The sequence below is a fragment of the Brachybacterium paraconglomeratum genome, from assembly GCF_003994255.1.
GTDB classification, from domain to species: Bacteria; Actinomycetota; Actinomycetes; order Actinomycetales; family Dermabacteraceae; genus Brachybacterium; species Brachybacterium conglomeratum.
Genome location: NZ_ML133856.1, coordinates 113,349 through 221,564, shown reverse-complemented (window position 1 = coordinate 221,564; position 108,216 = coordinate 113,349). Strand labels below are relative to the sequence as shown.

Annotated in this window: 121 protein-coding genes, 5 tRNA genes and 2 pseudogenes (1 of these 128 cut by a window edge); 86 read left to right on the top strand and 42 right to left on the bottom strand. The window is 70.0% G+C overall.

Going from position 1 to position 108,216, the window contains the following annotated elements; all coding sequences use genetic code 11:
* Positions 1–471: 471 nt before the first annotated feature.
* The 3 genes from DS079_RS11360 to DS079_RS11350 form a co-directional block, all read right to left on the bottom strand.
* Positions 472–1,377, bottom strand: a complete 906-nt coding sequence (locus DS079_RS11360) for a hypothetical protein (RefSeq protein WP_126987769.1) — start codon at positions 1,375–1,377, stop codon at positions 472–474.
* A gap of 1,009 nt (positions 1,378–2,386) precedes the next feature.
* Positions 2,387–3,094 (bottom strand): DUF3800 domain-containing protein, encoded by a 708-nt coding sequence (locus DS079_RS11355; RefSeq protein ID WP_126987766.1) that lies wholly within the window; start codon positions 3,092–3,094, stop codon positions 2,387–2,389.
* Between the two features lie 186 nt (positions 3,095–3,280).
* Complete coding sequence (locus DS079_RS11350) at positions 3,281–4,048, bottom strand: GntR family transcriptional regulator (RefSeq protein ID WP_164736218.1); 768 nt, start codon at positions 4,046–4,048, stop codon at positions 3,281–3,283.
* Positions 4,049–4,181: 133 nt separating this feature from the next.
* Here DS079_RS11350 and DS079_RS11345 point away from each other — a divergent pair, with 133 nt between their 5' ends.
* The 9 genes from DS079_RS11345 (at position 4,182) to DS079_RS11310 (ending at position 11,368) form a co-directional block, all read left to right on the top strand.
* Entirely contained in the window at positions 4,182–4,601 is a 420-nt protein-coding gene (locus tag DS079_RS11345; RefSeq protein WP_126987760.1) for a plasmid replication, integration and excision activator, read from the top strand.
* Positions 4,602–4,708: 107 nt separating this feature from the next.
* Positions 4,709–6,148 carry a hypothetical protein gene (locus tag DS079_RS11340; RefSeq protein WP_126987757.1) on the top strand — a complete coding sequence of 480 codons (1,440 nt, stop codon included), beginning with the start codon at positions 4,709–4,711 and terminating at the stop codon, positions 6,146–6,148.
* A gap of 53 nt (positions 6,149–6,201) precedes the next feature.
* Positions 6,202–7,620 (top strand): replication initiator, encoded by a 1,419-nt coding sequence (locus DS079_RS17140; RefSeq protein ID WP_309298673.1) that lies wholly within the window; start codon positions 6,202–6,204, stop codon positions 7,618–7,620.
* Positions 7,595–7,780 carry a helix-turn-helix domain-containing protein gene (locus DS079_RS17135; RefSeq protein WP_053917083.1) on the top strand — a complete coding sequence of 62 codons (186 nt, stop codon included), beginning with the start codon at positions 7,595–7,597 and terminating at the stop codon, positions 7,778–7,780. Before DS079_RS17140 ends, DS079_RS17135 begins: the two co-directional genes overlap by 26 nt.
* Positions 7,777–8,943, top strand: coding sequence for a tyrosine-type recombinase/integrase (locus DS079_RS11330; RefSeq protein WP_126987752.1), 1,167 nt, complete (start codon positions 7,777–7,779; stop codon positions 8,941–8,943). The genes DS079_RS17135 and DS079_RS11330 overlap by 4 nt, the downstream gene beginning before the upstream one ends.
* An 82-nt stretch (positions 8,944–9,025) precedes the next feature.
* On the top strand, positions 9,026–9,523 hold the full coding sequence (locus tag DS079_RS11325; RefSeq protein WP_126987749.1) for a hypothetical protein: 498 nt from the start codon (positions 9,026–9,028) through the stop codon (positions 9,521–9,523).
* A gap of 18 nt (positions 9,524–9,541) precedes the next feature.
* Positions 9,542–9,991, top strand: a complete 450-nt coding sequence (locus tag DS079_RS11320; RefSeq protein WP_126987747.1) for an HD domain-containing protein — start codon at positions 9,542–9,544, stop codon at positions 9,989–9,991.
* 2 nt (positions 9,992–9,993) lie between these two features.
* The gene (locus tag DS079_RS11315) at positions 9,994–10,713 is read left to right on the top strand and encodes a hypothetical protein (protein ID WP_126987744.1); all 720 of its coding nucleotides are present in this window, start codon (positions 9,994–9,996) and stop codon (positions 10,711–10,713) included.
* 22 nt (positions 10,714–10,735) lie between these two features.
* Positions 10,736–11,368 carry a metallophosphoesterase family protein gene (locus DS079_RS11310; RefSeq protein ID WP_126987741.1) on the top strand — a complete coding sequence of 211 codons (633 nt, stop codon included), beginning with the start codon at positions 10,736–10,738 and terminating at the stop codon, positions 11,366–11,368.
* Between the two features lie 64 nt (positions 11,369–11,432).
* Here the strand turns inward: DS079_RS11310 and DS079_RS11305 are convergent.
* Positions 11,433–11,624, bottom strand: a pseudogene (locus DS079_RS11305) (IS5/IS1182 family transposase); the annotation flags it as partial.
* 299 nt (positions 11,625–11,923) lie between these two features.
* Between DS079_RS11305 and DS079_RS11300 the strand changes: the two are divergent.
* On the top strand, positions 11,924–12,571 hold the full coding sequence (locus DS079_RS11300; protein WP_126987739.1) for a hypothetical protein: 648 nt from the start codon (positions 11,924–11,926) through the stop codon (positions 12,569–12,571).
* Between the two features lie 32 nt (positions 12,572–12,603).
* Here DS079_RS11300 and DS079_RS11295 read toward each other — a convergent pair.
* Positions 12,604–13,510, bottom strand: a pseudogene (locus DS079_RS11295) (IS5 family transposase).
* A 265-nt stretch (positions 13,511–13,775) separates the two neighbouring features.
* Here DS079_RS11295 and DS079_RS11290 point away from each other — a divergent pair.
* Both DS079_RS11290 and DS079_RS11285 read left to right on the top strand, forming a co-directional pair.
* Positions 13,776–14,102 (top strand): hypothetical protein, encoded by a 327-nt coding sequence (locus DS079_RS11290; RefSeq protein WP_126987736.1) that lies wholly within the window; start codon positions 13,776–13,778, stop codon positions 14,100–14,102.
* A 238-nt stretch (positions 14,103–14,340) separates the two neighbouring features.
* A complete protein-coding gene (locus tag DS079_RS11285; protein WP_126987733.1) occupies positions 14,341–15,093 on the top strand; it encodes a hypothetical protein in 753 nt (250 codons plus the stop codon).
* A gap of 479 nt (positions 15,094–15,572) precedes the next feature.
* Here the strand turns inward: DS079_RS11285 and DS079_RS11280 are convergent, their stop codons facing one another.
* From DS079_RS11280 to DS079_RS11265, 4 genes are all read right to left on the bottom strand, one after another.
* On the bottom strand, positions 15,573–15,938 hold the full coding sequence (locus DS079_RS11280; protein WP_126987730.1) for a hypothetical protein: 366 nt from the start codon (positions 15,936–15,938) through the stop codon (positions 15,573–15,575).
* A 174-nt stretch (positions 15,939–16,112) separates the two neighbouring features.
* Positions 16,113–16,185 (bottom strand) — tRNA-Lys (locus DS079_RS11275).
* A 26-nt stretch (positions 16,186–16,211) separates the two neighbouring features.
* A complete protein-coding gene (locus DS079_RS11270; RefSeq protein ID WP_164736216.1) occupies positions 16,212–17,411 on the bottom strand; it encodes an acyltransferase family protein in 1,200 nt (399 codons plus the stop codon).
* A 185-nt stretch (positions 17,412–17,596) separates the two neighbouring features.
* Entirely contained in the window at positions 17,597–19,105 is a 1,509-nt protein-coding gene (locus tag DS079_RS11265; protein ID WP_126987724.1) for an alanine/glycine:cation symporter family protein, read from the bottom strand.
* Between the two features lie 443 nt (positions 19,106–19,548).
* Here DS079_RS11265 and ectA point away from each other — a divergent pair, with 443 nt between their 5' ends.
* The 3 genes from ectA (at position 19,549) to DS079_RS11250 (ending at position 22,009) form a co-directional block, all read left to right on the top strand.
* Positions 19,549–19,989 (top strand): diaminobutyrate acetyltransferase, encoded by a 441-nt coding sequence (gene ectA, locus DS079_RS11260; protein WP_241237628.1) that lies wholly within the window; start codon positions 19,549–19,551, stop codon positions 19,987–19,989.
* Between the two features lie 94 nt (positions 19,990–20,083).
* Positions 20,084–21,406: a diaminobutyrate--2-oxoglutarate transaminase gene (gene ectB / locus DS079_RS11255; RefSeq protein ID WP_010550449.1), complete on the top strand. Its 1,323-nt coding sequence runs from the start codon at positions 20,084–20,086 to the stop codon at positions 21,404–21,406.
* A gap of 210 nt (positions 21,407–21,616) precedes the next feature.
* Positions 21,617–22,009 (top strand): ectoine synthase, encoded by a 393-nt coding sequence (locus DS079_RS11250; RefSeq protein WP_062947514.1) that lies wholly within the window; start codon positions 21,617–21,619, stop codon positions 22,007–22,009.
* Positions 22,010–22,175: 166 nt separating this feature from the next.
* On the opposite strand, the gene DS079_RS11245 is transcribed toward DS079_RS11250, so the two are convergent.
* Entirely contained in the window at positions 22,176–22,865 is a 690-nt protein-coding gene (locus DS079_RS11245; RefSeq protein ID WP_241237627.1) for a hypothetical protein, read from the bottom strand.
* Between the two features lie 150 nt (positions 22,866–23,015).
* Between DS079_RS11245 and DS079_RS11240 the strand changes: the two genes are divergently transcribed.
* On the top strand, positions 23,016–23,669 hold the full coding sequence (locus tag DS079_RS11240; protein WP_126987718.1) for an IMPACT family protein: 654 nt from the start codon (positions 23,016–23,018) through the stop codon (positions 23,667–23,669).
* 19 nt (positions 23,670–23,688) lie between these two features.
* Here DS079_RS11240 and DS079_RS11235 read toward each other — a convergent pair whose 3' ends face one another.
* Together DS079_RS11235 and DS079_RS11230 are read right to left on the bottom strand one after the other, a co-directional pair.
* Positions 23,689–24,030 carry a hypothetical protein gene (locus DS079_RS11235; protein ID WP_126987715.1) on the bottom strand — a complete coding sequence of 114 codons (342 nt, stop codon included), beginning with the start codon at positions 24,028–24,030 and terminating at the stop codon, positions 23,689–23,691.
* 125 nt (positions 24,031–24,155) lie between these two features.
* On the bottom strand, positions 24,156–24,440 hold the full coding sequence (locus tag DS079_RS11230) for a GlsB/YeaQ/YmgE family stress response membrane protein (RefSeq protein WP_126987712.1): 285 nt from the start codon (positions 24,438–24,440) through the stop codon (positions 24,156–24,158).
* Between the two features lie 442 nt (positions 24,441–24,882).
* Between DS079_RS11230 and DS079_RS11225 the strand changes: the two genes are divergently transcribed.
* Both DS079_RS11225 and DS079_RS11220 read left to right on the top strand, forming a co-directional pair.
* Positions 24,883–28,851 carry a Pls/PosA family non-ribosomal peptide synthetase gene (locus DS079_RS11225; protein WP_126987709.1) on the top strand — a complete coding sequence of 1,323 codons (3,969 nt, stop codon included), beginning with the start codon at positions 24,883–24,885 and terminating at the stop codon, positions 28,849–28,851.
* The gene (locus DS079_RS11220; protein WP_126987706.1) at positions 28,848–30,212 is read left to right on the top strand and encodes a M1 family metallopeptidase; all 1,365 of its coding nucleotides are present in this window, start codon (positions 28,848–28,850) and stop codon (positions 30,210–30,212) included. The genes DS079_RS11225 and DS079_RS11220 overlap by 4 nt, the downstream gene beginning before the upstream one ends.
* A 13-nt stretch (positions 30,213–30,225) precedes the next feature.
* Here DS079_RS11220 and DS079_RS11215 read toward each other — a convergent pair whose 3' ends face one another.
* Both DS079_RS11215 and nrdF read right to left on the bottom strand, forming a co-directional pair.
* Positions 30,226–30,816, bottom strand: coding sequence for a 4'-phosphopantetheinyl transferase family protein (locus DS079_RS11215; RefSeq protein WP_206516162.1), 591 nt, complete (start codon positions 30,814–30,816; stop codon positions 30,226–30,228).
* Between the two features lie 227 nt (positions 30,817–31,043).
* Positions 31,044–32,012, bottom strand: coding sequence for a class 1b ribonucleoside-diphosphate reductase subunit beta (nrdF, locus tag DS079_RS11210; protein WP_053917064.1), 969 nt, complete (start codon positions 32,010–32,012; stop codon positions 31,044–31,046).
* A gap of 206 nt (positions 32,013–32,218) precedes the next feature.
* On the opposite strand from nrdF, the gene DS079_RS11205 reads away from it, so the two are divergent.
* The gene (locus DS079_RS11205) at positions 32,219–33,610 is read left to right on the top strand and encodes a DUF418 domain-containing protein (protein ID WP_126987703.1); all 1,392 of its coding nucleotides are present in this window, start codon (positions 32,219–32,221) and stop codon (positions 33,608–33,610) included.
* Between the two features lie 67 nt (positions 33,611–33,677).
* On the opposite strand, the gene DS079_RS11200 is transcribed toward DS079_RS11205, so the two are convergent.
* Complete coding sequence (locus DS079_RS11200) at positions 33,678–34,280, bottom strand: hypothetical protein (protein ID WP_126987700.1); 603 nt, start codon at positions 34,278–34,280, stop codon at positions 33,678–33,680.
* Between the two features lie 265 nt (positions 34,281–34,545).
* On the opposite strand from DS079_RS11200, the gene DS079_RS11195 reads away from it, so the two are divergent.
* Positions 34,546–34,881 (top strand): PadR family transcriptional regulator, encoded by a 336-nt coding sequence (locus DS079_RS11195; RefSeq protein ID WP_010550462.1) that lies wholly within the window; start codon positions 34,546–34,548, stop codon positions 34,879–34,881.
* Positions 34,878–35,894, top strand: coding sequence for a permease prefix domain 1-containing protein (locus tag DS079_RS11190; protein WP_126987697.1), 1,017 nt, complete (start codon positions 34,878–34,880; stop codon positions 35,892–35,894). Before DS079_RS11195 ends, DS079_RS11190 begins: the two co-directional genes overlap by 4 nt.
* 57 nt (positions 35,895–35,951) lie before the next feature.
* Here DS079_RS11190 and nrdE read toward each other — a convergent pair whose 3' ends face one another.
* The 4 genes from nrdE to DS079_RS11170 form a co-directional block, all read right to left on the bottom strand.
* Positions 35,952–38,084: a class 1b ribonucleoside-diphosphate reductase subunit alpha gene (gene nrdE / locus DS079_RS11185; protein ID WP_126987694.1), complete on the bottom strand. Its 2,133-nt coding sequence runs from the start codon at positions 38,082–38,084 to the stop codon at positions 35,952–35,954.
* Positions 38,085–38,089: 5 nt separating this feature from the next.
* Positions 38,090–38,488, bottom strand: coding sequence for a class Ib ribonucleoside-diphosphate reductase assembly flavoprotein NrdI (gene nrdI / locus DS079_RS11180; protein WP_126987691.1), 399 nt, complete (start codon positions 38,486–38,488; stop codon positions 38,090–38,092).
* A 20-nt stretch (positions 38,489–38,508) separates the two neighbouring features.
* Positions 38,509–38,766, bottom strand: coding sequence for a glutaredoxin-like protein NrdH (nrdH, locus tag DS079_RS11175; protein ID WP_010550466.1), 258 nt, complete (start codon positions 38,764–38,766; stop codon positions 38,509–38,511).
* A 639-nt stretch (positions 38,767–39,405) separates the two neighbouring features.
* A complete protein-coding gene (locus tag DS079_RS11170; protein ID WP_126987688.1) occupies positions 39,406–40,986 on the bottom strand; it encodes a Gfo/Idh/MocA family protein in 1,581 nt (526 codons plus the stop codon).
* A gap of 208 nt (positions 40,987–41,194) precedes the next feature.
* Between DS079_RS11170 and DS079_RS11165 the strand changes: the two genes are divergently transcribed.
* Together DS079_RS11165 and DS079_RS11160 are read left to right on the top strand one after the other, a co-directional pair.
* The gene (locus DS079_RS11165; RefSeq protein ID WP_126987685.1) at positions 41,195–41,866 is read left to right on the top strand and encodes a lysophospholipid acyltransferase family protein; all 672 of its coding nucleotides are present in this window, start codon (positions 41,195–41,197) and stop codon (positions 41,864–41,866) included.
* 65 nt (positions 41,867–41,931) lie between these two features.
* Positions 41,932–42,315 carry a universal stress protein gene (locus DS079_RS11160; protein WP_010550469.1) on the top strand — a complete coding sequence of 128 codons (384 nt, stop codon included), beginning with the start codon at positions 41,932–41,934 and terminating at the stop codon, positions 42,313–42,315.
* A gap of 96 nt (positions 42,316–42,411) precedes the next feature.
* Here DS079_RS11160 and DS079_RS11155 read toward each other — a convergent pair whose 3' ends face one another.
* The 6 genes from DS079_RS11155 to DS079_RS11130 form a co-directional block, all read right to left on the bottom strand.
* Positions 42,412–43,923, bottom strand: coding sequence for a catalase (locus tag DS079_RS11155; RefSeq protein ID WP_126987682.1), 1,512 nt, complete (start codon positions 43,921–43,923; stop codon positions 42,412–42,414).
* Positions 43,924–44,025: 102 nt separating this feature from the next.
* Entirely contained in the window at positions 44,026–44,460 is a 435-nt protein-coding gene (locus DS079_RS11150; RefSeq protein WP_053917054.1) for a Fur family transcriptional regulator, read from the bottom strand.
* A 124-nt stretch (positions 44,461–44,584) separates the two neighbouring features.
* Positions 44,585–44,657 (bottom strand) — tRNA-Thr (locus DS079_RS11145).
* Between the two features lie 106 nt (positions 44,658–44,763).
* Positions 44,764–46,437, bottom strand: coding sequence for an alpha/beta hydrolase (locus tag DS079_RS11140; protein WP_126987679.1), 1,674 nt, complete (start codon positions 46,435–46,437; stop codon positions 44,764–44,766).
* Positions 46,438–46,566: 129 nt separating this feature from the next.
* On the bottom strand, positions 46,567–47,301 hold the full coding sequence (locus DS079_RS11135) for an ABC transporter permease (protein ID WP_126987676.1): 735 nt from the start codon (positions 47,299–47,301) through the stop codon (positions 46,567–46,569).
* Positions 47,302–47,331: 30 nt separating this feature from the next.
* Positions 47,332–48,267: an ABC transporter ATP-binding protein gene (locus DS079_RS11130; RefSeq protein ID WP_126987673.1), complete on the bottom strand. Its 936-nt coding sequence runs from the start codon at positions 48,265–48,267 to the stop codon at positions 47,332–47,334.
* Between the two features lie 156 nt (positions 48,268–48,423).
* On the opposite strand from DS079_RS11130, the gene DS079_RS11125 reads away from it, so the two are divergent.
* Positions 48,424–49,557: a sensor histidine kinase gene (locus tag DS079_RS11125; protein WP_231880859.1), complete on the top strand. Its 1,134-nt coding sequence runs from the start codon at positions 48,424–48,426 to the stop codon at positions 49,555–49,557.
* A complete protein-coding gene (locus tag DS079_RS11120; protein WP_010550476.1) occupies positions 49,539–50,222 on the top strand; it encodes a response regulator in 684 nt (227 codons plus the stop codon). The genes DS079_RS11125 and DS079_RS11120 overlap by 19 nt, the downstream gene beginning before the upstream one ends.
* Positions 50,223–50,301: 79 nt before the next feature.
* Here the strand turns inward: DS079_RS11120 and DS079_RS11115 are convergent, their stop codons facing one another.
* Positions 50,302–50,667 (bottom strand): metallopeptidase family protein, encoded by a 366-nt coding sequence (locus tag DS079_RS11115; protein ID WP_126987667.1) that lies wholly within the window; start codon positions 50,665–50,667, stop codon positions 50,302–50,304.
* Between the two features lie 153 nt (positions 50,668–50,820).
* On the opposite strand from DS079_RS11115, the gene DS079_RS11110 reads away from it, so the two are divergent.
* Together DS079_RS11110 and DS079_RS11105 are read left to right on the top strand one after the other, a co-directional pair.
* Positions 50,821–50,893: transfer RNA gene (locus DS079_RS11110), tRNA-Glu, on the top strand.
* Positions 50,894–50,972: 79 nt separating this feature from the next.
* Complete coding sequence (locus DS079_RS11105) at positions 50,973–52,121, top strand: tyrosine-type recombinase/integrase (protein WP_126987664.1); 1,149 nt, start codon at positions 50,973–50,975, stop codon at positions 52,119–52,121.
* Between the two features lie 92 nt (positions 52,122–52,213).
* Here the strand turns inward: DS079_RS11105 and DS079_RS17625 are convergent, their stop codons facing one another.
* The 4 genes from DS079_RS17625 to DS079_RS11090 all read right to left on the bottom strand — a co-directional run bounded on the left by DS079_RS17625 (position 52,214) and on the right by DS079_RS11090 (position 54,783).
* Positions 52,214–52,348 (bottom strand): hypothetical protein, encoded by a 135-nt coding sequence (locus tag DS079_RS17625; RefSeq protein WP_271190687.1) that lies wholly within the window; start codon positions 52,346–52,348, stop codon positions 52,214–52,216.
* Positions 52,345–52,809 (bottom strand): ImmA/IrrE family metallo-endopeptidase, encoded by a 465-nt coding sequence (locus DS079_RS11100; RefSeq protein ID WP_126987661.1) that lies wholly within the window; start codon positions 52,807–52,809, stop codon positions 52,345–52,347. Before DS079_RS11100 ends, DS079_RS17625 begins: the two co-directional genes overlap by 4 nt.
* 238 nt (positions 52,810–53,047) lie before the next feature.
* Positions 53,048–53,926, bottom strand: a complete 879-nt coding sequence (locus tag DS079_RS11095) for a DUF3800 domain-containing protein (RefSeq protein ID WP_126987659.1) — start codon at positions 53,924–53,926, stop codon at positions 53,048–53,050.
* A complete protein-coding gene (locus DS079_RS11090; RefSeq protein ID WP_126987656.1) occupies positions 53,923–54,783 on the bottom strand; it encodes a hypothetical protein in 861 nt (286 codons plus the stop codon). The genes DS079_RS11095 and DS079_RS11090 overlap by 4 nt, the downstream gene beginning before the upstream one ends.
* A 171-nt stretch (positions 54,784–54,954) precedes the next feature.
* On the opposite strand from DS079_RS11090, the gene DS079_RS11085 reads away from it, so the two are divergent.
* Positions 54,955–55,299 carry a helix-turn-helix transcriptional regulator gene (locus tag DS079_RS11085; protein ID WP_126987653.1) on the top strand — a complete coding sequence of 115 codons (345 nt, stop codon included), beginning with the start codon at positions 54,955–54,957 and terminating at the stop codon, positions 55,297–55,299.
* On the top strand, positions 55,299–55,616 hold the full coding sequence (locus tag DS079_RS11080; protein ID WP_126987651.1) for a hypothetical protein: 318 nt from the start codon (positions 55,299–55,301) through the stop codon (positions 55,614–55,616). Before DS079_RS11085 ends, DS079_RS11080 begins: the two co-directional genes overlap by 1 nt.
* 230 nt (positions 55,617–55,846) lie before the next feature.
* Here the strand turns inward: DS079_RS11080 and DS079_RS11075 are convergent, their stop codons facing one another.
* Positions 55,847–56,551: a hypothetical protein gene (locus DS079_RS11075; protein ID WP_126987648.1), complete on the bottom strand. Its 705-nt coding sequence runs from the start codon at positions 56,549–56,551 to the stop codon at positions 55,847–55,849.
* A 108-nt stretch (positions 56,552–56,659) separates the two neighbouring features.
* On the opposite strand from DS079_RS11075, the gene DS079_RS11070 reads away from it, so the two are divergent.
* The 41 genes from DS079_RS11070 (at position 56,660) to DS079_RS10885 (ending at position 82,012) form a co-directional block, all read left to right on the top strand.
* A complete protein-coding gene (locus DS079_RS11070; protein ID WP_126987645.1) occupies positions 56,660–57,445 on the top strand; it encodes a phage antirepressor in 786 nt (261 codons plus the stop codon).
* 121 nt (positions 57,446–57,566) lie between these two features.
* Positions 57,567–57,851 carry a helix-turn-helix domain-containing protein gene (locus DS079_RS11065; RefSeq protein WP_126987642.1) on the top strand — a complete coding sequence of 95 codons (285 nt, stop codon included), beginning with the start codon at positions 57,567–57,569 and terminating at the stop codon, positions 57,849–57,851.
* Positions 57,848–58,090 carry a hypothetical protein gene (locus DS079_RS11060; RefSeq protein ID WP_126987639.1) on the top strand — a complete coding sequence of 81 codons (243 nt, stop codon included), beginning with the start codon at positions 57,848–57,850 and terminating at the stop codon, positions 58,088–58,090. Before DS079_RS11065 ends, DS079_RS11060 begins: the two co-directional genes overlap by 4 nt.
* Positions 58,087–58,260 carry a hypothetical protein gene (locus tag DS079_RS17130; protein ID WP_164736215.1) on the top strand — a complete coding sequence of 58 codons (174 nt, stop codon included), beginning with the start codon at positions 58,087–58,089 and terminating at the stop codon, positions 58,258–58,260. Before DS079_RS11060 ends, DS079_RS17130 begins: the two co-directional genes overlap by 4 nt.
* A gap of 68 nt (positions 58,261–58,328) precedes the next feature.
* Positions 58,329–58,706 carry a hypothetical protein gene (locus DS079_RS11055; RefSeq protein WP_126987636.1) on the top strand — a complete coding sequence of 126 codons (378 nt, stop codon included), beginning with the start codon at positions 58,329–58,331 and terminating at the stop codon, positions 58,704–58,706.
* Entirely contained in the window at positions 58,706–60,178 is a 1,473-nt protein-coding gene (locus DS079_RS11050; RefSeq protein WP_126987633.1) for a ParB/RepB/Spo0J family partition protein, read from the top strand. Before DS079_RS11055 ends, DS079_RS11050 begins: the two co-directional genes overlap by 1 nt.
* Positions 60,175–60,477 carry a hypothetical protein gene (locus DS079_RS11045; RefSeq protein ID WP_126987630.1) on the top strand — a complete coding sequence of 101 codons (303 nt, stop codon included), beginning with the start codon at positions 60,175–60,177 and terminating at the stop codon, positions 60,475–60,477. Before DS079_RS11050 ends, DS079_RS11045 begins: the two co-directional genes overlap by 4 nt.
* Positions 60,474–61,220 (top strand): hypothetical protein, encoded by a 747-nt coding sequence (locus tag DS079_RS11040; RefSeq protein WP_126987627.1) that lies wholly within the window; start codon positions 60,474–60,476, stop codon positions 61,218–61,220. Before DS079_RS11045 ends, DS079_RS11040 begins: the two co-directional genes overlap by 4 nt.
* Complete coding sequence (locus DS079_RS11035) at positions 61,220–61,798, top strand: 3'-5' exonuclease family protein (RefSeq protein ID WP_126987624.1); 579 nt, start codon at positions 61,220–61,222, stop codon at positions 61,796–61,798. Before DS079_RS11040 ends, DS079_RS11035 begins: the two co-directional genes overlap by 1 nt.
* Before the next feature lie 113 nt (positions 61,799–61,911).
* On the top strand, positions 61,912–63,063 hold the full coding sequence (locus DS079_RS11030; RefSeq protein ID WP_126987622.1) for a hypothetical protein: 1,152 nt from the start codon (positions 61,912–61,914) through the stop codon (positions 63,061–63,063).
* Complete coding sequence (locus DS079_RS11025) at positions 63,063–63,305, top strand: WhiB family transcriptional regulator (protein WP_126987619.1); 243 nt, start codon at positions 63,063–63,065, stop codon at positions 63,303–63,305. Before DS079_RS11030 ends, DS079_RS11025 begins: the two co-directional genes overlap by 1 nt.
* Positions 63,302–63,460: a hypothetical protein gene (locus DS079_RS17125; RefSeq protein ID WP_164736214.1), complete on the top strand. Its 159-nt coding sequence runs from the start codon at positions 63,302–63,304 to the stop codon at positions 63,458–63,460. Before DS079_RS11025 ends, DS079_RS17125 begins: the two co-directional genes overlap by 4 nt.
* Positions 63,457–63,879 carry a hypothetical protein gene (locus DS079_RS11020; protein WP_126987616.1) on the top strand — a complete coding sequence of 141 codons (423 nt, stop codon included), beginning with the start codon at positions 63,457–63,459 and terminating at the stop codon, positions 63,877–63,879. The genes DS079_RS17125 and DS079_RS11020 overlap by 4 nt, the downstream gene beginning before the upstream one ends.
* Before the next feature lie 124 nt (positions 63,880–64,003).
* Positions 64,004–64,681: a hypothetical protein gene (locus DS079_RS11015; RefSeq protein WP_126987612.1), complete on the top strand. Its 678-nt coding sequence runs from the start codon at positions 64,004–64,006 to the stop codon at positions 64,679–64,681.
* Entirely contained in the window at positions 64,678–64,854 is a 177-nt protein-coding gene (locus tag DS079_RS17120) for a hypothetical protein (RefSeq protein ID WP_164736213.1), read from the top strand. The genes DS079_RS11015 and DS079_RS17120 overlap by 4 nt, the downstream gene beginning before the upstream one ends.
* Positions 64,851–65,024, top strand: coding sequence for a hypothetical protein (locus DS079_RS17115; RefSeq protein ID WP_164736212.1), 174 nt, complete (start codon positions 64,851–64,853; stop codon positions 65,022–65,024). The genes DS079_RS17120 and DS079_RS17115 overlap by 4 nt, the downstream gene beginning before the upstream one ends.
* On the top strand, positions 65,021–65,590 hold the full coding sequence (locus DS079_RS11010; protein WP_126987609.1) for a hypothetical protein: 570 nt from the start codon (positions 65,021–65,023) through the stop codon (positions 65,588–65,590). The genes DS079_RS17115 and DS079_RS11010 overlap by 4 nt, the downstream gene beginning before the upstream one ends.
* Positions 65,587–65,967: a hypothetical protein gene (locus tag DS079_RS11005; protein ID WP_126987606.1), complete on the top strand. Its 381-nt coding sequence runs from the start codon at positions 65,587–65,589 to the stop codon at positions 65,965–65,967. The genes DS079_RS11010 and DS079_RS11005 overlap by 4 nt, the downstream gene beginning before the upstream one ends.
* Positions 65,964–66,176, top strand: a complete 213-nt coding sequence (locus DS079_RS11000) for a hypothetical protein (RefSeq protein WP_126987603.1) — start codon at positions 65,964–65,966, stop codon at positions 66,174–66,176. The genes DS079_RS11005 and DS079_RS11000 overlap by 4 nt, the downstream gene beginning before the upstream one ends.
* Complete coding sequence (locus tag DS079_RS10995) at positions 66,173–66,430, top strand: hypothetical protein (RefSeq protein WP_126987601.1); 258 nt, start codon at positions 66,173–66,175, stop codon at positions 66,428–66,430. Before DS079_RS11000 ends, DS079_RS10995 begins: the two co-directional genes overlap by 4 nt.
* The gene (locus tag DS079_RS10990) at positions 66,427–66,807 is read left to right on the top strand and encodes a hypothetical protein (protein WP_126987598.1); all 381 of its coding nucleotides are present in this window, start codon (positions 66,427–66,429) and stop codon (positions 66,805–66,807) included. The genes DS079_RS10995 and DS079_RS10990 overlap by 4 nt, the downstream gene beginning before the upstream one ends.
* The gene (locus tag DS079_RS10985) at positions 66,804–67,175 is read left to right on the top strand and encodes a hypothetical protein (RefSeq protein WP_126987595.1); all 372 of its coding nucleotides are present in this window, start codon (positions 66,804–66,806) and stop codon (positions 67,173–67,175) included. Before DS079_RS10990 ends, DS079_RS10985 begins: the two co-directional genes overlap by 4 nt.
* Before the next feature lie 218 nt (positions 67,176–67,393).
* Positions 67,394–68,731, top strand: coding sequence for an HNH endonuclease (locus DS079_RS10980; protein WP_126987592.1), 1,338 nt, complete (start codon positions 67,394–67,396; stop codon positions 68,729–68,731).
* A gap of 68 nt (positions 68,732–68,799) precedes the next feature.
* Entirely contained in the window at positions 68,800–69,531 is a 732-nt protein-coding gene (locus DS079_RS10975; RefSeq protein WP_126987590.1) for a hypothetical protein, read from the top strand.
* Positions 69,532–70,237: 706 nt separating this feature from the next.
* Complete coding sequence (locus DS079_RS10965) at positions 70,238–70,435, top strand: hypothetical protein (protein ID WP_126987587.1); 198 nt, start codon at positions 70,238–70,240, stop codon at positions 70,433–70,435.
* Between the two features lie 139 nt (positions 70,436–70,574).
* Positions 70,575–71,180, top strand: coding sequence for a P27 family phage terminase small subunit (locus tag DS079_RS10960; protein ID WP_126987584.1), 606 nt, complete (start codon positions 70,575–70,577; stop codon positions 71,178–71,180).
* Between the two features lie 59 nt (positions 71,181–71,239).
* The gene (locus DS079_RS10955) at positions 71,240–72,967 is read left to right on the top strand and encodes a terminase large subunit (protein ID WP_126987581.1); all 1,728 of its coding nucleotides are present in this window, start codon (positions 71,240–71,242) and stop codon (positions 72,965–72,967) included.
* A 19-nt stretch (positions 72,968–72,986) separates the two neighbouring features.
* Entirely contained in the window at positions 72,987–74,348 is a 1,362-nt protein-coding gene (locus tag DS079_RS10950) for a phage portal protein (protein WP_126987578.1), read from the top strand.
* Positions 74,348–75,694 (top strand): VG15 protein, encoded by a 1,347-nt coding sequence (locus DS079_RS10945; protein ID WP_126987575.1) that lies wholly within the window; start codon positions 74,348–74,350, stop codon positions 75,692–75,694. The genes DS079_RS10950 and DS079_RS10945 overlap by 1 nt, the downstream gene beginning before the upstream one ends.
* A gap of 184 nt (positions 75,695–75,878) precedes the next feature.
* Complete coding sequence (locus DS079_RS10940) at positions 75,879–76,553, top strand: hypothetical protein (protein ID WP_126987572.1); 675 nt, start codon at positions 75,879–75,881, stop codon at positions 76,551–76,553.
* A gap of 54 nt (positions 76,554–76,607) precedes the next feature.
* On the top strand, positions 76,608–77,000 hold the full coding sequence (locus tag DS079_RS10935; protein ID WP_126987569.1) for a head decoration protein: 393 nt from the start codon (positions 76,608–76,610) through the stop codon (positions 76,998–77,000).
* An 11-nt stretch (positions 77,001–77,011) separates the two neighbouring features.
* Complete coding sequence (locus DS079_RS10930; RefSeq protein WP_126987567.1) at positions 77,012–78,043, top strand: major capsid protein; 1,032 nt, start codon at positions 77,012–77,014, stop codon at positions 78,041–78,043.
* Between the two features lie 11 nt (positions 78,044–78,054).
* Complete coding sequence (locus tag DS079_RS17110; protein WP_164736211.1) at positions 78,055–78,459, top strand: hypothetical protein; 405 nt, start codon at positions 78,055–78,057, stop codon at positions 78,457–78,459.
* 20 nt (positions 78,460–78,479) lie between these two features.
* A complete protein-coding gene (locus DS079_RS10920) occupies positions 78,480–78,866 on the top strand; it encodes a hypothetical protein (RefSeq protein ID WP_126987564.1) in 387 nt (128 codons plus the stop codon).
* A complete protein-coding gene (locus DS079_RS10915; RefSeq protein WP_126987561.1) occupies positions 78,863–79,297 on the top strand; it encodes a DUF6093 family protein in 435 nt (144 codons plus the stop codon). Before DS079_RS10920 ends, DS079_RS10915 begins: the two co-directional genes overlap by 4 nt.
* A complete protein-coding gene (locus DS079_RS10910; RefSeq protein ID WP_126987558.1) occupies positions 79,281–79,664 on the top strand; it encodes a hypothetical protein in 384 nt (127 codons plus the stop codon). The genes DS079_RS10915 and DS079_RS10910 overlap by 17 nt, the downstream gene beginning before the upstream one ends.
* Positions 79,661–80,092, top strand: coding sequence for a hypothetical protein (locus DS079_RS10905; RefSeq protein WP_126987555.1), 432 nt, complete (start codon positions 79,661–79,663; stop codon positions 80,090–80,092). Before DS079_RS10910 ends, DS079_RS10905 begins: the two co-directional genes overlap by 4 nt.
* Positions 80,093–80,172: 80 nt before the next feature.
* Positions 80,173–80,403, top strand: a complete 231-nt coding sequence (locus DS079_RS10900; protein WP_126987552.1) for a hypothetical protein — start codon at positions 80,173–80,175, stop codon at positions 80,401–80,403.
* Positions 80,404–80,405: 2 nt separating this feature from the next.
* Positions 80,406–80,930, top strand: a complete 525-nt coding sequence (locus tag DS079_RS10895) for a phage tail tube protein (protein ID WP_126987549.1) — start codon at positions 80,406–80,408, stop codon at positions 80,928–80,930.
* A gap of 141 nt (positions 80,931–81,071) precedes the next feature.
* Positions 81,072–81,674, top strand: coding sequence for a hypothetical protein (locus DS079_RS10890; protein WP_126987546.1), 603 nt, complete (start codon positions 81,072–81,074; stop codon positions 81,672–81,674).
* 77 nt (positions 81,675–81,751) lie between these two features.
* Entirely contained in the window at positions 81,752–82,012 is a 261-nt protein-coding gene (locus DS079_RS10885) for a hypothetical protein (protein ID WP_126987543.1), read from the top strand.
* Here the strand turns inward: DS079_RS10885 and DS079_RS10880 are convergent.
* Positions 82,003–82,320: a hypothetical protein gene (locus DS079_RS10880; protein ID WP_126987541.1), complete on the bottom strand. Its 318-nt coding sequence runs from the start codon at positions 82,318–82,320 to the stop codon at positions 82,003–82,005. The genes DS079_RS10885 and DS079_RS10880 overlap by 10 nt on opposite strands.
* Positions 82,321–82,409: 89 nt before the next feature.
* Between DS079_RS10880 and DS079_RS10875 the strand changes: the two genes are divergently transcribed.
* The 6 genes from DS079_RS10875 to DS079_RS10850 all read left to right on the top strand — a co-directional run bounded on the left by DS079_RS10875 (position 82,410) and on the right by DS079_RS10850 (position 91,600).
* Positions 82,410–85,982: a phage tail tape measure protein gene (locus DS079_RS10875; RefSeq protein ID WP_126987538.1), complete on the top strand. Its 3,573-nt coding sequence runs from the start codon at positions 82,410–82,412 to the stop codon at positions 85,980–85,982.
* Positions 85,983–86,140: 158 nt separating this feature from the next.
* Complete coding sequence (locus DS079_RS10870) at positions 86,141–86,749, top strand: hypothetical protein (RefSeq protein WP_126987535.1); 609 nt, start codon at positions 86,141–86,143, stop codon at positions 86,747–86,749.
* A 766-nt stretch (positions 86,750–87,515) separates the two neighbouring features.
* Complete coding sequence (locus DS079_RS10865; protein WP_126987532.1) at positions 87,516–88,961, top strand: hypothetical protein; 1,446 nt, start codon at positions 87,516–87,518, stop codon at positions 88,959–88,961.
* Positions 88,962–88,971: 10 nt separating this feature from the next.
* Positions 88,972–89,220: a hypothetical protein gene (locus DS079_RS10860; protein ID WP_126987529.1), complete on the top strand. Its 249-nt coding sequence runs from the start codon at positions 88,972–88,974 to the stop codon at positions 89,218–89,220.
* A 2-nt stretch (positions 89,221–89,222) separates the two neighbouring features.
* Positions 89,223–90,251 carry a hypothetical protein gene (locus DS079_RS10855; RefSeq protein WP_126987526.1) on the top strand — a complete coding sequence of 343 codons (1,029 nt, stop codon included), beginning with the start codon at positions 89,223–89,225 and terminating at the stop codon, positions 90,249–90,251.
* Positions 90,248–91,600 (top strand): hypothetical protein, encoded by a 1,353-nt coding sequence (locus DS079_RS10850; protein WP_126987523.1) that lies wholly within the window; start codon positions 90,248–90,250, stop codon positions 91,598–91,600. Before DS079_RS10855 ends, DS079_RS10850 begins: the two co-directional genes overlap by 4 nt.
* Here DS079_RS10850 and DS079_RS10845 read toward each other — a convergent pair.
* Together DS079_RS10845 and DS079_RS10840 are read right to left on the bottom strand one after the other, a co-directional pair.
* A complete protein-coding gene (locus DS079_RS10845; RefSeq protein ID WP_126987506.1) occupies positions 91,587–92,231 on the bottom strand; it encodes an SGNH/GDSL hydrolase family protein in 645 nt (214 codons plus the stop codon). The genes DS079_RS10850 and DS079_RS10845 overlap by 14 nt on opposite strands.
* A 27-nt stretch (positions 92,232–92,258) precedes the next feature.
* Positions 92,259–92,462, bottom strand: a complete 204-nt coding sequence (locus DS079_RS10840) for a hypothetical protein (protein WP_126987504.1) — start codon at positions 92,460–92,462, stop codon at positions 92,259–92,261.
* Positions 92,463–92,527: 65 nt separating this feature from the next.
* Between DS079_RS10840 and DS079_RS10835 the strand changes: the two genes are divergently transcribed.
* Genes DS079_RS10835 through DS079_RS17105 form a run of 5 tightly spaced genes read left to right on the top strand, consistent with a single transcriptional unit; the run spans position 92,528 to position 95,969 of the window.
* The gene (locus DS079_RS10835) at positions 92,528–94,306 is read left to right on the top strand and encodes a peptidoglycan-binding protein (RefSeq protein ID WP_126987501.1); all 1,779 of its coding nucleotides are present in this window, start codon (positions 92,528–92,530) and stop codon (positions 94,304–94,306) included.
* Between the two features lie 38 nt (positions 94,307–94,344).
* Complete coding sequence (locus tag DS079_RS10830) at positions 94,345–94,614, top strand: hypothetical protein (RefSeq protein ID WP_126987498.1); 270 nt, start codon at positions 94,345–94,347, stop codon at positions 94,612–94,614.
* Positions 94,611–95,519, top strand: coding sequence for a collagen-like domain-containing protein (locus DS079_RS10825; protein WP_126987495.1), 909 nt, complete (start codon positions 94,611–94,613; stop codon positions 95,517–95,519). The genes DS079_RS10830 and DS079_RS10825 overlap by 4 nt, the downstream gene beginning before the upstream one ends.
* Complete coding sequence (locus DS079_RS10820) at positions 95,516–95,836, top strand: hypothetical protein (protein WP_126987493.1); 321 nt, start codon at positions 95,516–95,518, stop codon at positions 95,834–95,836. The genes DS079_RS10825 and DS079_RS10820 overlap by 4 nt, the downstream gene beginning before the upstream one ends.
* On the top strand, positions 95,820–95,969 hold the full coding sequence (locus DS079_RS17105) for a hypothetical protein (protein WP_164736210.1): 150 nt from the start codon (positions 95,820–95,822) through the stop codon (positions 95,967–95,969). The genes DS079_RS10820 and DS079_RS17105 overlap by 17 nt, the downstream gene beginning before the upstream one ends.
* 121 nt (positions 95,970–96,090) lie before the next feature.
* Here DS079_RS17105 and DS079_RS10815 read toward each other — a convergent pair whose 3' ends face one another.
* Positions 96,091–96,441 carry a hypothetical protein gene (locus DS079_RS10815; RefSeq protein WP_126987490.1) on the bottom strand — a complete coding sequence of 117 codons (351 nt, stop codon included), beginning with the start codon at positions 96,439–96,441 and terminating at the stop codon, positions 96,091–96,093.
* Positions 96,442–96,773: 332 nt separating this feature from the next.
* Between DS079_RS10815 and DS079_RS10810 the strand changes: the two genes are divergently transcribed.
* The 4 genes from DS079_RS10810 to DS079_RS10795 all read left to right on the top strand — a co-directional run bounded on the left by DS079_RS10810 (position 96,774) and on the right by DS079_RS10795 (position 99,445).
* Positions 96,774–96,847, top strand: a tRNA-Asp gene (locus tag DS079_RS10810).
* Positions 96,848–96,920: 73 nt separating this feature from the next.
* Positions 96,921–97,943, top strand: coding sequence for an NADP-dependent oxidoreductase (locus DS079_RS10805; RefSeq protein WP_126987487.1), 1,023 nt, complete (start codon positions 96,921–96,923; stop codon positions 97,941–97,943).
* A 115-nt stretch (positions 97,944–98,058) separates the two neighbouring features.
* A tRNA-Phe gene (locus tag DS079_RS10800) sits at positions 98,059–98,134 on the top strand.
* 222 nt (positions 98,135–98,356) lie between these two features.
* Positions 98,357–99,445, top strand: coding sequence for a type I restriction endonuclease (locus DS079_RS10795; RefSeq protein WP_010550539.1), 1,089 nt, complete (start codon positions 98,357–98,359; stop codon positions 99,443–99,445).
* A gap of 248 nt (positions 99,446–99,693) precedes the next feature.
* On the opposite strand, the gene DS079_RS17620 is transcribed toward DS079_RS10795, so the two are convergent.
* Complete coding sequence (locus DS079_RS17620) at positions 99,694–99,819, bottom strand: hypothetical protein (protein WP_259815731.1); 126 nt, start codon at positions 99,817–99,819, stop codon at positions 99,694–99,696.
* A 477-nt stretch (positions 99,820–100,296) separates the two neighbouring features.
* On the opposite strand from DS079_RS17620, the gene DS079_RS10790 reads away from it, so the two are divergent.
* A complete protein-coding gene (locus DS079_RS10790) occupies positions 100,297–101,970 on the top strand; it encodes a formate--tetrahydrofolate ligase (RefSeq protein WP_126987484.1) in 1,674 nt (557 codons plus the stop codon).
* Positions 101,971–102,089: 119 nt separating this feature from the next.
* Here the strand turns inward: DS079_RS10790 and DS079_RS10785 are convergent, their stop codons facing one another.
* The 6 genes in view from DS079_RS10785 to DS079_RS10760 are tightly spaced (at most 2 nt apart) and all read right to left on the bottom strand, a layout consistent with a single transcriptional unit that may run on beyond the window.
* On the bottom strand, positions 102,090–102,680 hold the full coding sequence (locus DS079_RS10785; RefSeq protein ID WP_053916976.1) for a cation:proton antiporter: 591 nt from the start codon (positions 102,678–102,680) through the stop codon (positions 102,090–102,092).
* Positions 102,677–103,297 carry an MrpF/PhaF family protein gene (locus DS079_RS17100; RefSeq protein WP_164736209.1) on the bottom strand — a complete coding sequence of 207 codons (621 nt, stop codon included), beginning with the start codon at positions 103,295–103,297 and terminating at the stop codon, positions 102,677–102,679. Before DS079_RS17100 ends, DS079_RS10785 begins: the two co-directional genes overlap by 4 nt.
* Positions 103,294–103,833 (bottom strand): Na+/H+ antiporter subunit E, encoded by a 540-nt coding sequence (locus DS079_RS10775; RefSeq protein WP_126987481.1) that lies wholly within the window; start codon positions 103,831–103,833, stop codon positions 103,294–103,296. Before DS079_RS10775 ends, DS079_RS17100 begins: the two co-directional genes overlap by 4 nt.
* Positions 103,830–105,407 (bottom strand): Na+/H+ antiporter subunit D, encoded by a 1,578-nt coding sequence (locus tag DS079_RS10770; protein WP_164736208.1) that lies wholly within the window; start codon positions 105,405–105,407, stop codon positions 103,830–103,832. The genes DS079_RS10775 and DS079_RS10770 overlap by 4 nt, the downstream gene beginning before the upstream one ends.
* Before the next feature lie 2 nt (positions 105,408–105,409).
* Positions 105,410–106,060 (bottom strand): Na(+)/H(+) antiporter subunit C, encoded by a 651-nt coding sequence (locus tag DS079_RS10765; protein ID WP_126987475.1) that lies wholly within the window; start codon positions 106,058–106,060, stop codon positions 105,410–105,412.
* Positions 106,044–108,216, bottom strand: partial view of a Na+/H+ antiporter subunit A gene (locus tag DS079_RS10760; RefSeq protein WP_164736222.1) — the 3' portion only. 755 nt of this gene lie beyond the right edge of the window; only the last 2,173 of its 2,928 coding nucleotides appear in the window; its start codon lies beyond the right edge, outside the window — the gene reads right to left on this strand; the stop codon is at positions 106,044–106,046. The genes DS079_RS10765 and DS079_RS10760 overlap by 17 nt, the downstream gene beginning before the upstream one ends.

The following is a 108,216-nucleotide window of genomic DNA, read 5'->3' as shown; positions in this document are numbered from 1 at the left end:
CAACGGCCGGCTCGAGCACCTCCGCGGCTCCGCACTGGGCTTCCGCAACCTCGTCCACTACATCGCTCGCAGCCTCCTCGAAGCCGGCGGCTTCAGACCCCTCCTACACCCTTAAATGCGAAGAGCCGGATATCGCTCTCGTCCCGCGAACGCGGCCGGCAGGCGTGCTCCCCCGTCAAGCGAGCCGGAATCGCTACCACGTTGCTGTCAAACCACTCCGCAGGACACGATGGTGTCGCCGAAAATGAGCTCTGACCAGTGGGCCCGGAGGGGATCGAACCCTCGACCCGCGGATTAAAAGTCCGTCAGGGCGTGGTTAACCGACCAGGATCTAGCAGGTCAGAGCGACCGCACAGCCGGAGCGAGGTCGGCGGACGCCATCGCGTTGCTGTCAGCGTTGCTGTCAAACGAATCAACTTTGCCAGCAAGAGCAAAGCACCCACCTCAGCATCGAGCTTGGAGCCACAACAATCACGGGGCCAAGGAATCGTAGTCTGGCGACTCCCACGCCTCTGCTGTATACAATGACGGATTCGCTCGCACCTGGTCAGCGATGGCAGAAACATAACTCAACCTGCTTGAGACATACTCATCAAAACCATCGATTGAGACAAAGTCAATCTCAAACAGTCCCTTGAGGTTCAAGCTATCAAGCTCCCTCCTAGCAGAGAACCACTTGCACTCCGAAACGGTCGGCACTTCCGAGGTGGCGTCAACGACAAGCAGTGGAGCCGAGGTTACCACCACCGGAAAAGTTATGTCATAATGAATCCAGGAATGCGGATCTCGACTGATGCCTGCTGTGCTCACGCGCTGCTCACGGATACCTCGATGCGCATGAGTGACAGCCTTCGCGAGCGGCAAAACAAGCCCATTAAATATCCCGGCATTGTCGGCTTCCCACGTCTTCGACCGTTGCTCTAGTTTTGTGACCTGACTAGCGCGAAACCCGTCATCGCCGAATCTCCTATCTATGTCCACGAGGCGAAGCGCACGCCAGCTCGGCACCATCGAGTAGGAGCCCTCACCTCGACTAAACGGAAGCTCTCTAATCGATAAGCCATGCCGCTTTATGGCAGCTCCCGCCTGCCAGGGTGGCAGGTGTTGGCCAATCGCCGCAAATGGGGTTTTCGACTGCTTACATTCGACCAGAAACTTGGCGGCCACAGCCAATCTTCTTTTGTCATCTCGAAGAAGTTGTCGGAATCCGAAAACATCCAGCTCTCGACTTTTTGATCTGTCGTCCAGATCTTCAAATGCCCAGCTAGCTCGTGGATGGCAATTGGCAGCATCGAGGATCCTGTACGCACGCTGCTCCAAGAGCCATCCTGCGCGCTCGACCGCGTCAAGCAGTTCGGAATCTGAAGGCTTGTTCATACTCCGATTCTATGACGGAGATGTCCGATAGGGGCGCCGGAAGGGCGCAACTCGGGCCTTGGAGGGCTTGGCACTTAAAGCACCTGCCCCCGGATCCGGCAGCCGGCGCCAGCGGGGCAGAGCAGCGGCGCAACGAGTCCCGCAGCGGAGCGAGGACACGAGGACGCCCGCTGCTCGGCGCCGCGCGGTGGCGCAGCCGCCGCCTTGAGAGAGTAGGGAAAGTTCTCACAGGTGCACCTGAAGCTCGCCGTCCGGCTCCGCTCCGAGGCCCACCGATGCGGCGCGACGACTCAACTGCGTACCGTCGGAACAGTCCAACGTGCACACCCTCCTGAGCGGTCAGGGAGTCAGAGCCAGCGCCGCGAACCACGACGGTGACATGGGTCGCGATCCGCCGACGATCTAGACGAGGGCCGCTGCTCCTTGTAGGCTAGCCGTAGCTCATCGACCATGCGTTGAAGGAGTATCCAGGGCCGTCCACCACGTGGGCGGCCCTAGCTATGTGCGGACCAATAGTCCTCGCACTCACTCTTGAACTTTTCTCGGCGCCGACGCCTGTCGACATGGTAGGCAGTGACCAGCATCGCGTAAGTCGAACGCTGATCGACCATCACAACGAATCCGTAATCGCCGGTGGCGAGGATATACCGCGGATTCTGCAGTCTCCTACCACTCACCCACCAATGTAGGGAACCATCACCCTTGCCTGGGTAGATTGAATTAAACTCATTAATCATTGGGCGAATCCAATGAATACGGCGACAGCGATTAAAATCTACGAGACGAGCTTCCTCGTCGCCGTCCCCAGCTGACACACAGTGCCAGAATATTGCGTGACGGCCCTCAACTTCAGGCTGCCTTCGGCACGAAACCTCGCCTCCATTAGGCATCCAGCGAGCACGGCTACTAATCAAATCTCGAACAAACACGTCATAGACGGCGTCGACGTATTCTCTAGAAGACACTTGAAGATCTTCGAAGGATGCCGATAGGCTCAATTGTAGCGCCATCACACCCCTCCCCTGGAGCGCCACACAAAGACGTTGAACTTAGGTTCACTCGGGAGGGTCGACTGGGTCAGAATCTTGCCTGACCTCTGCTTCACTCTCTCCACAAGTGCCGTCTTCGCTGCACTCTGCCCTAGCAGTCCCCTATTTGCATAGTTTGTCGCGCCGATAAGCATGTCGGCCAGCTGCAGTTGATTTACGTGGTGCGACTCCACGATTTGGACCCGCCGAACGAGGCGACGGTCAAAATCGTAGGCACTGTTCGCCAGGACACTATGCAGCTTGTCGACCTTGACTCCGCTACGAGTGTCCTTTTTGTCAAGATAGATATTCACAGGCGCCTCCGAAGACAGATTATTCCGAAGGAGATAGAACATCATTTTGTAGTACCAGTCGTCGTGGGATTGGTTAAACGCCTGGTGGTTCAGACCACCCTTCGGTGCCACGACTGCACGAAAGGTCAAGTCGTCATCATCGAAGAAATAGTCAACGAGATCCATATAGAACGACAGCTGGCCAGGCGAGACCTTTGACCATTTCACCTCAAACGAATGAGGCAGGCCATGCTTCTTTCGGATGTCGAACATGCGCGCCGATACTTCTCGCGCCTTGTCCTGCTTGCACGCGATCGCGCCGAGCACCATGAACGGCATTCCATCGTTCGGAAGATGGGTACTTTCATCACAGTAAATATTTACGGAGGATGTCATCGCGTCGCGCCCTATCAGATACTGGCTGGCTGGAACTCAATCTGCACGATTGTCATTTATCGACTCAATCTTGGTAGTAATGTGAGAATCTAAAGTCTCAAGTAGCCGGCTGTTCGGCAAAGACTCTTAGTCGCTTCGCGGCCTCGTACAGTCGGCAGGGGTGACCCGTCAACCTTCCGTCGAATTCTAGTCCGGCACGTCGAAAGTGTAGTTCCACTGGAACCGGCTCGCACGGTGCAGGCCGATGGCGTACTCGATGGGGACGCCGCTGCCGTCGTACGTGCGCCGACGCATCTCGACGACCGGTTCACCGATGCCCATCTCGAGCGACTGAGCCTCGTCGCCGTCAGGCAAACGTGCATGCAGCCTCTCGTTGATGGTGTGCGGTTCGTGCCCTAGATCAGTCAGCACCCTGAACGCCCCCCCGCGCCCTGCCGGCCCCTGCTCCTCGCTCATGAGCAGTGTGCCCCTGGCGATGCGGTACGGGTAGTAGCTAACCAGAGTGTGCGTGACGGTGCCTCGAGAGTCTCGGATGACCCGCGCTCTCCGCACAACATCTTCCCCCTCGTCGATCTCAAGCCGCCCAGCCATCTCCTCGGTAGCTGGCTCAATGGAGATCTCGGTGGACTGCGCCGCCGGCTGCCACCCGCGCTCGTCAAGGTAGGGCGCTCCGTCCTCGTCGCCTGTAGGACTCTCCCATCGGCGTCGCGAGTAGCGGTCCATCCCCACCTTGCGCAGCGGGATCTGAGGGAGCACGACCGTGCCCTGACTGCGCCTCGACTGCACGAGCCCCTCGCGCTCGAGCAGCTTCAGCGCAGCAGACACGGTGTTGACGTTGACGTCGAACTCAGTTGCCAGCTCCGACTGTCGGGGCAGCACAGTGCCCTCGGCGTACTGCCCATCGCGCACGCGAGCACGCAGCTCTTCGGCGATCTGCACGAACTTGGCGACCATACGAACCTCACCTAGGGATAACTGGGACCTCGATCCTATCCCTAGTTGACAGCGGGCCGTCGGCATGCCAGTCTCGAATCGGTAGTTATCACTAGGGATAACTACCACCACCTCTCAACCACTAGGAGTAGACATGGCAGTCCAGACTCGGTTCCCCGTCCAGATGGAGGACGTTTTCCCCCAGGGTGCGTACATGATCGGCGAGGTCATGGCCGCCGATGACTTCGACAGGAAGAGGGCCGGCGAGGTCGACCCTCAGCTGCGAGACAAGATCTCGGGCCAGCGTGTCTGGCAGGTCCGGGTGCTCGATCCCGACCCGGAGAGCCGGAAGGGACAGGCCGAGGTGACCGTGAAGGTCTCCTCCGACCATCAGCCGGTGCCGCCCAAGGGCCCGACCACCGGCCCCTTCCGCGCCGTCGCTTTTGAGGGGCTCACCCTCACGCCGTACGTCGACACCAACGGGAACTTCCCGAAGATCGCGTACTCGCTGAGGGCGACGGGCTTCGCCGAGGCCAAGGCCTCCGCCCGCACCTCAAGCACCGAGGCGGCGTGATCATGGAGCGGAAGGCGATGCGTCTGCTCAACGTCGCAGCGGTCGGGATCCTGCTCTGGCAGGTCATCCCGCTCGGCTGGCAGCTGGCGTTCGGGGGTGCGTGAGCGATGCACACCGCCTCCCTCGCCTTCCGCTTCGGCCTCGCCGAGCTGCGATGGATCACCGCTGGCCTGTGGGGCCACGTGCGATGGTTCCATCGGTTCTGGTTCGTCGTCGTGATGTTCACCTGGCTCGCGGCCGACCTGCTCGAGAGCTGGAAGCCCTTCGCCATCGTCGGAGCGATCGCGCTGTACTTCGCGCTCTGGGCCCGGTTTTACCCCGAGTCCTACTACCGAGCCATCTCTCGCCCTCTCTGGCGCCGGGAACTCTGGCTGGATCTGATCGAGACCTGGCCGCTGCTCATGGAGGAGTGCGGGCTCACCTCGGTCGTGATCGACCGGGCGGGAGAGAAGCACCTGCGCGTTCCCTCGATCGACAGCAAGCACTGGCGTCACAACGAGCTCGTTCTCGCTCCCGGGCTTCTCACCGGACAGACTGTCGAGGACTTTCAGGCGGTCGCTGATCGCCTGCGGACCACTGTGGGCGCGACGCACATCCGGGTGACCGGAGACCTCTCCCCCACGCTCAGCTTCACCTTCGGCGATGCCCTCGCCGAGACCGTGAACCGTGGCCTCCCCGATGCTGGAGAGCCGTGGGATGGCCACTCGGTGTGGATGGGCGTCGACACGACGGACGATGACTGGTGGCTCCGCATCGCGGGTACCCACACCCTGGTCGCCGGCTCCTCCGGGTCCGGCAAGGCATCGCTCGTCTGGGGCGTCACCATCGGCCTCGGTCCCGCCATCGCTCGAGGTGAAGCACAGGTCCACGGGATCGACCTCAAGGGCGGCGTGGAACTGGGCATGGGCAAGAGCCTGTTCACCCGCTACGCCGTGACACCTGCAGAAGCTGTGGTGGTCCTCGAGGACGCCGTCGAGGCGATGAGCGCTCGCCTCGAACGAATGGCCGGCAACACCCGCCAGCACACCGCAAGTACCGATGAGCCGCTGGTCGTCGTCCTGATCGATGAGGTCGCCGCGCTCACGTCGTACATCGAGGACCGCGATCTCAAGAACCGCGCCCGCACCGCGATGTCGCTGCTCTGCTCCCAGGGCCGCGCCGTCGGCTACACCGTGGTCGCCTGCCTCCAGGATCCTCGGAAGGAGACGATCCCCAACCGCGGACTGTTCACCCAGATGGTCGGGCTTCGACTGCGGGACCGTGAGGAGACCTCGATGGTCCTCGGCGACGGCGCTATCGCCTCCGGGGCTCTCTGCCACAAGATCCCGCTCTCCTCACCGGGCATCGGCTATGTGGTTCCCGAGGACGGCTCCGAACCGGTCCGCGTGCGCGCCGCCTTCGTCGATGACGACCTGATCCGGGCTGCGGCCGAGCGGTTCCCCGCTCCGTCGACGATCCCCGTGGTACTCCCGGAGCCGACGGAGAAGCCGCGCAGCTCTCGGGCACGCACCCGGACCAAGCCCGACACGGAAGGAACGGCATCGTGAGCGCCAGCGATCTCTACTCCCTCGACGTGGAAGAGCCCACCGCCCTGACCCGGATGCTCTCCGACGGCTTCGAGGACTGGTCCAAGCAGGCCGCCTCGACGGGCTTCTGCTCCCGCCCCGTCCGCCTCTTCGGACAGGCACGCACCTTCGATCGCAGGTCCGGACAGCACCTGAGCACCTTCGACAGTCGCAACCTGCCCGACAGAGTCCTCTACGTCCGCTGCGGCAATCGCCGTGCCTCCCGCTGCCCCTCGTGCTCCCACGAGTACCAGGGCGACATGTGGCACCTCCTCTCCGCAGGCGTCTCCGGCGGAGACAAGGGGGTCCCGGAGAGTGTTTCCACGCACCCGCTGGTGTTCCTCACGCTGACCGCCCCCTCGTTCGGTGCTGTGCACTCCTCGACTCGGCCCGGTGCCCAGCCTCGGCCGTGCACCGTCAACGCGGCGCCGGGACTGTGCGAGCACGGGCGCCCTCGTCGATGCACGGAGCACCACGACGCCGACGATTCTCGGGTCGGTCAGGCGCTGTGCCCGGACTGCTATGACTACGAGGGCCAGGCGGTCTGGCAGTGGCACTGCCCCGAACTGTGGAGGCGGTTCACGATCCGCCTGCGCCGCCTCGTCGCCGCGCACCTCGGCATGAGCGAGAAGGCCTCGAGAGACCTCCTCCGCGTTCAGTTCGCCAAGGTCGGCGAGTATCAGAAGCGCGGCGCAATCCACCTGCACGCGCTCGTGCGACTCGACGGTGCGCCGACAGATGAGGACAGCTTCCCCTCCCCCGCCCTCGACGTCCCTGCTTCGTGGCTCGCCGAGCGCTGCCTGGAGGCCGCGCGTGACATCGAGGTCGATGCTCCTCCGGTCGATGCCTCCGACACCGCCCGGGTGCTCCGCCTCGGTCGCCAGGCCGATGCCCGACCCGTCCAGCGCCACTCCGACGATGGTGGCGACGTCTCCCCCGAGATGGTGTCGGCCTACCTCGCCAAGTACGCCACGAAGGCCGCCGGAGATGTCGCCGATGAAGGCACGCCGAACCGCCACCTGAAACGGCTGCGCGAGACCTGCCTCGAGCTGTGCGGTCGTGCGCTCCTCAGCGACGGCTTCTCCAGCCCCTACGCACTGCTCGGAAAATGGTCCGACGCCCTCGGCTTCCGCGGACATTTCGCCAGCAAGTCCCGGCGGTTCTCGACCACCCTCGGCACGCTCCGCGATGCACGGCGCAAGTACCACCGCGATCGCGAACAGCTTGAGGCACACACAGACCATGCGTCGACGGACGATCTCGTCGACGCCGCCGAGCACATCGTCGTGCTCAACGAGTTCCGCTTCGTCGGACAGGGCTGGCTCACCCCCGGTGATGCCGAACTCGCCCGCTCCGCCGCTGACGCAGCACGCGAGTGGAAGGACGCCCGACGTGCTGCACGCCAACCCCACGAGAAAGGAAAGAACCATGGACAAGCTCTGCTTCACCGCTGAGGAGGTCGCTGATCGGCTCAGCGTCTCCAAGACCCGGGTGTACGACCTGATGCGCTGCGGCGAGCTGCCCAGCGTCAAGCTCGGCCGCTCCCGACTGATCAAGGCCGCCGATCTTCTCGCGTACGTCGAGAACCTCGAGCCGGCCCCCGTCGTGGCATGAGCCGCTCGAACGGAGAGGGCAGCGTCTACCGTCGCCAGGACGGTCGGTGGACAGGTGCCGCCTACGTCCTCACCCCTGAGGGCACGCGCAAGCGCAAGGCCGTCTATGGGAAGACGCGGAAGGAGGCCTATGACAAGCTCACCGCGCTTCAGGAGAAGTCTCGAGCCGGCATCGCCGCCACTCCGGGCCGGCTGACGCTCAAGGCGTTCCTCGAGACCTGGATGCGCGACGTGCAGGAGGCGCGACTGAGCCCTGCGACCTACCAGACCTACGAAGGGTACATCCGCAATCACCTGGTCCCCGTGCTGGGGGCGAAGCGGCTCGGCCAGCTCACAGCGGCGGATGTCCGCGCGTTCCTCGCGATCAAGGCTCGCGAAGGGAAGAGCCCTGCCACCGTCAAGCAGATGCACGCCATCCTGCGGTCGGCGCTTCAGCACGCGATGCGCGAGGATCTGGTGCCCCGCAATGTCGCAAAGCTCGTCGTGGTGCCCACGCCTCCGAAGCAGGACGTCGCGCCGCTGACACCCGATGAAGCACGCACCCTCCTGAAGACAGCGCAGGGGACAATCTGGGAAGCTCTGTGGACGCTGTACGTGGGTCTCGGCCTCCGTCGCGGCGAGGCACTGGGACTGCGCTGGGAAGACATCGACCTCGAGAACGGCTACCTCAACGTCGTCCAGTCCCTCCAACGGTCGCGGGGCGAGCTGCGGCTGAAGAGCCCGAAGACCGACACCTCCCGGCGTCGAGTCGTGCTCCCCGGATTCTGTATCGACGCACTCATCCGGCACCGCACCTCCGAGCGAGAGAAGCTTGCTTCGCTCGGGCTGTCCATTGACCAGGCGACACTCGCGTTCACCTCCCAGGCCGGCACCGCGATCGAGCCCCGCAACGTGAACCGCGCCTTCGAGACGCTGCTGAAGAAGGCCAAGCTGCGCCGGGTCAAACTGCACGACCTACGCCACACCTGCGCCTCGCTGCTGCTCGCGGAAGGCGTCGCACCGCGCGTGGTCATGGAGCTCCTGGGGCACTCCGCCATCGCGGTCACGATGAACACCTACTCGCACGTGATCCCGGCCCTCCAGGACGAGTCCGCGAAGCGCATGGACGCACTCTTCGGAGTCGAAAATACGAAACTACGAGAGACCGAGAAGACGGAAACCTGAAAGTACGAATACATAGTTCGCCTTGCGTTCTTGAGAAAATCCACCTACGTTTTCACCGACTGAACAGACGAGGAGAATCACCATGCGACACCCGCTCGTTCCATCCCTCGAGGTTCTCGGGGCCATCTCCGTGAACGACCTGTCCGCGCACTCGTTCTTCGGGAGCAACCCGGAGAGTGAGCAACACGTCGCACCGCACACCTCCTCGTACCTGTCGGGCTCAGCCTCCTCGCTAACGGAACAGATCCTGTACGTCGACCGGATGCCGAGGCGGCGTCACACTGACGACTGCCAGATTGCGGTGGGTTACATCGCCGCGTGGCGCTCCCTGGAGGGCGCGTCTCAGGGGGTCTTCTTCCAGAAGGTCGACGAAGCTCGGGAGTTCATCCGTCTCACCCGCAGAGGCATCCACACTCGCGGATCGTTCATCTTCCGCGCTGCGTCCATCACCAAGTTCAACGCGGACACCGGCACGGACGAGCACTCCCTCGTCGTCGATGCTCAGCTTCGCAATGAACGGTCCGACGGCACGCCCGAGTGGAGCACCCCCTGGCATGTCGACCCCGTCTCCCGCACATAGAACCTGAGGAGGTTCCCCTTGGACCCCATCGAACGCGCCGAAGCCATCGCGCACCGCGCCCATACCGGGCAGACCGACAAATCAGGCCTGAACTACATCGACCATCCCCGTCGCGTCGCGGAGCGCGCAGCGCTCATCGCTCCGGCCGATCTTCGGACCGAATGCATCGCGGCAGCCTGGCTCCATGACGTCGTCGAGGACACCCCCGTGACTCTCGAGGATCTGCGCGAGCAGGGATTCCCTCAGCACGTCCTCGAGGCGGTGGACCGGCTGACGAAGAAGCCCGACCTCGCACGAGCCGACTACTTCGCGGCCATCCGCGCCCATGCGGTGGCTCGAGTTGTGAAGACCGCAGACCTCATCGACAACACCGATCCGGAGCGCGCCGCGCTGCTCGACGAGCCGACGGGGAACCGTCTCGCGGAGAAGTACGCAGAATCCTGGGCGCTGCTGCTCGGCGACGCCTGACGATGGTCGACTTCTACCTCGTCTTCCACGAGCACCACCCCGACGAGAACGGCATCATCGTCGCTGATGACGGAGTGTCGGAGTACGCGTACCTGGCGAACACCGGACTGTGGCATCGGGAGCCGATCGCAGGGACCGTCGCCCTCTTCGGCGACGAGCACTACGACCGCGTCCGCATCGGACCTGAGGACGTGTACGAACGCATCGGTCAATGTCGACCGATCTGGAACCAGGGCTTCGGGGCGAAGGTGCTTCGCTCACGACGACTCCAGGCCGATGTCGAGAAGCGGACTAGCTTCGACCTCGGTCTCGATTCTGCGCGAGTCCCTCCCCTCGCCGACGATGCGTGGCGCCGCCTCCCGCTGGTCGATGACGACCCCTCTCCGGAGCAGGTGAGCGTCGCCGACATCTGGGAGCAGGAGTCCGAAGGCCTCGAATGGTCCGACTGCGGCCATCGCCCGCTCACCGTCGAGCTGCTGATGGCAATCGCCGAAGAAGTCGTCGCGGTACCGGTGCCACACCACCTCAGACACAGCGACCTCGCCGCCATCCTCAAGGAGCTTTGGGGCCTGCGGACGGTCTGCCACTACTTCCGGATGGCGCTCGAGACAGCCGCACTTCGAGTCAACGTGACCGTCGACGCGAGCTACGAGCTACCCGCCGCCCTGGCCATCGCCAAGGACTTCAGCGACCACTGGGACGGATGCCCGGACGAAGAGTGAGCCAAGATGAGGGACGATCGCGATGGGTGCTGACAGCGTCAGGACGTTCTTCACCGCCGACACCCACTTCGGCCACCGCCTGATGGCGCTCCATCGCGGACATGCCCCCGGCGCGGATACTCGGGACGACGTCACCCTCGAGCAGGTTCACGCTCACGACGAGGACATCGTCGCCTCATGGAACAGCGTGGTGAGCGCTGAGGACGTCGTCTGGCACCTCGGCGATCTCACCCTCAAGCACACCACCGAGATCGGAGACATCTTCCGGCGCCTCAACGGTCGCATCCGCCTCGTCCTGGGGAACCACGACCGAGCACACCCCCACTTTCGCGAACGGGCCATCACTGCTCAGCAAGAGCTGCTGCGCAACCGGATCGAATACGTCTGCACGGCAGCGCGGGTCACGGTTCCGGGAGGAAACTCGGGCCGGATCCCGGTGATGCTCTCCCACTTCCCCTACAGAACAGCCGGCCAGGTGGACCACCGATTCATCGCATGGCAACTCGAGGCTTGCGGCGAATGGCTGCTCCACGGGCACACCCACTCGCACGCGGCGGTGCACGCCGAGCTCACTCGACAGATTCATGTGGGATGGGACGCCTGGCGGAGGCCGGTCAGCGAGGCCGAGATACTCCATCTCATGCGAGGCAGCTAGAGTTCTTGACGCCCGATCAAGTACAGATCATGCGATGCCTAGGGCATGTCTCTTGAATCTTGGTTCAGGCGATGCAGGCGGCGAGGACGATGGCGGAGCGGTGCGTGAGGGCGAGCTTGACATAGCGGGTGGCCACTCCTCGCCACTGCTTCGCCAGTGCGAAGGAGCGCTCGGCGACGTTGCGGCCCTTGTAAGCGACAGCATCGAACCCGAGCGGTCTGCGACCACTGGAGCCCTTGCGCTGGCGGTCTGCGATCTATCAACATCGCACCATCGTTGCGCTACCTGCCCGCGACGACCACAGCCAGCGGACTCCCGTTCCCATCGACCAAAAGGATGAGGTGCGTCTGAGCTATTTTGCCTTGCGGATCCACCATAGTGCTCGTAGTCTTCCTGAGTAACGGAGGGGCACAATCTATTGGAGGCGCGTTTCGCCGGGCCCGAAAGATCGGTCGATCTTTATTTACTGCGGGCACATGGCGACACTTGCTTGACTTGATCGCGCCGCCTCCAGTGTGGCACCACCAGTGAGCGATAGCCTGCTTGAGGAGAATAATGAACTCTGACCGTAAGACCCCCCGAGAGCAGCCGAGGGCTTGGTACGCCACATTCGCCACCACAACGTATCCAATAGCCCTTTTACTACTGGTCGTCGCGCTGTTGCTGGAATCCAACTGGCGTCCCGACGGCATTCCTAGATTTATGGCCCTCGGCGACAGGATTGCCGGACCAGGCTTCTGGTCCTCCTGGCTACTTGTTCCGTTCGGAGTTTTGTTTGCGTACGGTATTTGGATTGCGTTTAGAGGTCGGTTCTCTTGGGGGCGCGGCAACTCCGGACGCGCCGTTGCTTTGTTGACGGTGGTCGGCATCGGGTACGTCCTCCTCGTGGGATCTACGGTTATGCTTCAGCCGTTCCGCTCGGAGGTTATTGCCGTCGGAGAGCCGAGTGCCTCCGGATGTCAGATATACTCCACGCGGCGGGAGGTTCTCAGTGGCGTTGGAGGTGAGCTGCTGCTACTCCCGGCAGGGAACCGATTCCTCACCGAAACCGGCGAGAGGTGGGCTTCACGCGGGGGGCCAGAGTTTAACCTGAACCAATACCTGGAAGTTTCGTGGGACGCACACGCGCTGAACCTGAGGGACGTATCAGGGGATGACCCAAACATGTTCTACTATCGCGGTGCGGAGCGCATTACCTGCTAGACTATTCGGCTTTCCGCTCTAGGGCATGTCTCTTAAATCTTGGTCCAGGTGAAGCAGGCGGCGAGGACGATGGCGGAGCGGCGTGTAAGGGAGAGCTTGTCATAGCGGGTGGCCACCCCTCGCCGCCGCTTCGCCAGCGCGAAGGAGCGCTCGACGACGTTGCGGCCCTTGTAAGCGACAGCATCGAACCCGAGCGGTCTGCCACCTCTGGAGCCCTGGCGCTGGCGGCCTGCGATCTCGTCCCGCTTCCACGGGATCACTCCAGTGATCCAGCGACGGGCGAGGTGGCTGCAGTTGATCCTCGATGTGTCGGCACGGTCAGCGAGGACCCCGTCAGGGCGAGTGCGGGGCTGACCTCGGCCCGGGCGAGGAACTCCGATCTCGGCCAGCACCTCGATCAACATCGCACCATCGTTGCACTACCTGCCCGTGACGACCCCAGCCAGCGGCCCCCGTTCCCAGCGACCACGGCATGGGTCTTCGTCGTCAACCCGCCTCGCGACCGCCTAATACCGTGACCCGCAGGTTCACGCGCACCGCCCAGAGGGCTGTGGACGAAGCCCTCACCGCGAGGTCTGTGAGTCGCTCCGGCCCCCGGGTCCTGCTCGGAACGGGTCATGTTGCTCGCGTGCCGATGCGCATGCGTGATCGTCGCGTCGACCGGAACGTCCCAGGGGACCTTCCCGGCCGCATCGGCCGTGGCGAGGAGCTCATGCTGGACGTGATCCCATGTGCAGTTAGCGGCGTAGCGGCGATGCCGCTTCCAGACCGTCTTCCACGGCCCGAACCGCTCTCGCGGAAGATCGCACCACGGGTTCCCGGTGCGGTACCAGTAGATGATGCCCCCGACGATCTGTGACTATCCCGGTAAGGACGCCCCCGCCGACCATCGCTCGAAGGCAGACACCACTGGATCTGCTCCCACTGCCGATCAGACAGGGCCGCGAACCTCGACTCACTGACCCCGACATCTTCCCGCGAGCCTCGCCCACCATTAAGGAGACTCGCCCTAGCGGCCACCTGCCCCGGAGTGCGTGGACGCTGTGAGTGCCGCGTGACCGTAGGGTCCGACCGAAGCTCACCGGTTGCTATCGAGTAGCTCCGCACTGCGAATGCGTATGCGAGCATGCTGTGCATGTACCACACCGGGCCTCGCCAGCAGGGCGCATCGCCGAGCCCTGCGCTTGCTCTGAGATCCTGGCGAGTGAGCTTCTGGATCATGCTCGCGGGGTCGGCCGTGGGGCCGGTGGTCGGGTGGTTCTGGATCTTTGCGGCGTACTCGAGCCAGCACAACGGCACCGACGCCGACTTCTCTAACACTGGCGGCATGGGCTGGTCCTTCGGTGTCGTGCCTGTCCTCTTTGTGGGAGCGGTCTATCATCTCGCGCTGCTGCCGGTAGGCTTCAAGGCATACCGCACAAACGGCCTGTTGCTGGTGCTGATTGCCACCTGCTTGTCAGCGGGGCTGTACGGGTTCCAGATCATCCCGACGGCGATGGCCTCGGGTGGACCGGAGAGCTTCGTTCCGTAGCGCTGACGCCCCGTTGCGGGCAGCTCAGTTGCCCCTCGACGACAAGGTGACCGGCCAAGGGGAGATCCCTGCCCCATCTCCGCACCTCGTGTTACAGCGTTGTCACGGTTCTGACATCTCAATTGGACTCATCCTGCGGCCAGTTAGATTGCCCCGTATCGACTAGAGGTGGGGGATCTTTGTGTCAGGGCATCGCAAGCAGTCTTCGAGAGAGTCAGGTGGGGTCGCCGCAGCTCGAGTGAAGTGGCCAGCGCTGACCGTGCTTGCCGCCGTCGCGGCAGTCATCTGCATCATCGTTGCTTTCGCCGTCGTCTCCGGCGCGGGAAACAAAACGTCGGCTGGCTCTCCCCAGTCGGCTCCGGCCGAACCGGTGCCGTCTGACGGGGATCCGACTGGGTCGTTGGAGCTGCAGCCATTCGACGAAAGCGGCGAGCGGGTTGGCGACACCGAGCTGAACCCTGCGCCTGCACCAGGCGCGGACGCACCCCCGGACCCGCTGGACAGCTCGGCCAGAGAGCGCTCAGAGTACTTCGTACTCCCGGAGCGCTTCACCGCGCAGTGGCCGACTGAGCTGGAGACCTGGACCAAGACAGACACGGCGGACCGAGGCTTCGAGAGAACACATGCGACCACTCTCTCGCTGGATCCCGGTCCCGGGGTGCTCCCGGCCGAGATGGACGGGGCCCTGCTCGTAGAGGCAGGCACGGACTTTGTCGGTGACGAATCCGATTTCCGAGACGCCATGATCAATGGTGAGGATGAGTTTTACGAGGTTACCGAAGTCGAGGTGGGTGGGGCTCCCGCAGCACTGAGCTCACCCCGAGATCGGGTTGGCCCGGTTCGTGTTGACGCCGCCGTCAATGGGGAACTCATTTCCGTCGTCACCATCCGCTTGCAGACAGAGGACGGTGAAGTTGTGGGACTCACAGACGAGGAAATCGTGACAGTCGCTAACGAGTACGTCGATGCGCTATATGGCGGAGCAAAGTAGGCCACAACGTCCGTAGGTGGTTTTCACTGTTCTCGCGGTCGTCTTGATCTTCGCCTTCAGACACATGGCTCACCATCGTGGACATGCTCCCGGGAGCGCACGCCCGGGACGACCTCGCCTTTGAGTAGGTCCGCTCCCATGACGACGACGTCTACACCTCGTGGGAAGAGCGTAGTGCGGGTTGGAGGCGCCGTGTGTCACCTCCAGGGCCTCACTCTCAAACACGCCACCGGGGTGGCAGACACCCTTCGCCGCCTCAACGGGCGCATCTGCCGCGTCCTCGGGAACAGGACCGCCGTGGCTACTCCGATTATCGGCAAGCTGTTTGAGGGATGGTCAGCACAAGCGCGCTACCTCGCGATCACTGCCGTTCTCAGTCGCTTGCTATGCGTGGCGGCCCTACTCGCTCGCGACCGCCGACTATCGCCGGCGCGATAGACGTTAGCTGCAGGGGCGCACCGTGAACTCATCAACGATGCTCACAGGGGCCCCTGCGGGATCCGGGGGTCAGGGACCAAAGCGACGGGTACGCCAGACACCATGAAGGCGACCGCGATGGTGCCCGCCACGAGACCCAATATTGCCCACGTTCTCCCGTTGTACCGGCGGCGCAGACTGACCACGCCGAGCCAAAGGGCGAGAATCGCGCAGATCAGCCCTGGAATGAACGGGATCAGCAAGAGGCTGTCCGCCGTCCCATGCCCGTTGAACACATAGAACGAGTACAGCTCTTGCCGCGCCAGCTGCGCCCAGACCGTAAGTGCGACGCCGAGACCTCCTGCGGTGGTTGACATGATGCCGAGGATGTCGAGCTTCCGCGAATCGATCGAGATGGTGATGGTCATCCATCCAGGCTATCCGAGTGCAATCTGAAGCTTGCGCCATAAACGGTCCGTTTCGACCCGGCTGCTGTCATGCCCGTCCAGCGCAGCACGCACAGCCGCGTTGCTGTCAAAGCTGCTGTCAACCCCGCCCCGGAGACTTTCCCCTAGGGGAAACTTCTCCGACCTGACCTGCCGTGGGCCCGGAGGGGATCGAACCCTCGACCCGCGGATTAAAAGTCCGATGCTCTGCCGACTGAGCTACAGGCCCGTGCCCGCTGAACGGGCGCACCCATCCTACCGGCGTGCACCCGCATCGGCGTCCGGGCGTCCGGGCGTTGTGCCTCGTGCGGGCATCGCGTCGGCCGCAGCATCGACGGCCGAGTCGACGACGGGGTCGACGGGCTGCGCGACCGCGGCGCCGGCCGCCCCGGCCGATGCCGCCGCGGCCTTCCGCGCCGGGAATGCGTACAGGAACCCGGTCACGGGCCGCAGCAGCACCGCGAGCACGCAGACGCCGATGGTCACCGCGTAGTACAGCGCGAACGTCCCCGGACCGGCGGGCAGGTCGCTGTGCCGGCCGAGGAGCTCGATCACCGGCAGGTGCACCAGATACGGGACGATCGAGTTGCGGCCCAGCCACTCCACGGGGCGCAGCGCGCGCAGCCGCGGTAGACGTTGGAGGACGCCCACCACCCCCACGACGGCCAGCAGCACCACGACCTGGGTGAGCACGGGCACCTGCGGCTCCGCGTCGAAACGGGCGGCGTGCAGCGCCCAGGCCGCCGCGACGGCGAGCGCGGGGACCGTCACCGCCCAGGGCACCGGCCGGCGGGCGAGCATCGGTCGCAGCGCGGCGCCGGCGAAGAAGAACACCGCGTAGAACACGAACTTGTCCGGGCGCGGCCCGACCAAGTCGTGCGCGGTCCCGAGCAGCGGCAGCGCCGTCCACGCCACCACCGAGGCGAGCGCCACCCAGCCGGGATGGATCCGCCTCGTGACCAGCCCGATCACGTAGTAGCAGAACAGCGCGGCGAGGAACCAGGTGTACATCCCGTTCAGCCACCACAGCGGCTCGTCGGCGTGGCCCCAGCCGAGGATCGGCAGCATCACCGCGGACCACAGCAGCCACGGCCACAGCAGCCCGCGCAGCTTCCCGGCGAGGAAGCGGCCGGGCGGGCGGCGCAGCGAACGGGCCAGCAGCAGACCCGAGGCGAACAGCAGCGCCGGCATCCGGAAGGGGGCGAGCGCCTCGGACAGCTCGACCATCGTCCAGGGCGTGCCGCCGTCCCAGATCTGCTGGACCAGGCGCAGGTGGTGCGCGATCACCAGCAGGATCGCCGTGCCCCGCAGGAGATCCATCCAGTGCTCACGGGTGGGCTCGCCCGTCGGCGCCGCGGCGCTCGTCGCGCGCGCAGGGCCCGTAGCGGTCGCAGGGCTCGAGAGGGCCCTCGTCCCCGTCGCAGGGCTCGCGGTGCTGCTGGTACTGCTCGTCATCGCGGACGAGGCTACGAGCGCGCCGCGCCGAGAGCGTGCACGTCCTCGGCGCGGCGCGTGAAGACTCTGTGCCCATCGGGGCGGGCGCGACGAACCTCCGAGGCGGGGTCGACGCCCACCGAGGCAGGGTCGACGCCCTTCGGACATGGGGCGACGAGCCCGTCGGCCCGCCGCGATCCCGACCGTCAGCGGGCGGCAGCCTCCTCGCGGGCGTCCTGGTAGTCGCACACGTCCTCGTCGACCCAGACCTCGACGTTCTTGATCTCGGGCAGGTCGGAGGCCAGGAAGATCGGGTCCAGGCCCTGGGCGCGCTGGGCGTTGTAGTGCTTCAGCAGCTTCACCGCCGTGGGGGCCAGCAGCGCGATCACCACGAGGTTGATCAGCGCGATGAACACCATCGAGACGCCCGCGATGGTCCAGGCGAGGTCGACGGCGATCACGGAGCCCATCAGCACCAGCGCCACGACGGCGACGCCGAAGGCGACGTGCCAGCCCCGCTTCGAGGTCAGGAAGTGCATGTTCGCCTCCCCGTAGGAGAAGTTGCCCAGCACCGAGGTGAAGGCGAGCAGGAACATGATCGCCGCGAGCAGGACCGCGGCCCACGGCCCGAGAGTCGAGGACAGCGACTGCTGGACCATCATCAGTCCCTCACCGCCGGTGGAGACGTCGGGGAAGGAGACCAGCACGATGAACGCGGTGATCGAGCAGATCAGCAGGGTGTCGAAGTAGACGCCGAAGGTCTGGACGAGGCCCTGCTTGACCGGGTGGCTGACCGAGGCGGTCGCGGCGACGTTCGGGACCGAGCCCATGCCGGCCTCGTTCGAGAGCATGCCGCGCTGGACGCCGTTGACGATCACGGCGCCGATCCCGCCGCCGATCGCGGCCTGCGGGGAGACCGCCTCGGTGACGATCTGGCCGACCACGCGAGGCAGCTCACCCAGGTGCAGGCCGACGATGACGATGCCGATCAGCAGATAGAGACCCGCCATGATCGGGACCATGTTCTGGGCGACGGTCGCCACGCGGCGCATGCCGCCGAAGATGATTCCGGCGGTCAGCGCCGCGAGCAGGATCCCCAGCACAGGGGCGAGCCAGGGCAGGCCGTCGGGGTCGGTGTACAGGGCAACCGCGCCGGTGACGGCGTCGACGATGGTGTTCGCCTGCAGCGAGGTGAAGGCGAAGGCGAAGCAGAAGATGAACAGCACCGCGAAGAAGGCGCCGAAGCCGCGCGAGCCGAGGCCGCGGTGGATGTAGAAGGCTGGGCCGCCCTTGTAGGTGTCGTCCGCGCGGGTCTTCCACAGCTGGGCGAGGGTCGACTCGATGAAGCTCGCTGCGCCGGTGAGCACGCACATCACCCACATCCACAGCACCGCGCCGGGGCCGCCGAGGAAGATCGCGCCCGCAACGCCGGAGATGTTGCCGGTGCCCACGCGGGCCGCGGCGGAGACGGAGAAGGCCTGGAAGGCGCTGAGGGACTTCGAGCGCTTCGCGTCGGTGGCGGGGTCCTCGACCTCCTCCTGCACGGGCTTCTGCGCGATCGCGGAGAGCATCGCGGGGATCATCCGCAGCTGCACCACGCCGGTGCGGACGGTGAAGTAGAGGCCGAGGAGGATGACCACGGGCATCCCTGCCCAGGTCCACAGCCAGCCCTCGGCGCTGCCGAGGAACTCGTTGAGGGATTCGAGGGGGTTCATGGGCTCGACGGTAGCGGGAGGGGCGGGCTCTCCCCGGGCTCTCCTCCCGGCGGGCCGGGCGCCGGAGACCTTTACGCCCCCGCGCGCGCGACGCTCGTGGCCCAGTGCACGGACACGTGATGCACACCACTCCCGCCCTTGCGCACCTCGGATCCGCTCACTGGCCTGCAGGACAACACCGCAGGTCGCTACACATCGAACGGGGTTGTCGGACAATCCGTGGAGCGGACGCCAGATCGTCACGATTGCGTCACGACACACCGAGGGACCCCCTCCGCGCCCCGACCGGGGGGTCCCGATCGTCGCGTCGCCGGGCTAGCGTGGACGTCGATATGGGCCCGTTGACGACGCACAGCGCAGACCACCCTTCACCCACCGATCAGGCCGCGGGAGACAGCCCCGGCGTTCAGATCCGGCCTCCGTCCCTGGCCGACGGCGCCGCCATGTGGCGCCTGGCCCGCGACAGCGGCACGCTCGACCTGAACACCTCCTACGCCTACCTCCTGCTGGCCCGCGACTTCGCGGCCACCTCCCGCCTCGCCGTGCGGGACGGGGAGGGCGTGGGCTTCGTGCTCGGGTACCTCCGTCCCGCCGCACCCGAGACGCTCTTCGTCTGGCAGATCGCGGTGGACGCCTCCCAGCGCGGCAAGCAGGTCGCCGGCCGGATGCTCGACGCCCTGCTCGAGGACCTCCCGCAGGTGAGGCGGCTCGAGACCACCATCACGGAGGAGAACACCGCCTCGCAGCGGCTCTTCGCCTCCTTCGCCCGCCGTCACGGCGCGAGCGAGGAGATCACCGAGCTGATCACCGAGGAGCACTTCCCGGACGCCGGCCACGGCGCGGAGCTGCTCCACACGATCAGCCCCCTGCACGCCGGGAGCTGAGCTCCCCACCCGTGCCCCACCACCGGGCAGGGGCGCCTCCGCGCGCCCTCCTGCCCTCCGCAGACCACCGCACCACCCCACCCGAGGAGATGGCATGACCACGACCGCCCCGACCGAGACCACCGCGAAGCCCCAGCCGGCCGACCAGGCCGGCGCCCCTGTCGCCGACCCGACCGAGCTCGAGTCCGGCGTCCGCTCCTACTCCCGCGGCTGGCCCGCCGTGTTCACCCACGCCAAGGGCTCCGTGCTGACCGCCGAGGACGGCACGGAGTACATCGACTTCTTCGCCGGCGCCGGCACCCTGAACTACGGCCACAACCACCCCGAGCTCAAGAAGGTCGTCATCGACCACTACCTCGAGGACCGCGTGGTGCACGGCCTGGACATGTTCACCGACGTGCGCCGCGAGTTCCTGCAGACCTTCGACGAGAAGATCCTGAAGCCCCGCGGCCTGGACTACAAGGTCGCCTTCCCCGGCCCCGGCGGCACCAACGCGGTCGAGGCCGCGCTGAAGCTGGCCCGCAAGGTCACCGGGCGCGAGTCCGTCGTGAGCTTCACCAACGGCTTCCACGGCATGACCCTCGGCGCGCTGTCCGTCACCGGCAACTCGATGAAGCGCGGCGGCGCCGGCATCCCGCTGGTGCACTCCACCCCGATGCCCTTCGACGACTACTTCGGCCAGGTCGTCCCCGACTTCATGTACCTGGAGCGCCTGCTCACCGACGGCGGCTCCGGGCTGAACAAGCCCGCCGCCGTGATCGTCGAGACGGTGCAGGGCGAGGGCGGCATCAACGCCGCCCGCGCCGAGTGGCTGCGGGGCCTCGCGGACCTGTGCAAGGAGCACGAGATCCTGCTGATCGTCGACGACATCCAGATGGGCTGCGGCCGCACCGGCGGCTTCTTCAGCTTCGAGGAGGCCGGGATCGAGCCCGACATGGTCACCCTGTCGAAGTCGATCAGCGGCTACGGCCACCCGCTCGCGCTCACCCTGATCAAGCCCGAGCTGGACATCTGGGAGCCCGGCGAGCACAACGGCACCTTCCGCGGCTTCGGCCCCGCCTTCGCCACCGCCACCAAGGCCATCGAGCTGTTCTGGAGCGATGACGAGCTGCAGCGGTCCACCGAGGCCAAGGGCGCCTACGTCGAGTCGCGCTTCAACCGGATCGCCGCCCGCCACGCCGACCACGAGCTCGTGGTCAAGGGCCGCGGTCTCGCCCGCGGCCTGCAGATGCCCTCCGGCGAGATCGCCGGCGCGATCGCCGCGCGCGCCTTCGAGGAGGGCCTGCTGGTGGAGACCTCCGGCCCCTCCGACGAGGTCGTGAAGCTGCTGCCCGCGCTCACCATCCCCGAGGAGCTGCTCGAGAAGGGCCTGGACATCATCGAGGCCGCCGTCGACGAGGCCCTCGCCGCCGCCTGAGGCGCCACCGCCCGAGGCACCTCGAGCCCGAAGCGTCGGGGCCCGGAGGCCCGGGGTCCCCGAAGACCCCGGGTCCGACGGTCCCGCGCGCGGCCGCCTCGGCCCCGCTCCCCGTCGGCCCGTCGCCTCGCGCGTCGGGCCGACGCCCGCGGGTCGCCCTGCGCGCCCGCGGACCACGACCAGAAGATCCCACCGGAAGGACCACGAAACATGCTCGTTCGCACTCTCGCCGAGGTCGAGGACACCGACGCCGACATCAAGTCGGAGAACTGGCGCTCCAAGCGCATCATCCTGGCCAAGGAGGGCGTGGGCTTCTCCGTCCACGAGACCACCCTCTACGCCGGCACCGAGAGCTTCTTCTGGTACGCCAACCACATCGAGGCCGTCTTCATCACGCAGGGCGAGGGCACCATCGAGGACCTCGCCACCGGTGAGATCCACGAGCTGGCCCCCGGCACGCTGTACCTGCTCAACGACCACGACAAGCACAAGGTGCGCCCCCGCACCGAGATCAAGTGCGTGTGCGTGTTCAACCCGCCCGTGACCGGGCGCGAGGTGCACGACGAGAACGGCGTGTACCCGCTGATCACCGAGGACGCCTGAGCGTCCCGCCCGCGCAGCCCCTGGGCTGGACGGCCGACGGGCCCGGCAGGAGCGATGCTCCTGCCGGGCCCGTCGTGCATCCCGGGGCGCGGCCTCGGCGGCCGTGGGCCGCTGGGCGGGCGTCCGCATCGGACGCGTCGGTGCTGTGCGGGCGCGCCGGTCCGGCTCAGTCGCGGCCGCGGCGCACGAGCAGGATGATCACGCCGACCATCAGCAGCAGGAAGCCGAGCACGCCGCCGCCGATGGCCAGGAGGATCCCGCCGAGGCCTGCGAAGATGCCGCCGATCGAGACGGGCGGGCCGACCATCACGGGCGTGCCGCCGCAGTCGATCGTGTAGTCGCCGGCCTCCTCCGCGGTGAAGGAGTCGAAGGAGACCCACTCCCGCCCCTCGTTGCCGAAGCCGCTGGTCTGGATGGTGCCCTCGCCGACCGCGGGTCCGTCGATCGTGCACTGCGGAGCGGGTGTGCCCTCCTCGGCGTACAGCTGCACCGTCTCGTCGGCCTCGGCGGTGTAGGTGCCGGAGCCACTCTCGAGGATCTGGTACTTCTCGGCGCCACCGGCGACCTGCCCGAACCCGATCACGGCCGTCACGATCCCGATCACGAGGCTGAGCCCGATGATCACGGCGCCGAGGATGATCAGGACCTTGGGCGCCTTCGACGGCTTCTTCGCCGGAGCGGCCGCGGGCTGGTTCCAGCCGCCGGGCTGGGGCGCGCCGCCGCCGGCCGGGGGCATGCCGCCGCCGGGCTGCGCACCGGCCTGTCCCCATCCGCTCCCGGGCTGCGGGCCGGGGTGGTTCCACCCGCCGCTGGGCGGCGGGGCGAGCGGGCCGGAGGATGAGGGCGGCTGAGTCACGGGGTGCTCCTGGAGGGATCGCGCAGTGGGACGGTCACGAGGAGCGGATGCCGACCCCCGACGACACCGACAGGCTATCCGGCGGACGCCGCGGCCGGCAGGCACATCCGACAGGCACCTGCCGCGGCCGGCACGCCTAGACTCGCCTGCATGTCCGCTCCCCTCGTCCTCGCCGCCGATGTCGAGACCGAGCTGGTGGAGAAGAAGTCCCGCTTCCTCACCCGGCTGCACCGGGTGAGCGAGGTCGGGCAGGCCGACGCCCTGCTGCGCGCCGCCCGCGCCGAGCATCCCGGTGCCCGCCACCACTGCACCGCCCTCGTGCTCGAGGAGACGGCCGAGCGGGCCGAGGTCCATCGCAGCAACGACGACGGGGAGCCCTCCGGCACTGCGGGCATGCCGATGCTGCAGTCGCTGCTGCACGCGGACCTGGTGGACGTCTTCGCGGTCGTGATCCGCTACTTCGGCGGGGTGAAGCTCGGGGCGGGCGGGCTGGTGCGCGCCTACACCGCCGGCGTCGAGCGGGCCGTCGCCGCGGCGACGCTGCTGCGGCGCACGGAGCTGCTGGAGGCGCGGATCGAGGTGCCGCCGGCCGAGGCGGGGATCGCGGAGAACGCCGTGCGTGTCTGGGCCGCATCCCGCGGCGCGGCGGTCGAGCCCACCGCGTACGGGGCGCGCGCGGCGCTGCTCACCGTGCTCGTGGACCCCTCGGACCTCGAGGACCTGCGCGAGGACACGGCCCGCTGGTCCGCGGGGCGACGCACGGTGGAGGTCACCGGCCGTCGCACGGCCGACGTGCCACTGTGACGACCTCCCGCCGGGCGGCTCAGATGTCGTCCTCGAGCGCGGGGCCGCCCTCGTTCTCCCAGTTCTCGATGCGCTTGACGGTGCGGGGGTTGAACTTCTGGCGCACGCCGTAGCCGACGCCGGCCTCGTCGTCGGCCGGGAGGAACTCGACGCCGAGCTGCTCGAGGCCCGCGCGCAGCACACGGCTCCGCTCCTCGTCGAGATCCTGGACGCCTCGCTCGAAGGCGCGGACGTCCTCGGCCTCCAGCCCCGTGCGCGCCGCAATCACGGCGGCGGAGACCTGGGCGAGAGCGCGACCGGCGCGTGCGAGATCGGCGGTGATCAGCGGGGATGCGGTGGCCTGTGGGTCGGTGGAGGTCATGCCCTCAGCCTCGCCCATCGGTGCGGGGATTTCCAGCGTTCCCCTCCACGAACGGCGCCGCGCCGCCCCGGGTTCCCGGGACGGCGCGGCGGAGGTAGGGCGCGGACAGGCCGCGCCCCCAGGGATCAGACGCGGTTCTTGGTCGCGAGTCCGTAGATCACCATGACGACGATCGCGCCGATCACGGCGAGCAGGATCGTGCCGATGCTCCACGGGTTGCTCATGATTCCCGAGATGCCGTCGCCGCCGAAGAGGCTGCCGATGAAGCCGCCGACGATCGCGCCGATGACGCCGAGGACGATGGTCTTGCCAATGCCCATGCCCTGCTTGCCGGGCATGACGGCGCGGGCGAGGAGCCCGATGATCGCGCCGATGATCAGCCAGGAGATGATCAGACCGATGAGTCCCATGGTGAAACTCCTTGAGATCGGGGAAGGGTGTGCGTATCCAATGTAACGCTCTGTGCGTTCATGTCCCGGCATTCGCGACCGACCCATCGGTCGGAGCGTTGATCCGGTACTGCCTTCCCGGTCCGGCCGCCTCCCATGAATCGTCCCCTGCCGCTCGGCCCCTCCGCTGGTCCGCGCGCGTCCGCCCCTCCGCAGAGGGAGCGTTGCGGGATCGGAGAGGGAACACCGCGGGATCACGGCGGGAACGGACGGGGAACAGCGCGGGAACGACGCCGAGGCGGGACCGGGGCGAGCGCGCGACGGCGCCGGGACAGGACCGGTCGCGAACAGGGGCGATGCGTGCGAGTCACCTCGTCCACGCGGGTCACAGGGCACCCGAGGTCTCCTCGCCCCGCCTGGTCACGTCCCCCGGTCCGACAGGTCGGTAGGGGACAATCAGGGCGTGACAGACCCTCACCCCGCCCTCCTCCCTGCGCTCCTCGCCGGGGACCGCGCCCCGGCGCCCAGCACGCTCGTCGCGATCTTCCGCCGCGTCGTGGAGGCGCACGGCGACGCGCCCGCCGTCCACGCGGGCGCCGAGGTCCTCTCCTACACCGCGCTCGCCGAGGCCGCCTCCGAGGTCGCCGGCCGGCTCGCCGCGATCGGCACCGGGCCCGGCACGAAGATCGGGGTGCGGATCAGCTCCGGCACCACCGACCTGTACGTCGCGATCCTCGGGATCCTGCTGGCGGGTGCGGCCTACGTCCCGGTCGACGCCGACGACCCCGACGAGCGCGCCCGCGTCGTCTTCGAGGAGTCGGCCGCCCTCGCCGTGATCGGCGACGGCCTCGTCATCACCCCCACCGGGGCCGGGACCGCACAGGTCCCCGCCGGTGCGTCCGCCGCGCCGCGGGACCCCTCCCCCGAGGACGATGCCTGGGTCATCTTCACCTCCGGCTCCACCGGCAGACCCAAGGGCGTCGCCGTCTCCCACCGCAGCGCCGCCGCCTTCGTCGAGGCGGAGTCGCGGATGTTCCTGCAGTCGGCGCCGATCGGGCCGGGCGACCGGGTGATGGCGGGACTGTCCGTCGCCTTCGACGCGAGCTGCGAGGAGATGTGGCTGGCCTGGGCGTACGGCGCCTGCCTGGTGCCGGCGCCGCGCTCGCTGGTGCGCTCCGGCGTGGACGTCGGCCCCTGGCTCGAGGCGAACCGGATCACGGTGGTCTCCACCGTACCCACCCTCGTCTCCCTCTGGCCCGACTCGGCGCTGCGCGAGGTGCGGCTGCTGATCGTGGGCGGTGAGGCCTGCCCGCCCGAGCTCGCCGCCCGCCTCCAGGCACCCGGCCGCGAGGTGTGGAACACCTACGGCCCCACCGAGGCGACCGTCGTCGCCTGCGGCGCGATGCTCGACGGCACCGCGCCGGTGCGGATCGGCCTGCCCCTGGCCGGCTGGGACCTCGCCGTCGTGGACGGCGAGGGGAGCCCCGTCGCCCCCGGCGAGAGCGGCGAGCTGATCATCGGCGGGGTGGGCCTGGCCCGCTATCTCGACCCCGCCAAGGACGCCGAGAAGTACGCGCCCATGCCCACGCTCGGCTGGGAGCGCGCCTACCGCTCCGGCGACATCGTGGTCAACGACCCCGACGGGCTCCTCTTCGCCGGCCGCGCCGACGACCAGATCAAGCTCGGCGGGCGCCGCATCGAGCTCGGCGAGATCGACGACCAGCTGCTGCGCCTGCCCGGCGTGGTCGGCGCCGCGACCGCCGTGCGCTCCAGCCGTTCGGGCAACAAGCTCCTGGTCGGCTACCTGACCGTCGACGATTCCTACGACGCCGAGATCGCCCGCGGCCTGCTGCGCCGGCGGATGCCCGCCGCGCTCGTGCCGCGCCTGGCCGTGGTCGAGGACCTCCCCACCCGCACCTCCGGCAAGATCGACCGCGACGCGCTGCCCTGGCCGCTGCCCGGCTCCTCGGAGCGCAGCGCCGAGCTCTCCGGCACCGCCGCCTGGATCGCGGAGATCTGGGCCGACGTGCTCGGCGCCGAGGTCACCTCCGTGGGGGACGACTTCTTCGACCTCGGCGGCGGCTCCCTCACCGCCGCGCAGGTGGTCAGCCGGCTGCGCGAGCAGCATCCCGAGCTGACCGTCGGCGACGTCTACCAGCAGTCCTCCGTCGCAGCGCTCGCCGCGCACCTGGACGCGATGGGCTCCACCGCGGTGCGCAGCGACCGGACCGTCGCCCCGCTGCGCCGCCGCACCCAGCTCGCCCAGCTGCTGGCGCTGCTGCCGCTGCGCGGCCTCGCCGCGCTGCGCGGCATCACCTGGCTGATGCTCGTCTCCACCGTGCTCGCCGCGGTCACGGACGTGCCGTGGATCATCGCCTTCCCGCTGTGGCTGGTGATCCCGATGGCGATCGTGCTCGTCCTGCCCCCGGGACGGATGGCCCTCGCCGCCCTCCTCGCCCGGCTGCTGCTGCGCGGCGTCACCCCCGGCACCCATCCTCGCGGCGGGAGGGTGCATCTCACGCTGTGGATCGCCGAGCACGTCCAGGACGAGCTCGGGGCGAACTCCCTCTCCGGCGCCGTGTGGTTCCCCTGGTACGCACGGCTGCTCGGCGTGAAGCTGGGCAAGGGCGCGGACCTGCATGCCCTGCCGCCCGTCACCGGGATGCTCGAGATCGGGGACGGCGCCTCGATCGAGCCCGAGGTGGACCTGGCCGGCTACTGGATCGACGGGGACGTGCTGCGCATCGGCCCCGTCCGCATCGGGAAGCGGGCCCGCATCGGCGCCCGCAGCACCCTCGGCCCCGGTGCCCGCATCGGGAAGGACGCCGAAGTCGCGCCCGGCTCGGCCGTGCTCGGGAAGGTGCCGGCCGGCAAGTTCTGGTCCGGCTCCCCCGCCGCCCGGCGCGCCGCTGCCCGCGGCCCCTGGTCCGACGAGGCGCCGCCGCGCAGGCCGCAGTGGGAGATCGTCTACGGGGCGCTGTCGCTGCTGATCGCCGCGCTGCCCGGCCTCGGCGTGCTGGTGGGCGGGGCCGTGCTGCTCCCCGCCCTGCGCGGCGCGGACACCTTCGGGCAGGCCGTGCTCGCGGCCCTGCCGTGGCTGCCGCTCGCGGCGCTCGCCGGCTTCGCGGCCGTGGCGCTCGCGGTGCTGGTGCTCACCCGCCTGCTCGCCCTCGCCATCTCCCCCGGCCACCACCCGATGCGCTCCGCGGCCGGCGTGTCGATCTGGGCGACGCTGCGCCTGCTGGACGAGGCCCGCACCTGGCTGTTCCCGCTGTACGCCGGCGGGCTCACCCCGATGTGGATGCGGATGCTCGGTGCGAAGGTCGGCCGCGGCTCGGAGATCTCCACCGCCCTGCTCATCCCGAGCCTCGTCACCGTCGGCGACCACTCCTTCCTCGCCGACGACACGCTGGTGGGTCCCTACGAGCTCGGCGGCGGCTGGATCCGCGTGGAGCGGGTGAAGGTCGGCAAGCGCGCCTTCGTCGGCAACTCCGGCATGCTCGCCGCGGGCCGCAAGGTGCCCAAGCAGTCCCTGGTCGCGGTGCTCTCCGCCGCCCCGCGCCGCAAGTCCGCGAAGTCCGGCACCTCCTATCTCGGCTCCCCGCCGAGGACGCTGCGCCGCGCCGAGGAGGAGCACGACTCCGCCCTCACCTACGACCCTCCGAAGCACCTGCTGGTCCAGCGCGGCCTGGTCGAGACCGCGCGCCTGGTGCCGCTGCTGATCGCGCTGCTGCTGCCGGTGGCGGTCTGGGGCGCGGTGTACGCGCTGCTGCTGCGCGGCGGTCTCGGGATCCTGCTCGCCGTCCTGCTCGGCGGGGTCGTGCTGCTGCTGGCCGGCATCGTCGCCGCGACGATCACCGTGATCGCGAAGTGGCTGATCATCGGCCGGCACCGCCCGGGCGAGCACGCCCTGTTCACCGCCTACGTGTGGCGCTCCGAGCTCGCCGACACCTTCACCGAGGTGCTCGCCGCGCCGTGGTTCGCGACCTCGACCGCCGGCACCGTGGCGCTGAACCTGTGGCTGCGGGCGCTGGGCGCGAAGGTCGGCGCGGGCGTGTGGTGCGACTCGTACTGGCTGCCGGAGACGGACCTGGTCACCCTCGGCGACGGCGCGACCGTGAACCGCGGCTGCGTGGTCCAGACCCACCTGTTCCAGGACCGCGTGCTGAGCATGGACACCGTGGCCCTCGGCGAGGGTGCGACCCTGGGGCCGGGCAGCGTGATCCTGCCCGCCGCGGAGATCGACCGCCATGCGACCGTCGGCCCCGTGTCCCTGGTGATGCGCGGCGAGCGCGTGCCGCCCGGGACCCGCTGGACCGGCAACCCGATCGGCCCCTGGGCCGACGACGACGCCCCGCTGAACGGCACCGCCGATGAGCACGACGACGAGGACGACGCGCGCGAGCGCGAGCACGTGGAGGAGCGCGCATGAGCATCACCCGACCGGGCAGCGACCCCTATCTCCCGGGGCACGGCGACGCCTCCTACTCCGTACGGCGGTACGCGCTCGACCTCGCCTACAAGGTCGAGACGAACCGCCTGGACGGCACCGCGACCCTGAGCTGTCAGGTGCACGAGGACACAGGCGCCCTGCACCTGGACCTCTACGGCCTGCAGGTCTCCTCCGTGAAGCTCGACGGGAAGCCGGTCAAGCACAGCCACCACGGAGGCGACCTCACCCTGAAGTCCTCGTTCACCGCGGGGCAGGAGGCGACGATCGAGGTGCGCTACGGCGGCAAGCCGCGCCCGGTCCGCTCGCGCCTGCACGGGCCGACCGGCTGGGAGGAGCTGGAGGACGGGGTGATCGTCGCCGCCCAGCCGCACGGCGCCCCCTCCTGGTTCCCCTGCAACGACCGCCCCGACGACAAGGCCGTCTACGAGATCAGCCTGGCCGCGAACCCCGCCTATCACGTCGCCGTCTCCGGCGAGCTGGAGGGCAAGCGCCGCAAGGGCAACGCCACCACCTGGAGCTACCGCCAGGACGTGCCGATGCCGACCTATCTCGCCACGGTCCAGATCGGCCGGTACACCGAGGTGCCGCATCGCGGGGCATCCGTGCCGGTGCGCTCCCTGGTGCCCGCCGGGGTGGGCGCGAAGGAGCTCGCGCCGGGCTTCGCCCGGCAGCCCGAGATGCTCGAGCTGTTCACGCGCCTGTACGGCCCCTACCCCTTCCCCTCCTACACCGCGGTGATCACCGAGGACGAGCTGGAGATCCCGCTGGAGTCGCAGGCGCTGTCCACCTTCGGCCGCAACCACCTGGCCGAGGACTGGGAGGCGGAGCGGCTGATCGCCCATGAGCTGTCCCATCAGTGGTTCGGCAACGCCGTGACCCTGGAGCGGTGGCAGGACATCTGGCTGCACGAGGGCTTCGCCTGCTACAGCGAGTGGCTGTGGGCGGAGGAGACCGGCCGCTCCACCGTCGAGGAGGAGACCCGCCGCCACCATGCGGCGCTCGCGGAGCTGCCCGAGGACCTGCTGGTGGCCGATCCCGGTCCGGAGCTGATGTTCGACGACCGGCTGTACAAGCGCGGCGCCCTGGCCCTGCACGCCCTGCGCCGCCGCGTGGGCGACGAGACGTTCTTCTCGCTGATCCGGTCGTGGCTGGCGCAGAACCTCGGCGGCTCGGTGACCACCGAGATGTTCGAGGAGCACGCCGCGCGCGAGAGCGGCGAGGACCTCACGGACCTGTTCGCCGCGTGGCTCCACGACGAGGAGCTGCCGGACCTCACCGATCAGCCGGTCTCCCGCGAGCCCACCCATCGCGGGCTGCGGTCTCTGTTCCCTCGCAGTTGACGGCGGGGCGCGGTCACTCCTGCGCCAGCGCCACCTGCGCCACGAACCCTGCCGGCGCCCCGGCCTCGCGCAGATCGTGCTCCGCGAGGCGCACCTCGGACATCGGGGTGCGCAGCCCGGTGCCGAGGAGCTTGAGCACCGCCTCCTTGCCGGCCCAGATCAGGGCCCGGCCCTCGGCGGTGCGGTCCTGGCCGGCCTCCGCCGGGTGCAGCACGAGGGCGGGGTCCCAGCCGCGGTCGACCGCCGCGATCTCTTCGAGGTCCACCCCGATCCCGCCGCCGACGCGCACGGCGGTGAGCAGATGCGGGCCCGAGCGGGAGAGGCTCACGCCGAGCACCGGACGCGGGCTCGTGGCAGCGCCTCGCCCTGCGGCCGCCCGCCCGTCCGCCCTGCCCCAGTTTCCCGTGCCCCTGTCGGCTGTGCCCACGACCCGCGCCCAGGGCCGGCCGTGGGAGACCGCGCCGCAGGCCGGGCAGTGCCGTCCCACCCGGATCTCGTCGGGCTGCACGCCCACCACGTCGGCGACGTGGGCGGCGAGGGCCCGGTCGGCGTCGGCCGTGACGGGATGCAGACGCAGCGTGTCGGTGGGGAGACCGGCGCTCACGGCACGTACCGGTCGGGCGCGGACTCCAGCGGCACGAGCCAGCGCCAGGTCGTCACCGGGTCCTCCCGCACCGCGATCGGGTCGTGCACGATCGCGAGGCCTCGCCGACGCGGATCGACGGCCCGGAACAGGGCCTGCAGCAGCGGGTCGCCCCCCCGCGCAGGCGGATGGCAGGAGGCCCGGGGAGGCAGCGTGCTGCGTCCCCGGGCCCCCTCTGCGATAAGGGCTCAGAAGTCCCAGTCGTCGTCCTCGGTCTCGACGGCCTTGCCCATGACGTAGCTCGAGCCGGAGCCGGAGAAGAAGTCGTGGTTCTCGTCCGCGTTCGGGGAGAGCGAGGCGAGGATCGCGGGGTTCACCTCGACCTGGTCCTGCGGGAACAGCGCCTCGTAGCCGAGGTTCATCAGCGCCTTGTTCGCGTTGTAGCGCAGGAAGGTCTTGACCTCCTCGGTCCAGCCGACCGGGTCGTAGAGGTCCTCGGTGTACTCCTCCTCGTTGTCGTACAGCTCCATGAGCAGCGAGAAGGTGTACTCCTTCAGCTCCGCCTGGCGGGCGGCGTCGGCCTTCTCCACGGCCTTCTGGAACTTGTAGCCGATGTAGTAGCCGTGCACGGCCTCGTCGCGGATGATCAGGCGGATGATGTCCGCCGTGTTCGTCAGCTCGCCGCGGCTGGAGTAGTGCATCGGCAGGTAGAAGCCGGAGTAGAACAGGAAGGACTCCAGCAGGGTCGAGGCGACCTTGCGCTTCTCCGGGTCGTCGCCCTGGTAGTAGTCCATGACGATGTTCGCCTTCTTCTGCAGCGGCTCGTTGAACTCGCTCCAGCGGAAGGCCTCGTCGATCTGCTTGGTGTTCGACAGCGTCGAGAAGATCTGGGAGTACGACTTCGCGTGCACGGACTCCATGAACGCGATGTTGGTGTACACCGCTTCCTCGTGGGGCGTGATCGCGTCGGGGATCAGGGAGACCGCGCCCACGGTGCCCTGCACCGTGTCCAGCAGGGTCAGGCCCGTGAACACGCGCATCACCAGCTGCTGCTCGGACTCGGGCAGACGGTTCCAGGACTGGACGTCGTTGGACAGCGGCACCTTCTCGGGAAGCCAGAAGTTGCCGGTCAGGCGGTCCCAGACCTCCTGGTCCTTCGGGTCCGGGATCCGGTTCCAGTTGATCGCCTGGACCGTCGTCTTCAGGTGGTCGTTCACCGCAGCCTCACTTGCTCCTCAAGGGTCGTCGTCGTGTGCCCTCCAGTCTAGGCATCGAAGGCTCGCACGGGGCCCTCCGGCCCGCCGGGGAGAGGTGCTTCCCACCACCGTTCGAGAGCCCGATCCATGACTTTCGTCGTGGGGCGTGCGGGCGCCGGCGCACTAGCGTGACGGGCACGACGTCCGCCCCTCCGGAAGGCCCTGCTGTGACCTCCGCTCCCGTCTCCGCGCACGCTCCCGACCCCTCGTCCGCAACGGCCCCTGCGGTCGCGCCGCCCCGATCCCTCGCCCCCGATGTCGCGCGCGGGCTGATGCTCGCGCTGATCGCGGTGGCCAACGTCTCCTGGTACCTGTGGCGATCCTCGGAGACCGTCGGCGGAACCCCGCACATCCCGGCCGACGGGCCGCTGGACTCGATCGCGCAGGCGGTGATGACGATCGCGGTGGACCACCGGGCGATGCCGCTGTTCGCGTTCCTGTTCGGCTACGGGATGGTGCAGTTCTACCGCTCGAGGATCGACCGCGGCCTCGCCCCCGGCGCGGTGCGGGTGATGATGCGCCGCCGCCACTGGGCGATGCTGCTGCTGGGGGCGCTGCACGCGGCGCTGCTGTTCTACGGCGACATCCTCGGGGTGTACGCGGTCAGCGCGCTGGTGCTGGTGTGGTGGTTCTTCGGCCGGCGCTCGCGGACCCTGCGCATCTGGGTGATCGTGCTCGCGGCGGTGATGATGCTGTTCGCGCTGTTCAGCCTGCTCAGCGGCGTGGCGCTGACGTACTTCGTACCGGCCGAGGTGACTGCCGAGATGGCGGCGACGGACATGGGCACCGGTTTCGTCCGCCCCGTCGCCTACGACACCCCCTATCTCGTCTCGGTGCTGTACCGGCTCGGGCTGTGGGCGGTGTCGCTGCCCTTCGCAGCGCTGATGGGGGCGCCGCTGCCGATCCTGCTGGGCTGGCTCGCGGCCCGCCGACGGATCCTCGACGAGCCGTGGCGTCACGTGCGCCTGCTGCGGCGCACCGCGGTGATCGGCATCGCGATCGGCTGGCTCGGCGGCGTGCCGGAGGCGCTCGCGATCCTCGGCCTCTACGAGCTGCCCGCCGCGGCGCCGTGGATGCTGACGGGGCTCACCTCGCTCACCGGCATCGCCTGCGGGATCGGCTACGCGGCGCTGTTCGGGCTGCTCGCGCTCCGCCTCGAAGGCCGAAAGCCCGCCGACGAGGCGCATCGACCCGACCCGTCGGCCGACCGGGACCTCTCCCCCGCCGAGCGCGCCTACGGCGTTCCCCGCGCGGAGGCCGCCCCGGCCCGCACCCGCGAGCCCGGCGCGGTCGAGCGGACCCTCGCCGCGGTCGGGCAGCGCTCCCTGACCTTCTACCTCTTCCAGTCGCTGCTGCTCGCGCCGCTGATGGCCGCCTGGGGGCTCGGGCTCGGCGGGACGCTCTCCACCGCCCCGGCGCTCGCGATCGCCTTCGCGGTGTGGCTGGTGTCCCTGCCGATCGCGGCCTGGATGGGCGCGCGCGGGATCCGCGGACCGGCCGAAAGGCTGCTGCGGCGGATGACCTACGGGAAGATCGACGCGGCGCCGGCGACGCGGTGAGGCCGGACGGCCCTGACGCCATGCCGCCGGCTCAGCCTCCCTGGTACAGGGCCTCGTGGAGGCCGACTCACCGCGCGCCCGGCTCCTCCGCCACACGCTCCAGCAGCAGTCGCGCCTGCCGACGGCTCTCCTCGAGCTCGTGGTCCAGGTACGGTCTCACGGCCGCATCGAGTCCGACGGGGAGCGCGTCGAGCGGGAGGCGCCGGACACGGCGCATGAGGTGCGGGGCGACGGCGGGGTCCTCGAGCTCGCCGAGGGCGACCTCGAGCAGCTCGGGGTGACGTCGGGACACCTTCCTCGCCACGAGCCATTCGAGGATCGGGGCGCGCCCCTCGCCGAGGCTGCGATCGCACCCCAGCCGTGACATCACCGCCCGGTGCTCCGGGTCCGACGGCGAGGCGGTCGTGGACAGGAGGAGCATCACGCCACGCAGGTGAACCGCGCTCCCCGGCTCCGCGGACTCGAGATGGATCGCCGAGATCCGGAAGGCCTCCTCCGTCGGCGCTTCCGGGGTGATCAGCGAGCGCGCGAGAGCGCTGAGCATCTGCGCCCGGTCACGGGGAGCCGGGAGGGCGACCTTCGCATCGAGGTTCTCGTACCAGTCCAGCAGCGTGGGAATCAGCTCCGGGTAGCGCACGGAGTCATTGGAGGTCTCGGTGATCGTGCGCACGGGAGCCCCTTGTCTCCGCGCCGCACGCCGCAGGGAGCGGTTCAACCTCGCGAATGCCCGGCCACGAGCCGATCCCGCATCGATCATGACCCTCGGCTCCCCTCCCCCGCTCCGGTCCCTCCGCGAGCTCCTCGCCCGCATCCTCACACACGGGCCCCGGCACAGCGAGACAATGACCCCATAGTCCCCTTGCCGTACTACGCCTGTCGTAGTATCTTCTTCGCAGTACGCACCACTGCACCACGACGAGAGGCAGGGACCCGATGTGATCGGAGCCGATGCCATCCGCGGGCACATCGACCTGATCCTGCTGTCGATCCTCGAGGACCGCCCCTCCTACGCCTACGAACTCTCCAAGACCATCACCGACGGCTCCCGCGGCGAGTACCTGATCAAGCAGACCACCCTGTACACCGCGGTCAAGCGCCTCCAGTCCCAGGGTCTCCTGGACAGCTACGAGGACGTCTCCACCTCCGGCAAGCCGCGCACCTACTACAAGCTCACTGCCGCCGGCCTCGAGCAGCTCGACGTCAAGCGCACCGAATGGCGCAGCACGCGGGCCCTCGTGGACCGCTTCGCGGACGGGAAGGACACCTCGTGACCGTCATCGACTCCTATCTCGACACCCTCTTCGCCCCCTACCCGGACTCGCCCCGTCTGCGCGAGGCACGCGCCGAGCTGCGAGCACTGATGGAGGACCAGCAGCAGGCGCTGATGGACGCCGGCCGCACCGAATCCCAGGCCGTCGGCGCCGTGATCGCGGAGTTCGGCAGCCTCGACGAGGTCGCCGCCGAGCTCGGCATCACCGCGGAGCTGGACGGCACCGCGGCGGGCACGGCTCCGACGGCACCGACGATGCTCAGCACCGAGCGCGCCGAGGAGTACGTGGAGGCCGTGCGCCGCGGACGGTGGATCCCCGCCGTCGCGATCCCCCTGTTCGTGCTCTCCGCGCTCCCGCTGCTGCTCCTGATCGCCGTGGGCGGCGAGGAGCCGTCGGGCTGGGCGCTCGGCGCGGGGCTCACCGCGCTGCTGGTCCTCGTCGCCGTCGGCGTGATGCTCCTGGTGCTCCAGGGCAGCCGGATGGAGGAGTTCGAGGACATCGACGAGGCCCGCTTCTCCCCCACCCCGGCGGTGCGGGAGATCGCCCGCGACCTGCGCCGGGAGCACCGTCGTGAGCGCACCCTCGCCACGGGCGCCGCGATCATGCTGTGGATCCTCGCCGCGGTGCCGGTGATCCTCATGGGCGTCCTGACCGACTCCGGCTCGCTGGCCCCGCTGTACGGGGTGTGCGCGACGCTGGCGATGGTCGCGCTCGGGCTGTGGATCCTGCTGCGGTCGGCCTGGTCGGACACCGCCGCGGCCGCGCTCCTGCAGGAGGAGGACGAGGACGACCTCTCCGCCACCAGCACCTCCCCCGCGATCCGGGTGGTCGCCGCGGTGTACTGGCCCGTCGCCGCCGCGATCTACCTGGCCTGGAGCTTCCTCGGCGGCGAGTGGGGGATCAGCTGGGTCGTCTGGCCGATCGCCGGCGTGCTCTACGCGGGCCTCTGGTCGGCGAGCGCGGCGCTCGGCTCGGCGGCGGACGACACCCGCTCGCGCACCCGCCGGGCATGAAGAACGGCCCGCCCCCGGATCTCTCCGGGAGCGGGCCGTGTGCCGCGGGTCAGGCCGTCACAGCATGCAGCTGACGCAGCCCTCGACCTCGGTGCCCTCGATCGCCATCTGGCGCAGGCGGATGTAGTACAGGGTCTTGATGCCCTTGCGCCAGGCGTAGATCTGCGCCCGGTTGACGTCGCGCGTGGTGGCGGTGTCCTTGAAGAACAGCGTCAGCGACAGGCCCTGGTCCACGTGCTGCGTGGCCGCGGCGTAGGTGTCGACGATCTTCTCGTAGCCGATCTCGTACGCGTCCTCGTAGTACTCGAGGTTGTCGTTGGTCATGTACGGCGCGGGGTAGTACACCCGGCCGATCTTGCCCTCCTTGCGGATCTCGATCTTGGAGACGATCGGGTGGATCGAGGAGGTGGAGTGGTTGATGTAGGAGATCGAGCCGGTGGGCGGCACGGCCTGCAGGTAGGCGTTGTACATCCCGTGCTCGGCGACCTCGGCCTGCAGCTGCTTCCAGTCGTCCTGGGTGGGCAGGTGCACGTTCGAGTTCGCGAACAGCTCGCGGACCTTGTCGGTCGCGGGCTCCCACACCTGCTCGGTGTACTTCTGGAAGTACTCGCCGGTGGCGTACTTCGAGTTCTCGAAGTCGTAGAACCTCTCCTGGCGCTCCTTCGCGAGCTTCATCGACGCGAGGATCGCGTGATAGGTGACCGCGTAGAAGTACATGTTGGTGAAGTCGATGCCCTCCTCCGAGCCGTAGAACACCCGCTCCCGGGCGAGATAGCCGTGGAGGTTCATCTGGCCGAGGCCGATGGCGTGGGACTTCCGGTTGCCCTCGGCGATCGTGGGCACGGACTCGATGTCGGAGGTGTCCGAGACCGCGGTGAGGCCGCGGATCGCGGTCTCGATGGTCTGGGCGAAGTCCGGGGAGTCCATCGCCTTGGCGATGTTCAGCGAGCCGAGGTTGCACGAGATGTCCCGGCCCATCTCGTCGTACGTGAGGTCGACGTTCATGGTGGAGGGCGTGGAGACCTGCAGGATCTCGGAGCACAGGTTCGAGTGGGTCACCTTGCCGGCGATGGGGTTCGCACGGTTCACGGTGTCCTCGAACATGATGTACGGGTAGCCGGACTCGAACTGGATCTCGGCGAGGACCTGGAAGAAGTCGCGGGCCTTGATCTTCTTCTTCGAGATGCGGGGGTTGTCCACCATCTCGTGGTAGACCTCCGAGACGTTCACGTCCGCGAAGGGCTTGCCGTACTCGCGCTCCACGTCGTACGGGGAGAACAGGTACATCGGCTCGTTGTTCTTCGCGAGCTCGAAGGTGATGTCGGGGATCACGACGCCGAGGGAGAGGGTCTTGATGCGGATCTTCTCGTCGGCGTTCTCGCGCTTGGTGTCCAGGAAGCGCAGGATGTCGGGGTGGTGGGCGTTGAGGTACACCGCACCGGCGCCCTGACGCGCGCCGAGCTGGTTGGCGTAGGAGAAGGAGTCCTCGAGCAGCTTCATGACGGGGATGACGCCGCTGGACTGGTTCTCGATGTGCTTGATCGGCGCACCGTACTCGCGCAGGTTCGACAGCAGCAGCGCGACACCGCCGCCGCGCTTGGACAGCTGCAGCGCGGAGTTGATGGAGCGGCCGATGGACTCCATGTTGTCCTCGATGCGCAGCAGGAAGCACGAGACGAGCTCGCCGCGCTGGGCCTTGCCGGCGTTGAGGAAGGTGGGGGTGGCCGGCTGGAAGCGGCCGTCGAGGATCTCGTCGACGAGGTTGCGGGCGAGCTGCTCGTCGCCGCGGGCGAGGGTCAGGGCGACCATCACCACGCGGTCCTCGAAGCGCTCGAGGTATCGCTTGCCGTCGAAGGTCTTCAGCGTGTACGAGGTGTAGTACTTGAACGCGCCGAGGAAGGTGGGGAAGCGGAACTTCTTCGCGAAGGCCTGCTCGGAGAGCGACTCGATGAAGGAGAACTCGTACTGCTCGAGCACCTCCGGCTCGTAGTACTTGTTCTCGACGAGGTAGTCCATCTTCTCGCGCAGCGAGTGGAAGAACACCGTGTTGGGGTTCACGTGCTGCAGGAAGTACTCCCGCGCGGCCTCGCGGTCCTTCTCGAACTGGATGCTGCCGTCCGGTCCGTACAGGTTCAGCATCGCGTTCAGCGCGTGGTAGTCGAGCTGCCTGTTGTGCTCGACCGGGGGCATCTCGGTCAGTGTCGCCAAAACTCTTCCAATCCGTCGTGGACCCGCGTCACATCGCGCGGAGTGCCGAACAGTTCGAACTTGTACATGTGGGGGACCTGGCACTTGGCGGAGATGATGTCCCCGGCCAAGCAGTAGGCCTCCCCGAAGTTGGTGTTCCCCGCGCTGATCACGCCGCGGATGTGCCGCCGGTTGCGTTCGTCGTTGAGGAACTTGATGACCTGCTTGGGCACGGCGCCCCGGCCGTTGCCCCCGCCGTAGGTCGGGACCATCAGGACGAAGTCCTCGTCGACGACGAGGGGCTCATCCTTGGGGTAGAGCGGGATCCGATGGGCCGGCATGCCGAGCTTCTCGACGAAGCGCTTGGTGTTGCCGGACACCGAGGAGAAGTAGACGAGACGGGTCACGCCGACGCCTCCCCGGCCGCTCAGATCGCGGCGGTGCGGCGCTGCTCGGCGCCGACGCCCGCGAGCGCCTTGATCTTGTCGGGGCGGAAGCCCGACCAGTGGTCCTCGCCCGTGATGACGACGGGCGCCTGGACGTAGCCGAGGGACTTCACCTTCGCGAGCGCGTCGGCGTCCTCGGTGATGTCGACGACGTCGTAGGCGACGCCCGCCTTGTTCAGCGCGCGCTTGGTGGCATCGCACTGCACGCAGAGGGGCTTCGAGTACACGGTGATGTCCAAGGGAAGTGCCTTTCAGGAGCGTCGCGCCGAGGCGCAGGACAGGGGCGAGAAGGAGATGTTCAGGAGGTCCGAGGACCGTGTCGCGAGGCTGTGGACTCCCGCAGGAGCCCTGTGCGCCGCGACAACGTCAACACTACACCTAGTGGTGACTCGGCGCGACGACCACAAGATGTACTGAACTACAGGAGTGTCATCCACAATGCGTTGTTGACAGCATGTGGATGGAGGGGTGCTCGCTGGGGACGGAGCGGCCGCCTCCCGTGCGAGCACCGCTGATACGTGCACAACCCGCTGTGGACGGCGCTCCGGGCGGCCGACGCCGACGGTGGACAGGCACCCTCCGCAGCCCTCCCGGAGCGGTCGGAACAGGCCTCCGAGTGAGGTGTCTCCCGGCGTGTCCCGCGCGCGCCCCGGCGTGTCCCGGGCGTGTCGTCGGCGTGTCCCCCGCCGTCCCCCGTCCATCCCCCGGCCGTCCCCCGCCGGGGCGCCGGATCCGGGGCGCGGACCACCGGACCGGGGTCCGCACACAGGGGGCCGACGCGGAGAGCCCCCGCCCTCCCCGGCAGGGGACGACGGGGGCTCTCGGCGACGGTCTGCGGGCCGCCGGGGCCGACGGCGCGGCAGCGCCGACGGGACGTCTCAGCGGCGCGGGTCCTCCGGGACGGCGGGGTCCGCGGTCGCGGGCGGTACGTCCTCGGCCGCGGCCGGTGCGCCCTCGGCGCCGCCGGACCAGGCGTCGACGACCTCCTCGGTGCTCGGCGCCGCAGGCTGCTCGAGGGTCTCGCGCGCGGGCTCCGCGACGGGCGTCGCCTCCGGGGCCCGTCCGGGAGTCGGATCGGACGACGGCTCGGCGGCCGGCTCCGCGAGGGCGTGCGCCGCGGCAGGCCGCTCGCCGGAAGGGTCGGTCACGGGCTGCTCGAGGGTCTCGGGCGCGGGCTCCGCCCCGGGCAGCTCGACCTCGATGGTCGCGGAGGGGGCGGACGCCCCGTCGGCGGGCTCCTCGTCCGCGCGGACCGCGCCCATGGTCGCCGCCTCGGTCGACTCCTCTGCCCCGGACGTCGCCTCGGCCTCGGACCCCTCCTCCGGCTCCGCCTCGAGGCTGCGGCCGTCGGCCTCCACGATGGTGGCGAGCACCTCGCGCAGCAGCACCACCTGGCGCAGCGCCTCGGCGGCGCCGGCCAGCGGCGCCTCACCCTTCTCGACGAAGGCGTGGAAGGCCTCCCACATCAGCTCGGCCGAGCCCTTCGGCGCGGTGGTCGCGACCTCCTGGACCACGCCCGACTTCTTCTCCCGCAGAGAGACCGTCGAGCGGGCGTCGCCGTGGGAGGGCGCGGGCAGGTCCAGGCGCATGCGGCGCCGGGCGGAGAGCACCTGGAGCGTCTCGGAGTACTCGGGGGCGAAGGGGAGGTAGTGCCACACCAGGCGCACCTGCGCCCCGCTGCCGAGCTCGCCGAGCAGCTCGATCGATCCGGGGATCACTCCCTTGGGCCAGTGCCGCACCGCGACGAGCTTCTCGATCGGGCCGTAGGCCGCCTCGGTGACCGCCATCTGATGGGCGACGCCGGTGAGCAGACCCTTGACGTACAGGTCCCGGTCGCGCTGGGTGGCGCCGTCGCCGGTGCCCGCCTCGACGGCGGCCTGGAGCGCCTTGCGCCGCGCCGTGCGCTGCTCCGTGGGCAGGTCGTAGGAGGAGGTGGTGACGTGGGCCTGGCCGAACAGGGGCTGGCTCGCGGGCATGAGGACCTCGTGGTCCACCATCCGCAGGTCCTTGGTCGCGATGTGCTCGGACATCCGGGCCACGGAGTCGTCGTACTGCTGGGGATGGGCCAGCATCACCAGGCGCCGTCCCGCGATCCGCTCGAACTCGGCGACCTTCGCGATCTCCTCCTCGGAGTAGCCCAGCGGTGGCTCGACCATCACCGGGATGCCGCGGCGCACGATCGCGAGCAGGTCGTCGACGTGGAGCCCGTCGGTCGACAGCAGCACGCCGTCCAGGGAGAGGGTCCGCGCGCGCACCGCGGCGACGAGATCTGCGACGGTCTCGTAGCGGCGCTCCTCCTCGATGCCCCACACCTCGGAGGCCTCGCGGCGCCGACGGGGCGAGTGGTCCACCAGCGCGGCCACGCTGAAGCGGTCCCAGCGCCGGCGCAGCACCGGCAGGTGCACGGCCTGCGCCATGGTTCCGGCGCCGACCACGGCGATGTTCAGGATCTTCGGCATCGACAGGCTCCTCGGGGGCTCGGCAGGGAGGGGCGGCTGCGCCGTCGGGACGACGGGCGCCGGGCCGTCTCCGGCATCGCACCTGGACCGGGCACGATCGCACGCCTGTTCTACCACACGGGCAGGGACGACGATCACAGGGACGCCGCTCCGTCGCCCCCGCCCGCGGCGCTATCGTGGGGCGCTGATCGAACCCTGAGGAGGACCCGTGGTCGGACGCTTCTACACCGGTGTGCGGGGATTCGTGCGCCCGATCGTGAGGCTGCTGTGGAACCCGCGGGTCAGCGGGCTGGAGAACGTGCCGCCCGAGGGCGGCTTCGTGATCGCCTCGAACCACCTCGCCAACATCGACAGCTTCATGATCCCGGTGGTCCTGCCTCGAGCGATCCGCTTCGTGGCCAAGGAGTCGCTGTGGACGCAGAAGGGCCCGCACGGCGTGGTGCTGCGCTGGTTCTTCGACGCCGTCGGCGCGGTGCCGGTGGACCGCGAGGCGCTCTCCTCCGGCAAGGGCGCGCTGCAGGCCGGGCTCGAGGTGCTGCGCAACGGGGAGGGCTTCGCCGTCTACCCCGAGGGGCACCGCTCCAAGGACGGGCTGCTGCATCCGGGCAAGCAGGGCGCGGCCTGGCTCGCGCTCGAGTCGGGCTGCCCCGTGATCCCGGTCGGGGTCAAGGGCACACAGCACATGTTCTCCTCCCTGATCCCCCGCCGCGGCGAGATGACGATCCGGGTGGGCACCCCGATCACCCTCGAGGAGATCGACCCCTCCGCCTCCAAGGGGGCGCGCAGACGCCTCCTGACCGCCCGGATCATGGATGAGATCCAGGCGCTGTCCGGTCAGCGCCGGGCCGACGGTCCCTCGGCACGGTCCCGGGACCAGTAGGATCGCACCAGGCCGCACACCGAGGTCGCGGCCGTCGCCCGAGAGCACCCCAGCCAGGAGAGCAGATGGCCGTCGTCGTCGGATTCATCCCCACCGAAGTGGGCTTCAAGGCGCTGGCCGCGGCACGTGAGGAGGCCGAGCAGCGCGGCGGGCCGCTGGTCGTGGTCAACGTGCTGCGCGCGGGCGTCGAGGAGGATCCCCGCCACGCCGACGAGCAGCAGCTCGAGATAGCCCGTGACGAGCTCCGCCGCACCACCGTGCGCGTCGCCTTCCGCCAGGAGACCACGGAGGACGACATCGCCGACGTCCTGCTGCAGGTGGTCGAGGAGGAGAGGGCCGAGCTGCTCGTTCTCGGCGTGCGCCGTCAGAACGACCTCGCCCGCCACCTGCTGGGCCTGACCGTGCAGAAGCTCCTGCTCTCCTCCCCCAGCGACGTGCTCGTCGTCTGATCCCTCCCCCGGACGCCGACGCGGCCCGCCCCCCGCAGGGGACGGGCCGCGTCGGCGTCAGGGGTCGCCCCGCGGACGGCCCTGGAGGCCGGACCCTCAGGCGTTCTTGGGGTCGCCGCCCGGCTGGTCATCGCCCTGGCCGGCCATGACGGCCTGCACGATGCGCTCACCGATCGCCTGGTCCACGTTCTTCCAGTACTGGAAGGCCTTGGACAGCACCGGCTCCTCGACGGTGCTCAGCGCACCGGAGACCGTCTCGACCAGCCCCTCACGCTGAGCGTCGTCGAAGACCTCTCGCACGAGGATGCCCGGCTGGACGAAGTCCCCGTCCTCGGCGTGGAGGGTGTAGGCCGCGCGGACCATCTCGCCGTCGGACTCCCAGCCGTTCTCGACCGGACCCTGGGCGTCCTGGTAGCCGCGACCGTAGGAGTTCGGGGCGTAGACCGGCGCATCGCCGGAGTGCAGGAACTCCATGTGCCCCTCCTTGTCGTAGGAGTTGGTGGGCACGACCGGCTGGTTGACCGGCAGCTGGTTGAAGTTGGTCCCGATGCGGTGGCGCTGGGCGTCCGGGTAGGAGAACGAGCGCCCCAGCAGCATCTTGTCCGGGGACAGCCCGATGCCGGGCACGGTGTTCGAGGGGCTGAAGGCGGCCTGCTCGATCTGCGCGAAGTGGTTCCGGGGGTTCTTGTTCAGCGTGATCCGGCCGACCTTGATCAGCGGGTAGTCCTGGTGGGAGACCGTCTTGGTGAGGTCGAAGATGTTGAAGCGGTAGGTCTTCGCGTCCTCGTACGGGATCACCTGGACGGAGACGGTCCAGCTCGGGAAGTCGCCGTTCTCGATCGACTCGAACAGGTCGCGGCGGTGGTAGTCGCCGTCCACGCCCGCGAGACGGTCCGCCTCCTCGTTCGAGAGGAACTCCATGCCCTGATCGGTGTGGAAGTGGTACTTGACCCAGAACTTCTCGCCGGAGGCGTTGATCCACATGTAGGTGTGGGAGCCGTAGCCGTTCATGTGTCGCCACGACTTCGGCAGGCCGCGCTCGCCCATGAGGTAGGTGACCTGGTGGGCGCTCTCGGGGGAGTTGGTCCAGAAGTCCCACTGCATGGTGTTGTCGCGCAGGCCGGAGTCCGGGGTGCGCTTCTGGGAGTGGATGAAGTCGGGGAACTTCATCGGGTCGCGCAGGAAGAAGATCGGCGTGTTGTTGCCGACCAGGTCGTAGTTGCCCTGCTGGGTGTAGAACTTCAGCGCGAAGCCGCGCACGTCGCGCCAGGTGTCGGGCGAGCCGAGCTCGCCGGCGACGGTCGAGAAGCGCAGCAGCAGCGGGGTCTTCCGACCCGGCTGGAACAGGTCCGCCTTGGTGTACTGCGAGACGTCCTCGGTCACCTCGAGTTCGCCGAAGGCGCCGGAGCCCTTCGCGTGGGGGCTGCGCTCCGGGACGCGCTCGCGATCGAAGCGGGCGAGCTTCTCGACCAGGGCGACGTCGTGGAGCAGCAGCGGGCCGTCGGCGCCGACGCTCAGCGAGTGCGCATCGGACTCGCGGGGGGCGCCGGACTCGGTGGTCGACGGGATCGTCGAGTCGTGATGGGCCGTGGGATCCAGGTGGGTCATGGAGTTCTCCTCGGGGTGGTTTTTCTGACAGGTCGTGACGAAACGTTCTGACAGTCGTGGGCGGTCAAGGACCCTGATCCGGCCGGAGCCGGGTCAGGGGGTTCAGGGGGTGGCGGCCTCGCGCTCGCGGCAGTCGCTGCACGTCCCGCGGTAGACGACGTCGGCCATCTCGATCGAGAAGCCGTGGTCCTCGTGCGGGATCAGGCAGGGCGCGGCGCCGACGGCGCAGGGGACGTCCTCGAGACGTCCGCAGCTGCGGCACACCAGGTGGTGGTGGTTGTCGTGGCGGTGCATCTCGTAGCGCATGGAGCGCCCGCCGACAGAGACGCGTCGCAGCAGCTCGGCGTCGGAGAGGGCGTTGAGCACGTCGTAGACGGCCTGGCGGGAGACCGTGCCGAGGTTCTCGCGCACGGCCTGGGCGATCGCCTCCGCATCGGAGTGCGGGTGGGCCTCGACCGCGGCCAGGGTCGCGAGCCGCGGAGCGGTCACGCGCAGGCCGACGCTCCGCAGGGCGGAGGTGTGGTCGGTGGTCGTCATGGCCCCCACCCTAGCCCTCTATCTGGACAATCTCAAGAAAACGAGCGGGGCCGTCCACGCCGGCTCCTCCCCCGCCGACGAGAACGGGCCCGGCCCCCTGCGAGGGGCCGGGCCCGTGATCCGGAGCCGCCTGCCGGAATCGAACCGGCGACCTATTCATTACGAGTGAATCGCTCTACCGACTGAGCTAAGGCGGCGTCGCCGCGCACGCGCGGCGGACCGGTTCACTGTACGTGACCTGGCTGGCCAGGCGCAAAGCGTCCCGGCGCGATCCGCGTCACGCTCGTCGGATCCGCGTCCCGCTCAGCAGCGCAGCCCCTCCTCGGGCACGGTGCCCTCGAGGAGATAGGCGTCGACCTGCTCCTCGATGCACCCGCCCGAGCGGCCGTAGGCGGTGTGGCCCTCCCCCTCGTAGGTCAGCAGCGTCGCGTCGCCGAGCTGGGAGGCGAGCTCCTCCGACCAGGCGTAGGGGGTGGCGGGATCGCCGGTGGTGCCGACGACCAGGATCGGGCCGGCGCCCTCGGCGGTGATCGGCGCGGGCTCGCGCACGGGCTCCTCGGGCCACTGGGCGCAGCCGTCCCCGCCGAGCATCGGGCCGAAGGTCGGGAACTCCTCGGCGAGGCGCTCGGCCTCCTGCTCGACCCACTGCTCGTCGGCGACCCCGGGGTGGTCCAGGCAGTTCACGGCCGTGATCGCGAAGGCGGCGTTGGTGCGGTAGGTCCCGTCGTAGCGGCGCTCGGAGGAGAGGTCCGCGATGTACAGCAGCTGGGAGCCGTCGCCGTTCATCGCGGCGGCGAGCGCCTCGCGCCCGTACTCCCACTGCGCGTCGTCGTACAGCAGCGTCAGCACCGCGGAGCGGGCGAGGGCCCCGGTCAGCGGCCGCTCGGGGTCGCCGGTGTCCAGCGGGGTCTCGTCCACGCTCCCGAAGAAGCTCAGCAGCTGCTCCTTCGCCTCGGCCTCGTCGCCGCGGAAGGGGCAGGAGTCGCCGGCCTCGAGGCAGCGGGCCAGGAAGGCCTCGGTCGCGTGCTCGAAGCCCTCGGCCTGGCCGGCGGAGAACTCGTCCATGGACATGTCGGGGTCGATCGCGCCGTCCAGGACGAAGCGTCCCACCCGACCGGGGTGCAGCTCGGCGTAGCTCGCGCCGAGATAGGTGCCGTAGGAGTAGCCGAGGTAGTCGAGCTCCTCGTCGCCGAGCGCCGCGCGCAGCACGTCCATGTCGCGGGCCGCGGAGTAGCTGTCGAGATAGGGCAGGACGTCGCCGGAGTTCGCCTCGCAGGCCTCGGCCACGCGCGCACCCCACTCCTCGGCGAGCGCGCTCGCGTCCTCCGCGGCGGGGTCCCCGGTCGCGGCGAGGTACTCGTCGGTCTCCGAGTCGTCGAGGCATTCGATCCCCTCCGAGCGGTTCACGCCGCGGGGGTCGAAGCCGATGACGTCGTAGCTCGCACGCACCTCGGGCGAGATCAGGATCTCCGCCGAGGGCAGGAAGTTCACGCCCGAGCCGCCGGGGCCGCCCGGGTTGGTCACGAGCGAGCCCTTCGACTCGCCGTCGGCGGCGAGGCGGCCGACGGCGATCTCGATGTCCCCGGCCTCGGGGTCGTTCCAGACCAGCGGCACCGTGATCGTCCCGCACTCGGCGCCCTCGGCGTCCACGTCCTCGCAGGGGCCCCACTCGATCTGCTGCGAGTAGTAGGCCTCGTAGGCGGGGTCCTCGGCCGGGTCCGTCGGCAGGTCGACCGCCGCGGAGGTCCCGGTCTCCTCGAGCGCCGGGCCCTCGTCGGCGGAGTCCTCGCCGGCGCCGCCGGCATCGCCCGCGCCGCCGGCATCGCCCGCGCCGCCGGAGTCGCTCGCCTCACTGCCGGCCGGGGCGTCCCCCTCCGGACCGGCACCCTCCGTGCAGCCCGCCAGGAGCATCGTCGCGACGGCCGCCGCGGCGGCGAGGCGGGCGAGGGGGCGTCGAGTGCCGGGGAGGGGCGTCATGCGGGGTCCTTGTCCATGGGGGAAGCATCCGTGGGGCCCGGCCATCCTAGGACGCTTCCCGGCCGATCTCCCGACGTCAGGGCCCCGTCGTCGTCCGCGGAGCGTACGGCCTCGGCGGAGCGTCCGCCGTCAGCCGATCTCCCGGTGCCGCCACCTCTGCGTCCCGAGCGCGGCGGGGAGCAGGACGAGCAGGACCATCGGCAGCAGCTCGAACGCGCCGGCCTCCCCGTTCGCCAGGGCGAGCGACGCGCCGGTCAGGTCCACCGCGGCGATGACGTCGGCCAGGGTCTGCGAGCCGAAGGCCATGGCCAGGTTCGAGGCGGTCCCGATGACGAAGGGGATGCCGATCGCGGCGACCAGACCCAGCACGGTGGACTGCAGCAGCATGCCCATCGCGAGGGAGAACAGGAAGGTCGCACCGAGGTTCGCGAGCTGCGTGGTCAGCACCCCCTCGATGCTCGAGAGAACCGCCCCCTCGCCGATCAGCTCCCCGCCGATCCAGGTGCTCGCGGCGGCCAGGCCGATGCTCACCGCCGCCAGCGCGACGAACACCACCAGCGCCGCGATCGCCTTGGAGGTCAGGACGGCGAGGCGCCCCGGGCGCTGCAGGAGGGTGATCTGGATCGAGCCGTCGGACCACTCCCCCGCCGTGATCCACACGGTCAGGGCGGGGATGATCAGGGTCAGCGGCAGCGAGATCACGAAGAAGGTCATCTCGAGATCGGCGGTGCGGTCGGGGACCAGCGCGGGCTGGATCAGGCCGCCGAGCGCGGCGAAGCCGGCCACGGCGAGCAGGGACAGGGTCAGCAGGATCTTCGCGCCTCGGGTGTCGAGGAAGGCGCGCAGGTCGATGTCGGGTCGCACGGGGGTCTCCTGGCGGTCGGAGGGCGGAGGTCAGAGGGCGGGGGCGGGTTCGTCGGCGGAGGGCTCCTCGTGCCCGGTCAGGGCGAAGAACACCTCCTCCAGGCCGGTGCCGGCGCCCGCGCCGAGGGAGGTGAGCACGAGCTGCTCGCGCAGGGCGAGGCGGCCCATGTCCTCGGGGGCGAGGCTGACGGCGAGCTCGCCGCCGGCGCGCAGCTCGAAGGCGATGCCGTGGGCGTCCAGGGCGCGGCGCAGCGCCGCCTGGTCCAGCGCGGCGACGCGGGTGCCGGTCACGGCGGTGAGCTCCTCGAGCGGGCCCTCGCGCACCAGGCGCCCCTCGGAGATCACGACCAGCCGGTCCACGGTCGCCTCGACCTCGCGCAGCTGGTGGCTGGAGAGGAGTACGATGCCGCCGGCGTCGGCGAAGGAGCGCAGCAGGCGGCGCATCCAGCGGATCCCCTCGGGGTCCAGGCCGTTGGCGGGCTCGTCGAGCACGAGCACCGAGGGATCGCCCATGAGCGCGACGCCGATCCCGAGCCGCTGGCGCATGCCGTAGGAGTAGCCGCCCACGCGCTTGGTCGCGGCCTGCTCGAGGCCGACGGTCTCGAGCACCTCCTCGGCGCGGTCGCGCGGCATCCCGAGGGTGCGGGCGGTCAGGCGCAGGGTCTCGATCCCGGTGCGGCCGCCGTGGAGAGCGCGCGCATCGAGCATCACGCCGACGGTGCGGGCGGGATGCTCCAGCGCGCGGTAGCGGCGGCCGCCGATCAGGGCCATGCCCTCGTCGGCCTCCGCGAGACCGGTGAGGATCCGCAGGGTGGTGGACTTCCCCGCCCCGTTGGGGCCGAGGAAGCCGGTGACGGTGCCGGGGCTGCAGGAGAAGGAGAGGGCGTCGACGGCGGCGCGGGCGCCGTAGCGCTTGCTCAGCGCACGCACCTCGAGGGTCGGGGCGGTGGCGGTGGTGGAGGTCATGGCCTCACGCTCCTCCCCCGCCGCGGCGCGGCGACAGCGACCACGGGTCCGTGCGCGGGCGACGATCGTCGGCTCCTTGACGGTCCCCGTCCGACGATGGTCGCCGGCCCCGTCCCGAGCGGCTGCGCGGCCCGTATGCGCCGCTACAGTGACCGGGTGGACCACCCAGGAGCGCCCGCCCGTCGTCGCTGGCAGGAAGGGCTGATCGTCGTCGCCGTCGCCGCGGAGGCGGCGGCGACGACGCTGCTCGCCACCTCCGCGATCGGCCGCTGGCAGGGCGTCGTCGCGCTGCTGCTGGGCGTCGCGCTGCTCGCCCGGCACCGGCACTGGCCGTGGCTGCTGCCGCTGGTGCAGATCGCCAATGCCTTCTCGGGCTCGATCACCGTGCTGATCATCGCCACGTACACCTTCTCCACCCGCTGCCCGAACCGCGTGCTGACGCTGCTGTTCGCGCTGCTCGCGGCGGGCACCGCCACGCTCACCCCGCTGCTGCTGATGGGCGACCAGCCCGAGGCGGCGCTGATGACGATCGTGCTGACCACGCTGGTCGTGGCGGCGTCGACCTCGATCGGCCTCTACACGGCGGTGCGGCGAGCGCTGCTGGCGGAGCTGCGGGAGCGGGCCGAGCAGGCCGAGTCCGGACGGGCCGCGGCCGAGGAGCAGGCCCGACGCGCCGAGCGCACCCGCATCGCCCGCGAGATGCACGACATCGTCGCGCACAAGATCTCGCTGGTCGCCCTGCAGGCCGGGGCGCTCGAGGTGAACCCCGACATGGGCCGCGAGCAGGTCCAGCAGTCCGCCTCCCTGATCCGCGGCACCGCGACCACGGCGCTGTCCGAGCTGCGGGAGGTGCTGGGGGTGCTGCGCGGGGACGAGGAGCAGGCGCCGCTGGCCCCGCAGCCCACCTGGGAGGACGTGCGGCGCCTGGTGACCACCTCGCAGGAGGCGGGGGTGTCGGTGGACCTGTTCGACTTCATCGACGACCCGGTCCCCGATCCCCTGGCGCGCACCGCCTTCCGCGTGGTCCAGGAGGGCCTGACCAACATCCACAAGCACGCCGTGCACACCCGGGCCCGGGTGGCGCTGATCGGCGAGCCCGGCACCGACCTCGTGATCGAGGTCAGTAATGTGCTCCCCAAGGGGTTCACGACGGATCTGCCGGGGGCCAGGATGGGCCTGTCCGGCATCGAGACGCGGGTGACCCATGCGGGCGGGTCCATCACCTCGGGCCCGACCGACGACGGACGATTCGAAGTGAGGGCGGTGATCCCGTGGCCGACGGCGACGTGACGCGCGTGGGACTGATCGACGACGACTCCCTGGTCCGGGCCGGGCTGGCGATGATCCTCGGCGCCGATCCGGGGATCGAGGTGGTAGGTCAGGGGGCGGACGGCTCCGAGGCGGTGCCGCTGGTGCAGAAGCACCGGCCCGACGTGCTGCTGATGGACGTGCGCATGCCCACCCTCGACGGGATCGCGGCGACGAAGGCGGTCACCGCGCTGACCGGCGCGCCGAAGATCATCATGCTGACCACCTTCGACATGGACGAGTACGTCTTCCAGGCGCTCGAGGCCGGCGCCAGCGGGTTCCTGCTCAAGGACACCCCGCCGCAGGACCTCGCCCGAGCCGTGCACGTGGTCGCCGGCGGCGAGGCGATGCTCTCCCCGACTGTGACCCGCCGGATGCTCTCCCACTTCTCGGACGCGAACCCGGGCTCCCGGCAGGAGCGCCACCCGGGACTCGACCAGCTCACCGAGCGCGAGACCGAGGTGCTCGGCGCCGTCGGGGCGGGGCTGTCCAACGCCCAGATCGGGATGCGGCTGTTCATGAGCGAGGCGACGGTGAAGGCGCACGTCTCGAAGATCTTCGCGAAGCTCGACTGCACCAACCGCGTGCAGATCGCGATCATCGCCCACGAGGCCGGGCTGACGGACCTCGACGCCGACCAGCTCTGAAGGAAGCGGGGCGGTACGCGCCCTACCCCCAGCTCGATCGGCTGATCTCCTACCGGCTCGTCCCTCGCCAGTACGTCGATCAGCCCCAGCCCAGCTCGTGGAGGCGCTCGTCGCTGATGCCGAAGAGGTGGCCGAGCTCGTGGAGCACGGTCACCGCGATCTCGCGGACCAGGTACTCGCGGGAGCGGGCGTGGCGCTGCAGCGGTCCGCGGAAGACGAAGATCCGGTCCGGCTGGCGGAAGCCGTCGAACACGGAGCGCCGATCCAGCGGCACCCCCTCGTACAGGCCCAGCAGCTCGGCGCCGCGGGACTGCTCGGGCGTCGGCTCCTCCTCGACGAGGATCGCGACGTTCGCCTCCGCGATCGCCCGGGCGACCTCGTCCGGCAGCGAGTCCAGGGCGTCGTCGACCGCCTCCTCGAACTCCGCTCGGCTGATGTGGATCATGCGGTCATCGAACCACGCCCGCCCGCGCCGTGGGGCCGTCGGTCTCCGCGCCGGTCGGATCCGTGTCGGATAGGACGCACCTCGCCCGAACCCGCGAGCGTCGGTGCCCGGCCCGCAGGTATGCTCTGGCACGGGCGGTTCCGACCGCCCCGGGCCCCCATCGTCTAGAGGCCCAGGACACCGGCCTTTCACGCCGGCGACACGGGTTCGAATCCCGTTGGGGGTACGCTTCTGACCTGCACTGACGCTCGATTGTCACGGCTCCGGACTACGGTCCGGACTACATCCGAGTCTCAGGAGTGGGCATGGCATCGGTTTCAGCACGTCCGAGGGCGGACGGCACGGTCGCGTACAGGGTCCAGTTCAGGCTGGCCCGCGGCGGCCCGCCGACGACCGAGACCTTCGACACCGCACGTGAGGCCGGCGCCTTCGCGAAGCTCGTCGACACGATCGGCGGCGCCGCAGCCCGCGCGAAGCGGCTCGCGCTCGCCGAGGGCGGGCCGACGACGCCGTTGCTGTCCGAGGTGCTCGAGGACTACATCGCCGCGGCCCCGGACATCACGGCCGGCACCGCGGCGGAGTACCGGCGGGTCCTCGCCCGGTCGGGGCTCGAGGAACGGCTCGGCGCGTTCCCGGTCTCGATGATCGATCGGGTCGACGTGGAGCAGTGGGTCCAGGCGAGGCGCACCAAGGTCTCGGCGAAGACGAAGCGGCCGATCGCGCCGAAGACGATCCGGAACGAGCACGGGCTCCTCTCCTCGCTGCTGCAGCACGCGGTGGATCGCGGCTGGGCGACGACGAACCCGTGCGAGAAGGTGCGCCTTCCCTCGGCCGAGCACCACGAGCTGCAGATCCCGACGACCGAGGAGCTGGGCCGCATCGTCGCCGCGATCTCCCCGCTGTACCGGCCGCTGGTGCTGCTGCTCGCCGCGACGGGCATGCGGTGGGGCGAGGCGACCGCGCTCACGTGGCGCGACGTCGACGCCGCCGGCGCCCGAATCCGCGTTCGGCAGGCGTGGAAGCACGCCGACTCCGGTGGCCGCGAGCTCGGCGCGCCGAAGACCCGCACGGCGTACCGCACGATCGAGACCACGCCCGGGATCATCGCCGCGCTCGGCGCCCGCGGGAAGCCCGAGCAGCTGGTGTTCCGCAACCGGCACGGCCGCCAGGTCCAGCACCACACCTTCCACCAATACCACTGGACCAGCGCCTGCACCGCGGCGAAGCTCGACCCGCGCCCGCGCGTGCACGACCTCCGCCACTACGCCGCCTCGCACATGCTCGCCGCCGGCGCCGACCTCTTCGAGGTCTCCCGCGCCCTCGGCCACCGCTCGATCAAGACCACCACCGACGTCTACGGCCACCTCGTCCCGACGAAGACCCGCCCGACGGTCACGCACTCCCGCGACCTCGAGCACCTCATGAAGCCCCCGAGAGGCTCGCAGGCCGCCTGACCCCACCACGACGCCCCCAGGCCCGCTCACCGCGGCCCTGGGGGCGTTCTCGTGCGTCCAGACGCGACGTGCGCCTCAGCGCGCCGCCACGCTCACGCTCCCCACCATCCCGTGTCCTGGCTCCCCTCGGTCTCGTGCTCAATGACCTCGGCCCACCACGGCGCCGGCACCGGCTCCCGCAACTCGAGAGCGAGCTCGAGCTGCTCGGCTTCTTGGCGGTCGGTCATGGGAGGTCCTCCGGGGGCATGGTGTGGTGGGCGTCGTGGGCGGCGCGCGCGATCTCGAGCAGCTCATCGGCACGGAGCTCGGCGACGCGGGCGCGGAGCACGTGCACGGTCACCCAGAGCTCGTCGGCGAGCTCCGACTCGGACCGTGCCCATCGCACGGCGGCGAGGAGCCGCTCCCACGGGATGAGCCGGCGCGCGACTTCACGGTCGACCTCGGCCTCGTGGCCGGGGCTGCACGCACCGGTGTGGCCGTGCTCGAGATGGATCAGCTCGTGGGTGAGGGAGCAGCGCCGCTCAACCTGAAGGAGTCGACGGCGCATCCGGATCTCGTCGACGCCGTTGGTGTCCGCGCGGCGCCCGGGCGGGAGGTCGTCTGTGTGCTCGAGGATGACGTGGGGCCAGTGCCGGCCGAGGACGCGCCACGGGTGGTAGATCGGGGCCGGTGCCGAGTGCTCGCGCATGGTCCTGGACCATAGTGAGGAGGGCTGACGGACCGACTCGAAGGAACTGACATGGCGGGACGTCTGCCGAGCTGAGCCGACATGCCCCGACACGCCCAGCCGTCTACCACGAGTAGACGCAGGACGCCCGGGGGTGCGAAAATAGGCACCAGAGGATCTCGGCGCCGAGCTGAAGGTCCTCGATCGGCCCCTCGAGGAGGGTTGCCGGGATTGGCCGGAACCAGGTGACTGGATCCTTTCACCCGCTGAGGTGACTGTGGCCCCCGGGGCCCCCCTCGAGGGGCCGGTTCGTTGCCTGCCACCACCCTCGGGTGGTCAGGAACGAGGGGTCGCCGTGCACCTTCACTCCGTAGCCCATCACGCGCCCACGGGAGCTGCTTCGCACTTGGTGCCAGTGCCGTAACAGGTGCCGAGCTTCCCGGATGTCATCTCCCCCTCGCTCTACGGCTCGACGAAACATGCCGAGGTAGAGATCTGCCGCCTGGACGCCGTCGTACTCGTTGGTGCCGACCCAGCGCGGCGGCCAGTGCATCAGATGCCACGGAGTAGACCACGGGGACGCCTTCCTACGCACGTTCGCCAGGTACCCAATGCTCTCCGCGTGATCCATTCCCTTCACCGCCCCGAGCCGCACCATTCCGCGGCGCTGCCCTCCCTCCCACTCCTGAAGAGCGAGAGCGACACGTTCCAGCATGAGCCGCATCGTCCAGTGGTAGAACAGGTCCCCGTTGCTGCGCAGCTCGGGTGACGCCACCATCGTTGCCTTGTCGGCGACGACGTAGATCACCTTTACCCCCGGAATGGCTGCAACCATGTTGGACGCCATGTCGCGCCGCTGCTCGTGCCGGGCCTTCTTGAAGTGCTCGATCCAGTGCAGCGGCCTGTCGGTGCCAATCTCGGCGCGCAGCCCGCTTACGGTCGCGCGAAGCTGCGGAACGGACTCCTGCGGGACCATCACGGCACACATGCCGAACCAGGTGCTGGACTGCGACGTCCACCCCCGATCACCGGTCTCGTCGCAGAACACCTCGACAAGCTTCAACGCACCGAAGCCGTCGGGCACAGCGAACTTCGGAGCGGGCGTCCCGTTGATAATCCCGCTGAGATCCAGGTTCACGCCGGCTCTTCATTCCCTGGGTCCTGGGACTCCTCGCCAAGCGCCGCGGCGCGGGCGTCGTCTGCCTCGAGGAGCGAGGGGCCGGAGTCGTCGGCCGCGCGGTCGTAGTCCGACTGCCGCGGCCGGCGCTCGCTATACCGGGCCTCGCCCGACTCGGTGAGGCCCGGCGGAACCCAGCCTTGGCTGAGCGGCCCGACTGCGTGGCGAGGGTTGACGGGCACCCGGAGCTCGCCGGCGGCCGGCGTAACCCCATCTGGCTGAGGCGGATCCTCCAGGTCGCTGCCGCCGGCCTCTCGGCGCTCGAGCACCTCGCGAGCGCGAGCCTCGGCACGCACGAAGACTCCCTCGTCGGCGTCGTCGGGGATGAGGAGCGCGAGCTGGTCGAGCAGCTCGTGCAGGGCCTCGGTGTCCATGTCCGGGATCGAGAGCTCGTTGAGCCGGCGGAGCATCTCGTTGGGGTGCAGGGGTCGTTGGTGGAGCTCGTGCTCAAGGTCGGCCATCCTCGCGTTGTCGCGGACGAAGCCGCGGATCACATCTAGGACGACGCGTCGCTGGTGGACGGTGAGCTGGTCGGACCCTTCAGGCAGCGCCTCGGCGAGCGAGGCCATCGGCAGCGGGAGGCCTGCGGCTTCGTACACCTCGTCGACAGGCATCTCCGCGAGCACGGCCAGCGCCTCGATGGTCTGGCGCTGGGGCGTGCTCTCGTACTTGCCGGCGAGGATCCGGTCCACCGTCGCGTACGACAGCGTCAGGCCCTTGCTCTTCGCGATGCGCTGGAGTGCACGTCCACCCTTGCCGCCGTTCCTGTCGGAGGCGGTCCGGGCGACGTCCTGCAGCGTGAGCTTCGATCGGGCCATGTGGAGATCCTCAGGAGTCTGGTCAAGCTTCTACACCTGCCGTGAAAGGCCAGGCCGACAACCAGATTACCGGGAAGCGCCTCACATGCAGGGAAGTTGGCTCTTGCGCGGTGACAAGTGGATGCCTTACGGTACGGGTACCACTTGTCACCGACTCGAAAGGAGTGCAGGATGTACCTCATCACCCAGAGGCGCACCTATGGATACGGGCGCCCGAAGATCCGATACCAACGGGAGGCATGGATGCTGGTCAAGGACCCCGCAGCCATACGGCGGGCCAGGAAGGCGCGCGGCTTCTCGCAGCGCGACCTCGCCGCGCTCTGCAAGTGCACGCAGGCGGCGATCTCCGCACTGGAGACCGGGACGATGAAGTCCTGCAGCGCCGACCTCGCGAAGATCCTCTGTCGGCGAGTCGAGCGCGACCTGGAGGACCTGTTCATCGACCCGAAGGTCGAAGCCGTGCCCACGATGACAAGTGGTACCCGTACCGTCTCGCCGGCGAAGGCGGTGGCCTGATGACGATCACGCCTCTCACCACCGAGCGCCGAGCGCGTCACGTGCGCGCCGCGGTGCAGCGCGGCCTCGACGCCCGCGTCCGCCCGATCCGCACCGAGCCGCGGCAGCACTGCCGCTACTGCGGCGACCTCGCCGCCGGCGCCCGCACGGTCGAGCACATCTCCCGCGACATCACCGCGGTGGACCGCGCTCGCCAGATCCTCGCCCGCGACTTCGGCGACGCCTTCCCGTACGCGGATCGCGCGCTCGCCGATCTCCGCCGGGAGCTCGACTCTGCGATCGACGCCGAGCTCACCCGAGGCGGTGCCTCCCGATGAGCGCCGAGCGCACTCCCGTCTGGGCCATCGACTTCCCCACCGACGGCACGGCCCATGCCGCGAAGGTCCGGGGCGAGAACGTCATCGGCATCCCCCTCGACGTCCTGGACGAGATCCCCGAGGGCGACGTCCTGGTCATGCTCACGCCCACCGAGGCGCGCAACCTCCACGCCGCGCTCGGCGCCGCGCTCGCAGGTGTCAACGGAGGCGCCGCTGAAGCGGTTGGGTCGTCAGGCGCCGATCTGCAGGATTCCCGAGAGGGCCGCGCTGATCAGGTTTCCGGACGCGCCGGCAGCGGTGCCCGAGGCGAACGGGACGATTACCGACCAGACCGCGCTCGCGAGCCGATCTCTCTTTTCCGTGGGGAGGTCTCTCGCGTGGATGGCGACGAGTCCGACGGCCTCGTACGACGCAGCGCGGACGGCCTCGAAGTCGACGTCGTCTCCTTCGAGGAGCTGCTTGAGATGGCGAATGACCTCGCGGAGGTGCTGGAGCCCGTAGTCCTGTCCGACCGTCACCGGGTCGAGGATCTTCTCGCACTCATCAAGGGCCTCCTGAATGGCCTCGATCTGAAGCGGCGTCAGGCTCAGGGATCGGGCCGGTGAGTGCGTCATGAGCTTTCCCAGCTGCACGAGTCCCAGGCGCGTCGAACCCCTCAGCTTCACGGGTCCCTGCGCCCATCCCTGCTCTGGAACGAAGACGAAGTGCCGGAGCTCGTTGACGAACTCCGCGTACTCGTGCGTGTCCTCCTCCGCTTCGATGAACGCCTCGATCTCTAGGAGCAGCCGCACCGCGGCGAGCTCGTTCTTCCACAAGGAATCTCCGAGCCGCGTAGAGGTGCCGCGTTGCGTGAGTACTGACGGATTCGCTCCGCTCACTTCGTGCTTCCACGTGTCGATGAGAGCCAACAGCTCCTTCGCAGCGTTCGTTGCCAACTTCTCCCCCTCCTCATCGAGCCCACGTCGGCTCAGCGCATGAAGTGCGCCCCGCCGGCCAGGGCGGGGCGCTGACACCGAAGTGCCGCTCTATCGAAAGGAACGATCGTGAGCACCAGCATCATCCCATTCCAGTTCGAGGACCGCGAAGTTCGTGCGCTCGATGTGGAGGGCGAGCCGTGGTTCGTCGCCTCCGACGTCGCGAAGATCCTCGGCTATCGCATGGCATCGGACATGACCCGCCGCCTCGACGAGGACGACAGGGGTACGCGCTCAGTGCGTACCCCCTCAGGTGATCAGGAGATGACTGTCATCTCCGAGCCGGGGCTGTACGCCGCGGTGCTTGGCTCGAAGGTCGCCGGCGCGAAGGCGTTCAAGCGCTGGGTCACGCACGACGTGCTCCCTGCGATCCGCCAGTACGGCGGGTACCTCACCGAGCAGAAGATCGAGGAGGTGCTCACCGACCCGGACACGCTGATCCATCTCGCGACGCAGCTGAAGGAGGCGCGGGCCGCGCAGCTGCGCGAGCAGAAGGCACGCGAGGCGGTCGAGTCCTATGCCCGGGATCTCGAGCCGCGTGCCGACGGCTACGACCGCTTCATCGCAGGGGACGGCACGTACAGCGTGGGCTCGGCCGCGAAGATGCTCGGCCTCTCCCAGAACAAGCTCTTCACCGAACTGCGCAACGCCCGGGTCCTGATCGCGAAGGGCGCGATGGCGAACACCCCGTATCAGCAGTACATGCACCACTTCGTGGTCAAGGCCCACTCCTACGAGCGGCAGGACGGGACGACGGGCACCTCGTACACCACGCGGGTTCAGCCCTCCGGGCTCGGGTTCGTCGCCCGGAAGCTCGGACTCCCGCAGCCGCTCCTCCCCCAGGCCGCGGCATGACCGCCCCGCGCCATCGAGCGCTCCCCCGCCCTAGTGGCCGGCACCGAGGCCCCCGCCGCCGCGCCCGCGACCTGTTCCGCGCCCTTGCGGAGACCGCCCCGAAGCACAGGAAGGACCCGTCATGACCACGAAACACCTCACGACCGTGGAGGTCGCGGAGATCCTCCGCTGCTCCAAGTACTCGGTGCGCCGGTACGTGCAGCGCGGCCTGCTGCCGGCTGTGCAGATCATGCCCGGCACGACGTACCTCATCCCCGCGGACGCCGTCGACGCGCTCCTCGCCGAGCACGTCCAGCACCCGGAGCCCGAGGCCGTCGAGCTCGAGCCCGCGGGCCCGCTGATGTTCTCGCCGCGCAACGCGCGCTCCTCGGCGCAGGCCGGCCGACGACGGGGGCGTGCGGCATGACCGGCCACCTGCTCCCCTTCCCCACCGGCCGCCGTCTCCCCCGCGCCCAGGTGACGAAGGCGGGGTTCCGGGACGAGGACCTGCGGTTCATCGTCGGCTGCTCGTGCGGGTTCTCCCGCGTCGAGCACGTGAAGGCCGAGGCGTCCCGCGTGAAGCGCGACCACGACGCCGAACACCGCCGCGCCGAGGCCGCACACCCCGCGGGCAAGGCCCGACCGGGCGGGGGTGAGGGGGCATGAGCGCGCTCCTGATCCTTCTGACCCTGGCCGCGCGGGTCGTGCTCGCCGGCGTGATCATCGGCGCGATCAGCTTCGTGGTCTGGGCGCTCCTCGACTGCACGCTCGGCGACTCGGCCGCGCTCGCCGCCGAGGTGCGGCGCCGCGCTCGCCGGGAGGTGGCCGGCCGGTGAGGAGTCGTCGCCCCGGAACTCCGCGCCCCGCGCGTCCGGCACCGGTCTGTGAGGACTGCGGTGCGGATGTGTGGTGGGCGTGGGGGCTGCACGGGAAGGTCTGGACGCCGCTCGAGCCGGTGCGCTACCAGCTCGACGGCGGGGTCGGGACCTACGAGGTGTGGCGGGACGCGCACGGCGGGCTGCTGTGCAAGTACCGCGCGCCCGGTGAGCGGGGCGACATGGACCAGTCGTGGCGCGGGAACCACCACAACGCGAAGTGCGGGCGGTGGCGAGACGAGGTCACGGCGGGGCTCGTACGGGAAGTCGCTGCGGCGCTCCCAGTGATGGAGGACAGGGACTTGCTCGCGCTCGGCCATCGGCTGCGCGGGCTCGGAGACGAGATCTCCGGACAGATCAGGCGCCGGGCCATGGAGGCCGGCGAAGACCAGGAGGAGCAGGAGTGATGGAGCAGATCCAGGGAGTCATGGAGCAGGTGCAGATGGTGCACGTCGACGTGCTCCACCCGCATGAGCAGAACCCCCGCATCGACGCCGCGCAGGTGGAGGACCTGACCGAGTCGATCCGGGAGCACGGCATCGAAGTCCCCCTCGTCGCCGCACCGCGGGACGACAGCTGGACCGACTTCGTCGTCCTCGGCGGCCACCGCCGCCTCACCGCCGCGCACGCCCTCGGCCTCACCGAAGTCCCGGTGCAGATCCGCGGCGACCTCACAGACCCGAAGGCGCAGCTCGCGTTCATCGCGACGGAGAACATCCTCCGCGACCAGCTCACCGCCGTGGAGGAGGCCCGCCTCGTCCAGGACATGCTCGACCTGGGCATGACCCAGGCCGAGGTCGCGAAGCAGACCGCGCTCGGCAAGCAGCGCGTGAAGGAGCGGGCGAAACTCTCGAAGCTCGCCGACGACACCGGGGACAAGGTCCACCGCGGCCAGATCACCGTCGACGACGCGCTCGTGATCGCGGAGTACAGCGACGACCCCGAGGCCGTGGAAGAGCTCGAGCGCACGGCCGGCACCTACCAGTTCGACTGGGAGGTCTCCGCAGCGCGACGCCGCCGCGAGGACCGCGACCGCGCCGCCACTTCCCGTAAGGAGGCGAAGAAGCGCGGCCTCCGCATCGCCGAGGCGGCCGTCGGCCTCACCGATCTCGTGGAGGCAGGCGTCTGGGCCACCCCCGCAATCGAGGAGGCGGCCAAGGACGGCCAGACCGACCCTGGCGAGTGGGTCTCGCTCCTCGCTGACGAACACGCCGACTGCCCCGGGCACTGCGGCGTGATCATCACCCAATCCGGCATCCGCGTCCCGGTCCTGGGCCACGTCCCCGTCGGCACGCTCGTCGTCGGCTGCGACCAGCAGAAGACCCTCCACCCCAACGACAGCCCCGCCGAAGCCCCCGCCCCGGAGCCCGAGCCCGCCGACCCGTGGGACGACCTCGACGCCGAGGACTTCGCCACCGCGAAGGTCCACCGTGAACGTCACCTCGCCGCCACCCTCCCCGGCCTCGACCTCACGAAGGAAGCCACCGACGCCACCGCCGCCAGGCTCGCCAAGCAGGGCTGGAACGGCTACGGCGACGACAAGGACGCCATCGCGCTCCTCGAGGCGCTCACCGGCGCCGAGGGCAAGCCCAAGGTGACCAAGGCGCTCACCACCTGGCCGCTCCCCGTCCTGTCCTGGCTCGAGACGCACTGGTGGACGCTCAAGTCCGACCACCGCGCCATGACCCTCGGCCGTGCCGGCTCCTCCTACTGGACCGCCACCTCGAAGCTCCGCCAGCTCCTCGAGCTCAGCGGCTACGAGTGGACCCCCGTCGAGCAGCAGGCCATCCTCCTCGCCACCGGCATCCCCCACGACGCCGACCCGGCCGACAGCGCCGAGGGCGACGCTGCGCTCGCCGAGGGCGGTGAGGCGGCATGAACATCCGACCCACCAGGTTCCGGAAGAAGCCCGTCGAGATCGTGGCGATGCGGGTCATCAACCCCGTCGACAGCATCGAGACGGTCCTCCGTTGGATTCGCCGTGAAGGCGGGACTGCCTACCTGCATCTGAACTGCGGCGACGGTGAGTCCCATCTGCTGATCCGCACGCTCGAAGGCGACATGATCGCGGCGCTGGGCGACTACGTGATCCGCGGCGTGCAGGGCGAGTTCTACCCATGCAAGCCCGACATCTTCGAGGCGACCTACGAGCTCGCCGAGGGCGGTGAGGCAGCGTGAGCACGTCGATCTCGTTCGAGGTGTACGGCCTCGAGTTCTGCCGGATGCTCGGCGCCGTGGGGCTGTTCCAGGCGCGGCCGCAGGACTTCCCGTCCTACGCGGCGGTGCGCTGCTTATCCCGGCACGACGGGCTGTCCCTGGCGGCGCTGAACGGCGGCGCGGCGGCGGCCGGCCTGGTGCAGACCGAGGACGACGACGGGTTCGGGGCGTTCTCGATCCCGGCCGCGCAGGTGAAGGCGATCCTCTCGGTGTTCAAGGTGACGCTCCCGAAGGAGGTCTCCGCGCAGGAGTACCGCCTCGCGGTCGAGGTGTCGGATCGGCAGATGACGATCCGGGACGTGTCGGGCCTGATCGATGGGTCGTCGCTGACGGTCGACGTCGCGGAGGACCCAATGACGCTCGAGCGCGGCGACAAGTCGTCGTTCGACCTCGCGCTGCAGGCGTTCGAGGTGGTGCAGCGCGGCCTGGACCCGCGCCCTGCTATCGCGCTGGACTCGGGGATCTTCTTCTCGCCGGCGCAGTGGGGTCGGGTGGCGCGGGCCGCGACGGCGCTCGGCGTCGAGCTGCATCTGCGGATGCTGGGCCGCACGGCGGTGTTCCCCCTCGCGGAGGACTTCGTTGCCTACGTCCCCTCGAGCGAGCACCGCGAGGACGACGAGCACCGGGCGCCGTGGATCGATGAGCGGTCCCTCGCCGAGTGGCGGGAGCGTCTGCGCGAGGTCATCGATGAGGGGGCGCTCTGATGCTCCGCATCGACAGGAAGCTGGTGTTCCTCGACATCGAGGCGACGTCCCTGGACGTGCACTCGGCGAGGCCGTGGGAGATCGCCACGATCGAACGCCGCATCGACGGCACCGAGCAGCGCACCTGGATCATGGTCTCCGACGTCGACCTCACCGACGCGGATCCGCGTGCGCTCGCCGTGGGTCGCTTCGAGGAGCGACGGGTGCGGGATGGCCGTGCTCGCTGGCTGTCGGAGGAGATGGCGGCGCTGTGGCTGTCGCGTCGCCTCACGCCGGGCTGCACCGTCGTCGGCTCGAACGTCGCGGGCTACGACCTGCCGATCCTCGCCGCGATGCTCGGCCGCTGGGGCCACTCTCCGGCCTGGCATCACCATCCGATCGACCTCGTGACGTGGACGCAGGCTCGCGAGGCCGGGTCCCCGTTCGCGACGGTCGGCCTGACCGCGGGCTCCTACGAGCTGTCCCGGATCGCTGGGGTGCAGCCGCCCGCGGCGGACGTCGCGCACACCGCGATGGGTGATGCGATGTGGGCGCGTGCCTGGTGGGACGCGCTGACCGAGACGGCGGTGACGGTCTGATGCCGGCCCGGTCTCGGTCGAGTGTGCCGGTGGTGTGCGAGTGCCCGCGGGTGCGGCACGTCCACGGCGAGTACACCTGCTACGCGTCGTGCGGCTGTGGCTGCCCGCCGTGCATGGACGCGGCGCGCCGATACCGCGCGGAGTCGCGGATCCGTCTCGCCCGGGAGGGGGCGTCGTTCCTGCCGATCGGGCCGGTGCAGGAGCACATCAAGGTGCTGCGCGGTCGCGGGATCGGCACGCGCCGCCTCGCGGAGCTGTCGGGTGTCCATGCGCGGATGATCCAGGCGATCGTCGTCGGGTCCCGGGGGCCTCGTGATGGGGAGCTGCGGTCGGTGCGCCGGGCGACGGCCGAGGCGCTCCTCGCTGTCGCGCCGTCGGCCGCTGCCGTCGCTCCGCAGCGGCAGCTCGATGCGACGGGGACGCGGCGCCGCATGCAGGCTCTCGCGGCGATGGGCTGGTGCCGTGCGGAGCTCTCGCGCCGTGGCGGGTTCACGCCGACGACGGCGGGCCGGCTGATGGTCGCCGAGTGGTGCTCGCTCAGCTCGGCGCGGCGCGTGCATGCGCTGTACGAGGAGCTGTGGGATCAGGCGCCGCCGTCGGCGACGCGCGCCGAGCGCTCGGCGGTCTCCCGCATCCTCCGCGAGGCGGAGCAGCAGCAGTGGGCGCCGCCGGCCGCCTGGGATGACGAGCTGATCGACGACCCGGCCGCGGAGCCGACTGTTCTCGAGCCCGAAGGCGACGACATGGACGCCCGCCTGGATGAGCTCGTGTTCCTCGCGTCCACGGGTGAGGACCTCGACCGGGCGGCGCGCCGTCTGGGCTGGGGGGGCGTGGGAGTCGGCGCGGTATCGCGCGGTGGTCCGCGGTCACCGCGCGGGCAAGCTCCGCTCCCCCGAGGTCTCGGAGGTGGCGGCATGAGCGCGGCCCAGCAGGCCGTGTCCGGAGCGATCACGGCGCGTGGCCGGTTCGTGGCGACGTTCCCGTACTACGGCGGCTTGACGAGGGAGCGGCTGGCCCGGCATGTGCGGTGGCCGTTCCTCGAGCTCGCTGAGGCGGAGGGCGTGGAGCTGCTGCCCGGCGACCCCACGGTCCGGATCGACCGGACCGGCGCCGGCGACTTCGTCGTCGTCTCGCAGGCCGCGGTGTCCCGCCGCCCCGTCGCGGAGGTGCGCCGCCGCGCGGCGGAGATGGCGTACGAGCACGAGCAGGCCCATCCCCTGCTCGCGAAGTGGATCAGCAAGCACCTGCAGGAGGTGGCGTCGTGATGGACGGAACCCTGGCCCGGCCCGAGCCGTGGATGGCCAACGCGCTGTGCGCCCAGGTCGACGGGGACCTCTGGTTCCCCGACAAGGGCGGCTCGACGAGGGAGGCGAAGGCGATCTGCCGCCGCTGCCCGGTCCGTGCCCAGTGCCTCGCCCTCGCGCTCGAGCAGGGCGAGACCGGGATCTGGGGCGGCACGTCCGAGAACGAACGCCGCCGCATGAAGACCAGCGCGGAGGCCGCGTGATGCACGTCCTCCACCAGATCCCCGCTCGGCAGACCCGCCGGCACGACAGGACCCTCGACTGCCCCTGCGGCCCCTCGCAGACCGTCATGAAGCGGCCGGGCGAGCAGCCTGCCGTGACCATCACCCACCACGCGCTCCCGAAGGAGACCCGATGACCACGCGACGGACCCTCCTCCGCGCCGCGGCATGGACGGCACCAGCTGCGCTCGTCGCGGTGGCCGCGCCCGCGATCGCGACCTCGCAGCTCCGCGACGTCCTGGTCTTCACGAACCTCACCGCGACCGTCGGCGCGGAGGCGCTCGCCGTCTACGCGAACACGAAGGTCATGACCCGCGGCGGCGACCCGGTGCCGGGACTGGTGGTCACGGTCGCGGTCGGGGCGGATGCCCGCACCACGACTCATCGCCTCGATCCCTGGGGCGCGACGGACCTCGTCTCCGTCGTGTTCGAGGACCAGCCGGCCGATCACCCGATCGTCGTGCAGTTCCGTGCGGAGGCGCCGGGCGTGCAGCCCATCTCCGGCACGGTCACCGTCACCCCGCCCGCGTGGTGGGAGAAGGAGCAGACCCGATGACCCTCACCGACCGCCGCCTGTACGCCGCCGCCGTGGATCACGCCCACCTGACCATCTGCCTCGTCCTGTACCCGCTGACCGCCGTGCTCGTCGCGGTCGGCCTCGCCCTCTGAGGAGACACGACATGACCAGTCGCAAGCCCCGATGCCCCATCTCTCCCGGAGGCGTCCTCGACGACTCCCGCCACTGCGGCCGCGAGCTCGGCCACGAGGGGCCGCATCGACTGCCCTCCGGCCTCGAGTGGGGCGAGCCCGGATCGTACATCCGCCACGAGAAGGACGAGCTCACCCTCGCCCTCGTCCAGCAGCAGCGAGACCAGGCCGTCGCCCGCGCGGAGAAGGCCGAGAAGCGGGCCGCGCTGTGGAAGGAGACGGCCCGGCGGGCGATCCGCTGGCGGAACTACTTCCGTGACGTCCGGGATGACCTGCTCCGCGCTCATCTGGTGTTGCAGGAGGAGCTGGGCGCGGGGGCGACACGCCTCGCCGAGTCCCGTCCCCTCACCCCGGACGCGATCACCGACGAGATGCTCTACCGGGGCCTGTCCGCCTACTACAACATCGAGACCACCACGGCTCGATGGGACGCCGACCGGGCAGAAGACTTCCGCCGTGCTCTTGCCGCCGCGCTGACCGAGCCCCCGAAGCGGCCCGAAGGAGCCGAGGAGATCGAGCGGCTGCTCATGGACGCCGACCGCGACGGCGGGGAGGTGTACCGCACCGACGGCTACACCCGCCTCGCCGACTACCTCGCGGAGGGCCTCTCGAAGGGCGGCGCCCGCGCCCCCGAGGACGGTGCCGCATGAGGCACCGCGCCGAGGTGTTCCGCGCCGCCCCCGGCGTGTGGTGCGCCTCCCTCTACCGCTACGGAATCGTGCTCGTGGGCCGAGCCGGATACCCCACCCACCAGGAGGCCCTGGACGCGCCGCTCGTCGCCGTCGGCCTCGCCAAGCCCGCCGAGCACCGGGAGGCACCGTGAAGCACATCCGAGTCAGCCTCACCGACACCGAGGCCACCGCTCTCGAACGGGAACTCGCGGCACCTCGCGGATGGGGTGTCCGTCCGTCGAAGCCGCTCCTCACCGCCGAGGCGAAGATCCTCGCCGCCCTGGCCGAGGTCGGCCTCACCGAGAAGGAGAACGAACGATGAAGCGCAACGACGGCATCACCGACGAGCAGCAGTACGCCGCCGCGCGCGCGGACCTTGCCACCTTCCCCGACGGACTCGACCCGCTCACAGCGTGGCTCTCGGGCTCCAAGTGGGCGCGCACCCACCTCGCCGCACAGGAGCCGACCGACGCCGAGGTGCAGGCGTACCTCGCCGCGTTCAGCGCGGACCTGCCGCCCGACACCGAGTGGACGCCGGACACCATCGAACGGGTGAAGCGAGGCCTGTCCGCCGCTCGACGGGGCACGGCACGAGGAGGAGCAATGAACCCCGAAGACCCCCACCTGCGCAACCTGGTCGCGGGTGCGGTCATGGACGCGCATGGCGAATGGGTGCCGCTCTCGCTCCGCTATCGCATCGCGGAGAAGGTGCTCGAAGCCCTCGCGCCGCTCGTGGGTGAGGAGGTGCGGGCTGCACAGCGCGTCCGCGACGTCCACGCCATCGACGCGGACGGGAACTGCGGCCACTGCACTCGCGGCCGCGTCTACCCCGTCCCCGCGCCGTGCGAGACCGTGCGCGCGCTCGCCGGAGGCGGTGAGGGTCGGTGATCCGCTTACCTCGTCGTGCCCGCGCTGTGCTGCGCCTCGTCGCGCCGTGCGTGTTCGGGATCGCGGCCGGTGGCTACGTGATCCCCGCGCTGCTCGCCCAGGACTGGATCCTCGCGCTCTGGGCCGGCGTTGCCGCTCTGTGGACGTTCCTCTACGCCGCGCACTCCTGCCCGCCCCCGCCCGCGCCGGCCGAGCCGACCCCGCCGTCGCGCGGCGTGCAGTGCGTCCACTTCATCGGCGGTGCGCAAGACGGCGGCCAGGGCATCGTCGCCACGAACGGCCGGGACCTCGACCAGGCGGTGCTCTCGATCGACGGGACGGACTACCGCGTCACGAGCGTGCGGACCACCTGCTACACCGCGGAGGCCGACGCATGAGCCGCCACCGTCCCGGCACGAGGGTCCGGCTGCGCCGCGGCCGCGTCGCCCACGTCGTCGCCTCGATCGGCACGCCGGACGACGGCTCCCGCTTCACCCTCTGCGGCATGCCCGTCCTCCTGGACGACCGCGCCGCGCTCGACACCGATCCCGACTGCCAGGGCTGCTACACCCGGCCCGCGGCCCGTCCCCGAAGGAAGAACCGATGACCCAGACCTCCCCCTCGACCGTCGGCGCGCTCGCCGCCGACGCGATCGGCCGCGACCGCATCATCGTCCAGCACGAGGGGAGCACCCTCTCGGGACTGCTGGTCGACCTCAGTATCGACTCCGACGTCCTGGTGGACGGCACGTGGGCCGAGCCGAGCCGCACGATCGTTGCAGACGTGCGGGTGTCTATCACGCTCGGCTCGATCACCATCGCCGGCCTCCGCCGCGAGCACCCCTGCGAGGTGATCGCATGACCACCCTGTACCGCCCCGTCCTGATCGAGTCCGCCGAGCAGGCCGAAGCGCTCCCGGTCGGAACGATCGCGCTCCTCGGACCGGAGAGGCCCGAGGCCTTCGAGAACGCGGCCGCGGTCAAGGTCGGCCCCGAGGAGACCTCAGAGGGCGTGCCCCTGTGGCTGGTCCACTCGCAGGGCACAGCAGATGACGCTCGCATGGTCGGCTGGACGGCTCTCGTGCCCATCGAAGCCGAGGAGCAGACGCAGATCGACCCCCAGGTGTTCGCCGAGCTCGACGCCAGGATCGCGTACACACAGGCGGCCTACGCGCTTCCGCCCGGCGATCTGCAGGTCCGGCACGTGAAGCGGCTCGTTACCCCGTGGGAGGAGCGATGACCACCACCATCTGGGTCCCCACCCCGATCGAGTCGGCCGAGCAGATCAGCCTCCTGCCCGACACCGCAATCCTCGTCGGCACCGAACCGGGCGAGCCTCCCATCGCGCTGGTGCGCGGAGGAGAGATCGGTGGCACCCAGGTCTGGGAAGTGACCGGCAGCCCGGATTTCGAGTTCGAGTCCCGCCTGATGGCCTGGGGCGCCCGCTGGGTCGCGCTGCTCCCCGTCGAGGTCGAGGCCGAGACCCTCCGCCACCGCGCCGGCGGCCGCCAGAAGACCGTCTACGTCACGCCCTGGCAGCCCCTCACCGGCACCACCGAACCCGGCGACGACGCCGAGGCGCTCGCCGACTGCGGGGATCAGGCATGAGCGCTGTCCGCTGCCGTCGGCGCGCCCCGAGCTGGCTCGGCGCTGCTGCGCCGTGCCCTGTCCGCGCCGCGCCGCCGCGGCCGTGTCCCGACGGAGGGGAGGTGATGTCGATGGCTGGAGAGACCTGCCCGTCCTGTGACGGGCTGATCAACCCGACGACCGGTGAGTGCCGGTGCTCGGACTGACCGCGCTGGTGAACGAAGGAGAGGAGGAGGGACGTGCCGTTCTTCCAGGTGGACGACGATTTACCCACGAGCTCGAAGGTGAGGACGCTTGCCTACGAGCGCGCCGCGGCGGGTGACCTGACGGGGTTAGCCGCGATGGGGCTGTGGACGATCGCCGGCGCCTCGGTGCAGGCTTCCCTGACCGACGGGGTCGTGTCCCGGGTGGAGTTGATCCGCGCAACGCTGGATCCTCGCTCGGCGGACATGCTCGCGTCGCTTCTGGTCGAGGCCGGGTTCTGGCATGCGCCGGACCACGACTGCCCGCGCTGCCCGGCGGTCGAGGGCGGCACGTTCCTCTTCCACGACTGGTTCGATCTGCGCTACGACCGCGGCGAGCAGGTGAAGACCACGCGCCGCAAGCGCAAGGAGCTGCAGGACCCCGTGCTCGTCCAGTCCGTCTGGATGCGCGACTGCACGGATCCGCAGAACCCGACGATCGGGAAGTGCCGCTACTGCGGCGAGACGGTACGCCGGCAGGACAGGAAGTCCGACCGCGCACCGGAGATGGACCACGTCGATCCCACGAAGGCCTACGGGGCCCGGAACGTCGTGCTGTCCTGCCGGTCGTGCAACCGCAAGAAGGGCCGCCGCACGCCGGAGGAAGCGGGCATGGTCCTGCGCCCGGCGCCGAGGCACGAGGATCTCGTCGACATGGTGGACTCGCCCCGCAGGGACGAAGGGTCGCCGTCGACGGATCCCTGGGTGGACTCGCTCCGTATGGACGCAGGGTCGCCCAGCAGCCTCGAGGAGGACCCGGGCCCGCCGCCGGCATGGGCTGTCGATCCGGAGGAGGTGGAGCAGGCTCGCCCCGAGCGGACGCAGGGCAGCTCCACCCCTCCCGGATCCGGCTCCGCCGCACCGGCCCCGGCTCCCGCGGCCCCCGATCAGGCTGGATCAGATCTGATCGGATCTGATCCGCGCTTGATCTACCAGCGGGAACGTCCTGGATCAGATCAGATCAGGCCGGATCAGACCGGAAATCAGCCTGATCCGCTGTCCCGTGCGGGTGCGCGCCCGCGCGTGGACGCGCCCGGGCATGGCCAGGGTCAGGGTCAGGGAGAGGGTTCTGGGCAGGGCCAGGGTTCCGGCTCGGGTCACCGTCGGCGTCGTCGGCGGAAGAGGTCTCGTGGTGCTGGGAGCGGTGGTGCTTCTGGGGCTGGGAGTCGTGTGGAGGTGGGTGATCCTCCGGTGGTGGATCCGGGGTCTGTGCCTGGGAGGTTCGGGTCTGCCTGGTATCGCCATCATGGGCCGCCCTCTTCGCTGGGTGAGGAGACGACGTGTATGGAGCATGGGATCAACGCCCCGTGCTGGAAGTGTGAGGAGGAGCGGTGAGCGAGGGACTGCATGAGGCCTGGGACTTCGAGAACCGGGTGAACCGTCTGCGGAACGAGCTCGACGAGGTGCCGCGGCTGCTGGGCGAGGTGTCGGACGTGATGCTGTCGATCGGGCGGTCGTCGCTGTCGATGGCGCCGGCGAGGTCGAGCGAGCGGCCGTTGCCGGGTGGGCGGGCGTTGGCTCTGCTGGGTCCGGTGTCGGAGCATGCGACCGAGGGTGATGATCTGCCGCATCCGGTGACGGTGCTGCGGGAGATCGCCGACGCGGTGCGGGAGTGGCAGGGCGAGCGGTCGGTGGCGGGCGAGTCGATGGCGGCGGCGGTCGAGTTCGTGAAGGGTGCGGCGCGGTGGGTCGTGGCGCATGAGGAGCTGGCTCGGTGGGTCGAGCTGCGGCTCGGGCAGACGCTCGGTCTGCTGCGGTCGCTGGTCGGTGATGTCGAGCGGGTCGAGCCGAGGACGGTGGACCCGTCGCTGATCGAGGACCACATGCGTGCGCTGCTCGACGAGGCGCCGGGCTCGTACCGGATGACGCCGGCGGAGGCGGATCACTTCTGGCCGGGGATCTCGGATCGGATCAAGGCGCATCGCTCGAGGGCGAAGGCTCGAGCGCGGGAGGAGTCGAAGCGTGAGACCCGCGCGGCGGGCGAGCACGTGCACGTCGAGCCGGTGTACTTCGCGCTGCCGGACGAGCGGGGCCGGTACGGCGCCGACGAGCTCGCGGACTTCCATCGTGTGCGTGGGCATGTGCGGACACGCCGAGAGGAGGAGGGGTCGTGCACATCGGAGCCCGCCGTGTAGTAACCTGCAGGCGCGTGTTCAGCATGCCCTGATCCTGGTCGAGAACCCCGGTCGAGCCCCTCGAGGCTCCCGGGGTTCTCGCATGCTCGGGGCTGGTGGTGCATGCCCTTGACCGAGGTGGTGGTCCTGATGTGACCGCGCCTCGTGCTGCCGGGAGCGTCGGTGCTCCGCCCCGGCGCTGACCCCTCACCCGAGCCCCCTTGCCGCCGGCGGGTCCACCCGCGGCCCACTCCCCCGGGGTGGCCCGCCGGCGTGCACATCGTGGGAGGTGGCCATGCCCCGCGCACCCCGCCGCCCGTGCCCCGTGCCGGGATGCCCCGACACCATCGGGGTGGGCGAGCGGTACTGCACCGAGCACGCCTCTCGGCATGAGCGCGTGCGAGGCACACGGCAGCAGCGCGGCTACGGCCGGGAGCACGAGGTGGAGCGTGCACGGTGGGCGCCCATCGTGGCTACCGGCACCGCCCGGTGTGTGCGGTGCGGGGAGTACATCGCCCCCGATGCGGAGTGGTCCCCGGACCACACGGACGACCGCACCGGGTACCTCGGTCCGGCACACCGCCGGTGCAACCTCCGGGCTGCCGGTCGTGCTGTGCGATGGCGGGGCAACGCTCGCTGACCGTCGCGCGTCGGACCCGCGAAGGACCAGCTTCGGTCCCGAGCTCGACGCGCTGACCTCGCGCGATGCAGCGCTGATCGACGGCTCGTGCGCTCAGCCTTCGACGCTGTGACCTGCGGGTTTGCTGAGCGCTCGGCGCGCTCGCTCGTCGCGCTCGACGTTCTGACCTGCGCTTTCGTCGCTCGCATCACGAAGGACCGTCGAAGCGACGAGCCGCTGACCTGCGGGTTTGTCGGCCGCGCCGCGCGTCGCGCCGCGCGCTCGCCGCTCGCCGCGACGCTCTGACCTGCGGTGATGGGTGGGGGGACCCCCTCCCCCCGCCCCCTCCGGGACCGCCGGGGAGGAGAACTCGTGGCCCCGCAGGTTGGACAGTTCTGATCAGGGGGTCCCCTTCGGGATCTTCCGACCACCGAGGAGGTGCCCGATGGCCGGCCCCGCTGCGCGCCCGGCGCTCGCCGTGCTCCGCGAGGGCAACCCGAGTCACCGGCCCGTCGAGGAGGGCGTGAAGCTCCCGCCGGCGGAGTTCCCCGAGCCGAACTGGTCGCGGGAGTTCCCGGAGGCGAAGGCGCCGCGGCGTCCGAAGGAGCCGGAGCGCGAGCAGGGCGAGTCGATCGAGCACTTCACGCAGCGGCAGTACCGCTTCGACAAGCAGCTCGAGGCGTACGAGCTCCGCCGGCAGGCGATCAACGGCACCCGCTTCGTGCGGCGCCGCGCCGCGGAGGAGTGGAGGCGGGTCGTCCCGATCCTCCGCAACTCCATCGGCCTCTCGGATCCGGACTGGTCCATCGTCGTGGACATGTGCGTGTGCGTCGCCCGCCTCGAATGGTGCGAGCACGAGCTCGCCCGCGTCGGCCTGATCGTGATGGGCCAGCGCGGCCCCTCGAAGAACCCGCTGACGACCGTCGCCGGCCAGTACCGCGTGCAGCTGAAGACGTACATCCGCGAGCTGGGCCTCTCCCCCAGCGCCCGCACCGGCCTCCCTGCCGGGATGGGCGACGACGGCGACGACGAGGACGACATCTTCGACTGATCTGCCCGCCACGACCCCCGAGAGGGCGCTGCGCGCGACCCGACGGGAGGTGACAGGCCGTGGCCACCGCCGACTACGACGCTCTCCCGGTGCCGTACGACGCGCTGATCGAGCTCGGCCTCTCGCACGAGCAGATCATCGACGCGCTCGACCGCCGGCCCCTCGTCCTCGCCTGCCAGGCGAAGGACCATCCGGGCGCCTGGTACGACGTGCCGCGCGCTCGCCGGGCCCTGCAGGCCCTCGGCGCGTTCAAGCACACCAAGGGCCGCTGGGCGGGCGTGCGGATGCGTCTGGGCGAGGGCCTGGACCCGTGGCAGATCGTCTGGGTGATCGCGCCGATCTTCGGCTGGGTCTTCCACGACTCCGAGATCGACCGCGTCGTGCGCGTGATCCGCTCGGCGTGGATCGAGGTGCCGCGCAAGAACGGGAAGTCCACGCTCTCCTCGGGGATCTCCGGGGTGCTGCTGCTCGCCGACTCCGAGCCGGGCGCCGAGGTGTACAACGCCGCGGGCTCGACCACGCAGGCCGGCCGGGTGTTCGAGGACGCGAAGCGCATGCTGTCGACCTCGAAGGCGGCGCGGCGCCGCGTGGAGCCGCTGAAGGACGTCGTGCGCGTGCCGCGCACCGGCAGCATCCTCCGGGTCCTGTCCCGCGTCGCGGAGACAGCGCACGGCCTGAACGTCTCGGGCGCGATCATCGACGAGGTCCACACGCTGCGGCTGCGGCGCGCGCTGGTCGAGGCGATCGAGACCGGCGTCGGCGCGCGGGATCAGCCGCTGATCGTCTTCATCACCACGGCCGACGAGGCCGAGGAGGGGACGGTCTACGACGAGAAGCACCGCCTGACCCGGAACCTCGCGCTCGGGATCCTCACGGACCCCTCGCACTACGGCGTGATCTGGGCGGCGGAGCCGAGCGACGACCCGTTCTCGGAGGAGACGCAACGGAAGGCGAACCCCGGCTACGGGAAGTCGCCGACGAAGCGCTACCTCGAGGGCGAGGCGACGAAAGCGAAGTCCTCGCCGACGTACCTCCCGACGTACCTGCGGCTCTCGCTGAACTTGCGCAAGCGGGCGCAGAGCCGCTGGCTGGACATCGACAAGTTCGACGAGCTCCGCGCCCCGATCGACCGCGCCAAGCTGCGCGGCCGGCGCGCCTGGGGCGGACTGGACCTGTCGGCCGTCTCCGACTTCTCGGCCTGGGCCGTGTGGGTCGAGTCGAACCGGCCCGGCTTCGAGCTGGACCTGATGATCCGGTACTGGGTGCCGGGCGAGCGGGTCGAAGACCTCGAGAAGCAGCTGCTCGTCCCGCTTCAGCAGTGGATCGACGACGGCCATGTCGTCGCGACCGACGGCGACGTCATCGACTACTCGACGATCAAGTCGCAGATCATCGGCGACGCCAGACACTTCGACATGCGCCGAATCAGCTACGACCGGATGTTCGCGGGCCAGATAGTGCAGGAGATCGATCAGGAGCTCCGCGGCGTCGAGGTGAACCCCGTCGGCCAGGGCTTCCTCGGCCTGTCCGCGCCGGCGAAGGAGTTCGAGCGGCTGCTCGGCTCCCAGACGGTCCGCTTCCCCGACGACCCCGTGACCCGCTGGATGGCGTCGGTCGTCGAAGTGAAGCGCGACGAGACCGACAACATCCGGCCCGTGAAGCCGAACCGCCAGCAGGCCCTCACCCGCATCGACGGCATCCAGGCCGCCGTGACGGGCCTGGACGGCTGGATCCGCACGGCCACGCAGAACACGCACAGGAAGGTCGTCGTCGGCTCCCGGCGGTGACGCCAGGAAGGGGGTGCTCGTGGCCACGGAGCTCGAGACGTTCGAGAAGCTGGACCGCATCCGCATGGGCCGACAGCCCGCGCTCACGCACCTGGACCTGTACCTCAAGGGCGAGCAGCCGCTGAAGTACATGGCGCCGGCTCTCGAGGAGGAGTTCGGCGGCCGCGTCACCCAGCTGGTGATCAACTGGCCGAAGATCGTCACCGAGCAGTACGAGAACGTCCTCGACGTGACGGGGTTCCGCGCCCCCTCGACGGGCAACGGCGGCCCCGACGAGAAGATCGACGCCCTGATGTGGGACATCTGGAAGGACAACGACCTCGACGAGCAGGCGCCGATGCTGCACACCGAGTCGATCGGGCTCGGCGACGCGTACATGATCTCCGGCGAGGGCGAGTCGAAGGACGACCTCCCCATCGTGACCGCGGAGTCGCCGTTCCAGGCCTACGCCCGCCGCGACCCTCGCACCCGCAAGATCGCCGACGGCATCAAGCGCTGGACCGAGGGCGACGACGACGAGAAGGTCGAGTGGGGGAACCTCTACCTGCCCGACTCCCGCGTCACGTTCCGCAAGACCGGCGACGGATGGGTCGAGGACCGCCGCTTCAGCCACGGCTACGGCTCCCCGCTCATCGTCCCGTTCACGAACCAGCAGCGGCTCCTCGAGCCCTACGGCCGCTCCGAGTTCGCGGACATCATCGGGATCGCCGACGCGATCAACAAAATGGCCACCGACATGATGATCAGCGGCGAGTTCCACGCGATGCCGCGCCGCTACGCCTTCGGCCTCCGCAAGGAGGACTTCGAGGACGAGAACGGCAACCCCATCAGCGACTGGAAGAAGCTCGCCGGCGGCATCTGGGCCTCCGAGGTCCCCGGCACCGATGTGCAGGTGGGCCAGTTCCCCGAGGCCGACCTCACCAACTTCCACTCCTCGGTGAAGCTGCTGTTCCAGATCGCGTCGATCATCGCGTCCCTGCCCTCGTACGTGACCGCGTTCGGCGGCGACAACCCCGCCTCCGCCGAGGCACTCAAGGCCGCGGAGATCACGAAGAACAAGCGCGCCGAGCGGAAGGTCACCGTGCTCGGCGGCGCCCACGCCGAGGTGCAGCGCAACAACCTCCGCATCCTCGGCCGGTACACCCCGGAGATGCGGCGCATCGAGACCCAGTTCCGCCCCGTGGCCACGGCCAGCGAGGGCCAGCTCAGCGACTACGCGATGAAGCTCGTCTCCCAGGGCATCATCCCGCCGCAGCAGGCCCGCAAGGACCTCGGCTACTCCCAGGAGGAGCGCCGGCAGATGGAGCGCTGGGACCGCACGAACCTCGCCGACCCGTTCATCTCCCGGATCACCCGTGAGGACGACGCCGGGGAGGTCTGATGCCCGCCGAGCAGCACGTCCCCGGCCCGGCGACCGGACACTACCGCCGCATGCAGGACCTGCAGCTGCGCGCCGTGCGACGCGGCCGCCGAGCCTGGGTGCAGATCGACCCCGCCCACCTCTCCGCCTCCTGGCGCGAGCAGCTCCCGCTCCTCACCGCCGGGATCACCGAGGTGCAGGGAGAGGCGACCACGGCCGCCGCCGGCTACACCGCCGAGACGCTCGCGGCGCGCGGCGAGTACGAGTTCCCGCGCGCCTTCGCCGACCCCGCCGCGTTCACCGGCGTCCTCGACGACGGCGGCGACCTGACCGCCGCGATGTACATGCCCGTCATCACGACGAAGCAGGCGCTCGCCGGCGGGCTCACGATGCGGCAGGCGCTCGCCGCCGGCCGGGACCGGCTCGACCGGATCGTGGCCGGCGCCGTGCGGGACTCGTCCCGCGCCGTCGCCTCGGTCGACGTCACCGCGCGGGACAGCATCGGCTACACCCGGATGCTGAACCCGCCGAGCTGCTCGCGCTGCGTGGTGCTCGCCGGCCGCTTCTACCGCTGGAACAGGGGCTTCGACCGCCACCCGAACTGCGACTGCATCCACGTCGCGGCGAAGAACACGACGGCCATGCTCGACGAGGGCCTGGTCGCCGACCCGTACGAGTACTTCCAGAGCCTCTCCCCCGAGGAGCAGACGAAGTACTTCGGCCGCTCGGAGGCGCGCGCGATCCGCGACGGCGCCGACCTCTACCAGGTCGTCAACGCCCGCCGCGGCATGACCCGCGTAGGCGCCCGGCCCGGCCGACGCGCCCGCCTCACCTACGAGGGCACGTCGAGGTACGGCAACTTCGGCCGCCGGGGCGCGGCCCGCGCCCGCCTCACCGTCGACGAGATCTACCGCACCGCCGGCACTCGCACCCGCGCGCTCCGCATGCTCGAGGAGGAGGGGTACATCCTCCCCGGCGGCCAGGAGCCCGGCGGCTCGATCGCGGGCCCGTTCCGCCTCCCCAAGAACGCCTCCCAGGCGACGAAGGAAGCATGGCTCACCGGCCTCCGCGACCCCACGAGCATGGCCACCATGACCGAGGCGGAGAAGCGCCGCTACCGCGCCGACCGCGACTGGCAGATGGTCCGAGCAGGGATGAACCCCTACCAGGCCGGCGCCGCCCAGCGCTGGCGCTACCTCACCGAGGGCCGCGGCACACCCCGCGGCGGCTCCTACCCCCGGCCCCTCACGGACCAGGACCGCGCCAACGCCGAGGCGGCGTACCGCCGCTACGTCCTCGGGCTCGACGGCGGCGACGCCGCCCTCGGCACGCGGCACACCCTCCCCGCACCGGGGACCCGAATCTAGGCGCTGCCGCACCGGCGGCGTCGCGCTCGCCGACGGCGGGCATCCCCTGGCGGCTCTCGGCGTGATGCCGGGTGCCGCTCCGCCCCGGGCCGTTCCGCGTGATGCGGCCGGCCCACACCACTGATCCCAGGCCGTGCCGCGTGATGCGGGCGGCCGCGACCTCGTGACGAGGAGCAACCACATCATGAAGATCTCGAACCCCTTCCCCCACGGCATCGACATCACCGCCCCGGGCGGCATCGACCAGCTGATCGAGTTCCATCGCGGCACCTTCGGGGACTGGCAGATGAACGCGAACGTCGCCGGCAGCGCAGGCGGCTCCACGGAGTCCGGCGGCGACGGCGGCGACGGGGGCAACTCCGACGGCGAGCACGGCGCCGGGGACTCCGGCGACGGCGACACCGCCGACGACGGCAACAAGGGGCTGAGGTCCGCCCTCGCCGCGGAGCGCAAGGCGTCGAAGGACGCGACCACAGCGCTCGCCGCGGCGGAGGCCCGCGTGAAGGAGCTCGAGGACGCCAGCAAGTCCGAGGAGCAGCGCCAACAGGAGGCGCAGGAGAAGCGGGACGCCGACCTCCAAAAGGCGCTCGGCGATCTCGCTGCGAAGGACCTCCTGATCGAGCGGTACGAGGTCGCGGCCGAGAAGGGCCTGGACCTCAAGGCCGCCCGACGCCTGCAGGGCTCCTCGCGCGAGGAGCTCGAGAGCGATGCCGACGACCTGATCGCCCTGCTGGGCGGTGCGGAGCGGCAGTCCGAGCGTCGGGGTGATCCCGGCCAGGGCGCGCGCGGTGACGCGCAGGAGTCCTCGTTCGCGAAGGGCTCCGAGCGCGGCAAGGCCCGCTTCGGCGAGCAGAAGTAAGCGGTCGACCCCGCCCGGGGCGGCCGGAACCACCACTCCTGAAGGAGGAGAACCATGGACATCTCCGTCCGTGACCAGGTGTTCGGCGGCGACAACCGGGCGTGGCTCGGGTCGCAGCACGGCACCGAGAGCAACCGCTCGATCACCCTCGACGTCTCGACGTTCACCGAGGCGACCCACTACCCCGACGGCTTCATCCCGTCCGGGACCGTGCTGGGCGAGATCACCGCGACCGGCCTGTTCGGGCCGTTCGATCCGAACGCCGAGGACGGCCGCGACACCGCGGCCGGCCACCTCTTCAACAGCATCCCGGTCAGCGCGGGCGCCACCAACCTCGGTGCGCCGCTGCTCGACCACGGCGCTGTCGTCGAGTCCAAGCTCCCGGCCGACTCCGGCCTGGATGCGACCGCCAAGGCTGACCTCGCTGGTCAGATCCGCTACCGCTGAGGAGGAGCGCCATGCTCATGAACGACATCGTCCCCGGTGGCGCGCTGACCGCGTTCGCGCGTGAGGTGCCCACCCCGGCGAACTACATCCTGAACCAGTTCCTGCCCGACAAGGCCGTGCAGGACATCGAGGCGACCATCGACTCGGTGACCCGCACGAACCGCGCCGCGAGCTTCCGCTCGTACGACGCGGAGACCCCCATCGGGCAGCGCGACGGGTTCTCGCGCCGCAAGGTCATGCTGCCCCCGGTGGGTCAGAAGACCGTGATCGGTGAGCTCGAGCGCCTGCAGCTCGAGAAGATCCGCAACGGCGGCGGGAACACCGCGGCGATCGCCGACCAGGTGTACGACGACGTCGAGCTGAACGCGCGCGCCACCCTGGCCCGCGTCGAGCTCGCGCGCGGCGACGTCCTCGCGGACGGCAAGTTCACCCTCGCCGGGGAGAACGGGCTGACCCTCGAGGCCGACTTCGGCGTCCCGACCGACAACCTGGTCGCCCCGACCGTGCTGTGGAGCGACCACGCGAACGCGACGCCGCTCTCCGACCTCGTCACCTGGGCGCAGCGCTACAGCGACGCGACCGGCGAGATGCCCGGCTCGATCATCATGTCGCGGACCGCGCGTTCGCACATGCTGCAGTCGGCCGAGGTGAAGGCCGCGGCCCGTCCCGGCACCGCGCTCCCGACCGCGATCGCTCCCGCCGAGCTGAGCACCCTGCTCGAGAGCTTCGAGCTCCCCGCGATCACGGTCTACGAGACCCGCGTGGAGATCGGCGGCGCCGACACCCGAGTGCTCCCGTCCGAGAAGGTCGTGTTCGGCCCCTCGGACCCGGCCTCGCTCGGCGAGACCGTCTGGGGCATCACCGCCGAGGCGCTCGAGCTCGCCGGCATGTCCAACCCGGAGCTGACCTACCAGCAGCTCCCCGGCCTCGTCGGCGTGGTCATGAAGACCTTCGACCCCGTCCACACGTGGACCAAGGTCGGCGGCGTGGTCATGCCCGTCATCTACGACCCGCGCAAGCTGCTGGTCGCCGACGTGATCTGAGGAGGATCTCCATGGCGAAGACGCTGACCCGGACCGTGTACGTCGACGGCGTGGCCTACGGGCCCGCCTCGGCGATCCCGGAGGACGTGGCGAAGCGGATCACGAACCCGAAGGCCTGGGCCGACGCGGATGCTCCCGCGCCGGCCCCGGCCGGGGTCGTGCCGGCCACCGCCGCCGAACGCGCGGCGGACGAACCGCCGAGCGCGGAGTGGACCGTGCGCGAGCTGAAGGACTTCGCGAAGGCGGAGGGCATCGCCCTCGGCGACGCCCGCGCGAAGGACCAGATCCTCGCGGTGCTCGCCGACGCCGGCCACGCCGGCCCCGAGGGAGACGACGAGGGCGAGGACGCGGCCGACGCGGACGTGCCCGAGGCGGACTCCCCGGAGGACGTCGACGAGCAGCCCGCCGACGACTGAGCTGAGGAGGTGAGGCCGGGATGGAGAATCCGGCGAACATCGACGATGTGAAGGCCTTCTACCCCGGCCTCACCACCGAGCAGGAGGCCCAGGCCGAGCGGCTGATCGCCGTGGCCTGGGTCCGCCTGAAGGCGATCCCCGGGCTGCGGATCGTGGCCCGGATCGAGGCCGGGAAGCTTGACCGCGACGTCGTCGCCTCCGTGATCGGGGAGATGGTCGCGAACGTGCTCCGCAACCCCGAGGGCGCCCGCTCCCGGAACACCACGGTCACGATCGACGACTACACCGAGACCGATCAGCTCACGATTGACCAGGCCCGCTCGGAGGGCCTGCTCTACCCGACCGACAGCATGCTGGTCATGCTGCGGGAGAACCGCCGCGGCGCATGGACGGTGATCCCGTCATGAAGTCCCCTGCGGAGATCGAGGCCGTGCTCGAGCGCGGCCGTGCACGTGCCGCCTCGCTCATGACCGATCGGGTGCGGGTGTGGCGGCCCACGGGTCGCTCCACCACGGACGGCCGCGGGAAGGTCGTGGACGAGCTCGTGCTCATCTGGGGCGACCGCGACGAGGGCTCGCCGGCGAAGGCGCAGAACGACGCGTCCTACCCGTCCTCCCCGGACGTGGGCGCCGTCGGCCGGGCCACGCTCCGCGTCGCGCAGGTCCACTTCCCCTACGGCACCACCGAAGTGCAGACCGGGGACATCGCGGAGTTCGTCTCCTCGAAGAACCCCCGCCTGCCCGGCTCTCGGATGCGGCTCCGCGCCGACGAGGACAAGACGCACACCACCGCGGTGCGCATGAACGTGCAGGAGGTGCTCCGTGGCGGTCCGAGTTGACGTCTCCGAGCTCCGCACGCTCTCGACGGCCATGGCCCGGATCCCGGACAAGGTGCAGCGCGGCGTCCGCCCCGTCGTGTCGAAGGGCGCCCTGAACATCAAGCAGGAGCTGCAGATGGACCTCGCGTCCTCGCAGAGCTTCCGCGGGATCACGTTCTCGGTGAACTACGACGTGAAGGTCACCGCCGGCGGCGTCGAGGCGGAGATCGGCCCCGACAAGGACAAGTACGGCGGCGCGCTCGCGAACGTCGCGATCTTCGGCACCAGCCGAGGCGGCGGCACCGTCCCCGACCCGTCCATCGCCTTGATGGCGGAGGCGGACCGGTTCGAGACCGCTCTCGGCGACCTCTTCAAGGGGCTGCTGTGATCGCGGCGCACTTCACCGCGGTCCGCGACCTGCTCGCCGAGGCGGCAGCCGACATCCCGGTCTACGACACGGACGCCTCCGAGATCGTCGGCGACCCCGACGAGTACCCGTTCTTCGTCCTCTCGGGCGGGACGGTGCGCGGCTTCTCGGAGTCGCTCGGCGGCTGCGAGGACGGCGCGCAGGCCCTCGTCCGGGTCACGCACACCGCCCTCGCACCGGCCGCCGTGCGCGAGCTCGTGGAGATCTCCCGCGCCGCGCTCGAGGGCGCTGCTCTCGCCGTGCCGGGCCGGTACGGCTGGGAGCTCGCCCTGGACGACTCGCAGGACATCGAGATCGACCGGGACGTGCGCCTGAACGGCGCGGGCACGTCGGCGTTCCCGTACTTCGCGGTGGACATCTACCGGCTGGGATCGACCCGGTACGGCTGATGGCCGGCCCGCTGTTCCATCCATCCCCTCTCGCCCTCGGTCCCGTGCCGGGGGCTTCGTCATGAAAGGCGGTGCACGCCATGCCGCAGAAGCGCGTCGAGGCGTACGACACCCGGACCGGCGCGAAGCTCCCGCATCGCGTCCCCGAGAACTGGCTGCGAATCTTCCCGCACCTCTCCCTCACCCCGAAGACGAAGGCGGCCCAGAGCGCCGCCTCCGATGACGCTCCCGCGGCCGCCCCGGCCGAGGGCGTCGCCTCCACCCCGAAGACGGCTCGTCGCGGCCGCCAGACCCCCCAGAAGGAGTCCTGACCATGGCCACTGTCAAGTCGCTCGCCGACGGCCACACCAAGCTCGCGGTCCTCGCGACCGCTCCCGCCGACCCCGCCGCGATCACGCTCTCCGAGCTCGACGCCGGCCTCGACGCGTCCTGCCGGATCGCGAAGAACGGGTACGCGCTCGGCCCGACCGCGTCGGAGACCTTCGCGGATCCCGCCCTGTGCGAGGACGTGAACTCCTCGGTCTGGGGCGCCTCGAACTTCGAGTCGACGATCCCCGTCTTCCGCTACTTCGACGACACCACGAACCTCGTGGACGAGGAGGGCGACGAGGTCTACCAGGCGCTGAAGGAGAAGGGCACCGAAGTGTGGCTCGTCGAGCGCGAGTCGCTGAAGAAGTCCACCGACCCGTGGGAGGCCGGCGACGTCGTGAACGTCTACCGCGCCCTGCTGGACAACCCGCAGAAGGCCTCCGACCGCACCGGCTACATCAAGAACACGATCGCGCCGGCGATCCAGGAGGGCCACCTCGACGTCACCGTCGGCCCCATCGGCGGCTGACCCTCCACCGCCCGCACCCTTCGGGGTGCGGGCCACAGACCGCCGGGCGGGGTCGAGCGTGCTCCTGCGCTCCCCCGCCCGGCCCCCTCCGGGGGAACCACAGGAGCCCAGGAGCATCAGGAGAACAGGAGCACCACCATCATGACCAGCATTCCCGAGGACATCGAGGACTTCGGCGCCGACCCCGACGGCTTCGACATCGACGCCTGGATCGACCAGGGCGCCCGGCCGCGTCGCGAGGTCACCGTGTACCGCAGCTGGGACCTGCTCGAGGAGTACGAGCGGCTCGTGAAGCAGCTCGACGAGGACGCCGCCGCGGACGACGAGTCCATGGGCGAGGTGAGCATCCGCGAGCAGATCGAGGACGTGATCGCCCGCATGGAAGCGTCGCGCCTCGTCTTCACCGTCCAGGCCCTCACCGGCGAGGAGCTGAAGGCGCTCGCCGAGAAGGCGCCGACGAAGCCGATCCTCGACGACGACGGCAAGCCGATGCTGGGCACCGACGGGAAGCCTCGCAAGCGCGTGGACCAGGTGACGCTCGGCGACATGACCGCGGCGGCCGCGGTGATCAAGGTGACCGACGGCGCGACCGGGAAGTCGAAGTCCACCATCTCGGAGAAGCAGCTGCGGAAGCTGCGCGTCACCCTCGGCGACGGGCCCACCTACGGGCTCTACCGGGCCGTGACCGAGCTGGCGCAGGCCGGCCAGGTCATCCCCTCGGTCCCTTCCTCGCGCGAGCACTGAGGCGCTTCCCGCACGTCCGTGCGCAGCTCGACGCGGCGAAGTCCTGGGGGACGACGCTGTCGCATCTGCTCACGGGCGTGCCGGGCTGGCAGCTGTGGGACCGGCTGCTGGTGCTCGCGCAGCCTCTGCATGACATGGACCTGTGCCCCTCGGGTGCGGGACCGGAGCATTACCGCGACGAGTGCGACGCCGACACCACGGACATCGAACCCGAGGCCGTCGAGGCGACGTGCGTCTACCTCGTCGCCCGCGAGGAGTGGCAGGCCGAGCGCGACCAGGACAAGAACCCCGAGAAGGGCGTCCTGGTCGGGTTCAAGGACGGTGCCGCTCAGGAGTGAGGCGGGCGCCGCTTCTGCGGGTCGAGGTCAGGCACCTCGGCGCGCCGCGCCTCCTGCTGCCGGCGCACGGCGATCGGAATCCGGTCCCGTGCGGCGCGTTCCGCCCGCGCCTCGGCGGCGGCCTCCGCACGCCCCTCGCGGAACAGCTCGACGAGCACGCGCACCACCGCGAGCACGAAGAACACGGTCATCACGAACCCCACGAGTCCGTGGAGCGGCTGCCCGGTCAGCGCCGCGGCGATGAACCCGAGCTGTCCCGCGATGAGGAACAGCAGACCGATCACGAGGCTCCCGCGCGGCCCGTTCATGGCGACTCCTGAGATGAGAGGGGGCTGACGTGGCTGACCGTTCAATCGTAGTCCGCCTCCGTGCCGAGGTTGATGGGTTCAAGCGGGAGATGGCCGAGGCGACTCGGGCTGTCGATCAGACCGCGAAGGGCACCGAGACCGCGGCGAAGCAGGCCGACACCGCGATGGGCCGCATGGTCCAGTCCGCGCAGAAGAACCGCGCGGCGTGGGACACCGTCGGCACCACCCTCACCGGCTTCGGTGCCGCGGCTGTGGGTGGGCTCGCGCTCGCGGTGAAGGCCGCGATGGACTGGGAGTCGGCGTGGGCCGGCGTCCAGAAGACCGTCGACGGCACGGCCCCGCAGATGGCCGCGCTCGAGCAGGGCCTGCGCAGTATGGCGCGGGAGCTGCCGGCCTCGCACCAGGAGATCGCGGCCGTCGCCGAGGCGGCTGGTCAGCTCGGCATCGCGACGCCGAACATCCTGAGCTTCACCCGCACGATGATCAACATGGGCGAGGCCACGAACCTCTCCGCTGACGAGGCCGCAACCTCCCTCGCCCGGTTCGTGAACATCACCGGCACCTCGCAGAACCAGATCGGTCTGCTCGGCGCGTCCATCGTCGGCCTCGGCAACAACTTCGCGACGACGGAGTCCGAGATCCTCGCGATGTCGATGCGCCTCGCTGGCGCGGGCGCGCAGGCGAACATGTCCGAGGGCGACATCCTCGGCATCGCCACCGCCATGTCCTCCGTGGGCATCGAGGCGGAGGCCGGCGGCTCCGCGATGTCGCAGACGATGAAGCGCATCGGCAAGGCCGTCGACGAGGGCGGCAGCTCGCTCGAGCTGTTCTCCCAGGTGTCCGGCATGTCCGCGCAGGAGTTCTCCGACGCGTGGCGCAACGACCCGACCACCGCGCTCGACGCGTTCATCACCGGCCTGTCCGGTGTCGAGTCGCAGGGCATGACCACCAACGGCGTCCTCGCCGAGCTCGGCATCACCGGCATCCGCGAGGCCGACTCGCTGCTGCGCCTCTCGGCCGCGTCCGAGCAGGGCGCGAACGGGATGAGCCTCCTTGCCGACGCCGTCCAGACCGGCAACTCCGAGTTCGACAAGGGCACCGCCCTCATCGAGGAGGCGTCCAAGCGGTACGAGACCGCCGAGTCCCGCATCGCGATGGCGCGGAACGCCCTCGTCGACTCCGCCATCAGCATCGGCGGCGTCGTGCTGCCGGCCGTCGCCGGCCTCGCCGACGGCGTCGTCAACCTCGCCGGCGGGTTCGCAGACCTCCCCGGCCCTGTCCAGGGCACCGTCGCGGCGCTCGGCGGCCTCGCCGGCGTCGCCGCGCTCGGCGCCGGCTCGTTCCTGCTGCTGTTCCCCCGCGTCATGGACACCGTCTCCGCGTTCCGCGAGATGGGGATCCTCAGCGACTCGATGGCCGGGAAGCTCGGCAGCGCCACCCTCGCCGTCGGCAAGGCCGGACTGGCCTTCGCTGCGCTCGCCGCTGTCCCGCCGATCCTGAACTCGGTCACCGACGCGATGCGCGGCATCGACGATGCCGAGTTCGACCTCGGGATGGGCGAGCTCACCGCGGGCCTCCTCGAGGGCGAGCGGACCGGGCGCATGTTCGACGCCGTCCTGGGCGACATGTACGACTCGGGCGCGCTGAACAAGCAGATGTTCGCCGACCTCGGCAGCACCGTCTCCCAGGTCGCGGACATCAACTGGTTCCAGAAGCTGGTCGGCCCTCTCGCCGCCTCGGGCGTCAACGACGCGAAGGACCGGCTCCTCGAGCTGTCCGACGCGTTCGTGCTCCTCTCCCAGACCGACCTGTCGAAGGCCCAGTCGACGTTCGCCGCGTTCATGGCGGAGGCCGAGAAGTCCGGCGCGACGTTCGACGACGTCATGAAGGTCATGCCGTCGTTCCGCGACGAGCTCGCCGGGATCGCGACCCAGATGGGTCTCGACGGAACCGACTCCGCCGTGCTCTATCGCATCGCGATGGGCGAGCTCTCCCCCGTGGTCAACGAGACCACGGGCGCAGTCGAGGGGTACTCCGACGCGATCGAGGGCGCAGGCGAGGCCACGGAGACCACCGCGGACGCCGTCGGCGACCTGCAGGAGAAGATGTTCTCCCTCGCCGACGGGTTTCTCAACGCCCGCCAGGCAGCCCGCGACTACGAGGACGCGCTCAAGGCCGCGAAGGAGGCCATCGACGAGAACGGCAAGGCCTGGGAGAACGGCACCGAGGGTGCACGCAGCAACGCCGAGGCCATCGACGAGCTGTCCCAGGCCGCGCTCGACAACGCCGAGGCGATGCAGCGCAACGGCGAGGACGTCGGCGGCTACCTCGAGGAGCAGCGCAAGGCGATCTACGACGTCGCGATCGAGATGGGCGCGACCACCGAACAAGCCGAGGCGTACGTCGACGCTCTGGGGCTCACCCCGGAGAACATCACGACGCTCATCGAGCTCGAGGACCAGCTGGCCCGTGAGCGGTGGAACGCCCTCTGGGAGGACCTCGGCTACCACCCGCCCCTCGTCATCGACCCCACCGTCGACCCCGAGGGCAAGGTCCCCCAGTTCACCGGGCTCCTCTCCGACATCCCGCCGGAGAAGAACACCGCCGTCGGCGTCCAGACCGACGAGGCGATCCAGAAGACCTACGGCTTCGGAGACGTCCTCGAGAGCGAGACCCAGGACCAGACCGCCACCATCAACGCGGACACCGAGTTCGCGATGTGGGAGGTCAACGCCCTCAACGAGGCGATCGGACTCGCCGGTGGAACCGTCACCATCAACGGCTCCACGGTCACCGCCGAGCAGGCCCTCTCCATCCTGCAGGGCACGATCAACGAGTCCGACGGAACCGTCGACATCAACGGACGCACGGTCCCCGCCGACGAGGCACTCCACACGCTCATCGGCGTCGTGAACGAGACGGATGGCACCATCGATGTCCTCGCTGACACCGACACCGCCGAATCCGCGGCGAACCGCGCAGCCCGCGACCGGGACTCCACGATCGACGTGCACGCGAACGACGGCCGCGCCGAGAGCGACCTCAACTCCACGTCCAGGGACCGCACCTCGGACGTCACCGCCCGATCCCATACCGGCGGAGCTGAGTCGTCTCTCAACTCGACTGCCCGCAACCGCAGCAGCCACATCGACGTCAACGACAACTCCGGCGGCGCGAACTCCCGCATCAACAACGCCGCCCGGAACCGCAGCATGACAATCTACGTCGGGTACTCCGACCCCGGATTCCGCGGAAGCGGTGGCGGCTCGCGCTTCGCCACCGGTGGCCCCGTGCACGGCCCCGGCACCAGCACCTCCGACTCCATCGCAGCGCTGCTCTCCAACGGCGAGCACGTCCTCACCGCGGCCGAGGTCGCGCTCGCCGGCGGGCACGACTCCATCTTCCGGATGCGAGCCGCGATCCGTGCGGGCGCGCTGCGCTTCGCGGAGGGCGGTGGGGTCGAGTCGGGCGGGTACGCGGCGGCGCCGGCCATGGTGTCGGCGTCGTCGATGCGTCCGCAGACCGTGGCCGCGGAGGTGGACTCCCGGGTGATCGCTGGTGCGGTCGCCGGGGCGATCTCGGCCTACGAGCCGATCGTCGCGATCGGTGACCGTGAGTTCGTCGGCGTGATGCGTCGCGCAGGAAGGCTCGGTGCGAAGTGACGGGATACCTGGGCACGACGGCGAGGATGGTGCCGGTCGCGCCGGCGTCCGCGCAGTCGGAGGCCCGGCCCGAGCGGTTCGTGGTCCAGGCGGCCGCGTCGCGCAGGTGGGCGTTCGACACTGCGCGGCGCGGCGGCGTGCAGGGCAGGGAGTGGGCCGTGGAGCTCGGCCTGCTCGACGCTGCCGAGATGTCGGCGGTGGATGAGTTCGTGCAGGGTGCGTGGGGGCCGGGCCCGTTCCGGTGGGTGTCCTGCGCTGCGCATGACTCGAACGTGCTCACGCCCGGGCAGTCGATCCTCGCCGCGCTGGATGCGGGGACGGGGATGGACACCGCCACGGGCTGGTCCCCGCGGTCGGTGCTGGGCCCGGGCCGGGTGGTGCTCGCGGAGCGGGTGCCGGTGATCCCAGGGAAGCCCGTCACCGTCGCGGTGGACACGACCGGGGCGGCGACGCTGACGGTGACGTTCCGGTCTGCGGCGGGGGCTATCGACTCGACGCGGACCGTCTCTGCGTCGGGCACGCTCGCGCAGCGGCTCGTCTACTCGGCCCCGTCGGTGATGTGGTCCTCGCGCTCGGTCGACATCGAGGTGTCCGGGCACATCCGGGCATCTCGTCCGCAGGTGTCGTGGACGCGGGAGGCGCGGCCGTGGGTGCCGGGCAGGGGCGCTGAGCAGGTCATCATCCAGTCCGGGGTCGCTGACCCCCTCGTCATCAACCCGGCAGGTGGGTACTGGTCGGGATCGCTGAATCTGATCGAAGTGGGGTGAGCTCATGGCTCAGTCCGGTGTCTACGCTCCCGGGCCGGTGATCGACGCAGACGTGACCATCCGAGTCAACGGGATCGTGCGCGAGCACGTCTCCATGGACTGGGCTGGGGACACGACCGGAGGTCTCCCGGACCAGGTCGTCTCGGCCGGGACCGGGATGCGATCCCGCACCGGCACGATCCTCTGGGCTCAGGAGGATGTTCAGGCGGAGCCGCCGCACCCTCTGCGCCAGGCGGGTGGCTGGCCGCCCCGTGAGGGCGACGGGGTCGTGATCGATGCGACCGTCGACACCGGGCAGGGCCCGTACCAGTACCGTCGCTTCACGGGCCGTCTCGGCCGCACCACGGGGTCTCTCATCGATGGAACTCTCTCCTCGCAGATCACGGACACGCTCGGTGATGCACTGCAGGAGATGGTGACGGTCCCGCCTATGGCGTGGAGGCCGGGCGCTGACCCTTCGGCGTGGGCGGTCGCGTACCGGGCATTCGAGGCGGCTGGGCTGGGGCATCTCCCTCCGCCGGATGATGACGTGGTCGTGCACTACACGGGGCAGGGCGAGACTTCGGCTGTCGCCGGGACGGTTGCTGCGCCGGGGGGCATGTCTGGCGACCCGTACTACGGGCTCTGGCATCGGAACCCCCGGCTCACTCCGGCGTCGTCTCCCGCCCGCTCGGGGCGGGACGTTCTCGTGATCGCCCGCGGTGCCCCGCTATGGGCGTCGTGGGTGCAGGTCGCCCTCTCCGACGGGACGAGGGTCCGTCTGGACATGACCACCGCTGGGGAGATGACGGTGACTCACAACGGGACCGTCATCGGGACGGCACAGTGGGCGGACGACACCCCCGTCCCGGTGCTCGCATTCCAGCTGACGACGACCGGGGTGCGCGTCTGGACGAGCCTCTCGCGGTTCCGGCAGGTGATCCCGGCGACGATCTCCCGCACCGCGACGATCGCGGAGGTGACGGGGGCTGGGTCGGGGTTCTCGGCCCGCTACCTGACCTACGCCGCGACCGGCACGGACGTGGTCGCGTCGACGCCGAAGCACCCGCTGCGCTGGTTCCGGTCGTCCCTGTCGGGGGCATCGGTACGCGCGACCCGCGGGGTCGAGAACGTGCGCGCCCGCCAGGTGGTGGACGCCTGGGGTGAAGCGACGCTGAACGCAATCTGGATGGACGAGCACGGCGTGCCGACGACTCGTCCGCGCGATCACCTCCTCGCTGCGTCGACGGCGCGGACCGTGCATGTGCGGGAGCGGGTGCTCGACGGGAGATGGTCCGTCGGCGACGACCAGGTCCGCTCAGGCGTGATCGTGAACGGTGAGGAGGGGCTGCTGGACTATCCCTCCGACATCCAGCCCCGAGCGACGCTGTACCAGGAGTCGTCGGCGCGGTCGCTCGATGCGCCGGAGGTGACTGAGCGGTTCCTCTCCGTCCCGTCAGAGGAGGAGTGGGGTCCCGTCGACCTGGTCCCGTCGAAGTTCGGGATCGACCCGATGCTGGGGTCTCTCCCCGCGATTGGGACGTGGATCGCTGCCGTGTCGTCGCTCAGCAACTCGTCTGAGGATCCGGAGACGTGGGTGCACCAGAACAACATCACCTACACCGCACAGTTCGAACGGCTCGGGCAGCGGACGATCAAGGTCACGGAGACGGTCGCGAACATCACTGGCGGCCGGACGGTGTACTTGAAGACCCCGCTAGAGGGGACGCAGATCCATTACACGTTCCGCGGCGTCGCCTCGCCGACGATCCGCGGGTTCTGGAAGTCGACGTGGGCGGACTACCAGGTCAGGTCCGAGCAGCGGGGCCCGGCGTGGGCCGAGCCGCTCGTGCTCGAGGCCGGGTCGTGGCTCACCCCCACCGAGGCGCAGGCCGTCGCCGACGTCCTCGCTGCCGAGGTCACGTCTCCGATCCCGACTCTGTCCGGGGTGCAGGTCCTGTGGGATCCGACGCGGCAGATCGGTGACGTCGAGGAGTGGGTCGCGCACGACAAGAACGGTGACGAGTCGTGGCGGGCCCGCGTCCTCGTCACCGGGTACTCGGAGGCGTGGACGGGGCAGGTCCCGGAGCAGTCCGTGGACGTGCGAGTGATCGCGTGGACCGACCCCATCGCGGGGAAGACCTACGACCACCTCTCCTCCGCCTACGCCACTTATGCCGGGATGACCGGCACGTATCAGCAGGTCTACGACGCGCTCCCCGGGGCGCGGTGAGGAGCCGATCATGCCCGCTACCCCGTCCCGGGGCTACACCTACCCCCTCACGTCGTCGCCCGCGACGGTGCCTGCTGATCTGCGGGTCCCGCTCGAGCAGATCGACGCAGACGTGCAGGACCTCGCTGACCGGGTCTCGGCGCGAGAGCTCCTCACCATCACGCATGCCGGTGACGGGTCGTGGGCGGTGACGGACGGCCTCGCCGAGCCGGTCCCGGTCAATGACCTCGGTGACGGCACCTACTCGATTGGAGCATGACCATGGCGAACACGTTCCGGGCCCTGCTGCCCGATGGGCGGCTCCCCTCGGACGCCGTCGCGCACGTCCAGGAGATCGCCGGCGGCGGGGCCGCGGGCGGGTTCTACATCAACGAGGACGGTGAACAGGTTCCGTACGTGATGGTCGCTTCGGTGGAGGAACCGGAGCCGACGATCGTGATCGGGGATCGCATCTACGAGGTGTGGTGGATCCAGACCTCTCCGCCGGATCCGAATGCGTGGGTGCCGAAGCTGGTGACGGCGAGCCTGTCCGGCCGCTCGTACACAGTCCCGTCGGATGATGGGGCGACGTACCGAGTGGGTGGGCAGGTGAAGGGTGCGGGGACGTACCCCATCAACTCTGCGGGCGAGACGACGCTTTCCTGGTCGGCGGAGCCGAAGCCCGGCTACACGTTCGCTCCTGGCGCGGTGACATCGGGCGAGATGGCGTGGCCTGCACGCTCCTACCAGTCCGGGGATGTGGTCACGTCGGATTCGTTCGAGCGGGCGGATGGGCCTCTCGCGGGCACGACGACGGATGCGTACGCGGGCGGTGAGGCGATCACGTGGTCACCGGACGCTGCGGGGGCGACGACGATCCTCGGGGGGAAGATCACGGTCGCCTCGGGTCAGTCCATGGCGTGGCCGCGACTGGTGCTTCCGGCTTCGTTCTCGGCGATCGCGGTCGAGTTCACATGCGACCTCGGCACGTCCCAGAACTTCTCGGTGATGGAGCTCTGGGGACCGGGCGGGTCGCTCGGCTTCCTCGCGTCGAAGGAGGCGTTCCTTTGGCCCGCCGGAGGTGGCCAGACCAAGGCGTTCAACGGCCTCGCCATGACGAACGGGGACACGGTCCGGATGACCATCAACCGCACTGCGGGCACGTGGTCGATCCAGAACGTCACCACCGGTGTATCCGCCACCCAGGCGTCGGCCACCGTCGGCCAGATCACGGCGGACATCACGGAGATCCGCGCGGACTTCCGCACGCAGGCGAACCTGCTGCGCGACTTCAAGGTGTTCATCCCGTGACCGGCATGGACAACCTCGCGATCCACACCAGCGGCTCATGGGAGGGTGTGACTGTCGCCCGCCACGTGGGCGGGGAATGGGTGCCCGTCCTGGGCGGCGGGGGCTCGTACACCCCGCCCGAGTTCACCCCCGATGACGGGCCCGTCCAGAACATCGCCACGAACACGGGCGTCCTGCAGAACCAGTGGACACCCGGCACGACGGGTGCCGCGTCCGCGACCCGGCACATGCTGTACGCCAACGCCGCGGAGATCACCCTCGGCTGGTTCGCCCGCCCGAACCCGAAGTTCGGGGCCGGGGCAGACACCCCTCTCCGCGCCTGGGTCCGACGCCCGGGCGAACCTTGGGTCGAGTGCACGTTCGACGGGGCCACGGAGGTCAGCCTCCACGGCGCAGTCAGCGAAGAGGCGCTCCTGCCCTCCGATGCCCAGAACGTCTACGCCGACCCCATCCCCGGCCCGTTCTATCTCGGTGACACCATCGAGGTCATGACGTGGGGCCAGGCCGCGACGGGGACGATGGGCGTGCAGGGCGACCTCGACGGCACCTACGATCTCGGCAAGACCAGCGGCGACCCCGCCACGGTCGAGCAGGCCCCTGCGTCGGCGTTCTCCGCTACCGGAACAGGCGCGCGCCCGTCGGTGGTCCTCGCCCCGTCGGCGCAGTCGTCGTCGTGGGCGCTGATCGGGGACTCCAACTCCGTGAACCCGGCCCGGTCCTACCTCGCGCAGGCGTTCCGCGCCCGGGCACTCCCCCACATTCTGAACGGGAAGCACGGACTCGGCACCTACCACCTCGCCGAGGGGTGGTGGGACTTCCAGCTCGGCGAGCAGCTGAAGTACGCCGACTCGGTGTTCTCCGCGCTCGGCACGAACGACGGAAACAGCGTCGGTGCGGACCTGCGGGCCAACATGGTCACCGCATGGGAGACTGCCCGCGCTGCGGGGGTGGTGCGCTGGGTGCAGGGCACTGTCGCGCCCCGCGCGATCGACAACGGGGACGGCACGACCAGCGGCGTGTACAAGCCGGGGGACGTGCTGAATCCGTGGCTGCGCGACGGCGCACCGATCATCGGCGGGGCGCCCGTCACCCCGGGCACTGCCGGGGCGGTCCGGGCCACGGTCATCACCCTCGCAGGTGACGTCGTGCCGGGCGATCCCGCGCATCCCCTCGGGACGGGTTGGGTGAGCGACACGGGCGGGGTGCTCGAATCATCGGTCGGGTCCGGCGAGTACAGGCAGGACGAGCCCCGCGTCTACAACCCCGGAGACCTGACGCACTACGTGCAGGCCGGGCAGGACATCCAGGCCGTCCTGCTGGGACGGGACCTGGCCCTCATGGGGTTCTGAGCGCCTCCGCGACGGCCTCGTAGCCCTGCCCGGTGAGGTGCACGCCGTCGTCGGTGAGCAGCCCGTCGAGTGCCGGGGTGACGTCCACCCACGTCGCCCCGGCCCCCTCGGTGGCAGTCTCGAGCGCGGTGTTCGTGTCGGTCACGTCGACCCATTCCAGGGGCGGCAGGGACAGCACGACGATCTCAGCGCCCGGGGCCGCGACCTCGACAGCGGCGAGCAGCTCGGCCATGTCCTCGCCTGCCTCGGCCGGCGTGCGTTCGTGCAGGGCGTCGTTCGAGCCCGCCCAGACGATCACGCGCGCTGCATCACCGGGCACCGTGTCGGGCACGGTCGCGGTCACCTCCGCGATCAGCATCCCGCCCTGACCACGAACCGCGACCGGGGTGTCGAGCACCTCGGACCACGGCCCCCGCTCGATCTGCGAGTCACCGATCAGCACCGTGGGCTCGCCCTCGAGCTCGGTGAACCGCTCGGAGGCGTACACGTCGTAGGCGGGGCGGCGCTCCTCAACGATGCCGAGGTCCTCGGCGATCGGTCGGGCGCCGCGCTCGGAGAGGTACCAGCCGCCGGCGGCGAGCAGCGCGACGTTGAGCAGCAGGGACAGCACGAGCACCAGGGAACGCTTCACGCACGAACCATACTCGCGGAAACGCGGCTAGAAGACTGCGATGAGCAGAAGCCCGGCACCAACGATCCCGGAAGCGGTGCCAAAGAGATTGATCCAGTCCCAAAGACATTTCCCACCGAGTGGCTTCTCGCTCCAGGGGAGCAGGTAGCCCCCGGTTGATCCCGCCCCAACCAGGATGACTCCGATTGCGGTTACGAGTGCGCCGAAGAGGGCGAACGGATCGATGCTCATGCCCCGAAACATAGCCTGGCCCTCGCACACCGCGGGGGCCTTTCTCATGCCCGAGGAGGCACCCCATGACACCCACCCTGCAAGCGCTCCCCGCGTCCTGGGGCAGCCGAGACCAGATCGAGAAGCTCACTCCCGCGGCCGCCAGCTCGCTGTCCAGGATGATCGCCCGCGCGGTCGCCGAGACGAGCGTGAACTTCCAGCTCAACGACGCCTACCGATCGAAGGCCGAGCAGATCGCTCTGTTCGAGGCGAACTACCGCAACCGCGGCACCCGGGCGAAGAAGGCATCCTCGGATCGCATGTACGGCGGGACCTACTGGGCGCGCCGCCCCGACTCGGTCGCTGTCGCGTCCCCCGACCTCTACGGCACGGGCACGGGCGCGAACCACACCCGCGGCATCGCGATCGACATCGCCCCCGCCGCGATCCAGACCTGGATCCAGGCCAACGGGTCGCGCTTCGGCTGGACCTGGGACGAGGGCCGGCGGAACGGCGAGCCGTGGCACTTCGTCTACAACGGAACCGACCGGTACACCGCCGAGGGGTGGCTCGATCATGCCGCCGTGCAGCGCGCCGTGGGCGCCACCGTCGACGGGAAGATCGGCACCGGCACCGTCCAGCTGATCAAGGCGAAGCAGAAGCAGCTCGGCCTCGAGCCCGACGGCAAGGTCGGCCCCGCGACGAAGAAGGGCCTGGGACTGACGGGAAAAGGTGACGCCGCCCCCGCGGTCCCGGTGACCGTTGGCGGCGGCACGAGCGTCCCCGCCCCGGCACCGGCCGCGCTGCCGAAGCCGGTGCCGCTCGCCGCCGCGGTCGACGGGATCTTCCCCTGGGCCGACGCCACCACCCAGTTCTGGGACGAGAAGTACTCGACCCAGACCTACACCGGCGGCAAGCCGATCGGGCTGCTGCACTCCACCGAGACCGGCACCTGGCCGGGCTACGGGGGCGGCTCGTCCGCCCCGCACCTCACGGTCCGCTTCGACCCGACCGCGCGGACGATCTCGGCGCGGCAGCACTTCTCCACGACCCGCCCCTCCCGCGCGCTCGTGAACAAGGCCGGCGGCGTCCAGACCAACAACTCCCGGGTCTTCCAGATCGAGCTGATCGGCTCGTGCGACCTCGCCTTCGCGAAGAAGCACGGCTACCTCTACCTCCCCGACGTCCTCGAGGAGGCGTGGGCGCGCGACGCGCTCGCCGCTGTGCTCGCCGCGGTCTCGGAGTCGCTGGGCATCCCGCTGATGTCCTCGGTGGTCTGGGCGGCCTACCCGGGCTCGTACGGGGAGAAGGCCGCGCAGCGGCTCACCGGCGTGCAGTGGGAGGCGTACACGGGGTGGCTCGGCCACCAGCACGCCCCGGAGAACGACCACGGCGACCCCGGCGACATCCCCGTCGCGGAGATCCTCGCGGCCGCCGGCGGCGACCCCACGGCCGTGATCGCCACGCCGCCCGGCGGCGGTTCCTCTTCCTCGTCGAAGCTTCCCTCCGGAAAGGCAGCTCTCATGCAGCTCAAGAACGTGCCCGACTTCCCGCTCCTGCGCACGCCGGGGCACCTCTGCTACTACGGCGACGCGTCTGGACCGATCGAGTCCGTGTCGGGGAAGTCGGCGAACTCCCTGAACCCGGGCGAGATCTACACCGAGGGCGGCAAGACCCGCTCGAGGGGGATCGTCACCGCGCAGCAGCAGCTGAAGGCCCGCGGCTACGACGTGGACGTCGATGGCCGCTGGGGCGCGCAGATGGACAACGCGGTCGGGAACGTCCAGCGCCTCGCCGGGCTCACGGTGGACCGGAAGCTCGGCCCGGTGACCTGGTACGCGCTGTGGCTGCTCCCCGTCCAGTGACTCGATGCAGTGCCCGGTGAGGCGGTGAGGACTGTGGCATGGACTGGAACGCGGTACTGCTCGCGATCATCCCTCTCGCGGGCGCCGGGATCGGCTGGCTGGTCATCCAGTCCTACCGCCGCTCCGACGAGCGACAGGAGCGACTGCGCGTGATCTACAAAGAGCTGGCCGAGAAGGCCGAGAAGCGCGCAGCCGATGCCGAGGCGCGCGAAGAGCGGGCGTGGGCGAAGGCCCGCGCCTACTGGCGTCTGCTGGTGGAGCACGGGATCGACCCGGTCCCCCCGATCGAGGACGGTGACGACCTGTGACCCAGGAAGAGCATGACGCCCAGGACGAGGCCCACCTGATCGAGGAGGTCGAGGAGCGGTCGAGCCGCCGACGACGACTCGGCGTGTGGGCGCTCGTCGCCGTGCTCGCGGTGCTGTCCGGCGTGCTCGCCTATGTGCTGATCGCGGGCGGGCAGCGCCAGGAGCAGGTCGATGCGCTCGAGGAGCAGCTGTCCGACACGGACAAGGCCGCCGTCGAGGTCGCGGAGCAGCGACAGCAGCAGGCCCGCACCGTGCTCGAGCTGTGCGAGTCCGGCGCGATCGAACAGGACGACGCAGGGAAGGCCGCGTGCGCGGAGGCTGAGCAGGCTGCGGAACAGGATCCCGCCCAGACGGTCGCGCAGGCGAAGTCCGGTCCTCCTGGCCCACCCGGGCCACCTGGCCGTCCCGGCAGTGATGGAGCGGACGGGCAGGACGGTGCTGCCGGCGAGGCTGGTCAGCAGGGTGCTCCCGGCAGCGCGGGCGCCGACGGCGCACCGGGCACCGATGGTGCCGACGGCGACGACGGCTCAGCGGGCGCTCCTGGCGAGCAGGGCGAGGCCGGCCCGGCCGGCGACCCCGGCAAGGCGGGATCCGACGGCAAGCCCGGCTCGACGGGCGCCCAGGGGGCGACCGGAGCGAAGGGCGACCCCGGCACGGCCGGGCCTCCCGGCGCGACCGGTGAACAGGGCCCGAAGGGAGACCCCGGGCCGTCCGGTGAACGTGGCCCCGCAGGGGCTGACGGCACCGACGGCGTGGACGGCCGCGGCATCGCCGACGCGCAGTGCGGCAGCGACGGCCGCTGGGACATCACCTACACCGACGGGGCCGTTCAGGACGGCGGCCCGTGCCTCGTCACCCCCGAGACCCCTGACCCGACACCCACCCCGACCGAGGAGACCCCGTGAACACCCACCGCAAGACGACCCCGGCCAACGAGCCGGTCCTGTCGGCCGGCGCGATCATCGCGCTCATCGAGGCGATCATCGTCGCCCTCACCTCCTTCGGTGTGGCGATCACGCCGGAGCAGCACACCGCGATCATCGGCCTCGCCGGTGCGGTCCTCGCGATCGCCGCCGCCGTGCTGCCGCTGATCGTGGCCCGCCGGAAGGTCACCCCGACCGCGTCCGTCGTCGAGCAGCGCGTCGGCGACCTGGTCGTCGCCGGTGCTGGGCACGACACCATCGCGGAGGGAGAGGCGATCCGGGATGTCCACGACGCCTGAGTGGGCCGGCGGCCTCACCTGGCCCTGTCGGCTCTGCCCGGCCACGTACGCGGACGAGTGGCAGCGCGACCAGTGCGAGCGCGAGCACCACGAGGACGACCGCGACGCCCGCCGCCGTCACTCTGCTCACTGACCCCCTCACTCGATAGAGTGACGCCCTCACTGACGATCACTGACGCGCAGTGACGACGAACTGAAGCCCCCACCGTGGACCCTCGAGGTCTGCGGTGGGGGCGCTTTCGTCGTGCCCAGGGTCAGCGGCGCCCAGGGTTCGCGTCCCTCCATGCCCGCATCCATACCTCGTCGTACCGGCGCGCGGCGGGGCGGGGCCGGGCGGCGCGGAGGTCGACATGCTCGAGCAGCCACGCGAGGACGTGCGCGTCGAGCTCGGCGCGGCGCCCGACCCAGTCGCCCGGCCGGATGAGCAGCTCGGCGTCGCCGGCGCGGACCTGGATCGAGTGCTCGGGGAGGGTCGGGTCGAGCTCGGAGTGGGCGACGTCGACGCGCGGGCCGATGAGCGCGAGCCGGTACCGGATCGCGATGCCGTGGACCGTCTGCACGGCGCGCTGGTGCGCGAAGTAGAGCTCGTGGCCGCTGGCGTCCATGGCGCAGAGTCTCGCAGGGCAGCGTGACAGCTGGCGTGCGGGAGAGCGGCCTCCATTCCCGGCCTTTCGAACGGCCGCTGTAGTCCTGGCTTCACCCCTGCGCTATCGGTGCAGGTGGGGTGCGTCCGGGTGCTCGCGGTAGCATCGGGGTCAGATCGGGCGCACGCCCAGGTCAGGCACCGAATCTGCCGACTCTCCGGTCGGGTTCGAATCCCGTTGGGGGTACTGCTCCGCCGAGGTGCGAGGCGGCTCACAGCGAAAGTGGTCGTGAGAGCCCAGAACCTCCGGTAGAGTTATCCGAGTCGGAAGGCGAGAAGCCGGAAGACACGAGAGGCCCTGTAGCTCAGTTGGTTAGAGTGCCGCCCTGTCACGGCGGAGGTCGCCGGTTCAAGCCCGGTCAGGGTCGCCCCTCGAGAAGGCCCCGGAGCATCGCTCCGGGGCTTTCTTCGTGCCCCTGCGGAACTGCGTACGCTCGAGGCATGAGCACCGACCTGCAGAACCGCCGGATCCGCCTCGCCTCCCGCCCGCACGGCGAGCCGGTCCCCTCCGACTTCCTCCACGACACCGCACCCGTCCCCTCCCCCGGTCCGGGCGAGGCGCTGCTGCGCACGCTCCACATCTCCCTGGACCCGTACGTGCGCGGCCGGATGAACGATGCGAAGTCCTACGCCGCTCCGATGGAGGTCGGCGACGTGATCGTCGGCGGCACCGTCTCGGAGGTCGTCGAGTCCGCCGACGAGTCCCTCGCCCCGGGCGACGTAGTCCTCGGCTACGGCGGCTGGCAGGAGTACAGCGTCGAGGAGGTCGCGGGGCTGCACCGCCTCGACCCCGCGGCCGCGCCGGTCACCACCGCCCTCGGCGTGCTCGGGATGCCCGGCTTCACCGCCTACGCGGGGCTCACCGCGATCGGGAAGGTGCAGCCCGGCGAGACCCTCGCCGTCGCCGCGGCGGCCGGCCCCGTCGGCTCCGCGGTCGCGCAGATCGCCCGCCTGCGCGGTGCCCGCACGATCGCGATCGCCGGCGGCGAGCGGAAGGTCGCGCTGCTCGAGGAGCTCGGCGTCGACGCGGCGCTCGACCACCGCGCCCCGGATCTGCCGGGCCGACTCGCCGCGGCGGCGCCCGACGGCATCGACGTGTACTTCGAGAACGTGGGCGGCGCGGTGTGGGACGCAGTGCTGCCGCTGCTGAACGAGTTCGCGCGCGTGCCCGTGTGCGGGCTCGCCGCGAACTACAACGCCACCTCCCTGCCCGACGGGCCCGACCGCAGCGGCGCCCTGATGGGTCAGGTGCTGGCCAAGAGCCTGACCCTGCGCGGCTTCATCCAGCGCGAGTTCGCGCCGACGATGTTCGAGGACTTCCAGCGCGAGATGGGCGCCTGGGTCGCCTCCGGCGAGGTGCGCTATCACGAGGACGTCACCATCGGGCTGGACAGGGCGCCGGAGGCGTTCGTCGGGATGCTGAAGGGGCGGAACCTCGGCAAGGCGCTGATCACGCTCGACTGACGCGCTCGCAGAGGCTCAGGGCCGATCGCCGTGGTCTGCCTCTCACCGGGGCGGATCCGGTGCGCACCACCGCGCAGGGGCTGTTACGCTTGTCCTCGGTCGTCACGGCGACCACGGCTCTGTAGCTCAGTTGGTAGAGCGTTCGACTGAAAATCGAAAGGTCACCGGATCGACGCCGGTCGGAGCCACCACCACGAAGCCCCCTGGTCCGCCAGGGGGCTTCGTCGTTGCTCGGTACTGTCCGCCGGGACTCTCGCACCCCAGCTTCTCCACCTTGAGACTGCTCCGCTTCGGCACGGCGGCATACGACCGACATGACGCCCGATGGCGCCCCCGCGTCCGAAAGTCAGGCTGGTTGACTATTCTATTGCTGATGTTCAAAACAACATGACGGCAAGACACGGAGGAAAACTGTGGAGTTCAGCGAGCGGCTCGAAGCCCTGGCTACCAAGGTGCAGAACCAGGCCTCGGCGATCGGCACCGAGGAGGCAACGAAGAACGCCTTCGTGATGCCCTTCATCGCGTCGATCCTCGGATACGACGTTTTCAACCCGATGGAGGTGATCCCTGAGTTCACCGCCGACGTCGGCGTCAAGCGCGGCGAGAAGGTCGACTACGCGATCGTCCGCGATGGGGAGGTGCAGATCCTGATCGAGTGCAAGACGTCGCAGAGCACTCTCAAGCTGGAGAACGCCTCGCAGCTCTTCCGCTACTTCGGAACCACGAATGCCCGTCTTGCTGTCCTCACTAACGGCGTCGTCTGGCAGTTCTACACGGACCTCGATGCACCGAACAAGATGGACTCGAAGCCGTTCCTGGTCCTCGATCTGCTGGACATCGATGAGACGCTGATCCCCGAGATCCAGAAGCTCAGCAAGGAGAGCTTCGACCTGGATTCGATCATCAACGCCGCGGAGGAGCTCAAGTACGTCGGCGCGATTCGCCGTGAGATCGCCGCGCAGTTCCGAGAGCCCTCGGACGAGTGGACCAAGTTCTTCACCACGCGCGTCTATGAGGGAAGCTTCACGGCCAAGGTGAGAGAGCAGTTCACGGAGCTGGTGCACAAGGCGTCCAAGCAGTTCCTCACCGAGCAGGTGAATGACCGGCTGAAGACTGCTCTCGGTGTGGGTGTGACGGCACCGGCGCCCTCAGACCCTGTCGAAGAGGTGTCCAGCCAGCACGCTGCAGAGGCAGACCTCGAGCGTGACACCGAGATCGAGACGACCCTGGAGGAGCTCGAGGGCTACCAGATCGTCAAGGCGATCGGGTGCAGCGAGATCAAGCCGAACCGCATCGTCCACCGTGATCAGAAGTCGTACTTCGCGATCCTCCTGGACGACAACAATCGGAAGCCAATCGCACGGCTGCATTTCAACACCAAGCAGAAGTACCTCGGGCTCCTCGACGAGGACAAGAAGGAGACCCGCCACCCGATCGACTCGCTCGACGAGATCTACGGGCACGCAGACGCGATTCGCAAGGCTGTCCAGCGCTATGCCTGATTCGCGACGAGCGCTCACGTCTGAGGGGGCTGTCGCGCCGGCACTCTAGCGAGCCACTACCTGCCAGCTCGAGTTCCGACATCTCTGTTTCCGCAGAGAAGCAGATGGCGGCAGTAGATGACTGCGAGTTCATCTCCTGCCGCCCTTTGCGCTGGGGCAGGAGGCCGGTCACCCAACACGGGCGGGGCGGCGACGAGGCGGAGCGCCTACAGTCACCGGTCCGCGCCCCGCCTCTCCGTCATCCGACGTCAGTCCCGCGCGTCGTCCACGGGCGAACCCTCGCTCCGCTCCTCCGGCGGGAGGTCCAGGTCGACCATCTCCCGTTCGGCCTCGACGTCGGCGACGATCTCCTCGACCGCCTCGTCCAGCGACATCCGGGACGAGTCGATAGCTCAGTTGGTAGAGCGTTCGACTGAAAACCGAAAGGTCACCGGATCGACGCCGGTCGGAGCCACCACCACGAAGCCCCCTGGTCCGCCAGGGGGCTTCGTCGTTCCCGAGCACGGTGCGATTGGTCATGTGATGGCGTATGGCGTACCTCTATGCCTATATAGGCATAGAGGTCGCTGTGGCGCCGGTGACCGACCACGATGCTGTCGGCCTGCGCCGGTCCCGCGATCCATCGCGCAGCCGTCCCCGGCCGCCGGACGGCTGGTCGGTCACATCGCTCGGGGACGACGCGCGGCGAACGGGCCGACAGGGCGGTCGGCACGCCGCGTCGCGGCCCGACGACCGGGCGCCGCCCATCCGACAAGGGGACGGCATATGCCCAGAATCTGCCCCGTAAGGTGGGCCACGACCCTGCCCGGACGCCGATGCCCGGGTGAGAGACCACGAAGTGGAGGACGACGATGTCAGCCGACAACCCCGATCTCGCCATCGCCCAGGCGGCGACCCTGGAGCCCATCACCGAGATCGCCGAGCGCGCGGGCGTGCCCGCGAAGGCTCTCGTGCCCTACGGCTCCTACAAGGCCAAGGTGGACGTGCGCCAGATGACCCCGAGCGGGAAGCAGGGGCGCCTGGTGCTGGTCTCGGCGATGTCCCCGACCCCGGCCGGCGAGGGCAAGTCCACCACGACCGTGGGCCTGGCCGACGCGTTCTCGCTGATGGGCCACCGCACCATGGTCGCGCTGCGCGAGCCCGCGCTCGGCCCGATCATGGGCATCAAGGGCGGTGCGACCGGCGGCGGCCACGCCCAGGTGGTGCCGATGGAGGACATCAACCTCCACTTCACCGGCGACTTCCACGCGATCCAGATCGCGAACAACACCCTCGCCGCCCTCGTGGACAACCACATCCACCAGGGCAATGCGCTGGGCATCGACCCGCGCCGCGTCCAGTGGAAGCGCGTGGTCGACGTCAACGACCGCGCCCTGCGCAGGACCGTGATCGGCCTGGGCGGCGCCGCCCAGGGCGTCCCGCGCGAGGACGGCTTCGACATCGTCGTCGCCTCCGAGATCATGGCCGTGCTGTGCCTGGCCACGGATCTGAAGGATCTGCAGGAGCGGATCGATCGGATCGTCGTGGGCTTCACCTACGACCGCAGGCCCGTGACCGTCGAGGACCTCGAGGTGGGCGGCGCGATCACGATGCTGCTCAAGGACGCGCTGCTGCCGAACCTGGTCCAGACCCTCGGCGGCACCCCCGCGCTGGTGCACGGCGGCCCCTTCGCGAACATCGCCCACGGCTGCAACTCGCTGGCCGCGACCCGGCTCGCGCTCTCGCTCGCTGACATCACCGTCACCGAGGCGGGCTTCGGCTCCGACCTCGGGGCGGAGAAGTTCCTGGACATCAAGTCGCGGGTGGGCGACCTCGCCCCCGACGCCGCGGTCGTGGTCGGCACGGTGCGCGCGCTGAAGATGCACGGCGGCGTCGCCAAGACCGATCTGGCGACCGAGGACATCGAGGCCGCGCTGCGCGGCACCGAGAACCTCGCCCGCCACGTCGAGAACCTGCGCAAGTTCGGCATCGAGCCGGTGATCGCGCTGAACCGCTTCCCCACCGACACCGAGGCCGAGCTCGAGGCGGTGCTCGACTGGGCGAAGGAGCAGGGCTTCCGCGCCGCGCTGTCCGAGGTGTGGGCGAAGGGCGGCGAGGGCGGCCGCGCCGTCGCCGAGCAGGTCCTCGCCGCGATCGAGCAGGACGAGCCCGACTTCCACCACCTCTACGATCCCGTCGACGGGATCGAGGAGTCCCTGCGCACCCTCGCCCGCGAGGTCTACGGCGCCGAGGACGTGGTCTTCGAGGACCGTGCGCCGGCGCAGCTGCGGATGCTCAAGCGCAACGGCTGGGACACCCTGCCGGTGTGCGTGGCGAAGACGCAGTACTCGTTCTCCGACGATCCCTCCGCTCTCGGCGCCCCGACCGGGCACGTGCTGCACGTGCGCGATCTGGTGCCGAGGATCGGGGCGGGCTTCGTCGTCGCGCTCACCGGCGCGATCATGACGATGCCCGGACTGCCCAAGGAGCCGGCCGCCCTGCGCATGGGCGTGACCGAGTCCGGGGAGTCCATCGGCCTGTTCTGAGCCGGGCCTGCCCGGGACGCCCCGCGCGTCCCGGCCCCCCGTTCCCCGCACGACGACGCCCGTGCCCGCTGATCGCGGGCACGGGCGTCGTCGTCGGTGTCGCCGGGCGATGTCGCCGGTCAGCGCCGCTCGTCGCGCTCGGCGACCTCCTCGGCCTCGAGCTCGGTCTCGTCGTCGAGGTCGATGTCCAGCCCGTCCTCGTCCTCGACGTCCGCGGCGCCGCCCTCCGGCTCCTCCCAGTTCCGTCCGGTGAGGGGCGCGACGGTATCCGTGACGACGTTCTCGGGGAACAGCTCATGGCCGCCGCCGTGCAGGTCCTCGTGGTCGTCGTCCGGCTCGTCGACGAAGCCGTCCTCGTCGTCATCGTCGTCGGACGGGGTGGCGAGCCGCTCGCTGAGCTCGTCGATCGCGTAGTCGCCGCCGCGCACGAAGCCGCGGCGGAATGCGGCGCGCCCCACCATCGCGCTCGCGACGGGGACGGTGAGCATCTGCGCGAGCAGCACGACCAGCAGGAACGCCGCGACGCTCCACGACCTCGCGGCCAGCGCCGCCCCGGCGAAGACCAGGATCAGGCCGAGCACCTGCGGCTTGGAGGCGGCGTGGATGCGCATCAGCACCCCGTCGAAGCGGTTCAGCCCGATCGCGGAGAGGACGCCCAGCAGGAGTCCGGCGCCGATCAGCACCGACGCGATGATCTCGACCGCGCTCATCGTGCACCTCCCGTCGGACCGCCCGCGAGCCGGTCGTCGTCCTCGAAGCCCCGGTCGCCCGCGTCGGAGCCGTCCGCCGTGCCGTCGAGGCCGAAGCCCTCCTCGGAGCCGTCGTCGGCCTCCCCCGCCGGGTCCGCCGCCCCGAGCACGCGGGCGTGCTCGTCTTCGGGCACGAGGGCGCCGTCCTCGGAGGCGGTGCCGGCCTCTTGACCGAACCCGTCCTCGCCGCCGAAGCCGTCCTCGGTGGCGAACCCGTCCTCGGAGGCGGAGTCGGTCTCGAGGTGGATCGCCTCGTGCGGGCCGGTGTCCGCATCGGGCTCCTCGGGATGGGGGCGGCGCCGCCCCTGCATCGGGTCCTCCCGCGCGACGAAGCGCGCGAAGGTCACGGTGCCGACGAAGGCGAGCCCGGTCAGGCTCAGCATCGCGGGCCCCGCCCAGGCCGCGCCGGAATGCGCGACGTGCAGCGCCAGGCCCATCACCACGAGGGTGACCAAAGAGTCGCTGGAGATCGCACGGTCCAGAATGGTGGGGCCCACGATCATGCGGTACACGATCGCGAGGCCGGCGAGGGTGAGGATCACGGCGTAGATCACCAGGACGACGTCGAAGGCGCTCATCGCAGACCCGCCTCCTCGAGGATCTCGCGGCGGCCGACGGCCCACAGCAGGCGCTCCTCCTGCGCCCGCACGCTCTCGCGGGCCTTCTCCACGGCCTCCGGGGTGCCCGCGTTGAAGGTATGCAGGAACAGGGTGCCGGTGGCGCGCTGCGCCTCGACCACGACCGAGCCCGGGATCAGAGTGCACAGCACACCCGTGAAGGTCAGGAAGAAGTCCGAGCGGGAGGCCATCTGCACCGCGATCACGGAGCTCGGGGGCTGCGGGCCGGGACGCACCGCGAACCAGCCCACCTGCACCGCCGAGATCGCGCAGTCCGACAGGAAGCGCAGCACGAAGAGGGTGAAGCGCACAGGGCGCAGGGTCAGCTCATGACCGGTGGGAGGCATCGGGAAGAGCACGAAGACGAGCACGGCCACCAGGGCGCCGCCGAGCACGTTCTTCAGGTCGACCCCGCCCCACAGCAGGCACCACAGGGCCACGGCCGTGAGCACCCACAGCCAGGAGCGGCGCAGGTCGCGGATCCGTCGCGAGATCATCCGTCCACCTCCACGGCCACGCCGTCCTCGATCCGGTGGCCCTGGTCGTCGATCCGGTATCGCAGGTCCCCGGCCGCCTCGTCACCGAGCACCGCACCCACGTAGGGGGTGCGCTGCAGCACCGAGTGCGCGGCCTCGTCGGCGTAGTTCATCAGCGGGCCCGCGAAGACGGTCAGCGCCAGGGAGAAGCCGATCATGGCGGTGGTCGCGCCGGTCATCACCTTCGGCATCGGCACGTCCCGGGCGATGATCTCCTCGCTCGGCTCCTGCCAGAAGGCGCGGTTCCAGATCTTCGCGATCGCGTACAGGGTCAGCAGGCTGGTGATGACGCTGACGGCGATGAGGATCCACCCGGCGGTGTTGTCGTAGGCGATGCCCGCCTCGATCAGGCCGACCTTGCCGATGAAGCCGGAGAACGGCGGGATGCCGGCGAGGTTCATCGCGGGGATGAAGAAGAGCACCGCGATGAGCGGGGCGAGCTTCTGGAGTCCGCCGAGCCGGATGAGGTTCGTCGTCCCTCCGCGGTGCTCGATCAGCCCGGCGGCGAGGAACAGGGTGGACTGCACGGTGATGTGGTGGGCGACGTAGTAGATCGTCGCCGCCATGCCGAGCTGGGTGACCATGCCGATGCCGAACAGCATGTAGCCCATGTGGGAGACCAGCGTGAAGGACAGCACGCGCTTGAGGTCCGTCTGCGCGACAGCGCCCAGGATCCCGATGAACAGGCTCAGCCCGGCCGCGGCCAGCAGCAGGTTCGAGATCTGCGAGAAGGGGAACAGCAGCGTCTCCAGACGCAGGATCGCGTAGATGCCGACCTTCGTGAGCAGTCCCGCGAAGACCGCGGTCACCGGCGCGGGCGCGGTCGGGTACGAGTCGGGCAGCCAGGCGCTCAGCGGGAAGATCGCGGCCTTGATCGCGAAGGCGACCAGCAGCATCAGCTCCAGGATCATGCGGGTGCCGGGCTCGAGCCCGTCCAGCCGCACCGCGAGCTCGGCCATGTTCACGGTGCCGGCGGCGGCGTAGATCGCCGCGATCGCGGACAGGAAGATCACCGAGCTGAGCACCGAGACGATCACGTAGGTGGTCGCCGCGCGGACGCGGCTCGCGGAGCCGCCGAGGGTGAGCAGCACGTAGCTCGAGGCCAGCAGCACCTCGAAGCCGACATAGAGGTTGAACAGGTCCCCGGCGAGGAACGCCATGGACACGCCCGCGACGAGGGTGAGATAGGTGGGGTGGTAGATCGCCACCGGCGTCCGCTCGACGTTCTCGCTCACGCTCTGCGCGCTCGAGTAGACGAGCACCGCGAGGGTGACGAAGCTCGAGACGGTCAGCATCAGCGCCGTCAGCCGGTCCGCGACCAGCACGATCCCCAGCTGCGGGGTCCAGTTGCCGATCTGCAGGACCAGCACGCTTTCCTGGGTGACGTGCCAGGCCAGCACCAGCGCGATCGCGAAGATCGCCAGCAGCGTGACCACCGCGAGGCCGAGCTGCAGCCGGGTGTGGTGGCGCAGCAGCAGCGTGATCGCGGCGCCGACGAGCGGCAGCATCACGGGCAGGGCGAGGAGGAGCTCCATGCTCAGATGTCCTCCTCGTCGCTCGTGCGGTCGCGGATCTCGTGGCGCAGCGCCACGGCCTCCCCGCGGCGGTGCTCGCGGCGGCGGCGCACGGTCTCGCGCAACGAGTCGGCGTCGCCCTCGTCGGCCTCCGTCGCGTCCTGGGGGACGTCCTCGGCGCTGGTGAGGTCCGAGCCCAGCGGGTCGTCGTCCTCGTCGTCCAGCCCCTGGGACTGGGCGAGCGCGCCGCGCCGCGCCTCCTCGCTGAGAGCCTGCGACCAGGGCAGGCGCTCCGCGTCCTCGCTGCGACGCCGACGACGGCGCAGCACGCGCCGGTCCTCGACGTCGTCGGGGACCTCGTCGTGGCCGAACAGCTGCCAGGCCCGGTACGCGAGCGCCATGCCGAAGGCGGTGATGCCCAGCGAGATCACGATCGCGGTGAGCACCATCGCGAAGGGCAGCGGATCGGTCATCTGCTCGGGGTCGCCGCTGCCCTCGAAGGGCGGGGTCCCGATCGGTCCGGCGGCGACGATGAACAGCAGGTTCACGCCGTTCCCGGCGAGGACGAAGCCGAGCATGATGCGGGTCAGCGTGCGCTCGAGCACGAGATAGATGCCGCAGGCGATCAGCACCCCGGCGGTCAGGAGGAGGGCGAGGCTAACGGGCATCGACATCGGCCTCCTGCTGCTGGTCGATCTGGGCGCCGAGGGAGCGCAGGAAGTCGAGCATCACGCCGACCACCACGAGGTACACGCCCAGGTCGAACAGCAGCGCTGTCGGGAAGTGCAGCTCGCCCAGCAGCGGCACGTGCACTACGGGCGTCGCCTGGGAGAAGACGTTGCCGCCGACGAGGAGGGGCAGCACCCCGGAGATCACCGCGAGGGCCATGCCGGTGCCGAGCACGAAGCCGGCCTGGACCGGGGCGGCCTCGGTGAGCTCGTAGCGGCCCCCGGCGAGATAGCGCACCGCGAGGGCCAGCCCCGCGACGAGGCCTCCGGCGAATCCGCCGCCGGGCAGGTTGTGACCGGCCATCAGCAGGTACACGGAGAACATCATCATCATCGGGAAGGCGATGCGGGTGATGACCTCCAGGATCACCATCCGCCGCTCGGGCGCGAGGGTCAGCCCGGCCGAGAGCCAGGTGCGCCAGCGGTTGCCGCCCGCGACGTCATCGGGGCGCGCATCGAAGTCGAGCGCGTTCTGCGGCAGGGCCGGGTCCGCGCGACGGCGCCAGATCGAGGTGCGCGAGGCGTCGAGGTCGCGCACGCGGGCGATGGGCCGCTCGCGCCGGGTCACGAAGATCAGCGAGGCGACGCCGGTGGCGACCACGAGCAGCACGGAGATCTCGCCCATCGTGTCCCAGACGCGGGCGTCGACCAGGGTCACGTTGACGACGTTGTGGCCGCCGCCGATCTCGTAGGCCGGCTCGATCAGGCCCGTACCGAGGGCCTCCCGGTAGCGGGCGTCGGCCGCGTACAGGGCGCCGCCGCACAGCACGAGCGCGGTCGAGATCGCGATCGCCCACCGGCCCCAGGCGCCGATCCGCAGCGGCCGGCGCGAGAAGTGCAGCGGCAGACGGCGCAGCACGAGCACGAGCACGACGGTCATCGCGGTCTCGACCAGCACCTGGGTGGTGGCGACGTCGGGAGCGCCCGCGACCATGAAGAGCACGGCCACGCTGTAGCCGGTGACGGTGATCAGGAAGACCGCCCGCAGACGGCGCCGGGAGCGCGCGGCGCCGATCGCGGCGAGCGCCGCGACGGGCAGGACGATCAGCTCGACCGGGTGCTGGAAGAGCACCAGGTTGTCCGGCAGCGGCGACTGGGTCAGCGCGACCGGGGCCACCAGCGCCAGCAGCACCACGAGCATCGTGCCCAGGGTGTAGGGCAGCGAGCCCCGCTGGAACAGGGGCGTGATGACGATCGAGAGCTTGTCGACCGTGCGCAGGATGCGGCGGAAGCCGCGCTCGGCGTCGAGCACGTCCAGCGCCCGCTCGGGCGCCCAGGTCAACGGGGAGACCGCCTTCTGGAGCAGCGCCACGGGCCGCGGGATCAGGCACAGGACCATGCCCAGGCCGAGGGTGATCGCCGAGGCGAGCAGCGGCACTCCCAGGTGCGGGATGACCACGAGGTGGATCCCCTCCCCCGTCTCCGGGAGCACCGAGGCGTAGGCGCGCAGCATCTCCTCCAGCGGCGAGGTCAGCACGATCAGGGCGAGGGACGCCGCGGTGATCAGCGCGGGCGCGAGCAAATACAGCGGGGTGATCCGCACGGCGGCGACGCGGGGGGCGCCGGGTGCCGGGCCGAAGGCACCGCGCACGAAGCGCCAGGAGTAGGCGACGGTGAGGACGGATCCGGCGACCAGCGCGATCAGGAGCAGGCGCTGCCATCCGCCCGCGTACCAGAGCGCCGAGTAGATCGACTCCTTGGCGACGAAGCCGTACAGCGGCGGGACCGCGGCCATCGAGGCCGCCGAGAGCGTGCCGATCACGGCGAGGACGGGCGCTACCCGGCCCACGCCGGAGAGGATGCGCAGGTCGCGGGTGCCGAACCGCTTGTCGATGATGCCCACGACCATGAACAGCGGTGCCTTGAACAGCGCATGGGCGATCAGCATCGCGAGCCCCGCGAGCACCGCGTCGTGAGTGGCCAGGCCCGTGACGGCGGCGAGGAATCCGAGCTGGGAGACGGTGCCGTAGGCGAGTAGCAGCTTGATGTCGGTCTGCCGCAGCGCGCGCCAGCCGCCGAGCAGCATCGTCGCCGCGCCGAGCACCGCCAGGACGACCGTGATCACCTCGAGGTGGGTCAGCGCCGGCGCCATGCGGAGGATC

Coding starts and splice junctions, on each gene's coding strand:
- DS079_RS10865 (WP_126987532.1), top strand. CDS start 87,516: ATGACCACCGCTGGGGAGATGACGGTGACTCACAACGGGACCGTCATC.
- DS079_RS11240 (WP_126987718.1), top strand. CDS start 23,016: ATGTCCGCTCCCCTCGTCCTCGCCGCCGATGTCGAGACCGAGCTGGTG.
- DS079_RS11355 (WP_126987766.1), bottom strand. CDS start 3,094: ATGACATCCTCCGTAAATATTTACTGTGATGAAAGTACCCATCTTCCG.
- DS079_RS10930 (WP_126987567.1), top strand. CDS start 77,012: ATGCTCATGAACGACATCGTCCCCGGTGGCGCGCTGACCGCGTTCGCG.
- DS079_RS10875 (WP_126987538.1), top strand. CDS start 82,410: ATGGCCGAGGCGACTCGGGCTGTCGATCAGACCGCGAAGGGCACCGAG.
- DS079_RS17140 (WP_309298673.1), top strand. CDS start 6,202: ATGCTCTCCGACGGCTTCGAGGACTGGTCCAAGCAGGCCGCCTCGACG.
- DS079_RS11235 (WP_126987715.1), bottom strand. CDS start 24,030: ATGACCTCCACCGACCCACAGGCCACCGCATCCCCGCTGATCACCGCC.
- DS079_RS10835 (WP_126987501.1), top strand. CDS start 92,528: ATGACACCCACCCTGCAAGCGCTCCCCGCGTCCTGGGGCAGCCGAGAC.
- DS079_RS10920 (WP_126987564.1), top strand. CDS start 78,480: ATGGAGAATCCGGCGAACATCGACGATGTGAAGGCCTTCTACCCCGGC.
- DS079_RS11340 (WP_126987757.1), top strand. CDS start 4,709: ATGCACACCGCCTCCCTCGCCTTCCGCTTCGGCCTCGCCGAGCTGCGA.
- DS079_RS11315 (WP_126987744.1), top strand. CDS start 9,994: ATGGTCGACTTCTACCTCGTCTTCCACGAGCACCACCCCGACGAGAAC.
- DS079_RS17120 (WP_164736213.1), top strand. CDS start 64,678: ATGAGGCACCGCGCCGAGGTGTTCCGCGCCGCCCCCGGCGTGTGGTGC.
- DS079_RS11350 (WP_164736218.1), bottom strand. CDS start 4,048: ATGGTCGCCAAGTTCGTGCAGATCGCCGAAGAGCTGCGTGCTCGCGTG.
- DS079_RS17110 (WP_164736211.1), top strand. CDS start 78,055: ATGGCGAAGACGCTGACCCGGACCGTGTACGTCGACGGCGTGGCCTAC.
- DS079_RS11270 (WP_164736216.1), bottom strand. CDS start 17,411: ATGACGAGCAGTACCAGCAGCACCGCGAGCCCTGCGACGGGGACGAGG.
- DS079_RS10855 (WP_126987526.1), top strand. CDS start 89,223: ATGGCGAACACGTTCCGGGCCCTGCTGCCCGATGGGCGGCTCCCCTCG.
- DS079_RS10805 (WP_126987487.1), top strand. CDS start 96,921: ATGAGCACCGACCTGCAGAACCGCCGGATCCGCCTCGCCTCCCGCCCG.
- DS079_RS10915 (WP_126987561.1), top strand. CDS start 78,863: ATGAAGTCCCCTGCGGAGATCGAGGCCGTGCTCGAGCGCGGCCGTGCA.
- DS079_RS10985 (WP_126987595.1), top strand. CDS start 66,804: ATGACCACCACCATCTGGGTCCCCACCCCGATCGAGTCGGCCGAGCAG.
- DS079_RS10990 (WP_126987598.1), top strand. CDS start 66,427: ATGACCACCCTGTACCGCCCCGTCCTGATCGAGTCCGCCGAGCAGGCC.
- DS079_RS10770 (WP_164736208.1), bottom strand. CDS start 105,407: ATGGAGCTCCTCCTCGCCCTGCCCGTGATGCTGCCGCTCGTCGGCGCC.
- DS079_RS11280 (WP_126987730.1), bottom strand. CDS start 15,938: ATGACCATCACCATCTCGATCGATTCGCGGAAGCTCGACATCCTCGGC.
- DS079_RS10945 (WP_126987575.1), top strand. CDS start 74,348: ATGCCCGCCGAGCAGCACGTCCCCGGCCCGGCGACCGGACACTACCGC.
- DS079_RS11015 (WP_126987612.1), top strand. CDS start 64,004: ATGACCAGTCGCAAGCCCCGATGCCCCATCTCTCCCGGAGGCGTCCTC.
- ectB (WP_010550449.1), top strand. CDS start 20,084: ATGACCACGACCGCCCCGACCGAGACCACCGCGAAGCCCCAGCCGGCC.
- DS079_RS11140 (WP_126987679.1), bottom strand. CDS start 46,437: ATGACGCCCCTCCCCGGCACTCGACGCCCCCTCGCCCGCCTCGCCGCC.
- nrdE (WP_126987694.1), bottom strand. CDS start 38,084: ATGCCCCCGGTCGAGCACAACAGGCAGCTCGACTACCACGCGCTGAAC.
- DS079_RS17105 (WP_164736210.1), top strand. CDS start 95,820: ATGTCCACGACGCCTGAGTGGGCCGGCGGCCTCACCTGGCCCTGTCGG.
- DS079_RS11130 (WP_126987673.1), bottom strand. CDS start 48,267: ATGACCTCCACCACCGCCACCGCCCCGACCCTCGAGGTGCGTGCGCTG.
- DS079_RS11230 (WP_126987712.1), bottom strand. CDS start 24,440: ATGGGACTCATCGGTCTGATCATCTCCTGGCTGATCATCGGCGCGATC.
- DS079_RS10775 (WP_126987481.1), bottom strand. CDS start 103,833: ATGATCTCGCGACGGATCCGCGACCTGCGCCGCTCCTGGCTGTGGGTG.
- DS079_RS10960 (WP_126987584.1), top strand. CDS start 70,575: ATGGCCGGCCCCGCTGCGCGCCCGGCGCTCGCCGTGCTCCGCGAGGGC.
- DS079_RS11160 (WP_010550469.1), top strand. CDS start 41,932: ATGGCCGTCGTCGTCGGATTCATCCCCACCGAAGTGGGCTTCAAGGCG.
- DS079_RS11100 (WP_126987661.1), bottom strand. CDS start 52,809: ATGCGCGAGCACTCGGCACCGGCCCCGATCTACCACCCGTGGCGCGTC.
- DS079_RS10890 (WP_126987546.1), top strand. CDS start 81,072: ATGACCAGCATTCCCGAGGACATCGAGGACTTCGGCGCCGACCCCGAC.
- DS079_RS10815 (WP_126987490.1), bottom strand. CDS start 96,441: ATGGACGCCAGCGGCCACGAGCTCTACTTCGCGCACCAGCGCGCCGTG.
- DS079_RS11220 (WP_126987706.1), top strand. CDS start 28,848: ATGAGCATCACCCGACCGGGCAGCGACCCCTATCTCCCGGGGCACGGC.
- DS079_RS10935 (WP_126987569.1), top strand. CDS start 76,608: ATGGACATCTCCGTCCGTGACCAGGTGTTCGGCGGCGACAACCGGGCG.
- DS079_RS11155 (WP_126987682.1), bottom strand. CDS start 43,923: ATGACCCACCTGGATCCCACGGCCCATCACGACTCGACGATCCCGTCG.
- DS079_RS11035 (WP_126987624.1), top strand. CDS start 61,220: ATGCTCCGCATCGACAGGAAGCTGGTGTTCCTCGACATCGAGGCGACG.
- DS079_RS11085 (WP_126987653.1), top strand. CDS start 54,955: ATGTACCTCATCACCCAGAGGCGCACCTATGGATACGGGCGCCCGAAG.
- DS079_RS11090 (WP_126987656.1), bottom strand. CDS start 54,783: ATGGCCCGATCGAAGCTCACGCTGCAGGACGTCGCCCGGACCGCCTCC.
- DS079_RS17135 (WP_053917083.1), top strand. CDS start 7,595: ATGGACAAGCTCTGCTTCACCGCTGAGGAGGTCGCTGATCGGCTCAGC.
- DS079_RS11000 (WP_126987603.1), top strand. CDS start 65,964: ATGAGCCGCCACCGTCCCGGCACGAGGGTCCGGCTGCGCCGCGGCCGC.
- DS079_RS11020 (WP_126987616.1), top strand. CDS start 63,457: ATGACCACGCGACGGACCCTCCTCCGCGCCGCGGCATGGACGGCACCA.
- DS079_RS11360 (WP_126987769.1), bottom strand. CDS start 1,377: ATGAACAAGCCTTCAGATTCCGAACTGCTTGACGCGGTCGAGCGCGCA.
- DS079_RS11030 (WP_126987622.1), top strand. CDS start 61,912: ATGGACGCGGCGCGCCGATACCGCGCGGAGTCGCGGATCCGTCTCGCC.
- DS079_RS11010 (WP_126987609.1), top strand. CDS start 65,021: ATGAAGCGCAACGACGGCATCACCGACGAGCAGCAGTACGCCGCCGCG.
- ectA (WP_241237628.1), top strand. CDS start 19,549: ATGTGGCGCCTGGCCCGCGACAGCGGCACGCTCGACCTGAACACCTCC.
- DS079_RS11060 (WP_126987639.1), top strand. CDS start 57,848: ATGACCGGCCACCTGCTCCCCTTCCCCACCGGCCGCCGTCTCCCCCGC.
- DS079_RS11345 (WP_126987760.1), top strand. CDS start 4,182: ATGGCAGTCCAGACTCGGTTCCCCGTCCAGATGGAGGACGTTTTCCCC.
- DS079_RS10995 (WP_126987601.1), top strand. CDS start 66,173: ATGACCCAGACCTCCCCCTCGACCGTCGGCGCGCTCGCCGCCGACGCG.
- DS079_RS11115 (WP_126987667.1), bottom strand. CDS start 50,667: ATGATCCACATCAGCCGAGCGGAGTTCGAGGAGGCGGTCGACGACGCC.
- DS079_RS11025 (WP_126987619.1), top strand. CDS start 63,063: ATGGACGGAACCCTGGCCCGGCCCGAGCCGTGGATGGCCAACGCGCTG.
- DS079_RS11300 (WP_126987739.1), top strand. CDS start 11,924: ATGAACTCTGACCGTAAGACCCCCCGAGAGCAGCCGAGGGCTTGGTAC.
- DS079_RS11330 (WP_126987752.1), top strand. CDS start 7,777: ATGAGCCGCTCGAACGGAGAGGGCAGCGTCTACCGTCGCCAGGACGGT.
- DS079_RS10830 (WP_126987498.1), top strand. CDS start 94,345: ATGGACTGGAACGCGGTACTGCTCGCGATCATCCCTCTCGCGGGCGCC.
- DS079_RS10860 (WP_126987529.1), top strand. CDS start 88,972: ATGCCCGCTACCCCGTCCCGGGGCTACACCTACCCCCTCACGTCGTCG.
- DS079_RS10765 (WP_126987475.1), bottom strand. CDS start 106,060: ATGTCGATGCCCGTTAGCCTCGCCCTCCTCCTGACCGCCGGGGTGCTG.
- DS079_RS11265 (WP_126987724.1), bottom strand. CDS start 19,105: ATGAACCCCCTCGAATCCCTCAACGAGTTCCTCGGCAGCGCCGAGGGC.
- DS079_RS11150 (WP_053917054.1), bottom strand. CDS start 44,460: ATGACGACCACCGACCACACCTCCGCCCTGCGGAGCGTCGGCCTGCGC.
- DS079_RS10840 (WP_126987504.1), bottom strand. CDS start 92,462: ATGAGCATCGATCCGTTCGCCCTCTTCGGCGCACTCGTAACCGCAATC.
- DS079_RS10880 (WP_126987541.1), bottom strand. CDS start 82,320: ATGAACGGGCCGCGCGGGAGCCTCGTGATCGGTCTGCTGTTCCTCATC.
- DS079_RS17620 (WP_259815731.1), bottom strand. CDS start 99,819: ATGTCGCTGGACGAGGCGGTCGAGGAGATCGTCGCCGACGTCGAGGCC.
- DS079_RS11080 (WP_126987651.1), top strand. CDS start 55,299: ATGACGATCACGCCTCTCACCACCGAGCGCCGAGCGCGTCACGTGCGC.
- DS079_RS10900 (WP_126987552.1), top strand. CDS start 80,173: ATGCCGCAGAAGCGCGTCGAGGCGTACGACACCCGGACCGGCGCGAAG.
- DS079_RS11170 (WP_126987688.1), bottom strand. CDS start 40,986: ATGCCGAAGATCCTGAACATCGCCGTGGTCGGCGCCGGAACCATGGCG.
- DS079_RS10790 (WP_126987484.1), top strand. CDS start 100,297: ATGTCAGCCGACAACCCCGATCTCGCCATCGCCCAGGCGGCGACCCTG.
- DS079_RS17625 (WP_271190687.1), bottom strand. CDS start 52,348: ATGACCGACCGCCAAGAAGCCGAGCAGCTCGAGCTCGCTCTCGAGTTG.
- DS079_RS11250 (WP_062947514.1), top strand. CDS start 21,617: ATGCTCGTTCGCACTCTCGCCGAGGTCGAGGACACCGACGCCGACATC.
- DS079_RS11325 (WP_126987749.1), top strand. CDS start 9,026: ATGCGACACCCGCTCGTTCCATCCCTCGAGGTTCTCGGGGCCATCTCC.
- DS079_RS11045 (WP_126987630.1), top strand. CDS start 60,175: ATGAACATCCGACCCACCAGGTTCCGGAAGAAGCCCGTCGAGATCGTG.
- DS079_RS10940 (WP_126987572.1), top strand. CDS start 75,879: ATGAAGATCTCGAACCCCTTCCCCCACGGCATCGACATCACCGCCCCG.
- DS079_RS11310 (WP_126987741.1), top strand. CDS start 10,736: ATGGGTGCTGACAGCGTCAGGACGTTCTTCACCGCCGACACCCACTTC.
- DS079_RS10895 (WP_126987549.1), top strand. CDS start 80,406: ATGGCCACTGTCAAGTCGCTCGCCGACGGCCACACCAAGCTCGCGGTC.
- DS079_RS17130 (WP_164736215.1), top strand. CDS start 58,087: ATGAGCGCGCTCCTGATCCTTCTGACCCTGGCCGCGCGGGTCGTGCTC.
- DS079_RS11065 (WP_126987642.1), top strand. CDS start 57,567: ATGACCACGAAACACCTCACGACCGTGGAGGTCGCGGAGATCCTCCGC.
- DS079_RS17100 (WP_164736209.1), bottom strand. CDS start 103,297: ATGAGCGCCTTCGACGTCGTCCTGGTGATCTACGCCGTGATCCTCACC.
- DS079_RS11050 (WP_126987633.1), top strand. CDS start 58,706: ATGGAGCAGATCCAGGGAGTCATGGAGCAGGTGCAGATGGTGCACGTC.
- DS079_RS11105 (WP_126987664.1), top strand. CDS start 50,973: ATGGCATCGGTTTCAGCACGTCCGAGGGCGGACGGCACGGTCGCGTAC.
- DS079_RS10785 (WP_053916976.1), bottom strand. CDS start 102,680: ATGAGCGCGGTCGAGATCATCGCGTCGGTGCTGATCGGCGCCGGACTC.